The sequence below is a fragment of the Mangrovibacterium marinum genome, assembly GCF_003046625.1.
Classification (GTDB): domain Bacteria; phylum Bacteroidota; class Bacteroidia; order Bacteroidales; family Prolixibacteraceae; genus Mangrovibacterium; species Mangrovibacterium marinum.
In genome coordinates, this window is record NZ_QAAD01000017.1 from 1 (window position 1) to 94,568 (window position 94,568).

The 94,568-nt window shown below is 46.2% G+C and carries 58 protein-coding genes and 4 tRNA genes; 23 read left to right on the forward strand and 39 right to left on the reverse strand.

Annotated elements, in window-relative coordinates; genetic code table 11:
- Positions 1-230: 230 nt before the first annotated feature.
- Positions 231-306, reverse strand: a tRNA-Lys gene (locus C8N47_RS14260).
- A gap of 501 nt (positions 307-807) precedes the next feature.
- Here C8N47_RS14260 and C8N47_RS14265 point away from each other — a divergent pair.
- The 4 genes from C8N47_RS14265 to C8N47_RS14280 all read left to right on the forward strand — a co-directional run bounded on the left by C8N47_RS14265 (position 808) and on the right by C8N47_RS14280 (position 4,740).
- Entirely contained in the window at positions 808-2,034 is a 1,227-nt protein-coding gene (locus tag C8N47_RS14265) for a site-specific integrase (protein ID WP_107823249.1), read from the forward strand.
- Complete coding sequence (locus C8N47_RS14270) at positions 2,034-2,654, forward strand: hypothetical protein (protein WP_107823250.1); 621 nt, start codon at positions 2,034-2,036, stop codon at positions 2,652-2,654. The genes C8N47_RS14265 and C8N47_RS14270 overlap by 1 nt, the downstream gene beginning before the upstream one ends.
- 78 nt (positions 2,655-2,732) lie before the next feature.
- On the forward strand, positions 2,733-3,017 hold the full coding sequence (locus tag C8N47_RS14275; RefSeq protein WP_107823251.1) for a helix-turn-helix domain-containing protein: 285 nt from the start codon (positions 2,733-2,735) through the stop codon (positions 3,015-3,017).
- A gap of 118 nt (positions 3,018-3,135) precedes the next feature.
- Entirely contained in the window at positions 3,136-4,740 is a 1,605-nt protein-coding gene (locus C8N47_RS14280) for a phage/plasmid replication domain-containing protein (RefSeq protein WP_107823252.1), read from the forward strand.
- Here the strand turns inward: C8N47_RS14280 and C8N47_RS14285 are convergent.
- On the reverse strand, positions 4,712-5,326 hold the full coding sequence (locus C8N47_RS14285; RefSeq protein WP_170111403.1) for an LAGLIDADG family homing endonuclease: 615 nt from the start codon (positions 5,324-5,326) through the stop codon (positions 4,712-4,714). The genes C8N47_RS14280 and C8N47_RS14285 overlap by 29 nt on opposite strands.
- A gap of 69 nt (positions 5,327-5,395) precedes the next feature.
- Positions 5,396-6,862, reverse strand: coding sequence for a P-loop ATPase, Sll1717 family (locus tag C8N47_RS14290; RefSeq protein WP_211316151.1), 1,467 nt, complete (start codon positions 6,860-6,862; stop codon positions 5,396-5,398).
- Between the two features lie 316 nt (positions 6,863-7,178).
- Between C8N47_RS14290 and C8N47_RS14295 the strand changes: the two genes are divergently transcribed.
- Positions 7,179-8,006 (forward strand): phospholipase D family protein, encoded by an 828-nt coding sequence (locus tag C8N47_RS14295; protein WP_107823254.1) that lies wholly within the window; start codon positions 7,179-7,181, stop codon positions 8,004-8,006.
- A gap of 95 nt (positions 8,007-8,101) precedes the next feature.
- Here C8N47_RS14295 and C8N47_RS14300 read toward each other — a convergent pair.
- A tRNA-Lys gene (locus C8N47_RS14300) sits at positions 8,102-8,174 on the reverse strand.
- A 185-nt stretch (positions 8,175-8,359) separates the two neighbouring features.
- Here C8N47_RS14300 and C8N47_RS14305 point away from each other — a divergent pair.
- Positions 8,360-9,160 carry an SDR family oxidoreductase gene (locus tag C8N47_RS14305; protein WP_107823303.1) on the forward strand — a complete coding sequence of 267 codons (801 nt, stop codon included), beginning with the start codon at positions 8,360-8,362 and terminating at the stop codon, positions 9,158-9,160.
- Positions 9,161-9,165: 5 nt separating this feature from the next.
- Positions 9,166-9,570 (forward strand): acyl-CoA thioesterase, encoded by a 405-nt coding sequence (locus C8N47_RS14310; protein WP_107823255.1) that lies wholly within the window; start codon positions 9,166-9,168, stop codon positions 9,568-9,570.
- Here the strand turns inward: C8N47_RS14310 and C8N47_RS14315 are convergent.
- Positions 9,567-10,205: a LysE family translocator gene (locus C8N47_RS14315; RefSeq protein ID WP_107823256.1), complete on the reverse strand. Its 639-nt coding sequence runs from the start codon at positions 10,203-10,205 to the stop codon at positions 9,567-9,569. The two genes, C8N47_RS14310 and C8N47_RS14315, sit on opposite strands and share 4 nt — an antisense overlap.
- A 145-nt stretch (positions 10,206-10,350) precedes the next feature.
- On the opposite strand from C8N47_RS14315, the gene C8N47_RS14320 reads away from it, so the two are divergent.
- The 3 genes from C8N47_RS14320 to C8N47_RS14330 all read left to right on the forward strand — a co-directional run bounded on the left by C8N47_RS14320 (position 10,351) and on the right by C8N47_RS14330 (position 13,733).
- A complete protein-coding gene (locus tag C8N47_RS14320) occupies positions 10,351-11,262 on the forward strand; it encodes an alpha/beta hydrolase (protein ID WP_107823257.1) in 912 nt (303 codons plus the stop codon).
- 146 nt (positions 11,263-11,408) lie between these two features.
- Positions 11,409-11,951, forward strand: a complete 543-nt coding sequence (locus C8N47_RS14325) for an NUDIX domain-containing protein (protein ID WP_107823258.1) — start codon at positions 11,409-11,411, stop codon at positions 11,949-11,951.
- Between the two features lie 6 nt (positions 11,952-11,957).
- Positions 11,958-13,733 carry an aminopeptidase P family protein gene (locus C8N47_RS14330; RefSeq protein WP_107823259.1) on the forward strand — a complete coding sequence of 592 codons (1,776 nt, stop codon included), beginning with the start codon at positions 11,958-11,960 and terminating at the stop codon, positions 13,731-13,733.
- A 100-nt stretch (positions 13,734-13,833) separates the two neighbouring features.
- Here C8N47_RS14330 and rho read toward each other — a convergent pair whose 3' ends face one another.
- On the reverse strand, positions 13,834-15,597 hold the full coding sequence (rho, locus tag C8N47_RS14335) for a transcription termination factor Rho (protein WP_107823260.1): 1,764 nt from the start codon (positions 15,595-15,597) through the stop codon (positions 13,834-13,836).
- A 384-nt stretch (positions 15,598-15,981) separates the two neighbouring features.
- Between rho and C8N47_RS14340 the strand changes: the two genes are divergently transcribed.
- Positions 15,982-16,848, forward strand: a complete 867-nt coding sequence (locus C8N47_RS14340) for a sigma-70 family RNA polymerase sigma factor (protein WP_107823261.1) — start codon at positions 15,982-15,984, stop codon at positions 16,846-16,848.
- 182 nt (positions 16,849-17,030) lie between these two features.
- On the forward strand, positions 17,031-17,684 hold the full coding sequence (rpe, locus tag C8N47_RS14345) for a ribulose-phosphate 3-epimerase (RefSeq protein WP_107823262.1): 654 nt from the start codon (positions 17,031-17,033) through the stop codon (positions 17,682-17,684).
- A gap of 253 nt (positions 17,685-17,937) precedes the next feature.
- On the opposite strand, the gene feoB is transcribed toward rpe, so the two are convergent.
- Complete coding sequence (gene feoB, locus C8N47_RS14350) at positions 17,938-20,394, reverse strand: ferrous iron transport protein B (RefSeq protein WP_107823263.1); 2,457 nt, start codon at positions 20,392-20,394, stop codon at positions 17,938-17,940.
- Between the two features lie 140 nt (positions 20,395-20,534).
- Here feoB and C8N47_RS14355 point away from each other — a divergent pair, with 140 nt between their 5' ends.
- The 4 genes from C8N47_RS14355 (at position 20,535) to C8N47_RS14370 (ending at position 21,952) form a co-directional block, all read left to right on the forward strand.
- Positions 20,535-21,287: a hypothetical protein gene (locus C8N47_RS14355; RefSeq protein ID WP_107823264.1), complete on the forward strand. Its 753-nt coding sequence runs from the start codon at positions 20,535-20,537 to the stop codon at positions 21,285-21,287.
- Positions 21,271-21,567 (forward strand): thiamine-binding protein, encoded by a 297-nt coding sequence (locus C8N47_RS14360; protein WP_107823265.1) that lies wholly within the window; start codon positions 21,271-21,273, stop codon positions 21,565-21,567. Before C8N47_RS14355 ends, C8N47_RS14360 begins: the two co-directional genes overlap by 17 nt.
- A 65-nt stretch (positions 21,568-21,632) precedes the next feature.
- Positions 21,633-21,705, forward strand: a tRNA-Arg gene (locus tag C8N47_RS14365).
- A 174-nt stretch (positions 21,706-21,879) separates the two neighbouring features.
- A tRNA-Arg gene (locus C8N47_RS14370) sits at positions 21,880-21,952 on the forward strand.
- Between the two features lie 62 nt (positions 21,953-22,014).
- Here the strand turns inward: C8N47_RS14370 and C8N47_RS14375 are convergent.
- Genes C8N47_RS14375 through C8N47_RS14390 form a run of 4 tightly spaced genes read right to left on the reverse strand, consistent with a single transcriptional unit; the run spans position 22,015 to position 26,822 of the window.
- Positions 22,015-23,256, reverse strand: a complete 1,242-nt coding sequence (locus tag C8N47_RS14375) for an NAD(P)/FAD-dependent oxidoreductase (protein WP_107823266.1) — start codon at positions 23,254-23,256, stop codon at positions 22,015-22,017.
- Positions 23,257-23,294: 38 nt separating this feature from the next.
- A complete protein-coding gene (locus C8N47_RS14380; protein ID WP_107823267.1) occupies positions 23,295-24,299 on the reverse strand; it encodes a 4-hydroxyproline epimerase in 1,005 nt (334 codons plus the stop codon).
- A gap of 11 nt (positions 24,300-24,310) precedes the next feature.
- Positions 24,311-25,894, reverse strand: a complete 1,584-nt coding sequence (locus C8N47_RS14385; protein ID WP_107823268.1) for an aldehyde dehydrogenase (NADP(+)) — start codon at positions 25,892-25,894, stop codon at positions 24,311-24,313.
- Positions 25,895-25,907: 13 nt separating this feature from the next.
- The gene (locus tag C8N47_RS14390) at positions 25,908-26,822 is read right to left on the reverse strand and encodes a dihydrodipicolinate synthase family protein (protein ID WP_107823269.1); all 915 of its coding nucleotides are present in this window, start codon (positions 26,820-26,822) and stop codon (positions 25,908-25,910) included.
- A 204-nt stretch (positions 26,823-27,026) separates the two neighbouring features.
- Between C8N47_RS14390 and C8N47_RS14395 the strand changes: the two genes are divergently transcribed.
- Positions 27,027-27,905, forward strand: coding sequence for an AraC family transcriptional regulator (locus C8N47_RS14395; protein WP_107823270.1), 879 nt, complete (start codon positions 27,027-27,029; stop codon positions 27,903-27,905).
- A 102-nt stretch (positions 27,906-28,007) separates the two neighbouring features.
- On the opposite strand, the gene C8N47_RS14400 is transcribed toward C8N47_RS14395, so the two are convergent.
- The 28 genes from C8N47_RS14400 to C8N47_RS14540 all read right to left on the reverse strand — a co-directional run bounded on the left by C8N47_RS14400 (position 28,008) and on the right by C8N47_RS14540 (position 84,944).
- A complete protein-coding gene (locus C8N47_RS14400) occupies positions 28,008-29,390 on the reverse strand; it encodes an aminopeptidase P family protein (protein ID WP_107823271.1) in 1,383 nt (460 codons plus the stop codon).
- 89 nt (positions 29,391-29,479) lie between these two features.
- The gene (pruA, locus tag C8N47_RS14405) at positions 29,480-31,117 is read right to left on the reverse strand and encodes an L-glutamate gamma-semialdehyde dehydrogenase (protein WP_107823272.1); all 1,638 of its coding nucleotides are present in this window, start codon (positions 31,115-31,117) and stop codon (positions 29,480-29,482) included.
- Positions 31,118-31,205: 88 nt separating this feature from the next.
- Positions 31,206-33,566 (reverse strand): glycoside hydrolase family 127 protein, encoded by a 2,361-nt coding sequence (locus C8N47_RS14410; protein ID WP_107823273.1) that lies wholly within the window; start codon positions 33,564-33,566, stop codon positions 31,206-31,208.
- A 12-nt stretch (positions 33,567-33,578) separates the two neighbouring features.
- Positions 33,579-34,430 carry a M90 metallopeptidase family protein gene (locus C8N47_RS14415; RefSeq protein WP_146161537.1) on the reverse strand — a complete coding sequence of 284 codons (852 nt, stop codon included), beginning with the start codon at positions 34,428-34,430 and terminating at the stop codon, positions 33,579-33,581.
- Positions 34,431-34,450: 20 nt separating this feature from the next.
- On the reverse strand, positions 34,451-36,691 hold the full coding sequence (locus C8N47_RS14420; RefSeq protein ID WP_107823275.1) for a S9 family peptidase: 2,241 nt from the start codon (positions 36,689-36,691) through the stop codon (positions 34,451-34,453).
- Between the two features lie 137 nt (positions 36,692-36,828).
- On the reverse strand, positions 36,829-38,034 hold the full coding sequence (locus tag C8N47_RS14425) for a glycoside hydrolase family 27 protein (protein ID WP_107823276.1): 1,206 nt from the start codon (positions 38,032-38,034) through the stop codon (positions 36,829-36,831).
- Positions 38,035-38,040: 6 nt separating this feature from the next.
- Positions 38,041-40,449, reverse strand: a complete 2,409-nt coding sequence (locus tag C8N47_RS14430; RefSeq protein ID WP_211316152.1) for a glycoside hydrolase family 127 protein — start codon at positions 40,447-40,449, stop codon at positions 38,041-38,043.
- Between the two features lie 32 nt (positions 40,450-40,481).
- Positions 40,482-42,881, reverse strand: coding sequence for a glycoside hydrolase family 127 protein (locus C8N47_RS14435; RefSeq protein ID WP_107823277.1), 2,400 nt, complete (start codon positions 42,879-42,881; stop codon positions 40,482-40,484).
- A gap of 635 nt (positions 42,882-43,516) precedes the next feature.
- Positions 43,517-44,794: a CotH kinase family protein gene (locus C8N47_RS14440; protein WP_170111404.1), complete on the reverse strand. Its 1,278-nt coding sequence runs from the start codon at positions 44,792-44,794 to the stop codon at positions 43,517-43,519.
- 32 nt (positions 44,795-44,826) lie between these two features.
- Complete coding sequence (locus tag C8N47_RS14445) at positions 44,827-46,878, reverse strand: DUF4859 domain-containing protein (protein WP_107823279.1); 2,052 nt, start codon at positions 46,876-46,878, stop codon at positions 44,827-44,829.
- Positions 46,879-46,915: 37 nt separating this feature from the next.
- A complete protein-coding gene (locus C8N47_RS14450; protein WP_107823280.1) occupies positions 46,916-48,373 on the reverse strand; it encodes a DUF4859 domain-containing protein in 1,458 nt (485 codons plus the stop codon).
- Between the two features lie 27 nt (positions 48,374-48,400).
- Positions 48,401-50,110, reverse strand: coding sequence for a RagB/SusD family nutrient uptake outer membrane protein (locus C8N47_RS14455; protein WP_107823281.1), 1,710 nt, complete (start codon positions 50,108-50,110; stop codon positions 48,401-48,403).
- Positions 50,111-50,125: 15 nt separating this feature from the next.
- On the reverse strand, positions 50,126-53,245 hold the full coding sequence (locus tag C8N47_RS14460) for a SusC/RagA family TonB-linked outer membrane protein (RefSeq protein ID WP_107823305.1): 3,120 nt from the start codon (positions 53,243-53,245) through the stop codon (positions 50,126-50,128).
- Between the two features lie 495 nt (positions 53,246-53,740).
- The gene (locus tag C8N47_RS14465; protein ID WP_107823282.1) at positions 53,741-57,805 is read right to left on the reverse strand and encodes a hybrid sensor histidine kinase/response regulator transcription factor; all 4,065 of its coding nucleotides are present in this window, start codon (positions 57,803-57,805) and stop codon (positions 53,741-53,743) included.
- Between the two features lie 223 nt (positions 57,806-58,028).
- Positions 58,029-60,182: a family 43 glycosylhydrolase gene (locus C8N47_RS14475; RefSeq protein ID WP_107823284.1), complete on the reverse strand. Its 2,154-nt coding sequence runs from the start codon at positions 60,180-60,182 to the stop codon at positions 58,029-58,031.
- A gap of 113 nt (positions 60,183-60,295) precedes the next feature.
- Entirely contained in the window at positions 60,296-62,695 is a 2,400-nt protein-coding gene (locus C8N47_RS14480; protein WP_170111405.1) for a glycoside hydrolase family 127 protein, read from the reverse strand.
- Between the two features lie 225 nt (positions 62,696-62,920).
- Entirely contained in the window at positions 62,921-65,296 is a 2,376-nt protein-coding gene (locus C8N47_RS14485; protein WP_107823286.1) for an alpha-L-rhamnosidase-related protein, read from the reverse strand.
- A 4-nt stretch (positions 65,297-65,300) separates the two neighbouring features.
- Positions 65,301-66,170, reverse strand: coding sequence for an alpha/beta hydrolase (locus tag C8N47_RS14490; RefSeq protein ID WP_211316153.1), 870 nt, complete (start codon positions 66,168-66,170; stop codon positions 65,301-65,303).
- 9 nt (positions 66,171-66,179) lie between these two features.
- Complete coding sequence (locus tag C8N47_RS14495) at positions 66,180-68,948, reverse strand: alpha-L-rhamnosidase (protein WP_107823287.1); 2,769 nt, start codon at positions 68,946-68,948, stop codon at positions 66,180-66,182.
- Between the two features lie 150 nt (positions 68,949-69,098).
- The gene (locus C8N47_RS14500) at positions 69,099-71,573 is read right to left on the reverse strand and encodes a glycoside hydrolase family 2 TIM barrel-domain containing protein (RefSeq protein WP_107823288.1); all 2,475 of its coding nucleotides are present in this window, start codon (positions 71,571-71,573) and stop codon (positions 69,099-69,101) included.
- 22 nt (positions 71,574-71,595) lie between these two features.
- Positions 71,596-72,609, reverse strand: coding sequence for an NAD-dependent epimerase/dehydratase family protein (locus tag C8N47_RS14505; RefSeq protein ID WP_107823289.1), 1,014 nt, complete (start codon positions 72,607-72,609; stop codon positions 71,596-71,598).
- Between the two features lie 12 nt (positions 72,610-72,621).
- Positions 72,622-72,984 carry a hypothetical protein gene (locus C8N47_RS14510; RefSeq protein WP_107823290.1) on the reverse strand — a complete coding sequence of 121 codons (363 nt, stop codon included), beginning with the start codon at positions 72,982-72,984 and terminating at the stop codon, positions 72,622-72,624.
- A gap of 18 nt (positions 72,985-73,002) precedes the next feature.
- Positions 73,003-74,475, reverse strand: coding sequence for an NAD-dependent epimerase/dehydratase family protein (locus C8N47_RS14515; protein WP_211316155.1), 1,473 nt, complete (start codon positions 74,473-74,475; stop codon positions 73,003-73,005).
- Positions 74,475-76,772 carry a beta-glucosidase gene (locus tag C8N47_RS14520; RefSeq protein WP_107823292.1) on the reverse strand — a complete coding sequence of 766 codons (2,298 nt, stop codon included), beginning with the start codon at positions 76,770-76,772 and terminating at the stop codon, positions 74,475-74,477. Before C8N47_RS14520 ends, C8N47_RS14515 begins: the two co-directional genes overlap by 1 nt.
- Before the next feature lie 13 nt (positions 76,773-76,785).
- Positions 76,786-79,104, reverse strand: coding sequence for a glycoside hydrolase family 3 N-terminal domain-containing protein (locus C8N47_RS14525; protein ID WP_245915723.1), 2,319 nt, complete (start codon positions 79,102-79,104; stop codon positions 76,786-76,788).
- Positions 79,105-79,114: 10 nt separating this feature from the next.
- Complete coding sequence (locus C8N47_RS14530) at positions 79,115-82,000, reverse strand: glycosyl hydrolase (protein ID WP_107823293.1); 2,886 nt, start codon at positions 81,998-82,000, stop codon at positions 79,115-79,117.
- An 85-nt stretch (positions 82,001-82,085) separates the two neighbouring features.
- Complete coding sequence (locus C8N47_RS14535) at positions 82,086-82,505, reverse strand: hypothetical protein (RefSeq protein ID WP_107823294.1); 420 nt, start codon at positions 82,503-82,505, stop codon at positions 82,086-82,088.
- 96 nt (positions 82,506-82,601) lie between these two features.
- A complete protein-coding gene (locus C8N47_RS14540; RefSeq protein ID WP_170111406.1) occupies positions 82,602-84,944 on the reverse strand; it encodes a porin family protein in 2,343 nt (780 codons plus the stop codon).
- Positions 84,945-85,817: 873 nt separating this feature from the next.
- Here C8N47_RS14540 and C8N47_RS14545 point away from each other — a divergent pair.
- From C8N47_RS14545 to C8N47_RS14570, 6 genes are all read left to right on the forward strand, one after another.
- Positions 85,818-86,591 carry an NUDIX hydrolase gene (locus tag C8N47_RS14545; protein WP_107823296.1) on the forward strand — a complete coding sequence of 258 codons (774 nt, stop codon included), beginning with the start codon at positions 85,818-85,820 and terminating at the stop codon, positions 86,589-86,591.
- A 449-nt stretch (positions 86,592-87,040) separates the two neighbouring features.
- The gene (locus C8N47_RS14550; RefSeq protein ID WP_170111407.1) at positions 87,041-88,078 is read left to right on the forward strand and encodes an efflux RND transporter periplasmic adaptor subunit; all 1,038 of its coding nucleotides are present in this window, start codon (positions 87,041-87,043) and stop codon (positions 88,076-88,078) included.
- Positions 88,079-88,093: 15 nt separating this feature from the next.
- Complete coding sequence (locus tag C8N47_RS14555) at positions 88,094-91,147, forward strand: efflux RND transporter permease subunit (protein ID WP_107823298.1); 3,054 nt, start codon at positions 88,094-88,096, stop codon at positions 91,145-91,147.
- Positions 91,148-91,230: 83 nt separating this feature from the next.
- The gene (locus tag C8N47_RS14560) at positions 91,231-92,589 is read left to right on the forward strand and encodes a TolC family protein (protein ID WP_107823299.1); all 1,359 of its coding nucleotides are present in this window, start codon (positions 91,231-91,233) and stop codon (positions 92,587-92,589) included.
- Positions 92,590-92,663: 74 nt separating this feature from the next.
- The gene (locus tag C8N47_RS14565; RefSeq protein ID WP_170111408.1) at positions 92,664-93,698 is read left to right on the forward strand and encodes a sensor histidine kinase; all 1,035 of its coding nucleotides are present in this window, start codon (positions 92,664-92,666) and stop codon (positions 93,696-93,698) included.
- On the forward strand, positions 93,695-94,471 hold the full coding sequence (locus C8N47_RS14570; RefSeq protein ID WP_107823301.1) for a LytR/AlgR family response regulator transcription factor: 777 nt from the start codon (positions 93,695-93,697) through the stop codon (positions 94,469-94,471). The genes C8N47_RS14565 and C8N47_RS14570 overlap by 4 nt, the downstream gene beginning before the upstream one ends.
- Positions 94,472-94,568 lie beyond the last annotated feature (97 nt).

Genomic DNA, 94,568 nt, shown 5'->3' on the forward strand with positions numbered 1-94,568 from the left:
TTTCAGGGCGTGTTTGAGAGGGGTAAATGATACCGCTTTCTTCCTGTATCGAATCTCTAAAATTTATGCCTAAAAAATGAAGCTCCACAACTTTTCGGAATGATCCAGAACAGGTAGGGATATAGTCTCGTTTATTTTGCGATTTGGTGCCTGTCTTAAGATCTACCGCAAAATAAAAAAGCGCCTAAATCAATGATTTAAGCGCTTTCAAGTCTTTTTGACTTTCTTTTTGGTGACTCAGCTGGGGTTCGAACCCAGGACCCCATCCTTAAAAGGGATGTGCTCTACCAGCTGAGCTACTGAGTCATCCTCTGTATGTGTAGCCCTTTTTGTTAAAGGCGTTGCAAAAGTAGTTTTTTCTTTCAAGATTACAAGAGTGCGTGCCTATTATTTTTCAAAAAAAGACCACCCTCGACCCTATGCTTTTGATATCAACCTCGTTAAAAAATTTGCATGCTTCTCAATTTTAAGGCAGCTGCATTTTTTTACCGTTAAAAATGCAAATCCGCCGAAGGTAACAGGCAAGCGGGCTGTCTCTGGTCGCCGATTTGAGACGCGTAGCAGCTATGATACAAAATAAAAAAGCCCCACAAATCATCGATCTGCAAGGCTTTTAGTGACTCAGCTGGAACTTATTTAATATAAATCATTTAGAACTGTTTAAAACTCGCTTAACACTCCTTCCCTTTATTCATAAGCCATTCCATAGATTTGAGTTGTCAATAAGTTTAAGCCGATTTAAATTGATTAAACAAAATTTGACACCATATTTGACACCATATTTGACACCTCAATCCTAAATGGTATATGAAAAAGTACAACAAAGAACTGATCAAATTTAACCTAAAGAGCTACGCTGACGATAAAGCAAAGACTCAAATTTTCCTCGTTTACAACTTCGATGGAAACCGATTAAGGTACTACACCGGAAAACGGATTGAACCTAAATATTGGGATAAAGAGAAACAGCGTGCAAAGCCTAACTACTCGAATGCGGTATCACTAAACCAATTCCTCAAGACGACTGCAAATTTCTTAGAGGACAAATACAACGAACTTAAGATTCTCGGTAAACGAATCACGATTGAACTTCTCAAAGATGAGCTTAACAACCGCTTTAACATCGGCGACGAAGCCGATCTTCTTGAAAAGTATGATGAATTTCTCGAAGCTTCCGTTAACGAACGAGCACAAGCCACCATTCGAAAGATCAAAACAACCTTGTCCAGACTAAAAGAGTTCCAAGAAGAAAAGAAGTTTCGAATCTCGTTCGATACCGTTGACCTCAACTTTGACGAACGTTTCAAAGACTTCCTCATCAACGATAAAAAGCAAACAAACAACACAGTTGCAAAGCACTATAAAAACCTAAAAGTCTTCCTCAATTGGGCTACTGAAAAAGGCTATAACACTAACCTTGAGTTTCAGAAGTTCAAAGCCAAACAAAACGATGGAGAGATTTACTTCCTTACTTGGGATGAGTTGATGAAACTTTTCGCTTTGGAAATCGAGAGTCCAAAGCTTGACCGAGTTCGGGATATATTTTGCTTTGGTTGCTTTACCGGACTTCGTTTTTCTGATATCCTTAACCTCAAGCAAGACAATATAAGTAACGACACAATACAGATTCAAACCCTAAAAACCAGAGGTAAAACTATCATCCCTTTAAACAAGTACTCTCGTGCCATTTACGAGAAGCACAAATCAACCGAGACTTACAATCTATTCAACGCCATAAGCAACCAAAAAATGAATGAATATTTAAAAGAACTTGGTCAACTCGCAGAGATCAAAGATCCCGTTCAAATCATTCATTACAGAGGCACGGAACGAATTGAAAAGATCGTACCCAAATATGAGGTTTTAACCTCCCATGTCGCCCGAAAAACATTTATCACGAATGCTATGATGAGGGGAATGTCTACCGAGGTCATAATGGACATAACCACTCACAACTCATATAAGAGTTTCCAACGCTATTTTAAAATTGTAGATGACCATAAACGAACACAAATGACTAAAGCCTTTGAATAATGGAAAAACCCAAACTGATATACGAATACGAAGAAGAGATTGATTTGCTAAGAAATAGAGCAACTGAAGAAGGACGAGAATTTAATTTTGAAAATGAAGTAAAGCTCAGCCTTGAAAAATGGATATTATCTATTCGTGCCGGCACTCCTCCGACTCCTAGAGTAAGACAAAGACGAGGAGTATCTTTAGGCGTGAAATACGGTGTTTCAGTACCATATGACATTCCTCAACTAGAATACGCACTTGAATACATCAAGTTTGTTCAAAAACAAAATGCTGCTAAGTCTATTTCTGCGCCTGGCACTGCCCGTCAATCAGCCCTCGCATTTTATTATATGCAAAAAGCAACAGCATTCCCACGAAAATCAGGAACGGCCAAAAGAGATGCTGAGTTTATCAATTTCCTTAGTGGTCACAATGTCGACACCATTCGAAAAACATTAGGTACTCCCCTAAAACGATCAACAGAAAAAACAGGCAAAGCAACTCAGGAACTACTCAAAGACCTGACAACAGTATTAAAACAATTTGAATTGATACAATTTCACAAAGGGATAGAACTCGTTGAAAATGACATCAAAACAGTTCAAAATGATTTAGACTCATTCAATCCGGTGTAATTTCTGGGTATACCCAAACCCCTACCCACGCTCTAATCCGCCTTCATTTTCGCAGTGTAAAATTTAAAACACTGAAAAATGAAAGTCGAATTAAACATGTCGGATGAGTTCAAAAGCGAACTCGAAAAATTATTAAAAGAAGTAGTAAAAGGAGAAATCATTGCTTTTGGATTCTCCGAACCTAAAAAAGAAAAGAAAAACGAGTATTGGTCTAGAAAAGAGACTGCCAAATTTATTGGTTGCTCTATGACTACCCTGTACCATTACCAATGCAAAGGGATTCTCCCTTTTGCCAAATTGGGTAACAAAGTATTATTCAACAAAGCCGAAGTATTAAAGGCTCTGGAAGGAGGTAAGCTATGATAGTAGCTTGCCTTTTTTTGTTGCCCTTCGGGTTGGGTTCAGCTAGTCTATTAACAACGCTGAACCTGTGCAAAATTTTCACAACGCTAGTTTCTAACCTTCTTAATTCCGGCTCGCTATGATAGACTCTATTGTTTTGCGCTTTCACAGCCTGAGCCAATACCCCGAAATCATTCAACGACTTCGGAAAACCGGAGAGGGAACCAACTTTTACGAACGCTCAAACCCACACAAAGACGACCTCGTTGATTCCGAAACCGGAGAGGTTATTGACAAAGACAGCTATCTGCGTCTTTCTGAGATTGAATATTCCGATACCGGAAAAGTCTGGACACTTTATAAAAACAAAGTGCGGACAAAATCTCACTACGACCTGAGTTATCGGGTTGATATGAAACAGGACTTTGTTGAGTTCAACTTCTCTGTTCCCAAATACCTATTCGGAACGAATCTCAAACAGTTTATCCCCCATCCGAATGAGAAGTATCACAACTTCCCGATTGATCTGCTTCGGACAATGGAATTTCATTTGTCGAATACATTCGACTGGCTGACTCGTTTTCTCAATGAGTTCCTTTTGGATTGGTTTGACGGAATCGAGATAGACAAAAAGGATATCGAGATAAACCGGATTGACATTGCCTACAATCAAATTTTCAACTCAAAAGAGGATGCTTTGCAATACCTCGAATTTCAAAAGCGGATTAAGAAAAGCTATATCCGTGAAAACTCGAATTACAAAGCCGATTGGAGTACTTCCATTTTCCTTTCTACCGAACGTTACGGAGCAAAGATTTATCACAAAGGCTCAGAGTATAAAGGCAAAAATGGAGACAAAAGCAAACACCTGAGGGTTAATCGGGAAAAGAAGGAAACTATCTTTCCGGTTAATGATGAATTGGACAAAGACGGTAATGTTCTCAAAGAAGGTCTTCAGAGCTTCGCTGACCGGATTCTTAGATACGAAATAACGTTTCGCAAATCCTACATGAGTTATCTCTTTAAAAAGCATTTGTTTGCGAATAAATGCCCTTTCTTGAAAGCTCTGCACAAGGAATACAAAGCCGTAAAGAAGATCAAATCTAAATGTGAACGGGAAATAGAGAAGGCTCAAAAAGGAAAACAACTTACCGAAAAAGAGAAGCAAATCTATATGACTGCTTTTATCAGTCTTCCCAGAGAGAAAAAGGATGCCTTCTTTCAATACGAAGGAATTCTCAACAAGCGCAACTCCTTTAGGCTTACCATAACCGAAGAAGACGTAAAAGGCAATTCAACTATTGAGAACATCTACTTTAAAACGGGCTATAATCCGGTTATTCCGGTCAATGCTTTGTTCTCTCGTGAACTCCTTCACGAGATGTTTAAAGTCTTCATGTCTTTCATGGAAGAATTCCAACTCAAGAAGCTTGACAAATACGAAGACAACATTCAAAAAGTAATTCTTTACAACCGAGAGGTTGATCGGCTCAACGCTTCGATTGAAGACCCGAAGCAACACAAAAAGCGGATTAACGAAACTCTGGCAAACCAGATACTTTTTAACCTTCAACACCACTCACTCGATGAGATGGTACAATTGAAGCTAATTAGTCGACGAACGAAATACAACTATTTGAAAGTGCTTGAGAGGTTGGACATTTCAAAGAATACCATTCTTTCAAGAAACTTATTTGAAAGCAATGAAGTCGATTTTACTCTGTATTTTGATCTACTGCTTTGAGATCATTAAATAGCAAATAATCAGAATAAAGAAATTCCTTAACTCGGTCACAATCCGAGTTAACGTATTTTATCTGGCAGCTATAATAGTTTTTAATCAAACAGCAGTGCGGTCTAGCAACTTTAACACCACAGTAGAAAGAAATCAGCTCTGCAACCTCCTTAATAAAAGATTCACTCCGGTAGATGATTTTAAAGCCATAATTACCCGCTTCCTCCCTAAAAAAACTCCCTTTCCCCTGCATAAATCCAAGAGTGAAAGCCTTTCTACACTCATCATCCAGATCAGGCACACAAAGATTAGTCTTGTCTTTCTGAAAACCGTAAGCTTGAATTGAACTGACAATATCTTGATTACCAAACCGAATAAAATAAACTGTTGTTGTCTGGTTCACCTGTTTAGTAACCTTATTAGGTAGCCCAAAATATTCGACTATGTTATCCAGCAACTCTTTATTTTTGTTATAAAGACGAATTACTGTTCTTCCTTGGTGCTCACCAATTGTGGAATCTGAAAATATAAATCCTAACAACCAAGCAGCTTCTTTATCCAGTTTCGACTGCTCAAAAAGAGCAACATTCCTCACATTCATAGACTTAATGACATAGCATACGTAACAAAATTCCACAAACAATATATTTGGGAAATTAATATCCTAATCAGCGCTAAGATCAATCTGCTTAAAAAGCTCCTGAGCACTCTCTGGCAGTAACGCCCACCTAAACGCTGGGTGGATTTCCCAATCGTAACCAAAATTCACGACCTGACTAGTTAGCAACCTATTCTCTTCGAAATATTTTCGATCTATCTCCCCACTATCCAACCTCTTCCTCGCTGTAATAAAATTCACTTTATACAGGAATTGAATCAATTCTGTTTCGGAAGCTTGTTTTCCATTTTGAAAGACAAATTGACCTCTTGTTGAAATATTCCTCAATTTTTGCTTTAAACGACTCGTATCATACATATATCCAAGCCCTTCTCTTTGCTCCTTACTCGACGGCTTCATATTCAATAACAAACGCTCAATTTGTGGAAGTTCTGACTTGAATTCATTCACAGTATCTTGAATTCGCCCATGTGAATAATCTTCAAAAATGGCTTTCAAGTCATCCGTAGTAATCAAATTATTGTTGTTATCATATGCATGTCTTGCTGCTAAAGTGCACAACTTCACTAAATCTCGAGGTCGCTTTCTAATCAATGACATCAATATCCTATACATCGCAGCATTTGACCATTTACCAACATCGGAAAACCTCTTCTCAAAGACTGTGTCCAAATAAAAAGATAATTGCTGTTGTCTAAGGTTTTTTAATCGCTCAATGTCACAATCTCTTCCGAAGAATGATTCTATTCGCTTTATGAGAAGTAATAAAATTTCATGATTAGTCCAACTATGCCAAATCACTGATCCTTCTATTTTATCTGTTGATTCATCTGAAGTTCTGACAAGAAAATAAACATCAGATCTCAGTGAAATCCTGAATTGTATTCCTGCATTCTCATTACTAATATCCCTAACTGCATTTAGCAAAGCAGAAATTCTTGTAATGTCCGCTTTCTTACTCTGCCAACCTCTATCCAGATCATCGATATAGATAATAATCTTCCGAGAAGACAAAAAGGCTCCTATTAATTTCTTTCTAGCAGGATCTAAATCAACTTCACCCACAAGCTTTTGTGCGGATTCTGTAAGCAGACTCATCAATTGTCCACCATAGCCAACAATTTTTTTGAATTTACTTTCTTCGCCGTTTTTCCCAAAACACTGCAATACTTTATTGGCAATAATATTTATTAATCCATGTTTCCATTCTCGGATAATTAAATGAAAATCACTCGAATCATGTGCAAGATCTGCAATATCATCAGGTTTGATTAAAATCGGCAATCGACCATTTTCTTCTTCCTCAGACATCGCTATCTTAAATAGTGCCGATTTTCCAATCCCTTTATGCCCAACCAAAACGCGAAGCGGCAAATCAGCCACTACTTTATCGTGAGTCTTGTTCTTAATATAATAAGACTGTAGCCTTTCAAAGCTCTCATCTTCTGCTGCTTCATGACCGAAAAGCTTTTGTATATTTTCTTCTGAAAAAGTAATTTTAGGGCTCTGCATTGGTTAGTTTGTTTTTATTTTTTAGTAACTCTTTTTGTCTTCGTCTGGAGATTGTGCTAAATAACAAATGTATACAATAAAAATATTTTTAACAGTATAAAATGAACACATTTCAGCTTTCTTCTAATCGTAAACACCAAATTTCTAATTCGGAACTGCTTTGAAAAAGGAAACGGAATAAAAAGCGTAGCGGCTTTATGCCGTAGTCTTTTTCAAACCCGCAGGGCTTGGCGGTTTCGAATTGGAAAAACTTTGTTTAAGATTGGAGAAAGAAAAACATTATATTCGCTAGCCTGTATCACACCCCATAAAAAAAATGAAAGTTTTAAGTACTACCGAAACTTCGTACCATTTAGAGAAGTTAGTTAAAGAAGCCAAAGAGAAGCTCACTATCGTTTCTCCCTATCTGAAAATAAACAAATTGATTAGAGTTAGTTTGGAAGATGCATTTAAACGTTGTTCTGAAGTCAATTTTGTGTTCCGGACGAATCAACTAAATTTCTCAGAAAAAAAATGGCTCGAAGAATTCAAACATGTCAATTTGATCGATGTCCAAAACCTTCACGCAAAGTGCTATTTAAATGAAAATATAGCAATCCTATCCTCCATGAACCTCTATGAATACTCACAAATCAACAATCACGAAATGAGTGTATACATAGAACGAAATCAAGAAGAGGATGCCTACAACGACATTATCGACAAAGTAAATGCTATAATTCGTGCTTCTGACTTCCTTAAGAGAAGAGCTATGAAAGAAAAAGCTCTTGCTGAGAAAGAAGCAAGGATTACAGAACGAAACAGACTCCAAGCCGAAAGGATGGCAAAAGCAGAGGAAAGAAAACGACTTGCTGCGGAGAAGAAAGCTCAATTAGCTTCTTCCCAGAAAACGCCAGACAGAACCTATACAATGGGGACTCTAATATTCAATCTCCAACAAGAGTATAATTTCACAGTTCCTCTGTGGGGAGATGATAAAGTATATCGTTATCTCTGCCAAAAAGCAATGGAGATAGTTGAATTCACAAAAAACGAATTATATCAAGACAAGGATGCTGTTCTCCGTTTAACTCAATTAGGAGAAGAGAGGTATGCATTTTTATACAGAGAATTAAAGAAGTTCGGGAAACCTAAAGAAATGTAATACCACTCAAAAAGATATTAACACCAGATTTGACACCACTAAAAAACAAAAGCCTTACAAGTTACTCACTTGCAAGGCTTTATCGTTTTTCGGTGTGACTCAGCTGGGGTTCGAACCCAGGACCCCATCCTTAAAAGGGATGTGCTCTACCAGCTGAGCTACTGAGTCATCCTCTGTAGTGTTGCCCTTTTTGTTAAAGGCGCTGCAAAGGTAAGAACTGATCTTTTTCCTGCAAATTTTTGATTCTTTTTTTTGAGTAAAATCAGTTCGTAGTTATTAACATCGCTTTGTTAAATGCTGTTTTCGTTCTGATCTCAAAAAATTCTACATTTGTGCATTCTTTCTACAAAACAATGAAAAATAAAGTTGTCGTTATTACAGGCGCTTCGTCAGGAATCGGAAAAGCGTTAGCCTTTGAATTTGCGAAAAAAGGAGCAAAGCTGGTGCTGGCTGCTCGCCGTATTGAACTTCTTCAGGAGCTGGAAGCCCGGCTTACAACCGATGTAGCCATTAAGCAAACAGACGTAAGTAAGGAGGATGATTGCCGCGAACTGATGGAACATGCACTTGCCTGTTTCGGCCGAATCGATGTCTTGATTAATAATGCAGGAATCTCGATGCGGGCTAATTTCGAAGATGTCGAGTTGTCGGTACTTCAAAAGCTGATGGATGTAAACTTTTGGGGAACGGTGTATTGTTCGAAATATGCACTTCCGCATCTTTTAAAAGCAAAAGGTTCATTGGTTGGGATCATCTCCATAGCCGGCTTTGTAGGCTTGCCGGGACGAACCGGCTATGCTGCCTCGAAGTTTGCCATCCGCGGATTTTTGGACACCCTGCGGATCGAAAATCTGAAAAACGGCCTTCACGTGTTAGTTGCTGCCCCCGGCTTTACCTCGTCAGAGGTGCGCAAATCGGCCTTAACAGCCCATGGCTCCAACCAAGGCGAAACACCACGCAACGAAGAAAAAATGATGTCGGCCGAAGAATGTGCACAACACATTATTAAAGCCATTGAAAAACGAAAACGCCAACTTGTGTTAACCTTTCTGGAAGGTAAGCTGACGGTATTTTTAGGAAAATTTGCACCAACATTGCTCGACCGGCTAACCTTTAAACACATGGCTAAAGAACCCGATTCACCCTTTAAATAAAACCTATGCTGACACACGACACACAATTGCGAGTATATTACGAAGATACTGACAAAATGGGCGTTGTATACTACGGCAACTATCCCCGCTACTACGAAATTGGCCGCACCGAATTAATCCGAAGCCTGGGCATTTCATACAAAGCCATGGAAGAGTCGGGCATCATGCTGCCGGCCTCCAACCTGCGGGTAAACTACCTCAAATCGGCCTATTATGACGACCTGCTGACAATTCGGACAATCATCGAAAAAATCCCCCAGGTAAAATTCCCGATCCGAACCGAGATCTACAATGCCGCGGGTGAATTAATCAACGAAGGAGAAACAGTTTTGGCCTTTTTCGATGAAAAAACCGGAAAACCCTGCCGGGCTCCAAAATTCTTTACCGACAAACTTCAGGAGTTTTTCTAAATTTTGAAGCGCTCAACCAAAGCAAGTACAAACGAAATCACCACCAGCAGTACAATAACAACACCGGCAATTTTATTAAACCACCACAATACCCGAAGGTTAAACTTGTGACGAAACAAACTTACCAGGCCGGTTAACAGCAGCCACCAGCTGTTGGCTCCCAAAAATACGCCACCAACCATCAATATGGCCTGTGAAGGGGCATCCATCTGAAAAACAATTCCTGAGCTGGCAAAAACGGCCAAAAAAATAAACACCACCATCGGGTTGGGAAAGGTGATCAAAAAGGTGGATACAAAATCCTGAAAATAGGAACTCCCCTTCCGCCTGTATTTCCGCAAATCAGCTACCGGATTTTTAAAGAAAATATGAATGCCCAACAAAAGCACCATCAAAGCACCTACAATCTGAAAGACAAGCTGATGCAAACGAATAAAATCGATAATATAGGTTAAACTAAAGCCTGCAATTACTGCATAGATCGCATCCGACACCGACGCTCCCATCCCGGACAAGAACCCACTTGTGCGATCCTTATTTACGGTACGTTGTATAATTAATATCCCGATAGGTCCTAACGGTACCGAGACTGCCAATCCGATTATAATTCCTTTGATAAATAATGCCAAAAACATACTGCAAAAATAACACAAATGGTCTCTGCGGAAAGTCCTTCCTTCTTTTTACTGAAATTTTTAACAAATTGCCGCCTCCTCCGACTTTATTGTTAACTTTACGCGTATTCAAAAACTACTCATTATAACTTTAAAGACACAACAAATGAAACAACTAACATTTCTCGGCCTTTTTCTCCTTCTAATCATGTCGGGCCAGGCTCAGGATTTTCAACTCAAACTTTGGCCCGAGGGCGCTCCCAACAGCACCACCGTTCCGGGCGATGAGCAATATTACCAGCAAAACGGCACCTACCGGTACTCCAACGTCTCGGAGGCAGAGCTGTTTGTTTTCCTGCCCGAGGAAAGCAAAAACACAGGGGCTGCCGTTGTTATTTGTCCGGGAGGTGGCTATTGGGTGGAAGCCATCGATCACGAGGGCTTTCAAATTGCGGAATACCTGAAAGCCCGGGGCATTGCAGCCATTGTTTTAAAATACCGGCTTCCTTATGGCAATTCCGAAGTTCCGCTGACCGACGCCTTGCAAGCTATGCGCTATGTTCGCTCAAAAGCGGCCGAGTGGAAAATAGCACCCAACAAAATCGGTATTGCCGGAGCATCGGCCGGTGGGCACCTGGCATCAACAGCCGGAACCCATTTTACCGAAGGAGATCCCGATGCTACCGATCCGTTGCAACAATTAAGCAGCCGCCCCGACTTTATGCTCTTGCTCTATCCGGTTATCAGCTTCGACGAACAGATCACCCATGTCGGATCGCGCGTCAACCTGATCGGAAAAACCAACGACTGGAAGCAGGTATCGCGGTTTTGCAACGAACTGCAGGTGACCAAAAATACACCACCAACTTTCTTCGTTCTGGCCGACGATGATCACGCCGTTGTACCCGAAAATTCCATTCGCTTTTACCGGGCGTTAAAGCAATTTGACATTCCGGCCGAACTGCACATCTACGCCAAAGGCGGCCATGGTTTTGGCATGAAAAAGCTGGATCTGCCAACCGCTCAATGGCCTGAAACCTTTACACAATGGCTTCGGGTGATGAAATTCATCGACTAACATCCGTACGACCGAACTACAGATAGGAATCTACCCGTTTGGCACCGACGATCCAAAAGTCGAAGGATAATCCTTTGGCTTTTATCAATTACAGCGGTAAATTTGATACCCCAAACAAACAACACATCATCAGCGAATTTTAACCCATGAATTCAAATACACATCCGACAAGTGTTTTCAACTACTGTCCTCGCTGCGGATCCGCCGATTTCGTGCAATCCGGAGACCGCTCCAAAACCTGCAACGACTGTTCATTCAGCTACTTTTTCAACGCTTCGTCGGCCGCAAGCGCCTTGATATTTGATGAGCAAGGTCGCCTGATGTTAACGCGCAGGGCCATCAACCCACACTTGGGCAAACTGGACCTTCCCGGTGGATTTGTAGAGTGGAACGAAAGTGCTGAAGAGGCCATCGCCCGCGAACTACACGAAGAACTGGGAGCCGAAATTGCCCAAATGGAGTACATCGGCAGCTTCCCCAATCAATACGAATTTTCAGGACTGGTCGTGCACACCCTGGATGCAACTTTCAAAATTAAATTGAAAAATCCGGACAGACTGCAGCCTCAGGACGACATCTCGGCTATTGAATTTTACCATTTAAACGAAATTGATTTAGACGAAATTCCATTTGAGTCGATCAAAATGACGATCAACCGATTGAAAGAGTCTGTCAACAAAAAAATATAAATAACAATGAAAAACAGGATTAAAGAACGAATCAGCAAGCTAAGGGCTGAAATGGAAAAATCCGGCATCGATGGCTGGTACTTATCCGGCACCGACCCGCACCAGAGCGAATATCTGCCCGACTACTGGCAGATTCGCAACTTCATTAGCGGCTTCAACGGCTCCATGGGTTTTATGGCTGTCACACAAAAGCATGCCGCCTTGTGGACCGACTCTCGCTACTTTTTGCAGGCTGCGGACCAACTAAAAGACACCGGCATCAACCTGATGAAACTACGTGTCGAAGGTACGCCCAGCCCGGCGAAATGGCTTGGTGATCTTCTTCCGAACAAGGCCATTATCGGCACTGATGCAAGCTGTATGTCGACGGCTCAATACCAGGACATGCAAAAAGATCTGGCTTCGGAGCAACTGCAACTAAGCGATTGCGGCGACCTGATGGAGGCCATTTGGACCGAGCGCCCTCAGCTTCCGGCCGATCCGGTGTTTGAGCACGACACCAAATACACCGGGCAAAGCCGACTGGAAAAAATTGAGGCCATCCGCGCAGTGATGAGCACAGCCTACTGTGAGGCCTGTTTGCTTACCGCGCTCGACGAAATCGCCTGGACCTTCAACCTGCGAGGAAACGACATCTCCTTCAATCCCGTTTTTGTATCGTTTGCGCTGATCACCCACAAGCACATTCATCTTTACCTGAATCCCGAAAAAATTGCGAGCACGCTCAATACGAAATTAACGTCCGAAGGAATCACCATCAAAGCCTACCAGGCCGTTTACGACGACTTAAAAAACATTAACAGCCTGTTAATCGATCCGGATCGCACCAACCAGGCACTGATTGATGCCATTGCTCCGGAGGCTCAAATCAACTTTCAGCTTTCAGCAGCCACCTGCCTGAAAGCCATAAAATCGGATCACGAAATTAGCATGTTCCGCAAAGCCATGCGCAAGGATGGCGTGGCTATGGTGAAATTCCTCCACTGGCTGTACGCCAATGTTGGCAAAACAGCCATCAGTGAATACGACGTGCTGCTCAAGCTAAACGAATTTCGTGCACAACAGGAAAATTTCATGGGCCCGAGCTTTCATTCCATTGTCGGCTACAACGAAAACGGGGCTGTTGTACACCGCTCCGTCAGCCCCGAAACCGCAGCGGCAATCCACGCCGAAGGCATTCTGCTGATGGACAGCGGCGGTCAATACCTTGAAGGGACAACCGACATTACCCGAACAGTTAGCCTAAGCGAACCAAGCCAACTGGCCAAAGAAGATTTCACGCTGGCCCTGAAGGGCACCATTGGGCTGGCAGATTTAAAATTCCCGGCCAACACGGCTGGCTGCAACCTGGATCTGGCAGCACGACAGGCCATGTGGAAAACAGGTCGGAATTACGGTCACGGAACCGGCCACGGCATCGGATTTTTCCTGAATGTGCACGAAGGCCCCATGAGTATTCGTCAGGAATATAACAACCGGGTAATTGAACCGGGGATGGTTCTGTCGGACGAACCGGCCTTTTACCGCGAAGGACAATACGGTATCCGCACCGAAAATGTTATTGTTTGTAAAGAATGGCAAACCAATGAATACGGGCATTTCCTGCAATTCGAGACCTTAACCCTCTGCCCTATTGACACACGGCTGATTGCAAAAGAATTGCTAAGCCCGGACGAAATCGACTGGTTAAACAACTACCACAAAGCCTGCTTCGAAGAACTTGCCCCCGCCTTAAACAACGAAGAGAAAGCGTTTCTGCAAGAGCTTACAAAAGCAATTTAATGCGCGCAACACGAAGTACGCTGCGCAAAAAACAGACATACGCAAAGAGGCTGCCTTTCGCAAGACAGCCTCTTTTTCATATATCGTATGCCATTTGTGCTTACTCGTTCATCGAGATCAAAAACTCTTCAATTGAGCCAGCTCGCATAATGCGGGTTTTGATGAACTCCATGGCTTCCAGCGAATTCATATCCGCCAGGTAGTTCCGCAGAATCCAAATTTTATCCATAATTGGCTTCGGCATCAACAGATCTTCACGACGTGTACTTGACGAAACAATATCCACAGCCGGGAAAATCCGTTTGTTCGACAATTTCCGATCCAACTGCAATTCCATATTACCGGTACCCTTAAATTCTTCGAAGATCACATCGTCCATTTTCGATCCGGTCTCCGTCAAGGCTGTAGCTAAAATGGTTAATGAACCACCTTCTTCAATGTTACGGGCAGCACCAAAGAAACGCTTGGGCTTGTGTAAGGCATTGGCATCAACCCCACCCGAAAGCACTTTACCCGATGCCGGCGCTACGGTGTTATAGGCACGGGCCAGACGGGTGATGGAGTCGAGCAGAATCACCACATCGTGACCACACTCAACCAAGCGTTTCGCCTTTTCGAGCACCATACCTGCTACGCGAACGTGGCGGTCTGCCGGTTCATCAAAGGTTGACGAAATCACTTCAGCATTTACACTGCGTGCCATATCGGTCACCTCTTCCGGACGTTCATCGATCAACAATACGATCATATAAACTTCAGGATGATTAGCTGCTATGGCATTGGCAATTTCCTTCAGCAACATGGTTTTACCTGTCTTGGGCTGAGCTACAATCAAACCACGCTGTCCCTTACCAATGGGCGAAAACAGATCCACCACACGGGTCGAGATATTGTCGTGACCATTTCCGGTGAGATTAAATTTCTTATTGGGGAAAAGCGGCGTTAAATGATCGAAAGGCACGCGATCGCGAATATAATCAGGCGTGCGGCCGTTAATTGAAATCACTTTAATCAGCGGGAAATACTTTTCGCCCTCTTTGGGCGGACGAATCGTTCCGGTAATGCTGTCGCCTGTTTTTAACCCGAAAAGCTTGATTTGCGATTGCGAAACGTAGATGTCATCGGGCGAGTTCAGGTAATTATAATCACTGGAGCGCAAAAAGCCGTATCCGTCAGGCATAATTTCCAAAACCCCCGAGTTGGTAATAATCCCCTCAAACTCATAAGGTTTTTCGTTTTGTTGCTGGTTGTGCGTTTGCTTTTGTCTGTTTTGCCCTTGCTGATTATCCCACTTTTTATTTTTCTGGCGGAAATCTTTCTGGATCTCCCGTGGTGCCTCTTTTCGTGCTTCGGCCTGAGGTGCTTCCGGAGCCTGTGTCGGAGCGGGAGACGGCGTATCGCCCGGCTTTTCAGCCTTTGCTTCGGGAGTCCTTTTCTCGAGCTTCAATTCAGGCTTACGAACAGGCTCCGCGGGAGCTTCGCTCTTCTCAACCTGAGGTTCGTCGGCCTTTTGATCGGTCTCTTTCAGCTTATTTTTTTTCGCAAATTCGAATGCTGAAGCTGCCTTAATGGCGACCGCAGTGCGACGTCGGCGCTTGGGCTTATCATCACTTTCCTCTTGCTCTTCGGCAACCGGTCCGGTCTTTTTCTGCTTAACAATATTATCGCCGCCGATCTGTGTTCTGGATGATTTATCTTTTGTAGCATCTGTTTTCTTTTCAGACGCCAAAATTGCTTGCGTATCTAATATCTTATAAATGAGATCCTGCTTTTTATAGGACTCTACTTTTTTGATTTTAAGCCCCTTTGCTATTTCCTTTAAATCAGGAAGTAACTTTCTGCTTAATTCAATAATATCATACATATTTTGAAAATTATTTTACAACCCAAAAATATCTGGAGAAGTGTGTATTGTAAAAAGGATTAAGATTCTTGGATGATGTTGTTATGAAATTCCTGTGCAATTATATATTAATAAGTGAATAATACCAAAATAAAAGCATCTTTTTTGACGAAATTCAGTCGAAACGGAGATAAATTCGGCAAAAACTAAACCTGCAAAATGTTCGTTCGTATAGCCAAAGTGCTCTTTCGTCACTCAAAACCATTCGTTCCTAAAATTAATGAAAACTTTCTCCTTTTAAAAACTTAGAATCATTAAATTCGGCCTTGTAAACAATATTGAGAAAATATGGTTTACGTTTTAACTAACACAACTCGCTATTAACTAACATAACTCAGACCCAACATGAGGCAGCTTAAGATTACAAAACAGGTAACAAACAGAGAAACGCTCTCGCTGGACAAGTACCTCCACGAGATTGGGAAGGTTGATCTGCTGAATGCGGAAGAAGAGGTTGAATTGGCCAAACGCATTCGCAAGGGCGATCGACAAGCACTCGAAAAGTTAATAAAAGCCAACCTTCGGTTTGTGGTCTCGGTTTCCAAGCAATACCAAAATCAAGGACTAAGCCTTTCCGACTTAATTAACGAGGGTAATCTGGGCTTAATTAAAGCAGCTCAACGGTTTGACGAAACCCGTGGCTTTAAATTTATCTCCTATGCGGTTTGGTGGATTCGCCAATCCATTCTGCAAGCTTTAGCTGAACAAGCGCGAATTGTTCGCCTGCCGCTCAATAAAATTGGGAACATCAACAAAATCAACAAAACCTTTTCGCAACTGGAACAGGAATACCAGCGGGAGCCTACGCCGGACGAAGTCGCACATATTCTGGAGACTACCCCGGAGACCGTGGAGGAAGCTATTAAGATTTCGAACCACCACATCTCGATGGATGCCCCACTGCGCGATGAAGACGACAACAGCCTTTATGATGTGATGTTGAACAACGAATCGCCAAGCCCCGACAACGGACTGATTACAAACTCATTGCGCAAAGAGATTGAACGAACACTTTCGACTCTTGGAGAGCGCGAAGCTGAAATATTGCGCCATTATTTTGGATTGAACGGTTACCGGCAGCATACGTTGGAAGAAATCGGACAACTCTTTGAGTTAACCCGGGAACGTGTTCGGCAAATTAAGGAAAAGTCGATCAAGAAACTGAAAAACAACTATCGGAACAGGCTGCTGAAAGCCTATCTCGGAAAATAAAAAATTGGCGATTTCCCGTTGACATTTTGTTTCGATCGGCATAAACGCCCCATTAACCACTGAGCTACTATCTCTTACAGTCATCGAAAAGTAGCAGTTTGGTGCTTCGGAAACCGCATTATTTCATGGTGTATCTCGTCTTTTGTTGATCGAATCATTACTTTTGGGGCAAAATCTTATTTATGTCACAAATTTATATTGCTCCTTCAATACTTTCGGCCGATTTTACCAATCTTGGCTCCGACATTGAAATGCTCAATAACAGCGAGGCTGATTTCATTCACTGCGATGTGATGGATGGCGTTTTTGTTCCAAATATTTCGTTCGGCATTCCGGTAATTGAGCATGTCAGTAAAATGGCAAGCAAGCCCCTGGATGTCCACCTGATGATCGTCAACCCCGATCAATACATTGAAAGTTTTCAGAAAGCCGGTGCCAGCTACCTGACAGTGCACTACGAAGCCTGTACACACCTGCACCGCACAATTGGACGCATCAAGAATGCCGGCATGAAAGCCAGCGTCTGCCTGAACCCACACACACCAGTCCATCTGCTCGAAGATATTATCCAGGATCTCGATATGGTCTTACTCATGTCGGTTAATCCGGGTTTTGGTGGTCAAAGTTTTATTGAAAATACCTACGAGAAAGTACGGAAACTGCGCCAACTCATCGATCAAAAAAATCCATCCTGTCTGATTGAGATTGACGGCGGAGTAAACTACCAAACCGGCGCTAAATTAGTGGACGCAGGCGCAAACGTACTGGTTGCGGGAAGCTTCGTATTTGGTTCCGAAAAGCCCGCTGACACCATTCAGAAACTGAAACTAGTGTAGCTTGTGAAATTTAACAGCAGAGGGGTGGTGAATTTTCACCCCTGCTGACTTTTTCAGGCCGCAGGAAGCGTTGCATGACGAGCAGTTCCCGCTTTCGCTTGTCTTATTCTGCGGCTTAGGGCTCCGCCACAAACTTTCAACAAGCCTGTAAAAGCGTAAGCAGGCCAAACCAACGGCGACTGCCAGAATACAATATGTTATTACTTCCTGAAGCATTCCTATTAAAATAAAAGCGCTGCAAGTCTCCAATTGTTCATCCCCAAAACATCGAGCTGGCCACCAACGTTGCAAAAGCCAGCAACCACGCCAGTAAAGTGGTATACAACATCGTGAACACGGCCCAGAAGGTCTTGCCCGACTCATTGCGGATTGTAGCAATAACACCTATGCAAGGGAAATAAATCAACACAAACACAAGAAAAGCTAATGCTACGGGCACGGTAATCACTGTCTTTCCCTTCATTTTACCCGATGGGTATTTTTCCAGCTTCAACTTATCAGCCAGCCCCATCGAACTGTCATCCTCAACTTGGTACAGCACTCCTAAGGTACTTACAACAATCTCTTTTGCCGGCAATCCGGCCACCAGGGCAATGCTCATTTTCCAATCGAAGCCCAGGGGGCTCATCACCGGTTGAATAAACTGGCCAATCTGCCCGAGGTAGGAATTTTGCAAGCGCAGCGACTCCTGTTCGGTGTGAAGCAGCTGAATTTGCGTTTCCTTATCGCCATGGTCGCTGTTTGCGAGCTGCTCAATTTGTCGCGCAATTTGCTCAGTCTGTTCGTTATGGCGCGGGAAATAGCCCAGAGCCCACACAATGACCACTCCAAGCAGAATCACTCCGGCAATCTTGCGTAAATATTGGTAACTTTTATCCCACATGTGCACCAAAATGTTGCGAAGTGTAGGAATCCGGTATGGCGGCAATTCCAGAACAAAAGGCGTTTCCTTGTTTCTAAAAATCGTTTTATTGAAGATCTGCGCCATCAACAGAGCTATTAATATGCCGGCCAGGTAAATCCCACCAAGCACCAAGGTGGGCGACTGCGGGAAAAAAGCCGATATAAACAGCACATAAACCGGCAAACGGGCACTGCACGACATGAACGGAATGATGAGCATGGTCAGCAAACGGTCGCCGGGATTTCGCAGGGTACGCGTAGCCATGATTGCCGGCACGTTGCAACCGAAGCCCATGATCATGGGAATAAACGAGCGTCCGTGCAGGCCAAAAAAGTGCATCACCTTGTCCATAATGAAGGCTGCCCGCGCCATATAGCCCGAGTCTTCCATCAACGAAATAAAGAAGAACAGAATCAATATATTGGGCAGAAAAACCAACACACTACCTGTTCCGTCAATAATACCATTGGTGAGTAAATCGCGAAGCATGCCCGCAGGCATTGCCCCTTTTACCGATTCGCCAATCCAGCCCACAAGGCTTTCGATCCACGCCATGGGATATGCTCCCAGGGTGAAAGTGGCATAGAAGGTCGTCAGGATCAACAAAACGAAAATCGGCATTCCCAATAAAGGATGCGTCAAGAACCGGTCTATTTTTTCCGACGAACTGGCTTGCTTTTTTATCCGATGTGTGAACGTTTCTTTCAGAGCACCGGCAATAAAGCCATATTTTGCGTCGGTAATAATGGTCTCGCTATCCTCGTTATACAGGTTTTCGATGCGGGTGCATTCTTCCTTTGTAACCGCCTTTATTTCATCGAAATTGGCATATTTCGATAGATTAAACAGTGTTTCATTATCTTTTTCCAGCAGTTTTAAGGACAAAAAGCGAGACGATATTTTATCGGTGATCGGTCGGTTTTGACGAACCTTCCCGCGAATACGCCGAACTGATTTCTCAATCTCCTCGCCGTAGTTAATGTGAATATGGCGAACAATAGGATCACGATCTTCATAAACGTCGATTGCTTTGCGCAACAGATCGTCAACCCCCTTCCCCTTTGAACTAACTGTCGGGATAAACGGAATGCCCGTTAACTTGCCCAACTTCTGGTAGTCGAAATAGCTTTTATTGCGAATTAGCTCATCGTACATATTCAAGGCACATATCACCTTAATATCCATATCGATGAGCTGTGTTGTTAAAAACAAGTTGCGCTCCAGGTTCGATGAGTCAATCACATTGATGACAATATCGGGAGTTTCCTTCCAGATATACTTACGAACATAAATTTCTTCGGGAGAATAGGCTGTCAGCGAATAGGTGCCGGGCAAGTCAACCAGGTTAAACTGGTAACCATCCTTTCGGAAGGTGGCCCGCTTGGCATCAACAGTCACACCGCTGTAATTCCCCACATGCTCCTTCGACCCGGATAAATAATTAAACAGGGTTGTTTTGCCGCAGTTCGGATTACCAACCAGCGCAACGTTAATCACTTTCCCCTTTTCATTGGCCGAGCGCTTGAGTTCATCTTTATCGATAACCCCCTCATAGCCAATCAGGTTTTCAGCAATCACATCATCCACCGACACGACCTCTATCAAATTAGCCTCCGAGCGTCGCAGCGTAATGCTGTAGTCCATAATCCGAAATTCAATCGGTCCTTTGAAAGGCGTGTTTTTAACCACCCGCACTTCCTTCCCTTTCACAAAGCCCATCTCGGTAATACGCTTGCGGAACGACCCGTGCCCCAGCACCTTGGTTATGATTACTGACTCATTATTTCTAACTTCTGAAAGCCTCACCCGTATCTATCCTTGTGCTAATTTGAATTAAATAAAAATAGGATGCAAAGATAAATTAGTTTTTAGAATTACTTTAAAAAAAGGCAAAAAGCCCGCCGGTTATAGCCTTTAGTTTATATTTGTAGCTTATACCGTGAGATATGGAGGAAAACAATAACCTGAAAAAAATACAGGAAGCGATCGATTCGCTGCCAGAGAATTTCAGCATTCTGGAGGAGCAAATCGATGTGGAGCTTCAGGTCGAATATTTTGAATATACCAAGGACAAAAACAATAACCAGCCCATTGACGATTTTGAGGCCGTAGAACAGCAGCTATACGACAGCGAGCTCTCGGAAACCCTCAAAAAGCAATTACTGGTTCGCCTGGCGGGTCACGACAATGTTGATGCCTTCCGGATGATTGAGCGTTTTAAGAACCAGGCTGAAGGAACACTGCGCAACTGGGCCATTCTGGCACTTCAGGAAAGCCGCATGATCCTGCAAAGCTCTTTGCTCGACGAACAACAGGTTTTCATCTCTACCGGTCTGGGAGGTAAAGGGCAAAACATTCGCTATTTTATTGCTTTGCTAAATTCGCAAACCGATCAGGAATTTACCGAGCCCCAAAAGAAAATGATCACCGATGAGTTCAACTATTTCCTGACAAACAGCGAAGGAGAACTCGAAAAGATGGAATTTTCGGAGGGTTTTGCCACAGGCTTATTCCTCTTCCCGCTGAAAAAGAACTTACAAGATATTTTCAAATCGTTTATTGATGAATGCAATCAATATGGCAACTTTCTGAAAGAAGATGTCATCATTACAAACGTCAAACAACTGACAATCGACGAGATTAAAGAATTTTTAAAACAAGACAACTCCACAAACAAACACGATGAACAAGAAGATTAATTTAGCACTTCAGGTACTCCCGCAGGCCGACCATATTCACACATACGACCTGGTTGATTCCGCCATCCAAGAAATTCAGGCTTCCGGCTTAAAATATAAAGTATGCCCTTTCGAGACCGTAATTGAAGGAGAATACGACGAAGTGATGGCTTTGGTAAAACGTGTCCACGAAATTTTGGAAAAAAATGGCACAAAAAAACTCATGACTTATATTAAAATACAAACTGTCTTTCAGGAAGATGTGAAAATTGAAGACAAAATGCACAAATACGAATCATAAAAAATGGCATTTTTGTTTGCTATTCTAAAATCAAAAATACTATATTTGCACCGCGTTTAACGAATGGCTCCGTAGCTTAATGGATAGAGCATCTGACTACGGATCAGAAGGTTGCAGGTTCGAGTCTTGCCGGGGTCACGCAAAAAGGTTGTCAATTTCTGACAACCTTTTTTAATATCCATCATCCCTCTCAAAAACTAAAGAGGGTGGCACAATTTAGGACAAAATACATAAACACAATTCATAAAAAATCGCATTTTTTATTTGCTTTTTTAAAATCAAAATACTATATTTGCACCGCGTTTAGCAAATGGCTCCGTAGCTTAATGGATAGAGCATCTGACTACGGATCAGAAGGTTGCAGGTTCGAGTCTTGCCGGGGTCACGTAAAAAAGTTGTCAGTTTTTGACAACCTTTTTTTTTGTTTGTAAAAGAGCAAAAATACAACTAGCGGGCAAGCCTGAAATCCTCAAGCTCCATACTCAATTTCCGCCCGCTGATTAACTCGCTCAAAAGTTTACCCGTAGCAGGCGCTAAGGTCACGCCCATCATCGAATGACCAGTCCCTACAAATACGTTCGAATAATCGGGAGCCTTACCAATATAGGGAAGCCCGTCGAATGAACAGGGGCGGTGTCCCTGCCAGATTTGCTTCTCGCTTACGTCCATTCCCTGTTCTGATGGGTAGAATTCGCCAACAGCCTTTACGATTTGGCTGACACGAGCTTGCTGGATCTTGTAACCACCATATCCAATCTCCATTCCACCACCAAATTGTGTTATGCCACCTCCCAACGGAGTAACAGCCACATTGGCATCCGTTAATAATGCCGGGTGTTGAATGCGAGACTTCGTTTCAACCTTAAAACTATATCCTTTCCCCGGCTGCACGGCAATGCTGGTTTTTAGTTGTTTCAGAATCTTGCTACTCCAGATTCCGGCGGTAATAACCAGTTGGTCGAATCGGAACTCCCCGGCGTCAGTTTCAACAGCGACTGCTTTTGAGCCAATCGTCCGAATTTGCCTGACCGGACAATTACGAACCAGTGCCACTCCTGATTTTTCCAGTGTCGACACCAAAGACTGCATCAGTGCTGCCGGGTTCAGATGATCGTCTGACAAATAGTGCACACCGCCGGAGATGTCCGGTAAACTGTGTGGTTCCAGCTGATGAACAGCAGCCGCTGTCAGATCATTAACCTTCAAACCCCACTTACGGGCCAGTTCCGCTTCTTCCAACAGTTCTTCTCCCGCCTGCTGCGATTTGTATAACATCAGCAAGCCATTTTGCCAAAACGGGAAATCCAACTCAGCTGACTTTTGTAAATCGACATACAAACTTTTGCTGAACAAGCTTAACTCTTTCAATACAGGAATCGACTTCTCGACCTGCTTTTGTGTTGCTGCACGCGTGAATTTTAAATACCAACTTATCAAATCGGCATCCGGTGCGATACGGGCAGCAACCGGCGACGCCGGACGAAAAAAGTTCTTCAATCCCTTTTTCAGCATTCCGGGCGATGCCATTGGTACAAGATGACTGGGAACAATTAAGCCGGCATTCCCAAACGAACAGCCGTCGGTGAAATCACCGCGCTCGATAACGATGACTTCGGCTCCTTCTTTTTGGAGATACCAAGCCGTGAACAAACCAACAACTCCTCCGCCAACAATGACTATTTTACTCATTTCAGTCCGTTATTAGATCCTTAAAATCGTTATGACAATCAGATTACCTGGAAACCGTATGCATACGGATCATCCTCGTTATCGATAAAAATATTGTTGAAACCGGTGATCTTTGCCCAACCTTCAATACTCGGTATGATTGCGTCGATCGATCCGATGCTGTTTTTTTCTTCAACCCGCCCCAAAAACCGGCTTCCGATAATGCTTTCGTGCAAAAAGCTTTCGCCAACGTTCAGTTTACCGCGGGCAACCAACTGCGCCATGCGTGCCGAGGTTCCCGTACCGCAAGGTGACCGGTCGATCGCCTTGTCGCCGTAAAAAACAGCATTGCGGCCATCAGCTTCTTCCGAAATCGTTGCGCCGGTCCACTCCAGGTGACTGACACCCGTAATTTTCGGGTTTTCGGGATGCGCAAATGTGTACTTCTCATTGATCAACTTCCGGATTGGCCGACTAAAGGCGATGAGCTCATCGGCCGAATAGTGTTCCAGTCCTTTGAAGTTTTCCTGCGGATCAATAATGGCGTAAAAATTGCCACCGTACGCGACGTCAAATTTCAAATTGCCCAAATGAGGCGATTCAATCTCCAAATCTTTTCCGGCTAAAAACGAAGCGACATTGGTCAGCTTCACCGAAGTCACCTTCTTGCCTTCCATTTTATAGCTGATCTTAATCAATCCGGCCGGGGCCTCCACCAACAGTTCGCCGGGCTTCTTCGGAGTCACCAGTCCCTGTTCGATGGCAACAGTCACTGTCCCAATCGTACCGTGACCGCACATCGGCAAGCAACCGCTCGTTTCGATAAACAGGATGCCCATGTCGTTCGCCGGGTCGGACGGCGGGAAAATAATGCTTCCCGACATCATATCGTGCCCCCGAGGCTCGAACATCAGCCCTTTTCGAATCCAGTCGTAATCTTTCATAAAATGAAGACGACGCTCAAACATGTCCTTTCCCACCAACACCGGCCCGCCACCGGCAACAACCCGCACCGGATTTCCACAGGTGTGGGCATCAACACAAAAAAATGTCTTCGCAGTCATGGCTTTGCTTTTTAGATTGTTTTTCTGGTCAATTCACCATCAACCCGCCTCCAAATATTCAACGGGTTGGCATTCTTCAATTCGTCCGGCAAATAATCATCCGGTGCATCCTGAAACGAGACCGGGCGAACAAAGCGCTTGATCGCATCAACGCCAACCGAGGTAAACCGACTGTCGGTCGTTGACGGATATGGCCCGCCATGGTGCATGGAATAGCAAACCTCAACACCCGTCGGCACTCCATTAAAAATCAATCGGCCAACGACTTCCTGCAAAACCCGGATGTGACTTTCGAACTTCCGGAAATCATCGCCTGCACCAAGAACAGAACCTGTCAGCTGGCCTTTAAATTTCTTCAACACGTCCATCAATTCGGCCTCATCCGCACATTCAATTAAAATGGAGAACGGGCCAAAAATTTCTTCAACCAAGTCGGGCTTAGCCAGAAAATCAGCTCCGGTAATGTTTGCAACTGCTGGCCTTCCTTTTAATGTTGATGCGCCTGTTGCTGATTCGGACAACTTCACCACGGCAGTTTCTGCAAAGATTTCAGCAGTCTTCTTTGTATAGTTTTTGAAAATATTCTCGTGCAACATCGCTTGCGGAGCCAATGCCTGAACCTGCTTCACCAAGGCCGATTTAAACGCATCGGTTTCGTTTGATTTTAAGGCCACCAACACGCCGGGGTTTGTACAAAACTGTCCCGCACCCAGGTTGACGGATCCGGCAATGGTCGCGGCCAGGTTTTCCGTTTCGCCTTTCATCTTTTCAGGCAGCAAAAGAACCGGGTTCACACTTCCCATTTCCGCAAAAACCGGAATAGGTTCTTCTCGACTTTGGGCAAGCTCGTACAAGCTTTTTCCACCGCCGAACGAGCCGGTGAACGCCACCGACTTCACGGCAGGGTGGAGCACCAGACGCTGACCAACGGTAAAATCGGACGAGTTCAGCGACGAGAACACGCCATCGGGCATCCCGCATTTTTGCGCTGCGCGGCTGATCGCACCGACCACCAGCTCGTTCGTCCCGGCATGATACGGGTGAACTTTCACAATTACCGGATTACCGGCGGCCAAAGCAGATGCCGTATCACCTCCTGCTGTTGAAAAGGCCAGCGGAAAATTGCTTGCCGTGAAAACCACAACCGGCCCCACCGGCTGCAACATTTTGCGGATATCAGGGCGAGGCAGGGGCTTCCGGTCCGCCATGGCCGGATCAATCGACGCTTCGACCCAACTGCCGTCTTCAAGTACCGAAGCAAACAAACGCAACTGATTGACCGTGCGCCCGCGCTCGCCGGTGATACGCCCTTCGGGCAGGCCCGATTCGGCAGAGGCACGTTCGATCAGCGCAGTTCCTAATTCTTCAATTTCGTCGGCAATAGCGCGCAGAAAGCTTGCTTTTGCTGTCCCGCTTGTCTTCTTGTACGTCCCATACGCTGCAGTAGCCTTTTCAACAGCCAGGTCAACCTCGGCGTCAGTTGCCTGAACAAACAGCTCAGGCAACTCCCGAAGGTCGGCAGGATTATACGTTTGGAAAGTTTGTGTTCCGTTGGCGAACTGTTCAAATCCGATCAGGTTTTTTCCGTGTATCATGTTCAAATATTTTCTACAAATTCAAATAATCCGGTAATTCGGGACGGGTTTCCATCGCCTTTTCCAAAATGGCAACGATGCGGGCGCGTTCGTCACCAACCAACGGAAGACGAGGTTCGCGTACGATTTCATTCCCAAGGCCGGTAAATGTCTCAGCTAACTTGATGTTTTGAACCAACTTGGTCGACACATCCAATTCAAGAACAGGCAGGAACCAACGATAAATCGCCAAAGCTTCCTGAATTTTACCGGCTTTAATCAGTCGGTAAATTGCAACAGTTTCGCGAGGGAAAGCGCAAACCAAACCGGCAACCCAACCATCGGCACCCATCAACAAACTTTCCATCCCCAGCGTGTCAACACCTGTCAGCACCGCAAAACGATCGCCAAAGGCATTCTTCATGCGGGTAATGTTTGAAATATCACGGGTTGATTCTTTGACAGCCTGGATTGTTGGCAGGTCTTCCAACTGGCGGAACATATCGGGCGAAATCCAGATCTTGTAATCAGCCGGGTTATTATACAGGATAATCGGCAATTCGGTAGCCTGGGCAACAGCGCGCAGAAAGGCCACTGTTTCGCGATCGTCAGAAGTATAGCGCATCGGAGGCAGTAACATCAAACCGTCGGCACCACAATCGCGGGCACGAATGGCAGCGTCAACAGCTACTTTGGTCGATTGCTCTGCCACATTCATCAAAACCGGCACCTTGCCGGCAACCGATTTAACGGTATGCTTCAACAGGATGTCTTTTTCTTCCAGTGTTAACGTGCTGGCTTCGCCCAACGAGCCTCCCAGGATAATTCCATCCACTCCGGCTTCGAGTTGCGCTTTCAAATTCACATCAAAAGCATGCAAATCCAGTTGATCATCGGCTGTAAATTTCGTCGTAACTGCGGGAAAAACCCCTTTCCATTCAAACTTCATTTTTTTGGGTATTTATAAGTTATACAATCTGATTTCTATATTTGAGAGTTTCTTATCTCTTACTCTGCAAATCTATTTGGATTCATTCTGAATAAATACCCTGATCTTATCTTGAACTAATACAATCTTATCATTGTTTGACTAATTTGGCGAAATAGATGGAATATTTCCTACCAAAAAGATTTAAACCGAATACGAGCGCGCATGAAGATATTGCCTTTCAAAATAGCCAAGCCGGTCAACGAGTCATTCTGGATACAGAATGATCACTTGCCCCATTTGTACGACATTCTTCACCAGCACGATGAATTTCAAATCACGCTCATCCAGGAAAGTACCGGCAATGCCATCGCCGGAAACCGGATTTGTGAGTTTAGTCCGGGGGATATTTTTGTATTTGGAGGTAAGCTTCCGCATGCCTTCCGAAACGACGCCGTTTATTACGATCCGGCGAATTATCTTCAGGCCAGAGCGCTATCGGTTTATTTTGAATGGAATGTGCTGGGAGCTTCGTTTTGGGCACTTCCAGAGACAAAAGAACTGCAGGATCTGGTCCACCGGGCCGAGCAGGGAATCTTCTTCCCGGCAAAAGCAAACCGGGCAATCGCTGCCAAAATTGAAGAACTGGCTACTGCAACTGCTACCGACCGCTTGATTCTGTTGTTAACGGTGTTGAAGCAATTGACAACAACGGAACATTTTGAGATTCTTTCAACCGGAGGCGCCTACAACAACCTGAATGAAACCGATGAGATGCGTTTGGATGCGATTTACCGCTTCACGCTGAAGGAATATTACCGGCCAATCAGCCTGCAGGAGATTGCTGACGTCGCGCACATGACGACCAATTCGTTTTGCCGCTATTTTAAAACGCGAACGCGCAAATCCTACCTCGACTTTCTCACAGAATTCCGGATTGGGCAGGCCTGTAAATTGCTGCAACAAGAGGAATTCGGCATCGCCGATATCGCCGTGCAGGTGGGATTTGGCAACCTGTCGAACTTCAACCGAAAATTTAAGCAACTGAATGACTGCACTCCCAAAGAATACCGGAACAAATTGCGTCTGACTTCCAGTATATAAGCCAGCGACCAGGCCAGCCACAAACAAAAAAAATCTGCTCCCCTCATCGGGCAGCAGATTTACCCTTAGATCAATCAACCATTATAGTGACAAAAATCGTTACTAATTTCTGACCGAATAAACATCGGCGATCGTCTTCGGTTTTTGTTTTCCAAGGCGACGACAGCCTGTTTCGGTTATTAAGAAATCCTCTTCGTTGCGGATACCGCCAAAATTCCGGAACTTACTGATCTCGTCCCAGTTCAGGAAATCATTGAATTTTCCCTCCGCTTTCCAAAGATCCATCAAATCCGGGATAAAATAAATTCCCGGCTCTACTGTAAACACATGCCCGGGGCGCAACTGCTTGGCCAGCCGTAACGACTTTAATCCAAACTGACTGCTTTTGGGCTCGCCATCATAACCAACCCACACTTCGCCCAAATCTTCCATATCATGTACATCCAGTCCCATCTGATGACCGGTTCCGCAAGGAAAAAATAAGGCATGTGCGCCAACTTCGACGGCCTCATGAATGTCTCCTTTCATCAGCCCCAAAGCTTTCATCGATTCTGCAACCGACAAGCAAGCTGCCCGGTGTACCTCTTTAAAAGCAATGCCCGGAGCGATAGCCGCAATGGCTGCTTCGTGGGCTCTTAAGCTTGCTTCGTAAATCACCGTTTGGATGTCGGTAAATTTATCGGAAACCGGACAGGTGCTCGACAGGTCGCCCGCATAATGCATGTTGGTTTCGGCACCCGCATCGAGCAAAAACAGATCACCCGCTTTCAACATATTGTGATGCGAGTGATTATGCAATGTTTGACCGTTAATCGTCGCAATGATCGGGAAGGCAATGTTGCCATCTTTGGCCAGTGCGATTTCGGCGACACGGGCAGCAACCTGTGCTTCAGCAACTCCCGGGCGTGCTGCTTTCATGGCAGCCACATGCATATCCACCGAAAGATCCACGGCAATTTCAATTTCAGCGATCTCTTCCGGCGATTTAAGCTCGCGCTGGCTCACCACCGCTTTTATTAAATCCACCGAAGCGCGAGAATTTACCTCCCCCGCAGGAACATGTAATAATTCCTGAAGTTTCAGCAGATTCCCGGGGCGATAGGCCGGTAAAAAATGAATTGTTCGTTTCGAAGCCGCCGCTGCTGCGATCACCGAATGCAGTTTCGCAGTCGGTTTCGTCTCGGTAATTCCGGCGGTCGCGGCCCGGTCTGCAATGGTTGGCATCGATCCCATCCAAACAATATCGTCAATGGTGAAGTCGTTTCCGAAGATGATCTGTTGCTGATTGTCCACATCGATTACTGCCGCCAGCGACGGAAAATCGACCCCGAAATAATACAAAAACGAACTGTCCTGCCGAAAATGATAGGTATTATCGGCATAATTCATCGGCGACTCCTCATTTCCTAAAAAAAGAATCAGCCCCGATCCGATTTTCCGACAAAGCGCCTCCCTGCGTTGCGCATAAACTTCTGGTTTAAACATGATCCTGTATTTTTAAAAATCAGGCTCAACCCAATAATACAACGATTACCCGGTTAAGCCTGATTTGTTTTATTCGTTGTTTGCCGCCTCTACTCCTGGTCGGGCAGGAAATTCGGATAACTATAATTGCGGGCCGAAACAAAGGTTTCTTTGATGGTCCGGATGGATGTCCATCGCAGGAAATTGAAAATCGATCCTGCCTTATCATTTGTCCCTGAACCGCGCGAACCGCCAAAAGGCTGTTGCCCGACAACAGCTCCGGTTGGTTTGTCGTTAATGTAGAAGTTTCCGGCTGCATTTTCAAGCATCCGGGTCATCTTCTCAATCGCATAACGATCCTGTGAGAAAATCGCGCCGGTCAGTGCATATTCCGACGTCTGATCCAACACCTTCAGGGTTTTGTCCAACTCCTCATCTTCATAAACAAAAACAGTCAGCACGGGGCCGAACAGTTCTTCAACCATGGTGGTGTAATCCGGTTTTTTCGCCAGAATGACGGTTGGCTCAATAAAATAGCCCACCGATTTATCACAATTTCCACCAAACAAAACTTCGGCATCAACGTCTTCCTTCGCCCGTTCGATATAGCCAGCCAATTTATCGAACGAATTTTCGTCAATCACGGCATTCACAAAATTGGTAAAATCTTCGACCGGTCCCATTTTAACCGTTGCCAGTTCATTACCCACACGTGTGCAAACGTCGTCCCAAATACTGCGCGGAATGTAAGCGCGTGACGCAGCCGAACATTTTTGCCCCTGGTACTCGAACGCGCCCCGGATCATGGCAATGGCCAAAGCCTGAGGGTCGGCAGTCGGATCAGCAAAGATGAAATCTTTCCCGCCGGTTTCGCCAACAATCCGCGGATATGATTTGTACTTGAAGATGTTTTCACCGATGGTCTTCCAGATACTCTGGAAAACACGGGTTGAACCGGTGAAGTGAATCCCGGCAAAGTCGGGCGAATTCAATACAATATCTGCGGTTTGCGGGCCTCCCGCGTAAACCAGGTTAATCACGCCATCGGGCAAACCGGCTTCGCGCAAAACTTCCATGATAACTGCCGCCGAATAAATGGCTGTATGCGAAGGTTTCCAGACAACCACATTCCCCATCATGGCCGGTGCGGCAGGCAGATTCCCGGCAATTGAGGTAAAGTTGAACGGCGTTAAAGCGAAAATGAAACCTTCCAACCCGCGGTATTCGTTGTAATTCCAGATTCCGGCTGATGATTCCGGTTGCATTTTGTAAATATCGGTCACACATTTGACGCCAAAACGGAAAAAATCGGCCATTTCGCAAGCGGCATCAATCTCCGCCTGAAAAGCATTTTTCGACTGTCCCAACATGGTTGCCGCATTGATCTTTGCACGGTAAGGACCGGCAAATAAGTCGGCTGCTTTCAGGAAAATAGCCGCCCGGTGTTGCCAGCTCATGGCGTTCCACTTTACGCGAGCCTCCAACGCGGCATCAATGGCCATCTGCACGTGCGACTGATCGCCCATGCAATAATAACCCAGTGTATGTTTTATATCGTGAGGAGGCGCGATGCGAACACGTTTATCCGTGTAAACTTCCCGGCCTCCGATAACCATTGGCAAGTCGAGTTCAACCGACCGCATCTCCTCCAACATCTTCTTCAGTTCAGCACGTTCCGGGGAGCCCGGACGATAACTTTTCACCGGCTCATTCACGGCTAGCGGTACATTAAAAAAACCTTTTGGCATAATCTTTCTTCTTTTAAAGGTGATATTTTGTAGTTGACATTTTTTTGAATGAAAATTGAAGATGAGCATCAGCCACCCTCAATTTATTTTATCGTTTCATTGTCCGGACACTAAAAACAGGCCCGGCCCGATGTCCATCATGAGGAACCAGCTTCACATTGACTTTTCCGCCATCGACGGTTAAGCGATCGGGTAACTCGTAAATCTTGTAAAAGAACTCTCCCGGACGGGCATTCGACAAGTTCTCTGTCGCTATTTTCGTTCCGTCAACCAGGATGTCGAAGGTTAACGAACCGGGGAATCCGCCCCAATATTCGAAGGCCAGCGCCATGGGTTGTCCGGCGTAAACGCCCATATCGAAAGAGAACCAACCGCCGCGGTCGGCTTGCCGGTAGTGTTTTCCTTTCAACTCGTCGTTAAAGGCTTTTTCAGCCTGAAAGTTATGATCGCGCTCCGGCTGCATTTCCCCCAACTGGATGAAGTCGATCGTCATGCGCTCGATTTTCTTTTGCTGCTCCTGTTTGGCCAGGTATTCCGCTTCGCGTTCGTTCCAATCCTGTTGGTTAAACAGATCGAAATACACCGAGTACCGGCGTTCGTGTGTTTGGTAGAATGGTTTGAAAACCACATCGCGCGGACGGCCAATATTTTTTGTTTTGAAGGTATTGGGCTCCCCGGGAACTTCCTCCAGCCAATCGGCCGGATTGCGCGATTCGGCCATCAACACCGGTACATACATCAGCTCGCCGGCTTCCGGGTCGTCCTCGGGCCCTAGGTCGCCTGCCAACACCAACGGTCCGTACATCACAGCCACGCGACCCGAATCGTCGGGCATGCTTTCCAGGCGGAGTTTGAAAGGTATTTTCAGTTCCACCACATCGCCGTCCTTCCACTTACGGGTCAGGGCGACAAAGCTTCCGGGACCGGATTCCACCTTTTGTACTTTTCCATTGACGAGAACTTCAAACCCTTGCGTTGCCCAATAGGGGTATCTCAGCTGCAAAGTCAAATCGACGGGCTTTTCAAGGTGGAAGGTTAACGAAGTTGCCTGCTCGTCGGGGTATCCGGTTTGCTGGGTCAGCTTCAAACCTTTTTCCGCCCAATTTAACTCCGACGCGATGAACTGACTAACATACAGTTCATCGTTATTGTGGTAATAAATATTTCGTCCGTATTTCGAGTGATTCTCCATGCCGGTTCCAACGCAGCAGGTAAACCACATCGGGTCCTGGTACACTTTGTGCCCACCCATTTCGAGCGACAGGTTGTAGATCACGCGCCCGTCGTACGGGTTTTGCGACGAAAGAATATGATTGAACAGGGCGCGCTCGTAGAAGTCGGCGACTTCCGGCTTTGCGTCCCACTCAAACAAATGGCTCGAAAGCTTCAGCATGTTATACACATTGCAGGTTTCGGTAGTGCCATCGCTCAATCGGTTTCGTAAGGTATCCGGTGGCCCGAAATATTCGTGGTCGCAATGCCCTCCCGTCACGTAAGAGTGATGATGTACCACGCGGTTCCAAAAGAATTCGGCGGCTGAACGATCACTTTCATTGCCTGTTAATTCGTAAATCCGGGCTAAACCCACCAATTTCGGAATCTGCGTATTGGCATGCTTACCGGGGAGAATATCTTTTTCGTGAGCCAGTGAATCCAAAATGGATTTATGGTAGAAATACCGGGTCATGCCCATGTATTTGGGGTTTCCCGTCACCTCGTACAACTCGGCCAATGCTTCGTTGATGCCACCATGCTCACAGTTTAGCATTTCCTGAATCTGCTCATCATTCAGATTTTCAACAATTGTGTACAACCAATCGGCAAATTTTTGATCGATGACCAGCGCTTTTTCGATACCACAAAGTTTGTAAGCGTCCATCAAGCCCATCATCACTTTGTGTTGCGTGTAATAAGGCACCCAGATTCCGTTCAGATCGAAGCCGTGCGAACGAATGTCGCCTTTGGCAACTTCTTCTTCCAAAATACGCTTACCATCCGGGAAAGCGCCGATGTATCCTTCACCGTCGGCATTCTGACAGGCTTCCAATTCATCCACAATGTACTTTGCACGATCCAGAAACCGTTCATCACCAGTCGTCTTATACATCATGCAAATTGCTGAAAGGTAATGCCCCAGGCTGTGCCCCGCAATGGTGTTATCCTCCCACCCGTGGTAATGCTCCGCCTTTGGTTCCAGGCCTGCTTCAGTGCGGAACTTCGCCAGCAAGCGATCCGGCTCAAAGCTCAGGAGCGACTGCACATTCAGCTCCGTTGCCTTTAAAAAAGGACCATCAAGCAATTTTACATCCTCCAGCGGAAAGGTCAGCACCTTAAAATCGACAACCTCACGGCCATCAGCGTGGATGCGAGACTCCCCTTGGGAGCTGCAACTTGTCATCGCACAAAAAATTGAAACGGCAAACAGGCTACTGAGTAGTATTTTCTTCATATTCAGCTGGATTTATTCTTTGTACAAATTCCCCGCACTGTGACACGACGGGCTGATTTCGAACTTCGAGAAATAGCGACTGACAATTTCATACAGATCCGGATCGTACTTTTCCAGATCCTCGCGTGTGTTCACCCAGTTATGCTTGCCGTCGGGTGCCGGTACTTCGGCATTCACGTTGAACCAATCCTGCACACCTTCAGCCCAGTACTCGTAAAGGTTCGTCTTCGCGTAGGTTCTCACATACTTTCCTTCGGCTACCGCTTTGTCCAGTTTTTCCTGCAGCAGAGTGTTGAAAGTTGAATCCAGCGGTGCAATGCCAATCAGGTGAATGGCGTGGGCAAATTCGTGAATCGTAATATCCTCAGCGTGGTATTTGTCGATCTGGTAGCAAAGCAGGTTTTCCTCGGCACAAGTCGTTAGCGGCAAGTCCATATCACCTCCCAAACCACGGGCGCGCAAGTCCCAGTTCAGCGTTGTGTCATTGGCCAAATCAGCATGTTCGGGGATATCGGTTGTTCCTTCGTAACGCGCCATAATTCCCAGTCGGGCTTTCTGGCTGACCATTTGTGCCAGCACGTTCTCCGGCAAATCTTTGGTCATGAAATCGATAATCCGGCAGGCCTGTACAAAGGCAGAGTCAGGCACCCGCCACGAACTCATGATTGCAATACCGTTTACATCTGCATATTTCCGGTAAAACGGGTCCAGCCCCAGCGAATCCGGTGGCGTTGTAATCTGATAGATTGGCGATCTGTCGTCACATTTTTGTTTGTCAGCTGCCCGAAGCGAACGGACGGGCCCAACAGCCATCAAAACTCCGCAGAGAATGACGATTACTTTTATCTGTTTTTTCAAATTCATAATTGACTTTCTAATCGTTTTTAGTTGTTGTGCTTTGGTGGTTCCTGCTTCAGCAAAGTTCGCACAAAGAAGTCGCGACGTTTCATCTCGCCAAACTCGCCTCCCAGTGTGTGATTCGTTCCCGGCAGCACAACCAAATCGAAATTCTTTTTTGCTTTTATCAGGGCATTAACAACCTGCATGGTCGATGCCGGATCGACGTTGTCGTCCACCTCGCCCACAATGAGCAGTAAGTCGCCTTTTAACCGGTAAGCATTTTCAACGTTGGAACATTCGGCATACTGTGGCCCGATAGGATAACCCATCCACTGTTCGTTCCACCACATTTTGTCCATGCGGTTATCGTGGCATCCGCAGGACGATGAACCGGCCTTATAAAATTCGGGGTGAAATAACAAACCTGTCAGGGTATTCTGCCCACCGGCAGAACCACCAAATATTCCGACGCGGGTTGTATCCATATAACTGTATCTTTCGGCGGCTGCTTTCATCCACAAAATACGGTCGGGGAAACCGGCGTCTTTCAGATTTTTCCAGCACACATCGTGAAAGGCTTTGCCCCGGTTCGAAGTTCCCATGCCATCCATCTGCACAACGATGAAACCGAGCTCTGCCAAGCCGGCAAAACGGGAACTTACCGCGTAAAAACTTTTTTGTGTAAATGAATCCTGCGGACCGGCATAGATGTACTCGACGATCGGGTAAGTTTTCGTGGGGTCGAAGTTAACAGGGCGATAGATGTTTCCCCAAATATCGGTTTTGCCATCGCGTGCTTTCGCCACAAACGGCTCGGGAGCAACCCAGCCTTTTGCCAGCAAACCGGTGATATCCGCCTTTTCAAGCTCCAGAATAACCGAGCCATCCGATGTTTTCTTCAGCACCGTTGTTGGTGCGGTTTCCACAGTTGAATAAGTATCGACGAAATAGTTGAAATCAGCAGAAAAGCTCAGATCATGATTTTGCTTTTCAGGCGTCAAATCCTGCAAACCGGAACCATCAAAATTTACCCGGTAGCAATGAATTAAATACGGGTCTTCGCCTTCGTTTTTACCGGAGGCTTCAAACAAAATTTGCCGTTTCTCTGCATCAACATGAACAACTTTGCGAACAACCCACTCCCCTTTGGTGATTTGCTTTTTCAGCACGCCGGTGTTGGCATCAACCAGGTACAAGTGGTTCCAGCCATCGCGCTCCGATGCCCAGATCAGTTCACCGGTCTCTTCCAGGTCGTGGCGGTAGCGTTTTCCGCTATAATCAATGAAGGTTTTACTGCGCTCATCAACAATCACCGTCATCTTGCCCGTAGCTGCGTCAACTTTTACAACTTGGTAAACCTGGTGCCCGCGCTGATTGAACTCGAAGGTGAAAGCAGAGCTGTTTTTCCGCCATTCCGGGTAAGTCAGATCATATTGATTTTCGAACGCTTCGGTGTCGAGCGGGATTTGCGTTTTCGATTCCACATCGAACAAAGCCGGGCGTTTGATGGGCAAGGCATCACCCGGCTTCAGGTAATATTGTTTATGCAGAATGGGCTGCAACTGGCTTGCAGGCGACGATTCGACAAAATAGATGTAATGATCTGCATTATCGCGAACCCGGTTCACTGCCAGTTTCTTCGAATCGGGCGACCAGCTCAGGTACGACGAATAAAAATCGCCCGCTGAACCGTCGAAGCTCAACTGTGTTTCAGCCTGGGTTTTCGCGTCCTTCACGAAGACATTGTAATTTTTGATGTAAGCAGTCCAGGCTCCATCGGGCGAGCTCACCGGGTCATTTCCCAGCTCATCAAATTTATTGGCCCAGTGCTGTTCCGGTTTTGGTTCGGCCACAACAGAATCCTTGTTAAGCGCCTCATTTTTCAGGCTCAAAGTCCAGTAGGCCTTATCAAATACAAAATGAATTTGTTTGGCTTTGGGGTCAAGCTCCAACCGACTTAAATCCAGCTGATCAGCTTTCAGTGCCTTTCCCGTTTTTTCATTCAGCTGCTGAACCAGTTTTTCCGTCTCGAACAGGGATTTGCGGCTCGCCTTTTCAGCATCGACCAAAAAGTATTGAAGCCCGCTCTTTGTTTTTGTATTGTACCAAAAGGAGGACGACGAGTCGACCCAGCGCAGCTGTTTAACCTGGTGGTAAACCAGATCATTCAGTTTTACAATCGAATCGGCACGCTCGTAATCGGCCTGTGTTACCTGCGCATTTGCCTCTGAAGCCCAAAGGCTTGCAAAGGCAAACAACAGGATTGAAGAAATTTGTTTTATCATATCCTGAATTTTTGAGGCATGACGAACAACAAAAGGCCGCTAACAGCCGGCATGCCGATCACACCCTATCTTTTTCTAAATCTGAACTATCCTTTTCCTGCGACTGTCCACGGTTAAGTCTCGCTCACCGCCGGCAGCTATTTTACTTTCGACAATGTGACCATCAACACCCCGTGCGCCGGAATCTGATGTTCGAGCCGTTCGTTGGTTTTCCCGATGACCTTGTGTTGCCAGAGGTCGTACACCTGATAGGTGTATTTGCGCAAACTCACATCCTGAACAAAATACATGGTTTGCTTGTGCCAGTCGTAGTCCAGCTTCCAGGGCTGGTCGGTCCGGTTCAGGAAGCAAACAGCCACCTGCCCGTCGGCCAGCGGCTTGGCCCAAATCTCGTGTTCGCCCATGTCCATGAACTTGCGGGCTTGTTCACCCTTTTTATCCTGATTCACGGCAATGACATCCTGATTAGTCAAAATCTCGCGGGTGAGCTGATCCATCTCGCGCAAATCGTTGCCGGCCATCAGCGGTGCTGCCATCATGGCCCACATCGAAAAATGAGTGATGTACTCGTCGCGGGTCATCCCGCCATTTCCGATTTCCAGCATGTCCGGATCGTTCCAGTGGCCCGGTCCCGCATATTGGTACAGTTCGGCTTGTTTGTCGATGATGTCCAAAACACCGACACCGCCCCAGTCGAAGGTACATTGGTAACAATCGCGGATGTCGGCCGTGGTGCGCCACAGGTGCCCAACACCTTCGCCCCATTCCCAGGGTTTGCTTTCGCCCCACTCGCAGATGGAGAACACAATCGGACGTCCGCTGGCTTTCAGCGCATCGCTCATGGTTTGGTATGCAGCTTGCGCTTTCTGGCCTTCATCGTAACACCAGTCGTACTTCAGGTAGTCAACGCCCCAGGATGCGTAGGTGCGTGCATCCTGAAACTGGTAACCGCGGCTTCCCGGCCTCGACTGGCAGGTCATCGATCCCGCACAGGAATAGATGCCGAATTTCAAGCCTTTCCGGTGGATGTAGTCGCCCAAAGCTTTCATGCCGGAAGGAAAGCGTTCCGGGTCAGGAACAATGTTCCCCAGGCTATCGCGGCCAACCTGCCAGCAGTCGTCGATGACGATATACTCGTATCCGGCATCCAGCAGGCCATTCTCGACCATTGCATCCGCCATTTCCATGATCAGTTTTTCGCTGACATCGCAGCCAAATTTATTCCAGCTGTTCCACCCCATTGGTGGGGTTGGCGCCAGGTCATTAAAATCCTGGGACATTCCGCTAAAACCAATAAAACAAGCGATGACAACCGCTATAAGTTTCGAAATCGTTTTATTCATATCTGCCTAATTTAATTTCCATTCCAAAATACCGGCCGACTCCCCCTCCTGCAACTTCGCCTGCAAGCGGACTGCTGATGTTTTTACCGGTTTAAAGTTGACGGTATTGTACTGATCCAAAGCAACACCATAAGCATCGGTTGTTTCAACCGGCACCCAATTACCTTTGCTGTCCTTTACTTCTAATTTCCAGCTTTGGGGAACGCGATAGTTGCCATCGTAATGAGTCATGTCCAGCCAGTAAACATCGGATCGGGACAGCGTGACTGGCTTTTCAAACTCATATTGCACCCACTCTTCCGAGCCTTCTTTCAGCCACCAGTAGAAATAAGATTTGTCGACATCTCCCGAGCTTTTCGGATCGAAACCATCATTCAGGCCGGGAGCCCAGCCACTTGAAGCGCTTGCATTTGCGTTGGTTGAAACCGAAGCTTCCGGCTTCACCACAACGGCATCTTCTTCATCAGCCAGCCAAACCAACATGTTGGATGTTCCCCGGTTGTCCCAGGCATAATACGGGATGGCAGTCAGGCTTACCGGTTCCAGTTCTTTCTCACCTTCATTCAACTGTACGCGTTCGCCTTTTAGTTGAAGTTTCACAACACCGCCAAGCAAGTCGGGCTCAAACTGCGCTTCAACCGCCTCATCCGTTTTGGCAAAACAGTCGAACAGGAAGCCATTGCCGTTGTCTTTATCTTCGAAACAGTAAACAACCGGCCCCCGTTGGTAAGCCAATTTGCCTTTATCATTTGGCACGTTTTCGTTGGCAACGATTTTGCGCACCGGCATTGGGAAGTTCAGCGTAATTTCATCGCCGCTCTTCCATTTTTTTGCCAGGCTGACGTATCCGTTTTCAACCGTTGCATTTTCCTTTTCGCCGTTAATTTCCAGCGTAAATGAATCGGCCAGCTGGTTAGCAAAATGATACAAATCGGACGGCACCGGCTGGTTTTGCGCCCATCCGGGGATCCGGATTTTCAGCTTCATCTTTTCGGAGGCTGCCTGATCGATTTTAATCACCACATCGCCGTTCCACGGGTATTTTGTTGTCTGGCTGATGGCAACAGTGTCTCTTCCAAACGGAACTTTCGCATTGCTTTCGGCAAACAGGTTGACGTACACCGCCTGCGAGTCGGTGGCATACATGTAGCCCGGAATGGAAGCCATAAAACGGGTAATATTACCGGGGCAGCAGGCACAGCCAAACCAGGGTGCGCGGTCGTGATTATGGAGCGATTCCAGGGGGTTGTCGTAGAAAAACTTATCGCCGCTCAACGACACACCCGAAATAACGCCGTTGTACAAGACCCGCTCCAGCACATCGTAATACTTCGCATCGTGTTCGTTCAAAAAGAGGCGATAGTTCCAGTACACGTTTGAAATTGAAGCGCAGGTTTCGCAATAGGAAGTCATGTTCGGCAGTTCGTAGTTGGGTCCAAAGCCTTCGCCCTGGGCACGCGAACCGATACCGCCGGTGATATAAAGTTTTTTGGACACCACATTTTCCCACACGCGTTTGGTAGCGTCCATAAGTTGCGCATCGTGTTGCAACGAGGCCACATCGGTAACACCCGAGTACAGGTAGCCCAGGCGAACGGCATGTCCCACAGCCTCGTCCTGATCAACAATCGGCTTGTGATCCTGGCTGTATTCACTCAGTTGGTGCCCGTCGGTTCCTTTACCGGTTTCATCGATAAAGTACCGGGCCAGCTTCAGATATTTTTCATCGTTGGTTACCCGGTAGAGCTTAACCAAGGCCATTTCGATAATCGGGTGACCGGAAGGAACGTGCTTTTGATTTTCGCCCGGCCCAAACACCTGGTCCACCAGATCGGCATTTTTCAGGGCAATATCCAGCAAAGTTCGTTTTCCGGTGGCCAGGTAGTGCGCAACGGCAGCCTCGTAAAGGTGGCCGCTGTTGTACAGCTCGTGACTGTTCAGTCGTTCCCAGCGACTGCTGCCCCACCAGCCTTTCAGGCGCTCTGCTTTGTTGGTCACGCAGGTGGTCAGGTAACCGTCGTCTTCCTGCGCGGCGTCAATCAGGTTGATCACGCTGTCGAGGTAATGGTCCAGCTGCGGGTCGTACTGAACGGCTAAGGCGTACGAAGCGCCTTCGAGCACTTTGTACACATCGGTATCGTCGAAGGGAAAGTCGCCCTGCTGTTCACCTTCGATCAGGCCACCGGCCAGTGCAAAGTTGTCCAGGCGGCCATTTTCCTCACACTTTTGAAAGGCGGAAGGAATGGACACCGTGCGGTTTATTTCAATTTTGGGAGCCCAGAACCCGTCGGTAAAATGTACCGCCGTAAAAGGCACCGGCGTCAAAGGTTCGCTCGGTTTGGGCTGCTGCTTTGTGCAGGCAAAAGCCATCGCTCCGGCACAAAGCAAATATCCTATCGTTTTAATTTTCATCATGATTTCAAATTACATCGCTGTGACGAGCAGGATCAGTTAAGCTCCCACTCAAAAATTCCGGTCGCATTTTTTTCCGGCAACTTAATCTCGATTTTGATAGCTGTTGTTTTCACCGGCTCAAAGGATACTTCGTTTGCCACTCCTTTGGTCACCGTGTAATCGCTTGTGTTTTCAACCGGAGTCCAGTTACCGTCGCCGTTTTTGTAGTACAGCTTGTACCATTCGGGAATGCGGCAGCCGCCCCAGGGACCGTCGTCGTACCAGTAAACCGTTGAGCTGCTCACCGTTTTCTGAGAATCAAATTCGTAGCTAATCCACTCCGTTGTGCCTTCTTTGGGCCACCAGTGGTAGTAGGGCACCATTCGGTCATTTTCGTCCTTCGGCACCAGGCGGTCGTTGATGGCGCTGATAGCTTTCACCTTGTGCGAGGCATCAATTTTACTTTCCGAAGCAATAGTTGGTTGTTGTACCGGGCGGCTGGCGCTGATATCGTTGGGCAGCCAAACGGCCATTTCGCCGCTTCCGCGATGCGCCCAGGCGTAGTAAGGAATCATATTCAGATCGACATCCTTCACTTCAATTTTTCCGGCTTTGTTGTAAAAGAGCAGCTGCGCATCCAGGCTGATCATGTTCAGACCATACAACATTTCCGGTTTACTTTCAACCTTAAATTGCGGTTTTTGCGGAATAATGGCATTCAACACACTGAAATCGTTGTCGGGCCATTCGGCACAGTAAACCACCGGCCCACGTTCGATCGACACTTTTCCGCGATCTGCTTCAACCTTCGGATTGGCTTTCACCAGGCGTGGTTCCATATCGAAATGAACAGACACCTGGTCTCCTTTTTTCCACGTACGGGAAATGGTGAAATAGCCATTTTTCAGCTCACTTTCAATAGGTTCACCATTCACCTTGATGGCATACGACAGTTTCTTCTTATCGATGAAAGAATACAAATCGCTTGGAACAACATCGCCCAAAAGCCATCCGGGAATACGAATTTTCAGGTTGAAATCTTGCTTCTTCTTTGGAGCCACATCGATGGTGATATCGCCATTCCAGGGGTATTTTGTTTTTTGGGTCAAGGCAACGGCCGTTTTCCCCACTTTTATTTCCGAGCTGTTCGACATGAACAGGTTCACATACAAATCGTGGTCATGCACGGCATAAACATAGCCAGGCACCGATGGAATGAAACGCGCAATGTTCGACGGGCAACAGGCACAGCCAAACCAGGGTTGGCGCTGGTGCTGACCAATCGATTCCAAGGGGTTCGGATAGAAGAAACCGTCGCCATCCAAGGACACACCGCTGATCAGGCCGTTGTACAGCGTACGTTCCAGTACATCGTAGTATTTCGACTCGCCGTGCAATAGGAATAAGCGGTAGTTCATGTACACATTGCCGATTGCGGCACAAGTCTCGCAATAAGCCGACATATTGGGCAGCTCGTAGTTCTTGCCAAAAGCTTCGCCATGGCCGGTTGCCCCGATACCACCGGTGATGTACAGTTTTTTACCAACAATGTTATCCCAGATCCGGTCGATGGCATGAATGTATGAGGTGTCGCCGGTTAAGGCAGCCACATCGGCCATACCGGTGTACATATAGGCCGCGCGCACGGCGTGCCCAACCGCTTCGTCCTGTTCCAACACGGGTTTGTGCGATTGGCTGTACTCCGACTGAATGGTGGTGTGGCCTCGTTCGTCAAGCAAATATTTGGCAAAGTCGAGGTATTTTTTGTCGCCCGTTACAACATAGAGTTTTGCCATGGCCATTTCGGCAATCTGGTGCCCCGGAACCACGGTTGCCTGCCCGGGATTTGGCCCAACTTCGCGCACGGCGCAGTCGGCGTATTTTTTGGCGATATCCAGGAAATTTGTTTTCCCGGTAGCCTGGTAGTGGGCAATTGCCCCCTCGATCATGTGCCCCAGGTCGTAGAGTTCATGACTGAGGTCTTCTTCTTTTTCCCAACGGTGTTCGCCGGCCCACTCGTGCGGGTGCGCGGGGTTCATGGTGCGCGAGGTGTACAAATAGCCGTCCGGCTCCTGCGCTGCGGCCACAATGGTCAAAACACTGTCAATGTATTTATCCAGTTTGGCATCGGGATAAGTTTGCATCGAGTAGCTTGCTCCTTCGATGGTTTTGTACACATCGGTATCGTCGAACGAAAGCCCGCCGACCTGGATAGTATCGCTGGGGTGAGCCGCCTTAACAAAGTTGGTATACCGTCCAGTCTCTTCACATTTGCTGAAAGCTAAAGGAATGGTCACTTCACGGCTGGCTTTTAAACGTTGTCCCCAAAAGGCATCGTTCACTTTAACCGATGTGAATGGCACCGGCGAAATCGGATATCCGGCATTCGGATGCTTCTGTGCTTTTGCTGTCAAACAAGCAAAACCGAGTAACAGGCATAAAATTTTTTTCATAAGTAAATTGTCAATTATATTACAAAATTGGCTCAACGCAGATGACGATGTATCATGCGGACGTTGTGATCGTAAATGTCGTAGGTTCTGATCAAAATCACCGAAATATTTGTTCAGAAGAATCGTACAAATGTCTATTAGCGATCAGCTAAACCAAACTAAGCCAAATAAAACGGGACAAACTGTCAAAAATTCGACAAAACCTGACATTTATAAACTAACGGCATAAGACTTTCTAAAAAAACGGACATGATTGCCGGGAAATCACCCACAGGAATGAACGTTTAGTATTTCTCGACGATGCTGTTGTCGTTGTTCTCAAAAGTTGTCAGCTTGTCGTTCCACCTCTAATCAAAACCAGTTATTGGCATTGCACCTTCGCGCCTCTATCTGCTTCGACTTTCAATGAGCGGTCCGGATTGCCAGTTCGAACCAGCGGGGGATTTCTTTTCTTCTGTGAAAGTCTTCTTCTGCTTTTACCTTCTATCTAATGTACCCACCCTGGCCCTCCCTCACGAGGGGGAAATTCCGACTTTGTCGGAATGGGAGGGTCAATCTAATTCAAAAGAATCCACATTCATCCTTGTTGGTAATTTCCAAGGGAATCATGTATGTTTGTTCTGAACCCAAGCAGATTAATTACCGTCTGGATAATTTGAAATCACTCCGTCGAGGTAGCTGATTCGAAGCGAAAGCCAATCCCCCATTCGTTGTATTTCATGGGCATGATCCTTATCAATTGGCCACTTTTGAAAATCACGACTCATGGCGTCTGAAAATCCACCAGCATAATCCAACGTGACGGCCCAATAGGTTGACAGGATTTGATCCCTGATTTCCAGCCATCGGGCTTTATATTCACTCACAAACTGACGATTTTTAAACAGATCGGTAAAGAACTCCGGAACGTAATAACCTCCGGCATGTATCGATGGCGAGGTTCCCAGGACCAGCTCTTTATAATTGGAGAAGAAATTGTGCCCTGTGTACATGGTCGACCAGTCAAAGTCGTACCCGGCATCAAAATCCCACAAAGGCCCCATCACCCATTTTTGTCCCTTATCTTTATGCAGGTACATACTCCGGGGAGCTGCCAGCTCAACGTTGTAGACAAGTTCCTGGATCAGCAAAAAATCGATGAACGAAGGGATATCTAAAAGTGCGTCAACCTGATTATAATCAGCACTCTTGACAGCTTCTTCCAACAACGCAAATTCTGCTTTTATTGCGAACAAATGAGCTTCATCAATAATATCCGGATCTTTTACGCGAACCGGCATTCCGTATTCTTCAGACCAAAAATTGTCTTCTTCCTCCGGAGCAAGTCCGGGACCGTCATCAACGTCAAGCGAGAGCAGCAAGCCTTCATCTTCATCAATAGCTACGCGGTTTTTACCCTGTTCAACCTGTTCGGTCAGGGTATACAACCCCATGTAATCGCCGTTTAAGGTCAGTTCCACATAACGCGAATGATTGGTATACGGCAGTCCCAAACCTTGTCCCACTGTAAATACAAAAGTATTCATCAGGTGAGTCGGATCACGGTAGTCAGCCAACAGAACCCAGTCTTTATCGGCTGCCAGCCCGAGGATTTCAGCACTTTGATCCAGCTTTATCCGGTAAGGCTTTTTCGGATACCAAAGCCAAGTTGAGTTTCCTCGTCCCCGGATGCGACCGGAACCAGAGTAATCCCAATCTGAATTACGGGCATCAAGAGAGATCGAGCAGTTTACATAGCTTTCTTTGGAATCGACTTCAGTCGCATTTTCGGTCGTAATTTCAATCTTGGCTACCGAGTATACTCCATCGAAAACCTCATCTTCATCCGGGTTGACTTCCTCATCGGAACAACTTGCAAGAATGAATATGAGCAGATAAATAAATGCCGGAAGAAATTTCTTTCCTACCGGCATCTTTTTATTGAAAATCATCGCTAACACGCTGACTAATTAATGGTGACATTGAAAACAAAGGTGACCGTGTATTGCGTTCCATCTTTAGTGTAAACGAAAGCTTCTTTCACGGTATAAGTATCTCCCGCCTGGCTTCCATCCGGGAATTGCCCGACATTAAACTCGAACGTACCTGCCGTAAATTCGGAGAATATTTTGGAGTCAAACTCGGTTCCCCACGCGGTCACGTCGCCCTGGCTGTTGTACCAAAAACCATAGCCGTTAGCCGTAGTTTCGTAGTTCAGCGAACCGTCGGGCTCCACTGCGGCAAAAGCGATTTTTCCTTCCTGCGGACTAGCTTTTGCTGCCAGCAAGTTAGCGGCAATAGCCGATGGTTGCATGGCCAAAGCCTGTCCTACCCGGGCAATATCGCCGTTGGTATTCAGGTTCACCAGTTTTCCGGTATAATCACCGGCCGTGGTTGCCGGAAAGGCTAAATCGTAAGTCAGTGTCAGATCCTGCGGCACCGCATTCTCGTCGATGGTAATGTTGCCCAACAAATCTGTATTGCTAAACTTCACGGTATAAGGCCACTGATCGTCGTTGCTCTCTTTTTCGTCCCAAGCATGCGACTTGTAAGTTGAAGGAGCCCCAAGCACCACGAACCACAGGCGCTCACATCCTTCAGGCACGGTAAATTCAACATCGGCAGAGCTGCCTCGATTCATTTCGCCGTAAACCCGTTCGCCACTTTCCAACAGGGCAACATAGCCATACCGCCAACCGGCACGCGTAGTTTCGCTGGCATTGTAGCTTGTTTTGGTCTTCACATCTTCGCCGTCGGTATACTGCCCCGGGTCGTCCGCGGCCAATGGCGATCCCGGCAAAAGGCCGGTGAACTGGGTCGTTACCACCGTTCCGGCTTCCGGCACGTTCAGTGGAATTACGTTGTAGCCTGTTGTTCCGGGACATTTGGCATAGGCCACCTGGTAAGTGCCGTCTTCCAACTGGTAGAACTTGTAGGTGTACTTACCGATATAGTCTTGTCCGTAAGCGCGAATGGCATCCAAATCCCAGGTAACCAGCTTACTGACAGCATCGAACAATTCATTGTTCATTTCGTCAACCGACAAGCTGTTCATGCGCATATAGGCCTGAATCGGATCTTCCGGGCTTTCGGCTTCGCGCCAGATTTTGCCGATGTAGTCGATACCATGTTTTTCGGTCCAGTAGTACTGCAGGAAATAGCTGGCATAGCGTTGCCACTCGTGGCAAAAATGCCGGTGGTAGTTGTCCATATAAACCGGGAAGTTGTAGCTGGGAAAAATCTGCTCGGGATAGCTTTGGAAAGATTGCCACTGCGCACATTGCTCCCAAAACGCATTTCCACCGTTACCTCCATAGCCATAGCGAAAGCCGCGGGTAAAATCATCCGCGATTCCACTGTAAGCCAACAAATCGGAATAGGTTTGATACTGAAAGCTGTGGCCAATTTCGTGAGCGATAGTCGATCCGACCGGCTTACAAGTACTTGGGTTTACCCAGAGGGCGCCAACCACATTGTCGTAACCACCTCCTGTTGCCAACCATTCGGTTTGGTAAAGCAGATAGATCTCCATTTTGTATTGATCCAGGTTTGATTTTCCGGCTCCAAGCTCTGCAAAACCCAAGGTATTGACATTCACTTCGAAAAAGCTTTCGGCTTTAAGCAACAGGTCGTCAATATCAACCCGCAAAGCAGACGGAATGGTATCCGCATTGGGATTCAGGCCAAACCCCTCTTCCCAGAAGACGATAAAGTGATCGGACTGTTTGCTGCGAACGAAAGACCATTTGGAATCGCTGCGTAGCAGATCCATGTTGGCCAATTCTGCCGGCTTGTAAAACTTCTCAAAATCGGGAATGTCCGACTCCTCCAGGATTGTCACCTCAGGTTCTGTGGTATCCTCTTCATCGTCATCCGGATCGGGTTGGTCGGGTGTCGGCTTGGCCCAGTGCACCGGGTCGTCATCGTCGCTGCAAGCAACAAAAGCCGGCGACGAAACACCTAAAAACAAGAAGAGCAGCAGCAATTTGTATAAGCCAGCAACCGCTGGCTTATACATGTTCAGAAAATTTATTCGAGTGTATCTCATAACTAAACTATTCGATATTATAAGTAATATTGAAGGTCACCGATGCACCGTTCAAGGTCGCAATATAGGTTGTGGTTACCGAGTTGCCGGCGACTGCATTTTCCGGGTGGTTTCCGGCAAAAATATACAACTCTGTTTCGTTGTATCCAAGGCCGGAATACACCAAACCTTCGCCCCAGCCGCCTGCGATACCATCAACGGTTAACCAATAAGCGGGGTGTGGTGTTGCTGTATACTCGGGATCTTCTTCGGTCACTTCTCCCTGGTACAATTTCAGTTCACCTCTCATGATTGCCCGGCCAATCTCGTAAGTCGTCAATTTGAAGGCATTACGCAAGGTCTCGGCAACATCAGCGTTTACGCTCGCATAATCGTCGCTGTACGTTTTGGTAATAGTAAGCTCTGCCGAAAGATCTTCCGGATCGCCTGCCGGCGCTGTTTCCGGATTATCGTAAGGCACCACTGTTACCGCCAATTGCAGCATCACAACCTTATTACCGGCCAGCAAACCATATTTGAGGGTGTAAGTTTCATCCTCGGCAATGGCGTCGGGAATTTGGCCCAGGCTGATTTCATTATCAGAGAACTCGCCGTAATAGGTATAAAATTTGGCCCCGTCTTCGCTAAGCAGCGGATTGCCGTTTTCGTCGTAGTAAAAGCCGATGCCTTCAATGGCAGCTTCCTGTGCATACGAACCGTCTTCATTGATGGACACAAAACTCACTTCCTCCATGGAGCTAACGCCCAAGTCAGTCAAGGCTTGTGTCAAATCGAATTCAATCGAATCAGCGTCGTAATTAAGTCGTGGAAAAACATCGATACTCAAATTCTGTGTACTTACAATATCTGCCGACAGAGCTCCGGGAGCCTTGGCCGTTACGTTAATCACCACGGCAACGCGGATATCATTGTATTTCAAGGCCTCGATAATGGTGATTTTTTGACCATCTTCTAAATGGCCCGGAAATTGGCCAACATAAAAGCCGCCGTCTTCCGACCAAAACTCGGCAAACACCATGGCCGATTCACCCCAGTCAATAACCTTGCTGTCGGCGCCCCACCAGTGACCCCAGGTAGAACCTGTATTTGTTGCACCGGAGTAGTCTGAGTGTGTTGCTCCCTGCATGGCAAAACCCTTAATATCGGGGGCTCCGCTTTCGCCGTCGATACCTGCCAGGAGGTCTTCTTCCGACAGGCCGAACTGGTCCGCGATTTGGGTGATATCAATCGGCACCTCAACCCCATCGTATAGGGTAGCGCTGGTTGTAATTTCAGCGTCGTAGCGAAGCACCAGGTCGGCGTTGATCCGGTTCTTTGCAGCTTCTTCAATAGAGTCCTGGCGTGCCATCTCTGCGATTTCGTCTGCCGTAAGATTGTGCAGTGTGCTAAAATTCTCGTTATCGGCACAACTGATAAAGCCAGCTGTGAATAAGCAAAGAATTAGGTATAAATAGATCTTTTTCATACTTGTCAAATTTTATTAAGCTGATTTTTAATCGTTGGCTGCAGCCGTTTGGTAACCCTCGTTTTGTTTCAATGAGATGTTGGCATCCAGTGCTGACTTCGGAATTGGGAAATAGTCCCAGTGTGTCTCCGTTGTGGCATCTTTACAGAACCATGATTTTCCGTTGAACACGTTGCGGCCATCAGCCATTTTGAAACGCACCAGGTCCTGACGACGGTGGTGTTCTCCGACAAATTCCCAGCCCAGGTCGTCCAGCAAACCACCCAACTCAATATCGTCGCCACCTTCATTGGTAACCAGATGCGAAGCCGGATCGAAGTTATTATAGCCTTCGCTGGTGTACTCGCTGTGTCCGTAAGCATACACGCTTCCTCCGGTAAGGTCGGCAACGGTACGTTGTGCTTTAGCCGCAGAATCGAACGAACGCGAGCGAACCTCAGTGATCAAATCAGCGGCAGTTTGCTGATCGCGATCCAGGCGCAACAAACACTCGGCTTTCATGAACAACACATCGGCATAGCGGAAGAAAGCAACATCGTTGCCATAAGTTCCGTAATCGCCGGCCACAATTTCACTTTTTACAAAACGGTAACCTTCCTGTTGATAAGCACCGGGATTATCGATTGAGTGCACTGCTAACGAGTAGTTCAACACGCCCTCGCCGGCCCAGTCGTCGGTGGTAAACGGAATCGGATCGCCCGACTGAGGGATGTACTCGCCACTTGCATCTTTCACAGCCATGCGCTGAACGCCGCCGGCCCAGGTATCGCTTAGGCGGTTGTCGCCATCCTGATAGCTTTCGATAAACTGAGGGATTGCACAGCTACCGTTCCAGGGAGAGCCATTGTAGCCATAAGCAGCTGCTCCGGCACCCACCAGGCATTTATTCACCAGGTAGTTGTGCGATGCATTTTTCCCATCGAGCGGCAAGGCAAAGATGATCTCCGGCGAGCCGGAAATATCCGCTTTAAAGTTGTCCAGGTAATTGGGGGCTAATCCGTAGCCTCCGTCGGTAATAATTTCATTTACCTCGGCCAAAGCCAGTTCGTAGTAGTTGTTGTCGTCGGTTTTGAACCAGGCGTTATGGTTCAGGTAAAGCTTGGCCAACAACATACAAGCAGCAAAGCGGTTTGGATAACCATGGATTTTTTCGGTACCCAGATCATCTTTAATCGCATTCAACTCGGTTACGCAGAAGTTAAAAATAGTATCTCCGGCAACTTGTTCCGGCAGATAGCCCGCTTCCACCTGCTGTGTTTTTTCCAGGGGCACATTGCGGAAAGCATCCAGAAGCACGTAATAATTCAAGGCGCGCATAAACCGCATTTCCGCCTGGGCTTGTCCTGTTTCGGGCAATACATCCAGGGTTTTGTTGGCATAGCCAATTCCAACGTAGGCGTAATACCACAATCCTTCAATATGTCCCTGGGTTTCATTCCAAGTATGTTTGTGCATATTCACATACAAATCGCCCCAGCCAATACCAATGCGCTTAGGTGTCATGTAGGTATCGGCACATTCTTCGTTCAGGTCAAAATAGCCATTCCAGCCCCAATACAGGAAACGAAACTGGGCATAAACTTCTCCCATCATATAACCCACGATTTCGGGGTCGTTTACGTCGATGGTTTCATCGGTCAGCGAATCATAAACGGTCTCGTCCAGGTTGGTACAAGCGCCCAATCCCAGCAACAGACCCAGTGCAAGACTGATATATAGTTGTTTCATGAATTTCATAAATCGTCGAGTTTTTTAAAAGTTAACAGAAAGTCCGAAAGTGTATGAACGTACCGTTGGATACTTATCGCGATCATCAATACCCGGTGCCAGGAAGTAGTTTGACACTTCAGGATCGAGACCGGAATAATTGGTAATGGTGAACAGGTTTTGGCCCGATACGTAGAGGCGCAGGTTTTGGAGGTATTTCCGGGTTTTATCCGAAAGCGGGAACGTGTATCCCAAAGTGGCATTGGTCAACTTCACGAAGTCGCCGTCCTCGATGTGATCACTCCAAACGCCTTGCGACATCGAACTGGACAGCGCCACCATCAGGCGGTCGCCGTTAGCGTCCAGAACGGGAGCACCGGTGACATCGGTTGCGGGGTGCAAATCGGCAGCTGTTTTCAGTCGGTTGTAAGCAATCGAGTTGTTCTCGTAGAAACTGCGTTGAACATTCAGGATCTCGAAGCCAAATTGAGCGGTAAACTGCAGGCTCAAATCGAAACCTTTGTAGCGGAAGGTGTTGTTCCATCCGGCGTACACCTGCGGCAGCCCGTTACCCAAACGCTGACGGTTGGACTCGACATTGAGGCTGGTGTCAAATTCTTTCACGGTCCATTCGCCGGCATCGTCTTTTACTTCAACCAACACAAAACCGTCTTTACTGACGCCGACTGAGCGCAGCCCCCAGAAATCGCCCAGGCGGTGGCCTATTTCCATGGCGTGGGTTGGAACCGAAATCGGGTCACCTACGCCACCAACTTCTGCAAAATTGTCGGTTTCATACAAGTCGTTCGACAGCGACAGCAGTTTGTTGGCATTGTGCGACAAGGTCAAGGTGGTATTCCACTCGAAATCACCTTTTTTTACCGGAATGGCATTCACCATCACCTCAATCCCCCTGTTGCGCATCTGGCCAACGTTTGCTCTTGTTGTTCCGTACATATTGGGAGGTACCGGCACGGCGTAGTCGTACAAAAGGTCAACTGTTTTCTTGGTATAGACATCCACCGAGCCACTCAGGCGCGAATCCAGCACTGCCCAGTCCAAACCAATATTCCATTCCCGGGTTGTTTCCCATTTCAAATCCGGGTTCGGGTTTTGAGCCACCATCAACGAAGGTGTCCATTCACCGTCCTTGCTTAAATGTTTGCCCCAGGTATCGTAATCGTACATATTGAGAGAGGTGTACGACTCGTTTGGAACAACACCGGTAACACCGAAGCCTGAACGAAGTTTCAGGTTATTCAACCAACCGGCATCTTGCATAAACGATTCGTTGCTGATGGTCCAACCCAAGGATGCCGAAGGGAATGTTCCCCATTTGTGGTTATCGCCAAACTTGGAAGAACCTTCGCGGCGAACACTGAACATGGCATTGAACCGATTTTCGAAGCCATAGGTTACCCGACCGAAGAAACCAATCAGCTTGTTGTCGTTTTTGTAGGATCCCATACTGGCAGTGTGATCTTCATCTGTCAAGTACAGACCTTGCCCCAGGTTGTTGTACAGGTACGATTCCGAAGGAAACTCGCCGTTGCCGGCATTAAATCCATCGTATATATTGTACAGGTAACTGTAGCCCGCCAGTGCTGTTACGCGGCTTTTGCCAATCTCGAAACTATAGGTTGAAGTTAACTCCAGGTTGTCATTACGACCGCTACCGGAGCTTTTTGAAGCATAGCCACGTGTTTTAGGAACCGTTTTGGTCTGCGACTCATCGCTACCTTTACTATTTCCGAAATACTTGCTGGTGGTATATGTTTCACCAGTGCTTTCAGTCTCTTTGCGCGACAACATCAAATTGGTTTTCCATCTTTTGATGGGCTCAAAGGTAATATTACCGGTTATGCGCGCCATTTTTGACCGGGTATCGCCAATTAACTCATTCTGGATTTCAACAGGATTGTAATACTGAAACTTACTGAACTCCTCGTAGTAAGAACCATCATCTTCGTTGTACACCGGCGAAGACGGGTTACGGATCAGCGCCTGACGATAAGCATACGAGTTGTTGTTATTCGTGTTTTTATGTGTGGTATAAAGAACATTCACATTGAACTTCAACACATCGTTCAAGGCATATTGGCTGAAGTCGAGTTGTGCGCGAATGTCGTTACTGTCACTTTTGCGCATAATTCCTTCCTCATCGCTGTAAGTTACGTTTGCCGAATAAGCAGACTTTTCAGAGCCGCCTTCCAGTGTTAACGAATGGTTTTGGGTATAACCGGCTTTACGCGAAATGGCCTCCAGCCAATCCGTGTCATAACCTTCGTACTCATAGTTTGTACGACCGTAAATAATGTCGTGTGTATCCATGAAGTCGGCTTTCTTAAACCATTGCGACAGGGATGCATAACTGTTGTAGCTTGCTTTTGTAGGCGAATTGCGCTTTCCGGATTTGGTTGTAATAATAATGACACCATTGGCACCTCGGGTACCGTAAATTGCAGCAGCCGAAGCATCTTTCAACACGTCGATTGATTCAATATTTTCGGGAGCAACGGTTGTCAACGAGCCTTCTACGCCATCAACCAGCACCAGTGGGGAAACACTTCCCATGATGGTTGTAATACCACGAAGCATAATACTTGAGGTCGCGTTCGGGTCGCCCGAAGGTTGGGTAATGCTTAAACCGGCAATTTTACCTTTTACCAGCTCGGCAGCGTCGCCGATTTTACCGACCGAGAAATCTTCTGATTTTACACTGACAACGGCACTGGTAACATCAGCCTTACGCTGCGTACCGTAGCCAATGGCTACCACTTCATTCAAGCCGACAGTTTCTTCTACCAACTGAATTTGAATTGAAGACTGCGTGCCCACCGGAAATTCCTGCGTTTGGTACCCGATAAAAGAGATAACCAGAACATCGGCAGGTTCTGCCTGAAGCGAAAAATTACCATCCCTGTCAGATATAGCCCCATGGGTTGTACCTTTAATTAAGATGGTGGCTCCCGGCACAGGCTCACCGCTGTCGGTCGTCACCTTACCGGTTACGATTTTTTCCTGCAATAATTCTGATTGATTTTCCACAGCACTTGCAGTGGTGCTAACTGTAGCAAACAGCATTAAGAGAAAGACAACCTTTAGGGTTGACAAGAGTTCTTTTGGTAACCTTAGGTGGCCACCAAGACAACAACGTTTTTTCATACACTCATTTTTTAGGTTTTTAATCCGAGAATTTTGTTTGGTTATAAATGAAACCGTGATAATTGTGTGACTCCCAAATTCGACAATAATCCCCTCGCCGACTTTCACCATTGTTTTTAAAAGTGATACAAATGTGTATCAATGGCTTAATTGAAATTAAATCAGAAATACACACCCCCTGAACAAACTCAAAACAAGCAACTTAGCCTCCGAATCATGCTCTACATCATATTTCCACAAACAATGCTTCCCTACATTCAATTTGCCATGATTTGAAAACAAAAAACTACATTTTGCTCACACATCCCAAGCATGTACTGTGGTTAAAAACACATATATGACAATGAATGACGTGCCACTAAATTCATCCGGAAATAAGGGGAAAGGTTACACTCCTGGCGAAAGCAAATCTGACTCTAAATTCAAAAAAGGCTCGGATGAAAACAGTGAAAACTGTTCATCAAACTCGAAACGAGACATTTTCAACATCGTCCTTTAAACGTTAAAATACTCGCGGGGCGATTTGCCGTAAAATTCGCGGAATCGACGGGTAAAATAGGTCGGGCTGGAGAAGCCTGTTTCGTAGGCTGCCTCCGAGATATTGCATTTCCCGCTCGAAATCAGCTTAACAGCTTCTTTCAGGCGTATTGCCCGGATAAACTCAGTGCTCGAACACCCCACCAGGCTTTTCAGCTTCACATGGAGCAGCGACCGGCTAACCCCCAGCTGCTGGATGAGGAATGTAACATCCAGGTCGGGATTACTGATATTCTCCATAATGATGGCGGTAAGCTTCTCGATAAAAATCTTATCGGACTCGGAATGGGCCACCTCGCTTGCTACGATTGTTTCGTCGGTTTTAAAACGTTCGATCAGGCGCTTGCGGGTGTTGAGAATATTATCGATGTTTTGCTCCAGAATTTCGGGATAAAACGGCTTTTCGATGTAATAGTCGGCCCCCGAGCGCATGCCTTCCAACTTACTCTCGGCTCCACTTTTCGACGTTAACAGGATGATGGGGATATGCGAGAATTTTAAATCCGACTTCACACGGCTGGTGAGCTCCATGCCGTCCATTTCGGGCATCATCACGTCGCTGATGATCAGGTCGGGAGTTACAGTTTCCAGCTTGTCGAGTGCTTCGCGGCCATTCAGCGCTGCGGTAACCTGGTACCGGTCTTCCAGGGTTGTTTTCAGGAAATCCACCAGGTCGGGATTGTCCTCGACCAACAAAACCCGGGGTTTGGACGATAAGGCTTCGAGATTCAGATTTTCACCTTTGCCCCGAACCACCTGTTTCTCTTCGGGCAAGCTCATTGAAGTACGGTACTGCACCGGCTCGGTATCAATCTCGCCGGGTGTAAAATCGCTTTTACTAACCGGCAAGGTAACGGTAAATATTGTTCCTTTATTCACAATACTATCCACCGAAATCGATCCCCGCATCAGGATCACCAGGCTTTTCACATAGGCCAGGCCAATTCCGGTGCCAACATTGGGGGTACTTTCATCCTCGATGTGGAAAAAACGGTCGAACACCTGCCCCACCATTTCGGGCTTGATGCCCTTGCCGGAATCGGAAACCGTCAGGACAAGATCGGTCAACTCATCGGAGCTGCGTGGCGATCGCCGGACCAGCTGAACCGCAAATTTAATTGTTCCCCCGTCGGGCGTAAACTTAAAGGCATTCGACAAGAGGTTAAAAACGATCTTGTCGATCTTATTCACATCGAGCCAGGCCAGCTGATCGGCGTCTTCAAATTCGAGTTGAAAATCGATATCTTTTGTTTCGGCCAAATTGTTGAACGAGCTTGAAAGCGCTTCGATCATCTGACGAACATGGCAGGGCGACACGCGAAGATCTTCCTTGCCGCGTTCGATCTTCCGAAACTCGAGCAGCTGATTGATCAGCTGAAACAAACGATCGGCACTTCGTTCAATCCCGGCTAATTTTTTGTGAATCGCCGGACTTAATTGCTCCTCTTGCAGCAGCTTGTGAATGGGAGCTAAAATCAGCGTAAGCGGCGTTTTCAGCTCGTGGGATATGTTGGTAAAAAACTCCAGCTTCACCTGATGCAGCTCATCGGCATGAATTTTTTCGCGATGTTCCAGCTCTGCCCGGGCCTTGGTTTTCTCAAGACGGCTACCCACCAAAAATACCAGGATGAAAATACCAATGATGATCAAAACATAAATGAAATAAGCCCAACCGGTGAGCCAAAAAGGCGGCAAAACGGTTATCTTCAGCTGACGCTCCAAGCCGGTCTGATTATCTCCCAAGGTACCTTTTACCCGGAAGGTATATTTCCCCGGGCTCAGGTTGGTATAGGTTGCAAAGTTCCGGTTGCCCACGTTATTCCATTCCGACTCAAAGCCTTCGAGGTAGTAGGAATACTGAAATTTTCCGCCGGTGGAATAACTGAAAGCCGTAAAGCCCAAGGTGAACACATTCTGGTTATACTTGAGAACCAATTCGTCGGTCTGATTGATCGACTGATCCAGGCAATTTAACTCGCCCGGGCTGACAGTCTGGTTGAAAAGCTCCAGCTCGGTGAATGCAATAGGCAACTGCTTTTCAGCGATCGTTTCATCATCTTCATTGAAAGAAACCATGCCGTTATTTCCACCAAAATAAATATTCCCCTTGCTGTCGGTAAACGATGCCCGGTAGTTAAACTGGTTAAACGGAATCCCCGAGTTACTGTCGTACAGGTAGCTTTCGTTGGTTTCCGGGTTTAGCTTAATTAATCCGCGATCGGTGCTCACCCAGAACCAGCCGTTTTGCCCTTCCTCCAAACTAAAAATCCATTGTGCCGGGAAACGATTCGCAGCATCGAAATGTTTCACTTCGCCGGTTGGCTCATCGACGCAAAACAAGCCCGAATAGCAGGTTCCAAACCAACTGCGCCCTTTCGAATCGGTCTTCACAAAATTGACCACCCGGATGCCATCGTGCAGCTGAAAGGGAGCAATCAGATCGTTTTCCGGATCGTAGCGGAAGATTTGCTTCGAGGAAGTAAACCAAAGGGACTTTCCGTTTTGTGCGATGCTTTCGAACTGTATATAATTGGTAACGTCGGGCTTTAACCTCGAAAAGGCTTGCGTTTCCCGATCGTACACAACAATCCCTTCCGAGGTGGCGATATACACTTTGGTGCCCACCTTTTGAAACTGGTAGATCACATCGGGCACAACATTATTCGTGTTTAGGCGATTGTAGTATTTTACGCGATTGGTTTTTGTGTTTAACACATTTATTCCACCAGTATAGGTCCCAATCCACAATTCATTGTCATCAACAAACAGGAGGTCGTGCACGTTGTCATAACTAAGGCGGATTGCCCCTTCGGTTGAACAATAGTGAGTCATTTCGCCGGTTTTCATATCCAACTTATTCAATCCTTTGTCCTCCAAGCCAATCCAAAGATTGCCCTGCTTGTCTTCTTCGAGACAACTCACCACGTTTCCGCTCAACTGCCATTTCCCGAAACCGGAGGTCCAGGTGCGAAAAAACGACTGTTGTCCGCTCCAGAAATTGATGCCTCCAAAGTAAGTTCCCAGCCAGATGTTCCCCTGCTGATCGCAAAAAGCATCATAAATAGGATCGGTATTCAAGCCATGCGGTTCGGACAAGCGGTAACGATGCAGTTTGAGCGTGTCGTTGTCGGGGTCGTAGATGGCCAGGCCCGCTTCTGTTCCAATCCATACACGACCGGTAAAGTCTTCGGCGAAACAATGCACCAGGTTATGCGGCAGATGGTAACTATCGTTTCGTTGGTTGGTGTAAAGGCTAAAATGCCCGGTTGCCAGGTCGAGGCAGGCCAGCCCGTAATCGTTGGAGTGAATCCACAGATCACCTCTTGAATCGATAAAGCGAAGCTCGAAGTTGGCGGCATTTAAGCCTTCGGGCACGGGATAGCTTTTAAGTCGCTTATTGTGATAAGCATAAATCGCCCCTTGTCTGCTGGCAAACGCGATCCACTTGCTTTGAACGACCAGCGAAAATAAAGCTTCATTTGGCGGAAGCTGAAAAAGATCCAGCTTTTCGCGTAACGATTTGCGTTTTCGGGTAAGCTTGTTCAAGAAAAAAATCTCATCGTTCTGACAAATCCAAAAACCATCTTTTTCGGGAACAACCGTATTGGTTGGTCCCAAGTCGGTTAACAGGGAGTACGGGTAAAAACGTTCGAGCACCTTGTCGTAGTAAAAGTACTCCTCGTTGTTGGAGCGAACAATTAAATCGGAATCGGGAGTGAAAAACAGTTTGTCGCAATACTCCTCAATCGGATTATTGTCGGCATCGTAAAAAGAATAGTGCTGAAAGTTGCTGCCATCGAACCGAACAACAGCCGAGCGTGTTGCTGCCCAAATAAAGCCATCGGCATCCTGCACAATACTTTTCACGTAGGTCGAAGGCAATCCATCTTCGCTTGTATAGTGAATAAAATGAATCGGGTCCTCAGCCTGCGCCCAACCACGCTTTTGCACGGTTAACAACGCAAACAAAAACAGTACTGCGAAACAAATTTCCCGACGGTATTTTCTCAATATTCCTTGCATGATTTTTCACTCCTAACACCTGTTTGCCGCCTCAACAAAGGCGGTGCTCCGAAAATAATACTTCCGGTGATAAAACCGAAATCGAATCGAAAACAGACGATGACCTTCCACCAAAGGGCGCGCCCCTGTACTTCGGGTATCAGGGGGCTTTCGGTTTTTGCATGCTCTTCAAACGATGGTCGCATCCGGCTAACCGATTGAGCCGACCGGCGCCCGATCTCCATCATTTTTTGTTGAAGCCCTTAGGCTTTGTTTCCAAATACAATTGCGAGATCTGATCAGCAGTCATCGCCTTGTCGTACAAGCGAACATTGGCAATTGCCCCCTTTAGGTTTTCGTGCTCCATGCCCGAACTGCCGATCAAAATGCGGCTACTCTTCACGAAAAGCATCAGCGGCAGTTCGCGATCCGGACGGCCATCCACAAATACACTTTCCTTCATGCCGTCGAAGGTCACCACCAGGTGATGCCACTGCTTAGCCTGCGGAACAGTCTTAAAGCCCAAATCAACACTTCCGTCGCCATGAGCAACAGCGCCATACGGACCGCTGCCGATCATCATGGCCGCGTAGGATGCCTGTAACATATTCTCGCGCGAATTCCAGGCAACAATGCAGGCGCCATCCTGCAGCTCGGGCACAAAAACCCAGGCCGAAGCGGTAAAAGGCGAATTCCAGTCCAGGCTTTGAGGGGCTTCCTCCGACAATTCGAAAAAGCCTTCTCCCCCGAGATCAACAGCCTTCACTCCGGCAATCTTTTTCACCGTGGCCTGTCCGTTCAGCCCGAAGGTTCCGCCCAGCAGTCCTGTATTTTTCAAGCGGTTCACCGGACCTTTTTTCAGTCCCGAAGCATCGAAGTTAACCAACAGCCCTTTCGCCGCAACACTTCCGACAGCCCCGGGAATTGCATGGTTTTTCGTTTCGGGCGTATCGAATAATTCGCCGTACACTTTCACATTCCAGATTGCCGGGAACATTCCGGCTTTTTCGGTTCCGGTTACGGTAATCCGTATAAACCGGGCAGTTGCATTTCCGTCATCTATCATCGGCGAGCCACTTGTTTTGTTTGCCGTTTGATCCGAAAATAGTTTCCATTCTACTGAATCAGAAGACACTTCAAGTTTATACTGATAGTAGAATGTTGGATATTCAAACTGCGTAAAAATCCGCTCGATTGCTTGTTCTTTTCCCATATCGACAACTAACGACTGCGGCAACGCACAGCTGGCAGCTTTCCACATTGTTCCGTTGTTGTCGTCGGTCGCGAATGTTGGTGAGTAGCTGTAGTCAACATCCTGGCGGGTGTAACGATTGGCATCAGCCACCAGCCGATAGCTTGATGTTGCCGAAGCCTTTGCGCCCAACGCCAGGTTGGCAGGCACACTGTTCCCGAAACAAATGCCTTCGTGCGTCGGGTTTACTTTTGCAATTGTATAAGGCCCGGTAAATTCCAGTTTATCAATACAAACCTGGCGAAACTCGCCACCGGAGCTATGCGGATTATCATGCCGGTGATAAACAATGTAGTACTCGCCATCTTTTTCCAAAACCGAATGATGCCCGGGACTGTCCACCAAACCGTCGGCTGTTGTTTCCAGAACCGGACTATTCGGACCATAATTCCACGGTCCTTCAGGCGAACGCGACCAGGCATAATGAACCGCATAAGTGCTTAAGCGGCAGTCGCCCGAGGAATACATCAAAAAGTAGATGCTGTCCTTCTTGATCGGATAAGCCGCTTCGAAAGCCTGCGGAATTTGCTCAATCGGGATAAAGCCTTCTTTCTCAATGGTATGCATATCGTCTTCATTAATCTTCACCCAGCCCATTCCTTTAAACGAGGTACACCAGGTGCCAAAGTAGTTGTAGAGCGAGCCATCGTCATCGCACAAAAACTGCGCATCCAGGGCAGGCAGGTATTCCTTCGACGTGCCGACCGGGATTACCGCTTCTCCGTTATTCAACGGTTTCCAAGGCCCCACGGGTGTATCGGAAACATAACCGTAAATGTTACATCCAAACTGGCAATTTCCCATATAATAATAGTATCGGCCATCCTTACCGTGCACCACATCGGGAGCCCAGCAGTTGGTTAAACCATCCGGCAAGTCAATATCCATTTCCTGGTTATACCAGTTGGTTAAGTCTTTACTAATCCACACCTGGGGTTCGCCCGACGCCAGCTTGATACCATCGGTTGTGGCATACAGGTAATAGCTGTCGCCGAACTTTTTAATTGTCGGATCGGCAAAGTAACCGGGCAATACCGGGTTTCCGTTGGCTGGTGCTGTTGGGCTTTGCTGGGCAAAAGCCATACCGGGTACACAAAGCATGATGCTTGTAAGCAATTGTGCAACGTGTTTAGTTATGTCTGTCATATTTGCGACTGTTTTTTCTGTTACGAAAGATTAGCTTTTTTAGGTAGAAAACCATGGCGCCTGAAAAAGCACCATGGTTACAAAAAAGAATTGATTGCTTATTATCTAAAAAATTAACTCTCTGTTTCGTCATGAATCGTGCGAACAGTGAACACCGGACCTGCCCGATGGCCATCGTGAGGCAACAATTCAACTTTGATTCGCTTTTTACCATTTGTCAAGCCCAAAGGCAGTTTATACGTTTCGTCGATAAATTTGCCGGGGGCTTTATTGGTGATGTTTTCGGTTGCTATTTTTTGCCCTTCCACAACGATATCAAAGGTGTGCGAACCTGCAAATCCTCCCCAATATTCAAAAACAAGGGTTACCGTTTTATTGCCGTCGATCTTCATTTCGAACGAGGCTTTTCCGCCACGATCCACTTCGCGATACTTTTTCGACTTATACTCGCCGACCCACGATTTATCTTCTGTGAAATTGTGGTCACGCTCCGGTTGCATTTCGCCCATGCGGAAGATATCGATGGTTTTGCGTTCCAACTCATTCTTGCGGGCCTGTTCGGCTTCATATTTCTGCTGGTAGCGTTTCCAGTCTTCTGCGGAATACGAATCCCAATAAACCGTGTACAGGCAGTCCTGCGTGCGGTAGAACGGCTTCAGCGTTACCTGCCGAGGATACGAAACACCGGTTAGCTCGAAGGTATTCGACTGTCCTTCAATTTTCCGAAGCCAGTTTGAAGGGATCGTATCTTTGGTCATCAGCACGGGAACATACAAGGGATCATTGGCCTTGGGATCATCCAACGGCCCCAGATAACCGGCCAGCAGAACCGGACCGTTGAACACGGCAATTCGGTTTTTATTGTCGGGCATGGTCTCGGTGTACAGGCTGAAGGGAATATGAACCTCAATTTTGTCGCCATCCTCCCACTTGTTGCCCAAGCTGATAAAGCTTCCGGGCTGGCCTTCCACCGGCCGATCCTTTCCGTTTACCTTAACCGAAATGCCGTTGCGGGCCCAGGCCGGATAACGCAGCTTCAGGTCGAATGCGGCTGCTTTCCCGGATTCCGTTTGTATTTCGAAAGAAGTTCCTTCTTCTTCGGGATATTGCGTAGTCTGAATCAAGCTCACCCCCTTCTCCTTCCAGCTCAGCTCTGAACCTATAAACTGGCCCACATAAAGCGCATTGTCCGAATGATAATAGATGTTGCGGCCGTATTTACTGTGGTTTTCCATGCCCGAGCCCACACAACAGGTGAAACCGTAAGGGTCCTGGTACTCTTTAAAACCACCCATATCGAGCGAAAGGTTGTAAATTACATGCCCCGTTTCGGGGTGCTGCGACGACAGAATGTGGTTGATCAAGGCCCGTTCGTAATAGTCCATCACCTCGGCCGATGCTGTCCATTCAAACAGGTGACGCGACAGTTTCAGCATATTGTAAACACAGCAGGTTTCGGCAGTGCTGTTGCTTAACTGATCATTTAACTGATCCGGCTCGCCCAGATACTCGTAATTGTCGAAATTACCGGCAACATAAGCATGGTGATGCACCATCATGTTCCAGAAGTTGACGGCTCCGCGAAAATCGGCACTGTCGCCGGTCAACTCGTAGCGGCGGGCCAACCCTACAAACTTGGGCACCTGTGTATTGCAATGCTTGCCGGCCAAAATGTCCACGCCGCCAACAATGGGGTCGATAATGGCATCGTGCTTAAATTTATACGAAAGCGTCAGATACTTTTCATCGCCAGTTGCGCCATACAAGTCAGCAAAGGCCTCATTCATGCCGCCAAACTCGCAATTCAGCATCTGCTGGCGTTGCTCATCGGTGAGGTTTTGCACGATTGTTCCGACCCAATCGCCCAACTTTTGTTCAACATCCAAAGCCCGCTGATTGCCCACATATTTATAGACATGATACAAGCCATCCATGATTTTATGAATCGTATAAAAAGGCGACCACAAACCATTCAGGTTAAAGCCCTGCGCTTTAATAATCCCCTTGGCCACTTGTTCCGAAAGCACCTTTTCGCCATTCTCGAAAGCGCCAACATAGCCGGTTCCGACTGCCTGCTGACATTCAGCCAGCTCATCAACAATGTAATTTGCACGCTTGCGAAACTCTTCGTTTCCGGTTGTCTGGTACATAAAGGTCAAGGCCGTGAGGTAATGCCCCAAGCTATGGCCGGCCAACGACTCGCCTTCCCACCCTTCGTAGCTTTCGGCTTTGGGCTGCAATCCGGCCTCTTTTCTGAACTTCGACAAGAACCGATCGGGCTGGTAAGTCAGCAAGGTTTGCTCATCCAGCCGGGTGGCATGCTGATAGGGACCATCCTTCAAGCGCACATCGTCCAGTGGAAACGACAGAACTTTAAAGCCGACAATTTCGGGGCCTCCGGTTGTCATTGTTTTTTCCGCTGTGCCCGGTTTGCACGAAACCATCATCACACAAGCCAAAACCAAGGAGGCAATAATCCGTCGTCCATCGAAAACAGGATTGATTTGTTTCATTCGCATTCTGCAATTTTTAAATTGAAAAATCAGAATGTGAACTAAGCGAAACTCCGGGGCGAACACCTGAACTAATGTATCGGGAACTTGCACAAATGTACAACCACCACAGGTCCAACACCATTTAAGCGTTTTTTTCAGCCTGAAGGCGGCAATTTTTCAAAACTATCCGCTTTCTGAATGGGTGAATGCACCAACGTCAAAAACAAATACATCCACGCTTATTTATAATTTGAATTCATTGCCCCCCGATTGGATCTCATAAGAAATTCCGTTCCAAACGAAACTTCCGGTCAAACCTTCCGGAAGTTCAATCCGAATCGTCCACTTTTTCTTATTCAACGCATAACTCACGGTTATCGCACCTTGCGGGTGAGGCATCGAACCACTTGCTTTTTTCAAATCGCCCAAATGCGGTTCAATTTTCACTTTCGAAAAACCGGGAGCATCGGAATCGATTCCCAGGACGGTGCGGAAAAATTCGATATTCGGACTAGCTCCCCAAGCATGACAATCCGAACGGGTTCGTTCAACTTGCGAATCTTCCCCCCAGGTTGTCATGCCCAGTTGAATGTTCTTTTTCCATATATCCAGGTGATTCAAATACTCATTGCCAAGCCCTGCTTTTATCATCGCCCGATTCAGGTAATATTTGAAATAAATAGACGTCTGAGTCAAATCCGGATTATAGATTATTCGCTTGAATAAGTTAGTTGCATCATCACCTGAAATTGTTCCGGTTAAAATGGCCAACACATTGGCATGCTCCGAGAAATAGTTACGTTCATCCGTATCAGCGAACATTTTTCGACCATCATCCCAGTATTTATCCTTGATTGTTTGTTGTAAGTGTGCAGCTTTCTGCTGATACTCATCTGCCAAACATGCCATACCTAAATCGCGCTCCAGTTCGGAGGCAAGTTGCATAGCCCATAAAAGTTGAAGATCGATAACCGAAGAATAGCCCTGTTTACTTACAGGCGGAGCGCCTACCCGCCATTTTGATGACTTATTTTCAGCCCAGTCCGTAAAATTCCAGTAAGGTAAATCTTTCACACTGCCGTCTTCCTGCTGATAATTTGCATAGAAGGCTAACACCTGCCTTATCCCCATCAACTTCGATTTCACAAAATCTACATCCGGGCGATAGTGGTAATAATCGGACACCATGCCGATCCACAAAAGTGAAAATGGCGTGATGATTTGCAATTGTCCTCCTGGATACCTGCTTTGGGTGATTCCTTCCGGCAAACGTGATTTATCAATCAGGTTAATTGCACGGCGGGCCAACCGGTCGTCGCCACTATTGAAGTACGATACCATCATCTGAATACGCGTATCACCTATGTACTGTAATTGTTCATAGTACGGGCAGTCGAAATAAGTATCAACAGCACATAAACGAGCTGTACGCCAACCGATCTGCAGAATACTGTCCAACACCGGCAAGTCCGACTGAAAAGCCGTATTGTTCTTAAACGGATATCCAACAAAAGTACCATAGATATCGTCCAAAACAAGTGCTTCATTTTTGGTTTGGATATCAACTTGCAGGTAACGATAGGTGCGCCACGAAAGCGGAGTGTACTGCTGGTTGTCCAATCCGTTACAGACAATACGATCCTCTCTTCCAATTAAGCTCTTCCCTTCAATTTCATTTCTGTTCCCTTTTGCCATTGTACTGTCGTACAAGGCTTCAGCATATTTCATTGAAACAACAGCATCTTTTCCTTTGCTGTATTCCAGGGTTGGATAAGCGTTTGTCAAAAAGTTTTGATCCAACAATAACTGAACCTTGCTATTGGCAGGAACAGTGATTTTGGATTTTTCTGCCGGGAAAGTTTTAGGAACTGAAATGCCCTCTGCCCTGCGGATGATTGCAAGTCGCTGTTGTGTTAATTCAACCGGAGGTATTTCAGACGGAACTAAAAGCCAAGGACTTGAAATAAGTGTAGCCGATGCTTTGGTCACTCCGGGAGTAATTTGTTCAGCTTCAAACCAATTTTCCATCGAGAAGTCAGGCTCCATCCAATCGGTCGGCGACTGGTTCATATCCACCATTTCTCCCGGTCCAAGTGCAAAATAACCTACAGGCTTTTGTTCCAGTGGCTGATAGGACACATCTTTACAACACAACCATTTGGAGTTTGTATTAAAATCATACTCTTTGCGACTGTTACCCTGCAAAATAAAACCTGTTGTTTGTGATGTTTGCACAACAGCTCGGTATTTCCCCTCATTCCAAACCACAGCGGCAATTACATTAACTCCCTCTTGCAAAAACGGGGCAATATCCACTGTTTCAAAATTCCAGTTATTCTTATCGCCCCCAGCTGGGCCAACCGCTACCAACTGTCCGTTTACAAACAGTTTATACCGGTTGTCTCCTGAAACGTGAACAATATATTCTTCCGGGTTCTCGGTTAATGTAACATCTTTTCTGAAACGATATACGCCATATTCGCCTGGTATTTCATTCGGGACCGTAATCCAGTAAGCCCGCCATGCTTTGGTCAATAAATCCGGATTGATTTGCTGTGCATTTGATCCGATGACCACGAACAGTAGCAAACTCAGTAAGATTGATTTTAGGTTTGTCATATTTTTATTTTTTTGATTTATCAATAGTCGCTAACCACAAGGTCAATTCATCCAGAATAGCCTGGTTAAACTGATAACTCCGACGATATCCCCAGCCATGATTTCCGGTGGGGTAAACATGCAGCGTTGCATATACCTTATTGTCAATCAACGCTTCGAAATAATTAATTCCGTTGGCCGGAGGTACCACCTTATCATCAGCTGCAAGGACAATAAACGCAGGCGGAGTGTCTTTGGTCACCTGCTTTTCATTCGAAAACCGGTCTTCCAATTCTTTGCCGGCATCATTTCCCAGAAAATTATCATGCGAACCCAAATGGGTATATGATTTATCCATGGTTATGACCGGGTAAAACAGTATCTGAAAGTTTGGCCGTAAAGGAGGCCGGGTATGTGTAGCAATGGTCGAAGCCAAATGTCCTCCGGCTGAAAAGCCCATGATCCCTACATCATCCCTATTGATGTTCCAAAAATCAGCACTGTCCTTCACAATCTGCAAGGCCGTTTCCGCATCACTTACGGGAATTTTGTTATCCCCATGCGGCAACCGGTATTTCACAACAATAGCCGCAATGCCCAAATCGTTGTAAAAACCAGCCCAACGAGTTCCTTCGTGGCCAAAAGCTACCATTCCGTATCCTCCTCCCGGGCAAATCACTACTGCACGGCCTGTAGCCTTTTCTTTTTCGGGAAGAAACACCTTGATGTAAGGGACAAAAGGCTTGTTTAATTGAAAGTCTTTCTCGACAGGCGGCGCATATAACTCCCTGGCTTGTAAACTAATGCAGAATGATCGATCCTGTGCAAATGCCATACTTGACAGCAGCATTATCAACCCGAACAGAATACCTGCTTTTCTTAAGAATTGATTCATTGCCATTGTTTAATCATTACTATTTCCGTTGTATTTACAGATAAAAGTGTAGCTGCCTGAGCCAATCTCAAGCTGAATCCTACTGCTGGTTTTCCCGACATATTCAGCTCCTTCTATCTTCGTTACCGGAGTGCCGCTTACGGTAATTTGCTCAACCGATTGGGCCGGAATAAGTACATTGGCTTTTGTATTTGGCGGTATCGTTACATGCCAGATAAACTGCCCCTTTTCCAGAGTCCAATCGCTTGTTGCCTTACCATACGGCGTTAAAGTTGAAGCTTTAGCTGAAGTTAAATCACCGGCAACCCGGGGTTCCATCCAAAGTTGTTTAAAACCGGGATAACCGTCCATACTTTTCAATCCGGCCAAATCCTGGTACATCCAAGCAATTAAATCACCCAAAAGCATGACATGATTGCGGGAGTTCATCGAAGGATCGGCCGTATCGCCGTTCCAAAGTTCCCAAATAGTTGTTGCTCCCTTTTCCACCATATATCCCCAACTTGGATAATCTTTCTGAGTTGCAATGGTAAAAGCCAGATCGACACGGCCCCTTTTTGTTAATTCGCGCATTAACCACTGAGTGCCAATCAAACCTGTACTTATGTGGCTATTATCCTGATTGATTACCCTATGAATCATCTGCTCAAAAACAAGGCCTTCAACATCTTGATCAACCATTCCGAAAGCCAGAGGCAACAAATTCGAGGTTACCGTATTATTTCCGTACTGGTGCTTGCTGACATCAAAATATTCTGCATTAAATGCTTTGCGTACGTCTGCTGCCAGGGTTTTGTATTCTTCAACATCAGCTGTGTCTCCACTTACTTCAGCAAAAGAGCTCATCATTTGCAGAAAGTGATAAAAATAGGCAGTACCGATCAACGCTCCATCAGTCGTTCGCGCAGTGTCTTTTGAGTGAACCAGTTCCATAGACTCGGGAGGAACACACCAATCGCCAAATCTATCTGCGACCATGATATGCTCTTTCAGATATTTCCCTTTCATATACCACAACCACTTTTTCATAGAGGGGTAATGTTTCACAATTACCTCTTTGTTTCCGAATTGCGTCAGTAGCAAATTTCCAATCAGCAGGTAGGTGCCCGGCCAGGTCATATTGTCTTTAATACCTGTCCATCCGGGCTCCGGGGTAATATCGGGCATTTGCCCTCTCGGACGCTGCGAAAACTGCATGTCATCCATCCATTTAACGTAAAGCCTTTCAATATCGAACGTATAACTTGCCCCCAACGAAGTGGTTGCCCAGTCGGCCAACCACGGGTCACGTTCATCGCGTTGCGGACAGTCAACAGGCATTCCCTTATAATTATTCCGTGTCGTTCGGCAGGCATTGGCGTAAATCCGGTTTAACAAAGAATCAGAACACGAGAATGATCCAATCGTCGGGAAACCATCATAGATAATCTCTCCCTCAAAATCATCCAAAGTAGGAATTCCCGGGAAACCGGTTACTTCAACGTATCTGAAGCCGTGGTAAACAAATGTGGGTTCCCATTGCTCCAAGCCGTTCCCTTTCATAACATAGATATCTGTTTGCCTGGCACTGCGAAGGTTAGCAGTGTACAAAGTTCCATCCGGCTTCAATGTTTCAGCAAAGCGCATTGTAATTGTATCACCTTTGGTTCCGGTGGCTTTGAGTTTGAGCCAGCCCGCCATGTTTTGCCCCATATCCAGAATAAAACTTCCGTTGGAAAGCGAATTGATTGAAACGGGCTTCACCACGTCCTGAACGATCATATTCTCGTTAATTTGAGACAGGATGGTTTCGCAGGGCGCAGCTACCAACTCTGCATTCAGCCAGTGGGAGTCGTTATACCCGGGCTTTGTCCAGCCTGTCAATTCCTTGCGGGCATCATATTCCTCACCATCGTATTCGTTATTGCTGCGTATTGGCCCGTCGGCTGTAACTTTCCACGAATTATCACTCACAATCAGTAAACGACTTCCGTCGGCATACTCAATGTCGAGCTGAAACAACATTTTAGGAATTCTTTCTTTGGATTGCTGGAAGCTGACCCCCTGCCGCATATAAAAGTAACGGCCATTTCCTAACACAGTCCCAATCGCATTTTTCCCTTTCAGAAGATTATCCGTTACATCGAAGGTGTTATACCGGACATCTTTCGTAAAATCGGTCGGACCGGGCGATAAAACATGATTGCCAATTTTTTGCCCGTTGATATAGAGTTCGTACATGCCGATACCAATGATATAGGCGGTCGCTTTTCGGACTTTCTTTTTAGTTGCAAACTCTTTCCTGAAATAACGGGCAGCCAAACGGGAATGCGTTGCCAAGGTATCACCCGGAAAAAATTTGGTGAGTCCAATCCATTCACCTTGCCAATCCGACTTTTCCAACAGTCCCATGCTCCATTTTGCAACCGGACTCCAATTGGATTCGCCTTTATTTGTCCACACTTTGACTTTCCAGAAGCATTGTTGACCGCTTTCTAGTGAATCCCCATCATAGCTTACAAATACTGATTCATCAGACTCGACCCTCCCTGAATTCCAACAATCGGCATCTTTTGGCGTAAGTTTTTCGGGAGAAGAAGCGACCAAGACCTGATAGGCTGTCTGTTCCAGATTCCTTTCATCGGAAAGAATCATCCAACTTAAAGCCGGATGTTGTTTTTCGATTCCAATCGGATTTATCGCTGACTCAACCCGAAGATGATATACTTGCTGTGCCTGAACTGGCAAATCACACAGTATTATAATCCCAATTATAGACAAGATTTTTATCAATTTCATTGCTGGTTTGTATTTTAAAAATTAACCTCTTTTGTACCACTCGTTCATAAAAAAACAATACAATCGATGCTTTATGACCTTGTAATCTAGCTTCTATGCTGATAAACCTTTTGTATTTTAAAATTCAGGCTTAACTAAAATCCACTACATCTATTGAGAATTTATAATTAAAGAGACATCCTGAAGTCCAGGAGAGCTTGCTTTCAGAATTATCTGACCGGGGTTTCCAGTGCTTTTTATAACGACTAAGGCCTTGCCATGCCATACTTTCCGGGTCTCACTAAAATAAGGAGTAACATCTCTCAGGTTGGCATTATCTGTTCCAGCAATTATACCTGGACCTTCAACATTAAACGTAAGCTGATTATTCGCATTCGGTTGAATATTCCCGAATTTATCGGTTACCTCTACCCTAACAAAAGACAAATCTTGATTATTCGCCAAAATAGTAGAACGATCTGCAGTCAATCGAATACTTGTTGCTTCACCTGATGTCTGCAACACTTGTTCGTAATGTTTTTCTCCATCAATACCAATAGCTTTTAGTTCGCCCGGACTATAGGGCACAGTAAATGTTGTTTTATACTCATTGTCTAAGGACATTTTTCGTTCACCGATAAGTTTGTTGTTTAAGTAAAGTTGAACACCGGTGCATTTTGAATATACGTCGACTTCCAGGCTGTCTCCTTCGTGCCTGGGCCATGTCCAACTTTCCCATGCCGGCCATACCGCCCAATCTGTAAGCCTTATTTCTCCATCAATTGGGTTTGGCTCCCGAACTGCCATATACAATTTTTCAGTATCATTATACAATATATTCCGGTAATGAGAGATCGGTTTTCGCCATCCAGTCATGTCTATATCCCCACTATATCCCCCGTGAAAAGGAAATGAATTTTTAGCACCATGTTCACCCCCCTTCTCTTGAGGATAGTAGTAATAACGACCGATACCTGATTCGCCTAAATAATCCATTGCTGTCCACACAAAATCTCCAATGATATAGTTGTTATTCTTGACTAAATTCCACATTTTAAAAGCCTCTTTCGGATATGATTCAGTACCCAAAATAATCCTCTCGGGAACACGTTTGTGATCCGAAATAGCATTGTGCAATTGATAATTATATCCTCCAATGTCGAGGGGTTTAAATGATGAATCAAATAAATTCCACTCTTTTCCCCATGTTGTTATTGCGCAGGTTACTGGCCGCGATGGATCGAGCTGACGAACAATATTGGCCAGTTTTTCTATTCTTTCAACAGATCCCGGATCCAACCAAATTGTTTCAAAAACTTCATTCCCAATACTCCACATTATGACTGACGGGTGATTTTTATCTCGTAAAACCATTGATTCTAAATCCTGTTGAGCCCAATCATCAAAGTACATGGAATAATCATAAGGAGTTTTGGGATTTTTCCAGCCATCAAAAGCTTCTTCCAAAACTAAAAGACCGAGACTGTCGCAGGCATTTAAAAAGGCTTCTGATGGAGGATTATGTGATGTGCGCACCGCATTGAATCCTGCGCCTTTTAGCAATTCAACTTTTCGAACTTCGGCTCGGTCATAGGCTTTCGCTCCCAAGCATCCATTATCATGATGGACACATCCTCCATTTAAAAGCAGTTTTGTTCCATTCAATTCAAATCCATTTTCAACACTGTATTTTATTGATCGTATCCCAAATTTATTATCCGTCTGATCGATGACTTCATCTCCCATGAGCACATCAACTTCTGCGTTGTACAGGTTTGGGGTATCTGGAGTCCACAGACACGGCTTTTTCACAATAAAGTTCTGAACAACTTCCCTTTGACTTTGGGCCTCTATCTGTAAGTTTAGTTGTCCTGTACTTACATTTATTTTGTTCTTATCTACTATTTTTGTTAAAACTGTAATAAATTGTATTGTATCCGTCTCATTTTTTATAAGGGATTTAACCTGTATTGTCGCTGCTTTTTGAGAAACTTCAGGTGTTGTTATAGATACTCCCCACTGATCTATATGAACACGATTTGTTAATTCAAGCCACACGTGCCTATAAATACCTGAGCCACTATACCATCTGCAATTTTCTTGTTCCGAATTATTCACATAAACAGCTATCGTATTCCTTTTCCCAAAATATAAGTAAGGTGTCAGATCGTAACGAAATGATGTATAACCATAAGGGTGAGTTCCTACTAGATTTCCATTTACATACACTTTTGAATTCATATAAACACCTTCAAAATAAATAGATACCCGCTTGCTACCCCAATCAGATGGAACATGAAACGTTTTTCTATACCACCCCTCACCGGCCGGAAAGAAACCACCATCATAACCTGTAGAGTTTTCCTGCTTAATTAATCCTTCAATGCTCCAATCGTGAGGTAAATCTACTTCTCTCCATGTTTTCTCATCTGCAAATCTTTTAGCTCCTGCGCCCGGGAAGTGACCCAATTTAAATTTCCAATCATTATCAAAAAGCAGTCTCCTACCGGTTAGCAATCTGTGATCTTGAGTGACGGTTACATCATTTTCCTGATAATTATCGATAGTATCCTTTAAATTATTTGCAAGCACACTTCCCAATGAAACTGCAAAAAACAATAAAGTAATAGGTATTAATTTTTTCATTCGATATTCAATTTTTGATTAGTTACTCAGCTTTCATATCCAGTAGTTTTTCCTTTCCATCGATGGCATCGAGGCATAGTTTTACCGAATCGCCGATGGCTGCGTCGATATCGTCCCCGGTTACACCAAGTTCATTTTTGATAATATCGTTATTGATGAATGTTTTCGCCGTTTGTATTTCGGCAAAGTGCACCATGTCTAAACCGGAATCGATTCCCCTGGCCTTAAAATCTTTCATTATTTTTTTACCATTCATCCGGTAAAGAAATGTTGGGATGGTAATTGTTTTGCGGCCGGGCATGCCCATGTGTTTGTGGAAAATAGCCAGCATTTCCTTCCAAGTCATGTTGTACCAGCCAACCGGGTAACAGGTTCCGCCTTTGCCTTTTTCCAATGCCCCGGCAACGGCCTGTGCAACCTGTTTTACGGTAACCATGGTGGTGCCGCCTTTGGTGTACATGGTAGCGCCTTTCATGCTGCGGATGGTTTCAATCAGAAATGTCCAGACTGGTTTCCGACCGGGTTGCGTACCAAAAATATAGGGTAACTCAAGCACCATCACATCCATGCCATTACCGGTGTGCGACATGGCCACTTCCTCCTGCAAAATACGGCTTTTGATGTAGGGATGCTTTTCAGTCAGCTTCAGTTCGGGCCATTCTTTGGCAAAGTGAGCAAAGTACGAACCCATGATGACCGCACGTTTAATACCAACTTCGCGTCCAATTTTCAATAAGCGGTCGACAGGTGCGACATTGTATTTCTTGTAATACTCCAAAACAGGAGCCGGAAATTCCACCCGCTCATCAACCCCGGCTGCAAACACAAAAGCATCACACCCTGTCATTTGCTCCCGTATCTGGTCATTGGTCATGGTCATATAATTACCAAATACTAATTCCATTTCTCTTGGAATACCTGAATTTTGAGGCACTGGTGGTAAGGCCACCGAACGGACACGATGCCCTCGATTAATTAATTCTGATGCACTGGCCGAGCCTAGTAATCCTGTTCCTCCAATTATATATACTTTCATTTTTGTCTTCCCTTATTTCATTCGTTTTCCTTTGGCCTTGTATTTCTCCTGCAAAAGGCCTGTCACATGTGTGTCGTCCTTTTTTTCAAGTTGAAGGTTGACTTTAAAGAAGAGGTGCTTGAAGTAAACTTTTACTGTATCCGGCTTTTCCTCAATTTTGAAGAAAGGTTTGACATCATCGGTCGGCCCGACAATGGCACCTTCGAGTTTGCCATCGACTCGTTTAAGCTCAATTATCATTTGTTCATCACCGCCAATCGTACCATAGATCATCACATCCCATTTGCCGACGAAGTAGTCTTTCGGTCCTGCTGCTGCAACTACAAAAGACGTAATTGAGAATAGCAACGCAGCTAGAAAAATCTTCTGTTTCATTTGATCGTTTTCTGGGGGCTAAAATTTCAAAATACTTTCATCATAGACATTCGCTTCGTCATCATCGTGCAAAGGCTTCCATACCTGAGCGAAAAAAGGATTGTGCCTGGCCTCTTCGTCGTAATTCCAAGGCAAAGGCATACAGTCCGGGCACCAGTGGCCACCTAAAAGCACTAAAGTTGGACTTGCTTCAAACTGGTGGCTGAAAGCACATTTCCATCTCAGTTTCGTTTTCAGATCTCCTTTGGTCATGCTTTCCGAGAGACACTTTCCACCCCGGAATTCGGCGGCCTGTTTCATATCTTCAATATCCAATTCCGATTTCGGCTTGCTCTCGTCGTAGCCATGATTCAGTTTTACCGACTCTCGCGAAGCCTGTTCAAACTTGAAATGTTCCCAATCCGGAATCGCTTCCCATTTTTCTTTCGACCCAAAAAATGCTGAGATTCGCTGCTCGTTGTTGTTTTTAATCCAGTGAAGTGTTCCAAATGGCTTTTTGGCTTCCTTTTTAAAAACGGCATTTTTCAAAAATTTCTTGGGTAGATATTTTGCAATCTTGGTTGAAAACGGAGCTTTGGCCTTCATTTCATTCAAAAAATCGGGAAGCGTACCACTTCGGAAATGAAGATATTTCTCCAGCTCATCCGAGTCGGTATACCATTGCCCGTGAAAATTGCGGATCGCAAACCAATTCGATTCGTAAACTTTCTGAATATCTCCGAATCCCAACGCTTTGTTGGTCATCTGCATAAATTCCCAGTTCATAGTGCGATATTTTTCACCGCCACCGATGTTGTAAACGCGGCACCAGAATTCGTCGGGAACATCGGCTTCGCAGGCATTAGCCAACAGCACGCCCGAGTCTTTGGCGGTCACCCACTCGAACACACCATTCAGTGGTTCGTGAAACATAATCGGATCAAGGTTATTTAGAATCTCAGGATACAACACTCCGGTTTGTCTCAGTGAAACCCAATATTTCAAGCCCGATTCAATGACTTCCCGTTCGGCAATAGCCTTTGTCAGGGCGTAGTTATCGTAAATGCTGATTTTGATCGGGTCGCCGGCGCGTCCCCAATGAACAGGCGCATTCCGGTCGCCGGTTTCGGCCACTGTACCGATATAGACCAGTTTCACTTTATCCGGATCAGGCTGCGCTTTTATCGCTTTTACAATATTTTTTGCAGCGCCGATGTTCACTTTCCGGGTTAGTTCCGGCAAATAATCAGCAGCAGGAGAAACCATGCCGCCAACATGCAACACATAATCGGCTCCGTTAACACATTTCAGCACATCGTCGTAATTGGTCAAATCGCCAAAAAAAACCTTTACACCGGGCTGATTTTGATAGGGCTCAACAAATTTTTTGTCTTTCTCTGTCGGCAATACCAACAAAGTAATGTTAAACTTATCGCGACGGCGAAGCAACTGCTTCAGACCCTCTCTTCCCATATTACCGGTTGCTCCGGTAAGAAAAACGTTCTTTTTCATTATAGTTTGGGGGTTATTTCCGTGATTGTTTCCTGAGGCATTAATACCTGATGTACTTCCTCTGTTACAATCTCATTTTCGAGTGTGAATGTCTTCGAGATGTCAAATTTTCTGCTGGATGTACCAATTTTCAGGGTATAAATCCCGGGATCGGCCACCCAAGCTGACCGGTCGGTATTGAATGATGCCAAATCCGAAGCTTTGATGGAGAATGAAATCGTCTGCGTTTTACCCGGTTTCAGCAACTTTGTCTTTTTAAATGCCTTGAGCTCCTCCAAAGGTTTATCCATCGTTTCCGCAGGAGCCGCCAGATAAAGCTGTACAACTTCCTTTCCGGCTAACTCTCCGGTATTGGTTACATCCAGCGTCACGGTTAGCTCGTCGTCAAACGTCTCGCTGCTAATTTCCAAATCACTGAACTGAAAAGTCGTGTAGGAAAGTCCGTAACCAAATTCATAGGCAACCGGCTTGTTAAAAGTGTTGTAGTATCGATAGCCCACATAAATTCCTTCATTATAGATGGTTTGTTTCGGTCTGCGAGCTGGCGTACCCGGGAAATGGCTTGCCGATGGGACATCTTCGTAACGCAAGGACAAGGTTGAAGTCAGGCGTCCCGAAGGATTAACTTTTCCGCTGACAGCATCCGCAATGGCGTAACCGGCTTCCTGCCCTGGTTGCCAGGCCACAATAATCCCGTCAACATCATCGCGCCAGCTGGCAACATCAACAGCAGCCCCGATATTGAGGACAACCACAACCGGTTTTCCTTTGGCGTGAAATGCTTCAGCTGTATTCTTAATTAAGCTTAGTTCATCAGGAACTAAATAATAATCGGTTTCAATATCGCGATCGCTACCTTCGCCAACCTGCCGGCCAATAGTGATTATGGCAGCGCCATTTTCATTGGCCAACTCATCCAGTTCGGATTGATCAAACTGAATTTCATCCAGCGGTTTTACTGCTGCAAAACTTTGTTCGGCATCATCACCAGTTGATGCTGATGTAATATAGTCCTGATATTTCTTTTGCAAATCTGCGTCGACGATATAACCGGCTTCTTCCATTCCCTGCAAAAGCGAAATGGTATAGGCATTATTCACCTGACCGCTCCCCTTACCGCCTTCTATTAGTTTATAGGATGTATTGCCTAGCAAAGCAAGCTTCTTCGTTTTTAGCGGAAGGGCTTCTTTTTCATTTTTCAACAAAATCATTCCCTCGGCAGCTGCCTCACGGGCAAGAGACGCATGAGCCTTTAAATCCGGTTTGTCCGAATATTTATAGCCTTTAAATGTTGGCGATTTTGTCACCAGGTTCAGAATTCGCTCAATATTGCGGTCCAGTTCTGCTTCTGTAAGCCGACCATCGGATAAGGCTTCCTGAATTTTCGTTTTCTCGTTTACGCGTCCCGGCATGAGTAGGTCGTTACCGGCCTTTACCTGCCCGGCATAGTCGCGACCGGCAAGCCAATCGGTTACGACGATCCCTTGATAGCCCCACTCATCACGCAAAATGGTCGTTAACAAGTCGTAACTTTCGGAGGCATACGTCCCGTTGATCTTATTGTAAGCAGACATCACAGTCCAGGGATCCGATTCCCTGATGGCAATTTCAAAGGGTTTCAGATAAATCTCGCGGGCAGCGCGTTGGCTAACCACCGCATCAATGTGGTACCGGACAGTTTCCTGATCGTTTACAGCGAAGTGTTTAATTGACGTTCCCACCCCGTTCGACTGCACACCGTTTACCATGGCAGCTGCCATTTTACCGGTCAGCAGCGGGTCTTCCGAATAGTATTCGAAATTACGGCCTCCCAAGGGATTGCGCTGAATATTCATTCCCGGCGCTAATAAAACATCAACGCCATATTCGTGCACTTCATTTCCCATTGCCTGACCAACCTGCTCCACTAATTCCGTGTTCCAGGTAGAAGCCAAACTGGTACCAGTGGGAAATGCTGTTGCATAGTAGCGTTTCGAATCGTTTTCCCTTTCGGAATCGATACGCAAGCCCGCAGGGCCGTCGGCTAAAGAAAGCGCGGGTATTCCCAGACGAGGAATCGGATTGGTATTCCCGGCTGCTCCGGGAACTTTTCCGGCTACATGACCAACTACGGGAGCATCGCCGTTTGCTGTTGGCATTCCCGCCCCGCGTATGATATCCAGTTTTTCATCGAGTGTCATGGCGTTTACCACATCCGTGATGCTTTCCTTTCCCAATTGCGGAACTGTGTTTTTCGGACTACAAGCCGATAATAGCAATGCCGTTACACCAATCCCCCAACACCAAATCTCTTTCATATTGCTAATTCTTTTATTTGCCAGCTAATGGCTTGTGTTTAATTTCATCAATCGTTTCCTTCGGAGCCAATACCTGATGAGCTTTCTCAACTACAATTTCATCATTCAGGGTGAAGGTTGCGGTTCGCAAAATATTTTTACAGGAAGTCCCGATTTGAATTGTATAAGTTCCCGGTTCGGCGACCCAAGCTGTGCGTTCTTCATCGAACGATGCCAGATCTGAGGCTTTCAATACAAATTGGATATCCTGAGATTTTCCAGCTTCAAGCAACTCTGTTTTGACAAAAGCCTTCAGTTCACTTTCGGGTTTATCCATTGTTTTCCCGGGAGCCGTCAGGTACAGCTGCACCACTTCTTTACCAGCCAGTTCTCCGTTATTTTTAAGCTTCACGTTTAGGCTAATCTCATCATCAAAGGTGTTGGAGCTAAGTTTCATCTTTTTAAGCTCGAAACTGGTATATGACAGTCCAAAGCCAAACTCATAGGCCACCGGAACGTCGAAGCTGTTGTAGTAGCGGTAGCCAACATAAATACCTTCATTATAAATGGTTTCCTCCGGGCGTTCAGTGGGTGTTCCCGGGAAATGCCCGGCAGATGGGACATCCGTGTAGTGCATCGGGAAACTTGCTGTTAAATGCCCCGACGGGTTGGTTTTTCCGCTAATGACATCTGCGATTGCATGCCCGGCTTCCTGTCCCGGCTGCCAGGCCAGTAAAATGCCATCCACCCAATCGCGCCATTTCGTCACATCAACAACAGCATCAATATTCAACACAACAATTACTTTCTTTCCTTTGGCATGAAATGCTTTAGCAGTGCCCTCAATTAATTCTAATTCAAGTGAATTAAAGTAATAGTCTGTTTCTGCACATCTATCACTATTTTCTCCGGCATTTCTTCCTATTGTAATTAATGCAATATCATTTTGGTCAGCTAAAAGCTCTAATTCGGAAGTCTTCAGATGCATTTCATCCACCGGTTTTATCACATCCAAAACAGACTGTCTTTTCGGGCGCGCTGCATTCTCCTTTGAAACATAATATTCATACTTCTTCTCTAAATCTTTATCTAATACCTTACCGGCATCTTCTAGTCCCTGAAAAAGTGAAATCGTATAAGCTTTGTAAACTTCACCGCTTCCGGTGCCGCCAACAAACAAATCATAAGAAGCATTCCCCAACAGGGCTATTTTTTTGCTTTTGATAGGTAGGGCATTCGCTTCGTTTTTAAGCAGAACCATACCTTCGGCTCCAGCCTGACGGGCAACTGCGGCATGGACTTTTAAACCGGGCTTGTTTGAATACTGATAATTTCTGAAAGCAGGCGATTTCAAAACCACATTCAATATTTTCTCCACATTCCGATCTAGTGCTGCCTCTGTCAATTCTTTATCCTCCAGGGCCGATTTAATTTTTCGCGCCTCCATGGTTCTACCCGGCATCAGCAAATCATTTCCGGCTGCAACCTGTGCCGGATAATCACGCCCGGCAAACCAGTCGGTCATAACCAAGCCTTTAAATCCCCACTCGTCTCGTAAAATAGTGGTCAGCAAGTCGTAATTTTCAGACGCAAAGGTGCCGTTTACCTTGTTGTAGGACGACATGACGGTCCACGGATTGGCTTCTTTAACGGCAATCTCAAAAGGCTTCAGATAAATCTCGCGTAAAGCTCTTTCACTCAACACAGCATCTACACCATTGCGGTTCGATTCCTGGTCGTTAACAGCAAAGTGCTTGATGGAGGTTCCGACGCCATTCGATTGGATTCCGTTGACCATTGCAGCTGCCATTTTACCAGTCAGCAGCGGATCCTCCGAATAATATTCAAAATTGCGTCCCCCCAGAGGGTTGCGCTGCATGTTCATTCCCGGCGCCAATAACACGTCCACGCCGTATTCCAATACTTCATTTCCCATTGCCTGCCCCACTTGCTGCACAAGATGTGTATTCCAGCTTGAAGCCAGAGCAGTGGCGATCGGAAAGGCTGTTGCATAGTATTTATTGCAATCATCATAACGAACCGAATCGATTCGCAGGCCCGCCGGTCCATCAGCCAGGATCATCGCCGGGATGCCCAAATGAGGGATGGCGTGGGTGCTACCGGCTGCACCGGGAACTTTTCCGTCGATATCTCCGGCAACCGTTCCCTGTTCATTCGGAGCGGTATATTTCATTCCGGTGCCTCTTATGAGATCAATTTTCTCTTGGGTTGTCATGGCGGCAATCACCTCCTTTACCGGAGCTTTCCCCAACTGCGGCAAACCAACATCCTGCGCCGCAACAAGTTTACTAAGCAATATTACGCTCAAAAAGAGCATTCTTTTCATCTTCATTTCTCTCATTTTATTGTTTAAAAACCTGCACCGGGCCCATAAGTCCCTGGCTCATTAATTCCTGTTCCTTGTAATTTTTGTATTCCCGGACTCCCCTGTTTGCTTTTCCAATAAATCCGTTCAGCAAGGTTGGCGTTACGGTCACCTTAATTTCGTTCTGCCCCTTTTTCAGATAATCGGATATTTTAAAGTTGAAGGGTGCATAAATGCGGCTGCCTGCTTTTCTTCCGTTGATCTCCAGGTCGGCGCTGAAATACACTTTCCCCAGGTCGATATAATAGTCTGCTTTCGGATCGTACTGATCAAGCTCGAAGCTCGTAGTGTAGGTCGCTTCCGACAGTTGATATTTCATTTGATCGTTGTTCTTCCAATCAAACAGGCTACTGTTTTCAATGACCACCGAATCGCAAGTCACGGTCCACTTATCAATGGTTAACAACTTCGTTGTATTGGTTTCCGAAAATTCATCAGCCTTCTTTTTTGCAGCGCCGTCGATGCCGTTTTCGCTGGCATACAGAAATACGGTACTCAGCGGGGGCAACAAGTACTCAACGGTATTTTGCTTCACCAAAGCCTGAATTATGCTACCATCTTCGGCATTTAACCAGGCCGCTTTTTTAAATTTCCGATCCAGCTTCAGTTCGATGTGCTGCCATTCGCTGCTGGTATTCCATAAAAACTGGGCTACCGTTCCATCGTCCATCACCCGGCGAATTTGCCGGATAAAAGGGTACTTACCCGTATTCGCAATTGGCAAGGCAATGCCTGAACACCAGTCTTCAATTTCGTTACTGTGCTGAATGTGTTTAACCGAAGTTCCGGAAAGAGCTTGTTGAATGGCCTGTGCTGTAAGCTTATCATTCGCCTGATAATTCAGATAACTCGGTTGCTTCTGCGGCAGATCACCAACGACTAATAGGTCGGCTCCCTTATCGGCTATATCGCGGATATGTTCAGCACTTTTCAGTTGGATATAAGGTAAATCGAATAGCACCAATGACTGGTAGCAATTTCCACGAACGTTCAGTTGGTTATTGTTATCCAAGGTGATTTCCTGCAACGAATTGTCGTTCACCCAGTCCCAGGTAATTCCACGGGCGTTTAATTCATTGATCAGCGGCCAGATTTTATCGAGCCATTCGGTATTGATGTGCGGACTGTATGACGAAGTTACATTCTCGGCAGGCAAAGCCGGCTCCACATCTTTCATGTAACCATTTAATAAAATTTCATTCGGGTTGGCGCTGTGCTCACTGTAGTTCAGGAAAGGATAGTAAATCAGCACATCGGCCTGTGGCTTCCCGCTGCGAAGCACATATTGAGCCCGTTGAGCGTAGCTGTTAATGTCTTTCATGTACTTCCAAAACGGATTGCTTTCATTCAAATCCGACGAAAAGTTAATCGGCACATAGGCATTCATAAACGGATACCATCCTTCTTCGGGATAGGCACCCGGAAAATAGCGGTAGGCCGTTCCGTGCCAGACCACGTGGTTCACACCAGCGCTGAACACTTTATCGAGGGTAATTTTCAGTTTCTGCGGAGTTGTCATGTATCCCCGATTGATATATACCGCAGACTCGCATGAGATTAACGGGCGGTTATATAGATGTGCTCCGGAAGTAATCAATTTATAAGCGCCTTCCGAGCCTTTGTTAAATTGCATGGTTTCAACTTCGGGAATGGCAATTCTGCCAGCCACCGCCATATTGTCAATATTCAAGCCGTAGGGTTGACTGCGGTGCAAAAGACCGCGTTCTTCAGTCCAGTTCCCGGCAGCATCCAGAAACTGTTTTCCAATCACATCACTCAGCGTCAGATCATAATCGTAGCGCAAGCGCCAATCATCGTCGCCAAACGAAAACTCCGGTTGCTGAGCTGGATTCTCCATGCGGTAGTACATGTTGTTGTAACCATACCAAACATTGGCAGGCAGGTACGGTGTAATATCGTAGCCCCGGTTCTTTTTAAAGGTTGAGATAAAATCATCCGAAAAATGCCGGTCGGCTTTAAATTCGTAGCTGTCGTCGAAAACAGCGCGAAATGGCTGTCCGAAATAAGCTTGCAAACCGGTTCGTTCGCCAAAAAAATACTCGTAATTCTTAAATACTTTTGTTGAATCGAAGTGGTTCATCACAAAACCGGCATCACGCTTGGCAATCAGCATCGGTTTTTCCATCGAGGCAACCGACCAAAAGGCGATCGCTTTCCATCCTTTTTCCTTCGCAGAATAATGGAAAGTTGTGTCAACTACTTGTGCAGTAATATCAACAACCGACTTGGGATCGAGCAAAAAGGTGGGATTGACAGCCGACGTGTCCTGCAGTACTTTGGCAGCCAACAGGGCAACCAGTCTGGCACCAAGGCGATCTCCGCGTTCTGCACGGGGAAGCGGGTAAACGTTGTCAGCTCCGGGCAACAGGTCCGTCATCCCGTATTCCAGTGTCAGGTTATTATCTTCTTCCGACAAATGCGGTCCACCGGCAGGCCATCCGCTTCCATCGGTCATATCCACGGTCAGGCCGCGCTTTTGGGCTTCCTCCATCACCCGGATCAGGTTTTCATAATAAGCAGGCGTGTCGTAGGTCATAATCCGGTCGCCCCTGCCCTTTCCTTTGGCGGGCATCACCAGGGCGAATGCCTGAATTTCGACTCCGCCGATGTTGTTGTCGGCAAACAAGTTTATTTCTCTCACCAGCTCGTCCTGCTCAACATCGTTACCCGGCCACCACCAGCGCGTAAAAGGCGCATAGTGCAAGGATGGCTTTTCAAAATTGGCGAAATCCAAATCATACGGATTAAACCAGCTTTTTTCACCGGTAGTTTGAGCAAATGTATGCGTGAAGAATAATAGGGTCAGGGTGATTGGCAAAAACAGCAGTCGGAATCTTTTCATTTTTTGGTTTAATTAATTTAAAACAAGGAAGAAAAACATCGGTCGCCCTCGCCCGAATGAGCAGCGGGAAACCGATGAAATAAGCTTACTCTTTCACTTTTGTGCCTTCAACATCGAACATGTCATTCATGCTACCCACTACGGCATCATCACCATCTTTATCCAGGTACATTGGCACATCCCAGCCACCTCCAAGGAATCTCACATACAGTGTCTCTTTTTCAATTTCAACTTTTGTAAACTCATTGGGTTCTTCACCGTTTTCGCCACCAAGCCAACCGGCAAGCTTACCGTCTTTCTTTTCAATCATCATCAACATCTTGGCATCGCCTTGCGGTAAACCATAAACATCCAATTTCCATTTCCCAATAAAGAAATCTTCCGCTGGTGTGTTTGCTACAACTGATTTTTCTGGCGTTGCTGCACTTTCCTGTGCATTAACCTGAAACGCGAGTGCTCCAACCAACACGACAACCATTACCAATACTTTTTCTAATCGTTTCATAAGTCTTACTTTTTATTGTGAATACTATAATTAAAAGGAATAGAGCCACCGAGGGTTCCGGCAGTGCAGAACTCCCGGCGACTCAATATTTACGAATTAAAATTTGAAGTTTGCAGTTAATTCAAATGTTCTGGGGCGAATACCACTGGCTACAATTTTACGCCCGATATAACTTGACGCATCGGTAATTTGGTCACCTCCAACCAAAGCACCTTTCACCCCGCGCTGATTCAGGAAGTTCACAACCTGGAACTTCAAGGTAACATTACGACTCACGTTGTAATCAACACCGCCGAAATTCTCCCACCAGCCGTTGTAAAAAATGGTATTAGTTTTATTGGCCTGTTGCTCTCCAAAGTACCGGAAACTTGCCCAAAGACGAACATCACGGTTAAACAAGAAGTAGCTGCCATCAATCTCGGCCAACACTTTCGACAGGTCCGGAATTACCTTGTTGCTGTAATCGTAGTTTTGGACACTGTTGTTGAAATGCGTGCTATAAGCGTAGTTTTTATATTTCGGATTTTGCAAGGTAAACAACAGGTGTAAATTGAAATTTTTGAAGGGCTCGGAGATAATATCCGTGCTCCATCCCATGGTCTCGATATCGTAGAAAATTGGATAGACTCGCTCTGATTCACCGGCAGCATTCGTAATCGTTTCTTCTGCGATATTATTCTGTTTTTTAATCCGGGTTATTTTCGACACAAGGCTAAACAGCTTCCCGTGGTTCCAGTAAATACCACCACCGAAATTGGTAACAACTAAGTTTTTGTCTTTGGCTATGTTTTCTGCTCCATCATCACCCCTTTCCCAATAACGATTGTACCAGGAATTATAGGTTGCATCGCCCAAAAGCCCAAACTCGTTCGTTAGTTTCACAACCGCATTGCCAATAAATACCCGGTTGTATTTGTTTTTAAATTTTTCGGTATACAAACGATCCTGCACAAACTCATTTGGGTAAATATTTCTTGTCACCTCATCATTCTCATGCTCAATTCGGGCTCCCAAACCAAAATTAAAACGCTTACCAACAGAAAAATCGTCCGAAAAATACAAAGCTGTTTTACTATAGGTATTGTCGCTATAAGTTCCGGCAACAGCTAGACCTCCGTTTGTGGGGTTGGTTACCGGATAATAACTTGTTCCCATACCGTAGGCACTCAAATCCATGGCGTAAATACGGTTCAACAAACGAGGATTTGGCTCCACTGTTTGATAATATACGGCACTATTATAAATAATTGGGGCACTGTAATACTGGTAGGTAAACCCGCCACGAAGATCGTGATTCTTGAATTTTTTAGACAATTCGGCCCGCGCTGTAAATGTTTTTATATCAACCTGTGGATAATACTGCGTAGAAACCAGCTGAACTGAACCATCATAAGCCTCACCGGTATATCCATAAGCACCAGTTGTACCATCAACGCTCCCTTGCGTACCATAGATCGTATACAGTTCGGTCGCATCACGATCGGATGCTTCCGAGATATTAATACTTAGCGGATACTGGAGTGTTAGTGCCGCTTTTGATTGCATATACATGGTAGAGTAGGTTAGTTTCATTTTATTTTTAAAACGATGCTCGCCGTTAAAATAAAATGCGTCAGTCAGGTTTCGGGAAGCGTCATCACTGGTTATGTCTCCCATTTTTGCCTCGCCGGTATTATAGTCAAAGTATGGGAACAAGCCACTTCCCAGAATATAGGAATCCTGCCCTAACCGGAATCCGTCAACTTCTTCTGTTTCACCATTTCCTTTATACACAAAGGGCGAGTAACCTCCCATCACGTAAGGTTTTACATCGGCATGCTTATACAAAAAGGCAAAACTACCGCTCTTATATCGCTTGTTGATACCAGCTTTAATAAAAGTCGCTTCTTCTGTATAAGTTGTATACTTCAGATTAGCTCCCGATCCGCGTTCAAAGTTTTGGTATCCGCTTAAGGTATATCCCCATCCCTTCTTGCCTATCGGACCTGAAACGTTTGCATCGTACCGCACGGTTCCGTAATTTGTGGTATAAACTGATGCATAGCCCTTAAACTTGCGGCCTGCCTGGCGGTCAGTCGATGTTACCATATATCCAACCTTACCAAAAGTCAGTGCTCCCTCCTGGAAGGACATTAAGCCAATCGGGCCAATGCTATTATCGTATCGCCATGCAGTTGTTGGCATTTGTGTCCAAAAGGAATACACAACCGGGAGATCGTTTTCCAAAATAAGAATATCTCCCTGAAAGGGAAGGCCAATGTTTAATTGACGGGGCATTGTAGCACTTTCAGCACTTAACATCACATTGCGGTTATTTTCTTCTTTCTTACTGATAACCACCGTTGAATCTGCTGTTTCAGCTGAATTACTCTCGTGGCTACGGGCAACTACTGGCAGCCCCATGGCCAATAGACCAGCCAGAATTACAACTCGATTCATTTGAATCTTCAAAAACGTCATTCTCATAAAATCAGGTTTAAGTTTGAATTAGAATTTCCTATTCCGTAATTTTTACGCAATATTAATCATCCAATTGCACTATTCCGTAATTTTTACGTATTAAATGTCGAATTCCTGCCGTACAACATATTTCCCGGCTTCGCCTAATTCTTATTACTTTAATAAACGACAGGTCTCTCTGCCCTCTTTAAATTCCACTATACCGTCCACTTAGCAACCATCCTTCATTTTTACGCTAACGGCTAATCAATAGACTTACACGAAATAAGCCGTCCTTCTTAATCGATCGTTAAAATGCCTTTGAGCTGGATAGCGAACAAAAAACACAGATGATTCCGGGGAATCTCCAACAGGGATGAGAGACTGCTGTTGAATTGTTGATTGGGGCTGCTCTCTTTCTTCGACTCACGACTCACGACTCACGACTCACGACTGGATATTGAAATGTTGAATTATTGAACCGCTGATTGGGGATACTTCGAAACAACAAATACCTTCGCACCTCGGCGTCTTGGCGTTCATCGACTTTTACCGAAAACAGACAGGTTTCGACAAAATAAGTCTTTGCGCTAGGTTGAAGCTGAACCGATATTCAAAGGCGTCCCCGATGCGGTTGAAAACCACATCACCCGAAGAGACTTTTACAAAAAAATAGTAACATGCATCCTAATACGTTATAATTACGGAATAAATATTTACCTTTGGCTACTTCAAGGCTTAACAAGCCAGCATTTATGAAACGAGCATGTTGCTTCGCACTCAAATACCAATAGAAATAGTTCTCAGCAACATCCGAGTTTCCTGTCTACCAACAAGCAGACAGCAGATGAACAGAAATCAATTTATTGACGGATGAAAATTGAAATAAAAGATTTAATACAGGACGGCCCCAAGTACGTATTGCCAAACATATCGGTCGACAGCGTCATTTTTGGCTACCACGAAAAAGAGCTAAAAGTGTTATTACAGCGTCCTCAGGGAATCAGCAAATGGATGCTTCCGGGAGGTTACGTACACCGGGATGAAACCATCAAGCAAGCGGCAGAACGAGTCGTTAAAAACAGAACTGGGCTGGACAGACTCTTTTTAAATCAATTCCAATCCTTCGGAACTCCAACAAGAACCAAAGACTCTGAGTTGACTCCAGCGCTATTTGCTGAAATCAACCAAATGGAGCTGGATGAAAACCATTGGATGTTCGACTATTTTGTCTCCATCGGGTTTTACTCACTAACCGAATTTTCAAAGGTTGTTCCCAGTGGCGAGTTTTACCTCGAAGAATGTACCTGGTGGAATATTGGGGATCTGCCAAGCTTACTTTACGACCACCAAGAGATAATTGAAGCAGCCTTAAAGGCCCTTCGCTTGCACATCTACCATTATCCGATCGGTTACGAGCTACTTCCTGAGAAATTTACCCTTCCGGAAATCCATTCCTTATACGAAACAATTCTCGATAAAACATTCGACAGCCGAAATTTCGGAAAGAAACTCATCGCGACCGGCATCATCAAAAAATTGGATGAAAGACGAAATATTGGAGCACATCGCGCTCCCTTCCTTTATGTCTTCGACATGGAAAACTACAATCAAGCGCTGGAAAACGGCTATGCTCTTTTTGTTTAGAACCTAACACTGCATTTTCATTATCCTGACGTGCTGCGGCAACGATAAAAACCGAAGAAGTTTGGCCCCTAAGGCAAGCACAGCTGGAACGGCTGTCCTGCTATCCGCCACAAGGTTTACACAACCAGGCACGAAATGCGATTATCTTTGTACTTGCCTTAAGACGATGTTCAACAAAACAAGACAGCCCCTCGGGGCACAAAGCGTATCCGAACAAGCCCTTCACAAATCTGCAACTTGATTGGGCTCGCTGCTGAAACGGCCGAAACAATTGAACCGAACTTCACCAGTTGCGCCCACAACGCCTCCACTTCAACGCTTTCCCCGCACTAACTTCGATCTCCTATTTTCAAACTTCAAACGCGATTTTTTCCGCTTCGCGCACTTTTTCAGGCTATCGCTTGCCGCGCGCGTTAGTTTTGGCCGTAAAATGATTAATGTTCAAAACTATGAGAAAAATTTTTATTGGATTAAGCCTGTTACTGAGCGGCTCACTGGCCCTGAGTTCATGCAGTGAAAAAAAACAGACCGAAGCCAGCCCACGATATGTGAAGGTTACCAATGTCGGTTCTGCCAGCAAAGTTGAAAGCTATTCATTCAGCGGCCAAATTCACGAGAAAAACGAGATCAACCTGGCCTTTAAGGTAGGCGGGCAACTTGAAAAACTCCTGGTAAACGAAGGTGACTATGTAGCTAAAGGCCAACTAATAGCCGAGGTCGACTCGCGCGACTACCTGGTTCGCCTGGATGCCGCCAAAGCCCAATACATGCAAGCCAAGAGCGAATACGAACGCTACCAACAGCTATACGACCGCAAAAAATTGCCCGTGAACACACTCGATAAACTGAAGGCTGCCTATCTGGCAACCAAAAGCAACTTCGATGCTGCCCAAAACGCCGTGAACGACACGCAGCTAAAAGCTCCGTTCAGCGGCTATGTCTTTCAGCGCACCGTGGCAAACTACGATAACATTGCGCCCGGGCAAACCATTGTTACGGTAATTGATGTCAGCAGCCTGGAAGTTCGCTTCAACATCTCGGGTAACCTGCTGAGAGCGGTTCAGCATGCCGACAGTATCCGTTGCGATTTTTCGGTTGAAGGCTTCAACAATGTGCCGGCAAAACTATTGGCCATCAACCAAAAGGCCAACACAACCGACCAATACGAGGTCCGCGCACAGCTGCAGGCCCAGTCGCTCCACCTGAAACCGGGTATGACGGCAAAAATTCGGGTCACCGATCACCTGGAAAGTGCCCAACCCATGACCGTGCCGGTTGGCGCCGTGTTTTATAAAGCCAATCAGCCCCGGGTATGGACTGTTGACCAAAGTAACATGAAAGTAAAAAGCACGCCTGTAAAACTGGGCAACCTGCGCGAAAACGGACAGATTGAAGTGCTTAACGGAATTTCGGACAAAGAGCCGGTTGTTATTGCCGGGGTAAACAGTTTAGTCGAAAACCAAGAAGTGAAAATCCTAAATCTCTAACGACGAATTACCATCATGCTTCAGAAAATACTCTCGCAAAAAGCGATGCTCAGCTTCGTGTTTTTTGCGCTCATTATCGGGGGAATCCTTTCATTCGACAGCTTGCCCAAACTCGAAGATCCGGAGATTCCGGTAAAAGCCGCCGCCATCATGACGGCCTATCCCGGGGCCAGTGCCGAAGAAGTTGAAAAAGAAGTAACTGATGTGCTGGAAAAAGCACTTCAACGACTGGAAAACATCGACTACATCGACTCCAGATCTCTTCCGGGGATGTCGCAAATCACCGTAAACATTAAAACAGGCACCAAGACCAAAGATTTACCCCAGCTGTGGGATCACCTTCGCCGAAAAATACACGATGCGGAAGGCGACTTGCCACAAGGGGCATACAGCCCGGTTATTAATGATGATTTCGGCGATGTCTCCGGAATATTCCTGGCCATCACAAACGATGGTTACGACCCCATCGAGTTTCGCCGGATTGTTGAAAATGCCAAGCAACAACTGCTGACCGTCAAAGGGGTAAAACGGATCGAAGAATTTGGGGCAACACAGCAAGTTGTCAACATTAAGTTCGATAACGATTATTTCGCCACCTTCGGCATTAATCCGGGAATGATCTTTCAATTTTTCAACGACCAGGGCAAACTGGTCAACCCCGGAACGGTGAAAGCCGGCGACGAGCGGATCCGCATCAATATTGGTAACAAATTTCAAAGCCTGGATGAAATCCGCAATTTCGAAGTAAAACTTCCTAACGGAAACCGCTATCGTTTGGGCGACATTGCCACCGTAACCAAAGAGGATCAGGATCCTTACTATACCAAGCTCAAATACAACGGCAAGGAAGCAATGAGCCTGGCCCTGTCGATGGAAAAAGGCGGAAATATCATGAAGCTTGGCGAGGCCGTTGAAGCCGAGCTGGCACAAATACAAAAACAACTCCCCGTTGGGATCGACGTTCATCCCATTTTCTACCAACACGACAAGGTCGATGAATCGATCAACAATTTTGTGGTAAACCTGATTGAATCGGTATTGATTGTGATCGTAGTTCTGCTGCTTGCCATGGGTTTACGGGCCGGCCTGTTGATTGCCAGCGGTTTGCTTTTCACCATTCTGGCAACGTTTATCGGGATGAACATTTTTGGCGTGGAACTGCACCGCGTGTCCCTGGCAGCTATCATTATTGCCATGGGGATGCTGGTGGATAATGCCATCGTTGTGGCCGACGGGATCTTAGTGGACATGAGCCGCGGCATGGAGCGCTCCAAGGCCTTCATCAACGCCGCCATCAAATCGGCCGTTCCCTTGCTGGGCGCCACGCTGGTGGCCATTCTGGCCTTTATGCCTCTGGCGTTTAACACCACCGGGGCCGGCGAATTTCTGCGTCCGCTCTTCTATGTGCTGGCCATCTCGCTCTTCGTCAGTTGGATTCTGGCCATGATCCAAACGCCCTTCATGGCGCAGTATTTTTACCGGGAAAAGAAAAAGAAACCGGGCGAGCAAAAAGAAGCCATGTCCGGAAGTTTTTACCGCTTCTCCAAACAAACCATCCAATATGCCCTTTGGCACAAAACACTGGTAACCATCACCGTTGCAATCATCTTGGTTCTCTCATTCTGGGCCTTCGGATTTGCAAAAATGGATTTCTTCCCTACGGCAACCTCCGACCAGTTTATTCTGGAATACCGACTGCCACAGGGAAAAGATATCACAACGGTTGAACACGACCTGGACGAAATTTACAAGCATATCAGCCAATGGGACGAAATTAACTATGTGGTGACATCGCTCGGGGCAACACCTGCGCGCTATACCCTGATGCGTCCGATGAACTCGCTGAGCTCCTGCTACGGTGAATTGATTGTCGCCCTGAAAGACAAAGAATTTGATTTCGAAATCCGCGACCGCTTGCAGCATTATGTCAGCGAAAACTACCCACAGGCCGAAGCCCGCGTGCGCACTTACCAAGCCATTGGCGGTGACTATAAAATTGAAGTCAAATTCGCCGGACCCGATCCTGAAGTGCTTCGCCAATTGGCCGATCAGGCACAAAGCATTATGCGCGCTAACCCTCACTCTGCATTTGTCACCAACGACTGGCGTAACCGCGAGAAGGTGCTCAGTCCGGTTTACTCGCAGGAAAAGGCCCGCGGCTTGATGATCAATCGCAGCGACGTAGCCAACGCCCTGGCTATAGCCACTACAGGAACACCTGTTGGTGTTTTTCACGATGGCGAATACCAAATTCCGGTGATGCTCCGACTGAAAAAGACCTTGAATGACGACATCAGCTTATTACCAACCATTCCTGTCTGGTCAAGCAATTCGCAAACCAGTGTCAACCTCTCTCAGCTCACCGATTCCATTACAATGATCGGGGACAACTCCATCATCCGCCGATACGACGGACAACGGGCCATCCGAGCGCAGTGCGACGCTGCCGCGGGCTATACGGCAACTGAGGTACTAAATGAGATTAAACCGGCAATCGATCAAATTGAATTACCCCAAGGATATACCATTGAATGGTTGGGTGAAGTGAAAACGAGCAAGGAAGCCAACGACGGGCTAGCCGAGAATTTTCCGCTGGCCATGCTTTTGATGATCATCATCGTTATTGGCTTGTTCAATAACTTCCGCCAGCCCGTGATCATCTTCCTGATTATGCCACTCGCCTTCATCGGGGTAATTATTGGCGTTCTGGTAACCAACACCCCATTCGGCTTTTTCTCCATTGTCGGCACCCTCGGGCTAATGGGGATGATGATTAAAAATGCAGTGGTTCTGCTCGACGAAATCAACATTCAGATTGGAGAAGGAAAAGACCAGCTGCAAGCCATTGTCGACTCCACCGTCTCGCGTGTGCGCCCGGTGATGATGGCCTCGCTGACCACCATACTGGGGATGTTCCCGCTGCTGTGGGACGAAATGTTTAAAACCATGGCCGTAGTCATCATGTTCGGGCTGCTGGTTGGAACACTCATCACCCTGCTGGTTGTACCAGTACTGTATGCGATGTTTTATAAGATAAATACCAGACAATTACATCCTGTTCAGAAGTAAGTGAACAACAGAAAACCAACAATTAAACAAGGCACACAATCGCGCAACACAAGCGATTGTGTGCATCTTTAACGCGTAAAAAGATGAAACATTATATTTTACTTTTCCTGCTTCTGGCAGGTGGTCAACTTCAGGCGCAGCGGGTACTCCGGTTAGACGAGTGCCGCAATATGGCACTTGAATACAACAAAAACCTGAAAAAAGCAGCCCTGGATAAGCAAAAAGCCGTAGCCGGGCAAAAAGAAGCCCGAACTGCTTACATGCCTGCTATCGACGCCAGCGGAACTGCCACCTTCATGCCGACGCTGGATGCTATTGAAATTCCGGGGTTCCATCTGCCGGCAGCCGATGCCGACGGAAATATTACCGGCGACAGCGAAGCCTACTTTCCGGGACTATCGCTGGATACCGAGCGTCTTCGTCTTTACCAGGCACAACTGGCCATGACGGTTCCGATTTACGCCGGGAGCCAAATCAGATATGCCAACAAGATGGCCGACCACGGAGTTTCCATTGCCGAACAGGCCTACGCCCTGGAGAGCGACCAGGTGATTCAAACCACCGACGAAGCTTACTGGCAAATTATATCGCTTCGCGAAAACCTGAAGGTTGCCCACAGCTACGTCGCCATGCTCGACAGCCTGGAAGGTCAGCTATCGGACATGTACGAGTTGGGGCTGGCTCCGAAAAGTGAGCAACTCAAAGTTACCGTGCAAAAAAACGATGCAGAGCTGGCTCTGCTGAAAGCAAACAACGGCCTGAAAATCCTGAAAATGCACCTGTGCCAAATCATCGGTCTGCCGTTGGATACCGATGTGGAGCTGCCGCTTGAGTTCAAGCAGGATGTCGAACTGCCGGATATGACCAATGCATGGACCATTGCCAGTCAAAACCGCAAGGAGTTGCAGATTATGGAAGACCAACTGGCCATAGCAGGCTACCAGAAAAAAACGACAGCTGCACAATACCGCCCCACCGTTGGCGCACAGATTTCTTATGGCTATATCGACATTCCAAACTTCAACGAAGGACAATGGAACACCACCATTGCCGGGCAAGTCTCAGTTCCGGTATTTCACTGGGGCGAGAAAAAACATAAACTAACCAGTGCGCAAATGGACCTGGAAAAAGCGCAGCTTGATCTGGAGAATTCACGGGAGATGATCCAACTGGAAGTGCAACAGCTCGTTGTACAGGTACAGGAAAGTTACGAGACAATCCTGCTGCAACAAAAGGCCTGCACCGAAGCCACCGAAAGCCTGGAGGAGGTAAAAGCCAGCTACGATGCCGGACTGAATTCGACCACCGACTTGCTGAACGCACAAGCTTCGTGGCAACAAGCCCAGGCCAATTTAATTGAAGCGCTGACAGCATACGAAATTGCACAAACAGCCTATCAAAAAGGAATTGGTATGTTGAATGTCAATAAAGGAGAAAGATAAAAGGGGTATAAATTAACGGACAGATTGGAATTTCAGGTCTGTCCGCTTAAATTTAGAGCACGCAATTTTAAATGATGAATAAACCCACTCTTCCTGTCCACTTTTGGATCCGCCTGGCAATTGAAGTGCTGCTGGGTAGCCTGTTAAACATCCTGGTTTGGGAGCTACTGTTACTGAATGCCCCCTACTCGCCAAGCGGCTTTTTCTTTATGATCGGGATGTTTGTCTTCGTCAGCGAAGGGATCTTCGTATGCGACTGGCTTCTGAATACCAAACTTCCCTGGCATAGCCACACCCGCCAACGGGTGATCGGCCTGGTGCTTTTCACAATAATATGGGTCATTGTTGCCAAAAAACTATCGAACCTGCTACTTCCTTTCATCAAAGACGATCGGGTACCCATTGATCCCGGCCAGTACAATCTGGCAATCATGTTGGGCATCCTGGTGATCATCATCTATGTGATTGGGCTGATCGCTTATAATTACCACAAAACACTAAGTGCGTTTACGGCTGAAAACCAACACCTGAAACAAGAACAACTTGAGCTGAACTACCGCTCTCTTCAAGATAAACTAAACCCGCATTTCCTGTTTAACAACCTCAGTACCCTGATTGCCATCATCCGCCAGGATAAAAATACCGCAATCACCTTCACCGAAAACCTGTCGGATGTGTACCGCTATGTGTTGTTAAAAAAAGACGACACCCTGGTGCCGGTTCAGGAAGAAATCACCTTCATTGAAACTTACATAGCGCTGCACCGCGAGCGGCTGGGCGAGGCATTGAACTTTACCGCGGAGGATATTCCTCCCCATTATTTCATACCACCGCTAAGCCTCCAACTGTTGATTGAAAACGCCATTAAGCACAATATTGCCAGCAGTCAGTCGCCCTTGCACCTTAAAATTTACAGCTCTGGGGATTATCTTTGTGTCGAAAACAACCTTCAACTGAAACAATCGTCTTACTCGACGCAAACAGGCTTGGGTAACCTGATTAAACGCTACCGTTTTTTGACCGACAAGCAGGTAAAGGTGATTGAAGATGACGATCGCTTTATTGTGAAAATCCCATTATTGCAAAAAGAAAGTCTATTCCGACCATGATTAAAAAGCACTTTATAATTGTTGAAGATGAAGTTAGAAGCGGAGAAATGCTTCGCGATCTTTTTCTGGACTTGCGCCCCGAATGGAAAATGCTGGCTCATCTGAAATCCATTGAAGAAACAATCGCCTGGTTTCAGAACAACCCGCAGCCCGACCTGGTATTTATGGACATTGAACTGGCCGATGGAAATTGTTTCAGTATTTTCAACACCATCACCATTACCGGCGCCATTATTTTCACCACCGCGTACAGCGAATTTGCCCTCAAGGCTTTCGAACAAAACAGCATCGACTACCTGCTGAAACCCATCAAAGAAAAAGAACTGGGACGGGCAATCTGCAAGTTCGAGCAGATCTTGGATGCCATCCAGGAGCAATCGGAAGCGGTATTCGATTATCAACACCTGGCTAAACTGCTGACAGCGCCAACAGTTTACCGGCAACGCTTTATCATCTCGAAACGGGAATCCTTCTATAAGCTCGATGTGAAAGACATCGCCTATCTCTATTTCGATAACCGCATCACCTTTGCCGTCACCTTCAGCAACGAGCACCATATTATCTCTCAATCGCTCGACAAAACAGAGCAGGAACTTGATCCGGCCTTATTCTTCCGGGCCAACCGTCAAACCATTATTCATATTGAAGCTGTCGACCATTTCGAAAGCTATTTTGGGGGTAAGCTTGTCGTAAAACTGACGAACCCTGCGGCCGAAAAAGTGATCATCAGCCAAGCCAAAGCCGCAGCCTTTAAAAGCTGGCTGAACAGTTGAAAGATCAATCGGAAAAGTTGTGGGGAATAAATAAAAAGATGAGCTTTGTGTTTTAATGCAAATAGAAGGATGAAGACACAAAACGAGCAATACAGCA

Excerpts from the sequence above, each read along its gene's own strand:
- C8N47_RS14320 (WP_107823257.1), top strand. The coding sequence starts at position 10,351 with ATGAAACAACTAACATTTCTCGGCCTTTTTCTCCTTCTAATCATGTCG.
- C8N47_RS14475 (WP_107823284.1), bottom strand. The coding sequence starts at position 60,182 with ATGACAGACATAACTAAACACGTTGCACAATTGCTTACAAGCATCATG.
- C8N47_RS14325 (WP_107823258.1), top strand. The coding sequence starts at position 11,409 with ATGAATTCAAATACACATCCGACAAGTGTTTTCAACTACTGTCCTCGC.
- C8N47_RS14360 (WP_107823265.1), top strand. The coding sequence starts at position 21,271 with ATGAACAAGAAGATTAATTTAGCACTTCAGGTACTCCCGCAGGCCGAC.
- C8N47_RS14375 (WP_107823266.1), bottom strand. The coding sequence starts at position 23,256 with ATGAGTAAAATAGTCATTGTTGGCGGAGGAGTTGTTGGTTTGTTCACG.
- C8N47_RS14380 (WP_107823267.1), bottom strand. The coding sequence starts at position 24,299 with ATGACTGCGAAGACATTTTTTTGTGTTGATGCCCACACCTGTGGAAAT.
- C8N47_RS14460 (WP_107823305.1), bottom strand. The coding sequence starts at position 53,245 with ATGAAAAAACGTTGTTGTCTTGGTGGCCACCTAAGGTTACCAAAAGAA.
- C8N47_RS14400 (WP_107823271.1), bottom strand. The coding sequence starts at position 29,390 with ATGTTTAAACCAGAAGTTTATGCGCAACGCAGGGAGGCGCTTTGTCGG.
- C8N47_RS14525 (WP_245915723.1), bottom strand. The coding sequence starts at position 79,104 with ATGAAGATGAAAAGAATGCTCTTTTTGAGCGTAATATTGCTTAGTAAA.
- C8N47_RS14275 (WP_107823251.1), top strand. The coding sequence starts at position 2,733 with ATGAAAGTCGAATTAAACATGTCGGATGAGTTCAAAAGCGAACTCGAA.
- rho (WP_107823260.1), bottom strand. The coding sequence starts at position 15,597 with ATGTATGATATTATTGAATTAAGCAGAAAGTTACTTCCTGATTTAAAG.
- C8N47_RS14395 (WP_107823270.1), top strand. The coding sequence starts at position 27,027 with ATGAAGATATTGCCTTTCAAAATAGCCAAGCCGGTCAACGAGTCATTC.
- C8N47_RS14445 (WP_107823279.1), bottom strand. The coding sequence starts at position 46,878 with ATGTATAAGCCAGCGGTTGCTGGCTTATACAAATTGCTGCTGCTCTTC.
- C8N47_RS14295 (WP_107823254.1), top strand. The coding sequence starts at position 7,179 with ATGAAAGTTTTAAGTACTACCGAAACTTCGTACCATTTAGAGAAGTTA.
- C8N47_RS14530 (WP_107823293.1), bottom strand. The coding sequence starts at position 82,000 with ATGAAAAGATTCCGACTGCTGTTTTTGCCAATCACCCTGACCCTATTA.
- C8N47_RS14385 (WP_107823268.1), bottom strand. The coding sequence starts at position 25,894 with ATGATACACGGAAAAAACCTGATCGGATTTGAACAGTTCGCCAACGGA.
- C8N47_RS14410 (WP_107823273.1), bottom strand. The coding sequence starts at position 33,566 with ATGAAGAAAATACTACTCAGTAGCCTGTTTGCCGTTTCAATTTTTTGT.
- C8N47_RS14515 (WP_211316155.1), bottom strand. The coding sequence starts at position 74,475 with ATGAAAAAGAACGTTTTTCTTACCGGAGCAACCGGTAATATGGGAAGA.
- C8N47_RS14330 (WP_107823259.1), top strand. The coding sequence starts at position 11,958 with ATGAAAAACAGGATTAAAGAACGAATCAGCAAGCTAAGGGCTGAAATG.
- C8N47_RS14420 (WP_107823275.1), bottom strand. The coding sequence starts at position 36,691 with ATGATAAAACAAATTTCTTCAATCCTGTTGTTTGCCTTTGCAAGCCTT.
- C8N47_RS14555 (WP_107823298.1), top strand. The coding sequence starts at position 88,094 with ATGCTTCAGAAAATACTCTCGCAAAAAGCGATGCTCAGCTTCGTGTTT.
- C8N47_RS14435 (WP_107823277.1), bottom strand. The coding sequence starts at position 42,881 with ATGAAAAAAATTTTATGCCTGTTACTCGGTTTTGCTTGTTTGACAGCA.
- C8N47_RS14415 (WP_146161537.1), bottom strand. The coding sequence starts at position 34,430 with ATGAATTTGAAAAAACAGATAAAAGTAATCGTCATTCTCTGCGGAGTT.
- C8N47_RS14340 (WP_107823261.1), top strand. The coding sequence starts at position 15,982 with ATGAGGCAGCTTAAGATTACAAAACAGGTAACAAACAGAGAAACGCTC.
- C8N47_RS14290 (WP_211316151.1), bottom strand. The coding sequence starts at position 6,862 with ATGCAGAGCCCTAAAATTACTTTTTCAGAAGAAAATATACAAAAGCTT.
- C8N47_RS14430 (WP_211316152.1), bottom strand. The coding sequence starts at position 40,449 with ATGATGAAAATTAAAACGATAGGATATTTGCTTTGTGCCGGAGCGATG.
- C8N47_RS14505 (WP_107823289.1), bottom strand. The coding sequence starts at position 72,609 with ATGAAAGTATATATAATTGGAGGAACAGGATTACTAGGCTCGGCCAGT.
- C8N47_RS14480 (WP_170111405.1), bottom strand. The coding sequence starts at position 62,695 with ATGAAACAAATCAATCCTGTTTTCGATGGACGACGGATTATTGCCTCC.
- pruA (WP_107823272.1), bottom strand. The coding sequence starts at position 31,117 with ATGCCAAAAGGTTTTTTTAATGTACCGCTAGCCGTGAATGAGCCGGTG.
- C8N47_RS14305 (WP_107823303.1), top strand. The coding sequence starts at position 8,360 with ATGAAAAATAAAGTTGTCGTTATTACAGGCGCTTCGTCAGGAATCGGA.
- C8N47_RS14265 (WP_107823249.1), top strand. The coding sequence starts at position 808 with ATGAAAAAGTACAACAAAGAACTGATCAAATTTAACCTAAAGAGCTAC.
- C8N47_RS14570 (WP_107823301.1), top strand. The coding sequence starts at position 93,695 with ATGATTAAAAAGCACTTTATAATTGTTGAAGATGAAGTTAGAAGCGGA.
- C8N47_RS14545 (WP_107823296.1), top strand. The coding sequence starts at position 85,818 with ATGAAAATTGAAATAAAAGATTTAATACAGGACGGCCCCAAGTACGTA.
- C8N47_RS14485 (WP_107823286.1), bottom strand. The coding sequence starts at position 65,296 with ATGACAAACCTAAAATCAATCTTACTGAGTTTGCTACTGTTCGTGGTC.
- C8N47_RS14455 (WP_107823281.1), bottom strand. The coding sequence starts at position 50,110 with ATGAAATTCATGAAACAACTATATATCAGTCTTGCACTGGGTCTGTTG.
- C8N47_RS14315 (WP_107823256.1), bottom strand. The coding sequence starts at position 10,205 with ATGTTTTTGGCATTATTTATCAAAGGAATTATAATCGGATTGGCAGTC.
- C8N47_RS14490 (WP_211316153.1), bottom strand. The coding sequence starts at position 66,170 with ATGAATCAATTCTTAAGAAAAGCAGGTATTCTGTTCGGGTTGATAATG.
- C8N47_RS14560 (WP_107823299.1), top strand. The coding sequence starts at position 91,231 with ATGAAACATTATATTTTACTTTTCCTGCTTCTGGCAGGTGGTCAACTT.
- C8N47_RS14450 (WP_107823280.1), bottom strand. The coding sequence starts at position 48,373 with ATGAAAAAGATCTATTTATACCTAATTCTTTGCTTATTCACAGCTGGC.
- C8N47_RS14465 (WP_107823282.1), bottom strand. The coding sequence starts at position 57,805 with ATGCAAGGAATATTGAGAAAATACCGTCGGGAAATTTGTTTCGCAGTA.
- C8N47_RS14440 (WP_170111404.1), bottom strand. The coding sequence starts at position 44,794 with ATGCCGGTAGGAAAGAAATTTCTTCCGGCATTTATTTATCTGCTCATA.
- C8N47_RS14540 (WP_170111406.1), bottom strand. The coding sequence starts at position 84,944 with ATGAATCGAGTTGTAATTCTGGCTGGTCTATTGGCCATGGGGCTGCCA.
- C8N47_RS14550 (WP_170111407.1), top strand. The coding sequence starts at position 87,041 with ATGAGAAAAATTTTTATTGGATTAAGCCTGTTACTGAGCGGCTCACTG.
- C8N47_RS14280 (WP_107823252.1), top strand. The coding sequence starts at position 3,136 with ATGATAGACTCTATTGTTTTGCGCTTTCACAGCCTGAGCCAATACCCC.
- C8N47_RS14495 (WP_107823287.1), bottom strand. The coding sequence starts at position 68,948 with ATGAAATTGATAAAAATCTTGTCTATAATTGGGATTATAATACTGTGT.
- C8N47_RS14500 (WP_107823288.1), bottom strand. The coding sequence starts at position 71,573 with ATGAAAAAATTAATACCTATTACTTTATTGTTTTTTGCAGTTTCATTG.
- C8N47_RS14565 (WP_170111408.1), top strand. The coding sequence starts at position 92,664 with ATGAATAAACCCACTCTTCCTGTCCACTTTTGGATCCGCCTGGCAATT.
- C8N47_RS14270 (WP_107823250.1), top strand. The coding sequence starts at position 2,034 with ATGGAAAAACCCAAACTGATATACGAATACGAAGAAGAGATTGATTTG.
- C8N47_RS14310 (WP_107823255.1), top strand. The coding sequence starts at position 9,166 with ATGCTGACACACGACACACAATTGCGAGTATATTACGAAGATACTGAC.
- C8N47_RS14355 (WP_107823264.1), top strand. The coding sequence starts at position 20,535 with ATGGAGGAAAACAATAACCTGAAAAAAATACAGGAAGCGATCGATTCG.
- C8N47_RS14535 (WP_107823294.1), bottom strand. The coding sequence starts at position 82,505 with ATGAAACGATTAGAAAAAGTATTGGTAATGGTTGTCGTGTTGGTTGGA.
- C8N47_RS14390 (WP_107823269.1), bottom strand. The coding sequence starts at position 26,822 with ATGAAGTTTGAATGGAAAGGGGTTTTTCCCGCAGTTACGACGAAATTT.
- C8N47_RS14425 (WP_107823276.1), bottom strand. The coding sequence starts at position 38,034 with ATGAATAAAACGATTTCGAAACTTATAGCGGTTGTCATCGCTTGTTTT.
- C8N47_RS14510 (WP_107823290.1), bottom strand. The coding sequence starts at position 72,984 with ATGAAACAGAAGATTTTTCTAGCTGCGTTGCTATTCTCAATTACGTCT.
- C8N47_RS14520 (WP_107823292.1), bottom strand. The coding sequence starts at position 76,772 with ATGAAAGAGATTTGGTGTTGGGGGATTGGTGTAACGGCATTGCTATTA.
- rpe (WP_107823262.1), top strand. The coding sequence starts at position 17,031 with ATGTCACAAATTTATATTGCTCCTTCAATACTTTCGGCCGATTTTACC.